Here is a 96,761-nt window from a genome sequence, read left to right as displayed (position 1 = left end):
GCGTGTCGGCATTGTTCATGCCGTCGCGGTCATCGGTAATCGTACCTGCGCCTGAATCGGTGACATCAAAACTCTCACCGCCCACCGTTGCTGTCGCTCGAGCGTCTAGGTTAAAGGTTTCTGACCCTTCAAAAATCGTATCATCTGAAGTTTGTACCGACACCTTAATGTCACTGGCATTACCCGGTATGGTGTACGAACCRTCACCATTGGCTGCGGCGTTAAAGCTGGTCTCTCCCACCTTATAAGTCACACTCAATGGGTTCGAAGCAAAATCTGCTAACTCAGCGCTTTGTCCATCAACATCGATCGTGAATTCATAACGAACGTCACCATCCACTTCATTCGACAGAGCCACATCAAACAGCGCCGCCTGTCCTTCTACGACCGTCTCTGTGCTGACCGATAAGGTTGGCGTGTCATTATCAAGAATGACTGTGTTTTGCTCACCTTCACCCAGAGTACCAAACCCTGAAGCCACACCAACTTGAAACGTTTCATTACCTTCGAATACCGTATCATTTAAGGTTCCAACAGACACATCCAAAGATGTAACACCAATCGGAACTTCGATCGTACCATCGGGCCCAACACTAATAATTGTACCGTCGGCAGTTGTGACAGTGACGGCTGTCAAATCTTCAAGTTCAGCAGTACTCGTAGAAATCGAAAGTGTGATGTTGGTGACTTGGGTTGAGGGTTTATCAAACTCAATAACGTAATTAGCATTTTCACCTTCGTTTAACGATGAAGGACCAATTAGCGAAACTTCAGGAATAGGAACAACCTCAATATCGACTGATAAAGAGTCGGTGCCCCCATTACCATCATCGACGGTAATTATAAAAGTGTCGTTTCCATCAAAATTGTTATTGGGTACGTATGTCCAAGTTCCTGAAACTGAGTTTAGCTCTACGCTTCCGTTCGATGGCTGACTAGTTATTGAAAAAGCAAGTATGTCGTCGGGGTTTGGGTCTGTAGCAAACACCTGACCGCTCACCGATGTATCCTCATTGGTTACGAACGAAAGGTCGTCACCAATGGGGTTGCTGTTAGTGTCTGTGAAGGTCGGTGATTGTTGAAACGCTTGAAACTGATTGAGGAGGGTGAGGCTTTGTGTTGTAGTTAGCCCAAATTGACCGAAGATCCCAGATGTTTCGTAATCGGTCCCTGGCGTTGTTATTTCGGCAGTTCTCACTATGGATTCAATTCCCGAAGGACCTGATCCAACTTGACCGCCAGCAGCCGTTGCGAATTCATCCCCCAGCTCTGTTGGATCCTGCCCTTCCTCAAGAGCTGCCAAGATCTCATCAATTTCGCTCGTGATATCTTGTATGTCGTTGTCGTCATCTGCTAAGCCGATGTTTAGATTTGGCTCGCTAGGGTTAGGATTTGAAAGCACCAATTCGCCTGGCTCGACAGTGCCGCTACCGTCCAATAATCGGACGCTGCCGTCTCTTTCAATAACCAATGTTTCACCCGCAGCTAAATTACCAGCAGTTATCAACTTTTCAACACTCATTATACTTCCTCTACTAACGCTCCAAGCAGGTGTAAAAAACCGAACGAAGTCGTTAAAAGCGTTGGTTCTACAGAACCGACTTTGGTTTAAATACCAGCTATTCAAACCTAGTCAGCTTGAATAAGCTAGCAATTAATAGCAAACAAGTTTCATATTCGAGATGTCAAACACAGGTTCTAGACATAACGATAAAGTGTTACCATGCATATGTTTTATAAGTTATTTTTAATATGTACCAACAAAACAAATACATTTGCTCACATTCAGCTTAGTAGCGGCTCCCTAAAAGTGCTATTTTCAATTTTGTTTTAATCTAGTGATTCTCATTAGTGAGACACGAAGATTTGTTTGAAGTAAAAAGCGAAGATGTGTGAAAACAGACTCTAATGTTGCTTACGACAAAGTAGCCTTCAACACTAGATGTAACATTTGAAATAACTCACCAGACCAAGTTTTTAAAAACATATAGAAGGAGAGCACGCTACACTCTCCGTTTATTTATGCTTCTGTTTGTGGAAGGTTTGAGGCTGCGCCTAGCTGGGACAAAAACTTTATCCAACCTTTCGCCTGACTTGAAGGTTCAAGGCGATCAGCTTGTTTAGCTTGGAACAGAGCTTTGTCTAACTGTTCGAGTTTATAGAACACACGAGTTTTCGCTAATGCGACGGCCGCCCGCCTTCCCTCAACTTTATCAAGAACCGGAACAGATTCTTTATAATATCCTCGTTGAATAAGAAGCTGCGCAAGGTTCCAATTGTATTTCGGAGCCGTTTGCACTGCTTTCTTCCAAATCGAAATTGCCGTGTCCCACTGTTTCGCCAGTTGCCAATACGTGGCCTGCTCGACAAGCAATTGAATGTCTACCTGCGCATCCTCTAGTTGACTAATTTCGATCGCAGCCCTTTCTGGAATACCTTGTTTGGCATACAACTGAGCAAGGATTCGGCGATCATTTTGGCTTAATGCTAGGCCGTTAAGTTTAGCAAGCGATAAAGTCCCAAGGGCCTGTTTTTCTTTACCAACTTGCATTTGCAAAGTGGATAATTGTCTCCACCATTGCAGTTTTTTAGGCTCTATTTCAATTAACTGGCCTAGTGTAATTATTGCATCATGTGGAAGATTTAATGCTAACTGAGCACCTAGCATCAGAGATAGCGGTTGCAGACGATCTTGCATATCTTCGTTTAAATAGCGTTTGACCGACACGACCACATCACGCCATTGCTCCAACTGGTAATGAGATTGAGCAATACGTAGCCAAATATCATTTTGTTGATGGTCTTTGGGCACCATTTCAACCAGTTGGTAGTAATGCTTAAGTGCTTGTTTAAATTGGCGCTCTGTTAAGTAGAGATCGGCAAGCATGCGTTCACTTACCCAAGATTGTTCATCTTTTAACAGGCCGCTAGCAACGGCATACTCCATTTGTTCAATCGCATGTTTTGTTTGACCATCTTGCCAGTAAAAAACCGCCATAACTCTTGCTACAAACGCTTTATCATAATCAAACGAAGTATTGGTCTCACGTAAAACTGTGATCGCTTGCTTGAATTTTTCGTCCTGCGCCAGCTGGTTGGCCTGCTGCAGACGTCCGGCAGTGTAACGACTGAGCTCAGCAGAAGCAGAGAGAGACGAAATAAGGCACACTGCAATCAAGGCACATTGTTTAATCATTTTGATAATGTAAACTCCAATTTTACCGTCTGGCCCTGCTGAGCCACAGCCTTACCATCGACAATCATTGGCTGATATTTCCACTTCTTAATCGCATAAATAGCCTCTCGGTCGAACATATACTTGGGCTCTGATTTCTGAACTTGAATATCGACCGGCTTTCCAGTTGCATCTATAGTGAACATGACCTGTACATAGCCTTCCACTTTACGCTTTAAAGCCTTTGAAGGATAACGAGGCTCAACTCGGTAGAGAGGCATGACTTGCTGCTGAACACCAAAATCACCAAACTCCGGGGCGCTAATGGCTAAACCTTGAATACTGGTATCAAGGCCAAGTAGTGGCTTCTGCATATCAGAGATATTCGCTATGTAATTATCAACGCGTGATACAGGCTGCTGCTCTGGCATTTGAGGCGTTTGGGGTTGCTCTGGAACACTTCGCTGTCGACGTTGGGTATTAGAGTCATTCTCAACAACAAGCATATCAAACCTCAAAGGTGTCTCATCAGTTGGAGCCTGCCTATTATTAATATTGACCATCCAAGCCATTAATGTGAATACTGTTAAAGTGCATAATCCAGCGATTGGAACAGCGACAATCCAGCGCACCATTATTTTTTCTCCGCTGCGAGTGCGATATTCTTGACCCCAGCTTCTTTAGCTGCGTCCATCACCTTAACTACGGTTCCACTATAGGCATGTTCATCAGCCTGAATAACCAAAGCTGCATCGGGCTTGTCCAATAGTAAATGCTCCAACGCCGCTTGAACGCGCTCTACATCAACCACTCTCTTATCTATGTATATATCGTTAGAAGAAGTAACAGCGATAAAGATACCCGCATCTTTCTGGCTAACAGCACTACTTGCTTGCGGACGATTAACTTCAACCCCTGATTCCCTGACAAAAGAGCTCGTCACAATGAAAAAAATCAGCATGATAAACACGATATCGAGCATGGAAGTCAGATCAACTTGAGCTTCTTCCTGTTTATGATGACGTCGGCCCAATCTCATCGCTGACTCCTTAACGATTTTTCTAATTTCACTTCTCTTACTTGGCAGGCTTTGAGTAAACGAGCATGGAAAAACATGCCAAACAAAGCTGCCACCATACCCGCCATTGTCGGCAAAGTCGCCAACGAAATCCCAGAAGCCATTAGCTTAGGGTTACTACTGCCTTGGTTAGCCATCACATCAAAAACCGAGATCATTCCCGTCACTGTTCCCAAAAGCCCAAGCATTGGACAAATGGCCACTAATACTTTAATGATGTTTACATTTTGGTAAAGGTTTGTGTGGGCTTGTGCCAACCAACCATCACGAATTGAACGGGCATACCATGAGTCTTGTTCACACCTTGCATGCCAACTTTTTATCCAAGCCGCTCGGTGTTTGGGGAACTCGACAAATAAGTATATCAAGCGCTCTATCATGAGAACCCAACATAAAGCCACCACCCCAAATAACCACCATAGTAGTTGACCACCCTGCTGCATAAAGCTTTGCAAAGATATTAGCCATTGGCTTCCAGTGACTAACTCGGGCAGCATTGCAATGAATATATCCATTAAGCGACTCTCTCCAGAGATGCCTCATCGCTGACAGAGTCTTTCTCTGCTTGTTGAGCAACTAAAGAAATACCTTGTTTTTCGAGAGTATTACGAATCAGCTCAGCCTGTGAACTCAGGATATTATGGCCTAGTAAAAGTGGCATAGCAGCAACCAGACCAAGAACTGTCGTCACCAAGGCCATGGATATTCCACCAGCCATTACTTTAGGGTCACCATTACCAAATTGGGTAATCACTTGGAATGTCTCTATCATTCCGATAACCGTACCTAGTAGCCCTAACATAGGCGCCAAAGCAGCTAACAACTTAAGCATGGACAGTCCCTTTTCAAGTTGCGCTTGTTCATCAACGACAACTTCAAGTAAACGAAGCTCAAGTGCCTCAACGCTCAGGCATTTATCTTTTTTGTATACAGCTAATACACGGCCAAGAGGGTTATCTCCCGGTACCTGAGGTGACTTAAGTTGAGTTCGAATCTTTTGACGTGCTTTGGATAAAGTGATTCCCCTAATAAACGCGATAATCATGCCAATCAAAAGTAAACTAAGAATCACTTGCCCTACCACGCCGCCAGCTTTCACCCTATCCATCAAACTTGGACTGTGAGCTAGCTGTTCAAGCAACATACCGCGAGTCGGATCCAGCACAATATCCTGCATCTGACCAGAGCTAAGCTTAGAGAGAGTCGGAGTATTTTCTGGCTGTTTAGAATAAAGCTGAGCCTCACCTTTAATAGCATTCCACTTAAGATATCCAGCCTCTGAAACTAGGCCCAATGAGCCAACTCTAAGAGCCGTTTCTTTCTGTATTTCTCCTGCACCATTAACAAAACTGACCTGGGTGGACGCTAATTGGCTACTCGCTTGTATTTGCTCTTCAAGTGCTTTCCATAACCCAGTGAGCTGCTGCATTGAAGGTAATTCTGTCGCAGCGGCAACTTTTTGTACAATATCTCTATAGTTTTGTGCATCAGCAGAAGTAACTGAGCTATTTAACTCAGATTCTAATTGCTTCGCATTTTGTCGCACGACTCCAAACACTTCGCCAAGACTTCCCGTCTCAAGTCGAAGCTTTTCTTCCAATTTAGCAAGATTTTTTTCGTTGTCTGAAAACTCAGCAACCAATTCATCATTGTGTTTTTGGATACTATTACGCTGCTTAAGAAGCGATGCTTTAAGAGATTTAAGCTCTTTCTCTGTTTGTTGAAACGTGGACTCACGCTTTTGGTTGTGCTGACCTTGGCTAACACTTTCAACTTTTGCTTTGCTAACGATGTCATTATTTGAATAGGCTGAAAATGGCAAGACCGATAGAGTCAAAAGACAAATCATTAGTTTAGATTTCATTTATTTTGACTCCAAAGTTTGTGATAGGGGTAATGTGAGTAGACTTGGCGCCGCTTGCTTAGTAGCAACATTAAAGGCTTTGTCTAGATCCGGTTTAATGGAGCTATCAAGCGGTAGCCATTGGTTTTGTAATTGATCCCATACCCATGATTTAGTGCCATCCAAACTGCGTGCAACTAAAGAGACTCTCCCAAGGTGAAGAACTTGTACTTGACGAAGGTTTCCATCCACTGAAATCTTACCTTGATAAGTTCCCAGTTTTACGCCGTAATCAAGTTCTATCTGATATGCTTCAAGAATTCTTCGATACTTTTCCGCATCGCTCACATCGGCGCGTACCATCATTTTTTCAAGCTTAGAAATACGCTCTAGTCGCGTGTCCTGTTTTATTGGAAGGTCGGATTCTACAAAGTCTTTTAATCCAGATATCATTTGATACATAAGAGGCACGACACCTTGACGTGTGTTGTTGATCTCTTCAATTTGACTTTCTAGGTTTAACGCTTCTTGCGACTGGCTCTCGATCAGAGCTGTAAGGTGATTTTGATATACTTGTAAGTTTTTAATCTCTTCCTTAAGCTGATCGATATCTCCTCGAAGGATGAGAGAGTTCTCTGCGACAGTATCTATTCGTTTTTGGCTAGATGCCGAAGCCGTATTGGTACTTAGTTGGATGGACTGCGCATTTTCAAAGCTTGTTGCGACAGTACTGGTGCTAAATGATGCAAGGATCACCACAAGGCTGGGAGTTATTAGTTTCATAGTGTGTCTATTTCTGGCGCAGCTCAATTACTTATTGAGACGCAATCTCATTTCCATTTATGCGTATGTTAACGTGATTGAGCAAAATTTCAATCAGCTATATGGCTATTACTCAATATAATCTCTCAAATAGCCTGAGCTGAACAATTTTAACCCAACTTTTAAGCAAGACACAGAATAATAACATTAGTGAAAATAGAGGTTTATTACTTTTCCGCAAAGCCAAACAACCATACAGAGCTAAGAAGGCTGCGAAGTTTAACTTTTGTTGCCCTCCAATGCGTCGCTGGCGTGCTTGGAGCCACACTAATAAGGTGTTGGTAGTCATTTTCATCGAGTGTTACTTCACCACTGTGAGCAAGTAACAAGGTTTTAGGCTTCATGTTGTAAACCCGCTCAAGTGATTGGCGGTATTTATTGGGATGAAAAATTGGAAAAGGAGCAATTAATCGCTTTTTGACTTCCACTATTAAGTCGGCAACATAAAGAATATCTTGCTGCTTATGGTAAACAGATAAATCTCGATCTGTGTGGCCAGGAGTTTCCAATACTACCCAGTCTTCAAAATGAGGCACAGGCTGACTATCATTTAGCGTGACATCAGGCTGTAAGTACCTTGGGTACCAAAGTGATCTCTTAGGCTTCTTTAGTCTTCCAGCCACCCATCGAGCAAGTATTAAGTCAGTGAAATGCATAAGCATACCGTCAAGCCCTTCATACCACTGCTTGCTCTTATTCGCCGACACCAAGATACACCCCGTAAGGTCTCTGAGTTTATGTGCGGCTCCAGCATGATCCGGATGCATATGTGTAACGATAACCACTTTAAGGTTTGAAAAAGGCTGGCCGATTTCATCGGTAATATAACGTTCAATATAGGGAATATCCGCTCTACTCGCGCCATCTAAAAGCATGAGTTTATCGTCATATTCCACAAGATAAATTTTTTGGATGTAACCATTAATAGCATGTAGCTTCATGTTGTAACACAGTATTAACAAACCTTAACCAGTTTAATTTAGCAACCCATGTTTAATTGAGAAGCTTATAAGCTCCAGATCGTGAAGTCAGACCAGTTATTCATGATGCTACTTTGAGGTAAATAAGCTCGAAAGTCGCCCGCCAGTTCGATAAAAAACCAGCGAAAATAAGATAAGACCGCACCCTAAAAGCTTATTAAGTGATAGCTGCTCACCGTACCAAAGAATGCTTAATATCACTGTCCAGATAGGCTCAAGCAGCATAATAAGTGCCGCACTCGCGGGGTTACAATGCTTCTGCCCTGCTGTTTGCATCACATATCGAATACTGGTCGCAAGTAGTGCACTAGCTGCAAACCACCACCAAATATGAATATCGACTGAAGTAGGAATCGTTTCTACACAAAGTGATACCAGCAAGGCAATCGCCCCCGTCGAAAATAGCTGGACACATGTTAACGTTAATACGGGCAGTTTTTGCACCAAACGACTGTTGACATTAAAGTGCAGAGCCAACAGACAAGCATTCGCTAAGAACCACACTTGCCCACTCGACGCCTGCCAAACATCTTGCAGCGATAACAAAGCAAGTCCAGAGACGGCTATCGGCATAGAAATCCAAAATGCACGTATAGGTCGCTCTTTAAATATTACCCAAGCAATAATTGGGACGATAATCATAGATAAACTGACAATAAAAGCACCTTCACCAAGTGTATCACTTACCGTAATCGCATGTATCCATGCTAATAAAGCAGCCGATAAGATGCTGCCCGCACCTATAGCTTGAAGAAGTTGTCTCGCGGTGAATAAAGATAAAGATTGATAACAAAATGGAAGTAAACAAATAGACGCGACTAAAAATCTAAGCCCTACAAATCCAAATGGCGGTAAGCCTTGAACTGTCTCCTTTGAGAAAATCCACCCTAAGCCGGCTAACATTGTAGTCCCAACTAAAATCCAAGTTGCTTTACTATCTGCGTTCAATTTCGCTACTCTTAAATAACTTATCTGCTAAATTATGATGTCTGATAGTGTCAGATCTGGGTTTAAAATGCGATGAAAAGCCAACCTAGAACGTGGTCTAACACGGTTGAGCATTAGATATAGGAAAAATAATGAAGATCATTGGTCATCGCGGGATTGCAGGACACTACCCTGAAAACACCAAAATTAGTATTCAAGCCGCCGCAAAATTAGGGCTTGAGTGGGTCGAAGTCGACGTACAACCAACGAAAGACAATATTTTGGTTATTTGTCACGACCATACCATTGACCGATGCAGTAACGGCAGTGGGCGCATTGACGAACAGACGCTCGCAGAACTTCGTCAATTTGATTTTGGTGCCAAATTTGGTGACCAGCCTGACCAACAATCCATAATGACTCTAGAAGAATTACTTTTGCTGGCTGATGAATTAAACCTAAAACTCAACTTAGAATTAAAAGTAGACCGACACGATAAAGCGCATGTTGCTCAACTTTTGAAACATGATTTAGAGTCTTCACCCCTTTACACTGATTCAATTCTACTTTCTAGTTTTGATCATGCGACATTAGTCAAGCTGCACGTCGTATTACCTGATTATCGAATTGCAGTACTAACAGAAAAACTGCTTCCCCGAGATATCAAATTGTTGGAAACAATATCGGCATTCGGTTGTAACCTCAATTATCGGTTTGCAACTGAAAAAGATGTTCACAAACTTCAACAACAAGGCTATCAAGTCTGGTGCTATACCGTAAATCGGCCATCAGACATCCAATCCCTTAGCAATTTAGATGGTATTTTCAGCGATTACCCAGAGCGTTTTTTAGACCAGTCACCTGAAAACGCGAGAGATTAACCATTCATAAAACCGGTTAAGATCACATATTTGTTTATTAAACATCTATTGCAAACATTCTAATAAATCTTTATTTATTATTAAAATTCATTAGGTTAAGTTTAACCTCACCCCATAATCATATAAATACAAAACCATCACTAATGAAGGTTTTCTCTTGATCCTTGTAAATAAAACAACTACTGTTTATGCATACAGTATTGGATATAAGGACAGTATTGATGTTTGATTTAAATACAACCAATCGCTTGGCAGTAGCACACTATCATTGGGCAGATCAAAGTGAATCCATCAAACGCCTAGCTGGACTGTCCGATCAAAAGCAATGGATACTATTTACTGCAGAATGCCCTAGACCAAGCTTGGGTATATTCAGCGCCTATAACGTGAACTGTGGAAATATGATTCATTTGAAACCCTCAAAGACTTTGTGTGAACGTGCCATCGTCGAGAAGGCAATAAAATCACGTAATGCCAGTGCAATTGTCGCTTCTAATAAAATAAGTATATTTGATCAAAAGGTGCTGAGTGATTTGGCCGCTGAGTATGGTTGTCAGGTTATTTTTATTGAGCAAGGACACATGCATTACCACTAACATAGAACACCGATGGATATCACCGGATAGTTATCCCTCTTATTTATCCGTCCTACCCATCCGCACAAAATGCAAACGTTTGCTTTTTTGTGGCAGCCTGCGTTATTTCTGGTATGATTCAATCCAAATCGATTATATGCGTGGTTACAATCGTAAATTTCTGACACAGATAGGATTATCCAGATGACTCTTGCTGATCAAGTTCTTGCTACAAATGATGACCTTCCCATTCGTACTCACAAACCAGTCCACAGTGGTAAAGTTCGTTCTGTTTACTGGCTAACCGAGCAAGATAGCCGCCGCCTGATTGAAGAAAAAGGCTATGACGTCGCACCTGATGCTCCTCTCGCTATCATGGTGATCAGTGACCGTATCTCAGCTTTTGATTGTATTTGGCACGGCCAAGGCGGATTAAAAGGGGTTCCGGGCAAAGGTGCAGCACTTAACGCTATTTCCAATCATTGGTTCAGCTTGTTCAAACAAAATGGCCTTGCCGACAGTCATATACTCGATGTCCCTCATCCCTTGGTCTGGATAGTTCAAAAAGCAAAGCCAATTATGATTGAAGCCATTTGTCGCCAATACATCACAGGCTCAATGTGGCGTGCTTATGAAAAAGGCGAGCGCAATTTCTGCGGTATTGAGCTGCCAGAGGGACTTAAAAAAGATACTCAGCTCCCTGAATTATTGATGACCCCTTCCACAAAGGGGATCATAAAAAACATTCCAGGTGTACCAGAAGCAGACGATGTAAACATTACTCGTAAAAACATAGAAGAAAACTTTGCTGCGTTTAACTTCTCTAGCTTCGATGATATTCAACTCTACGAAAAACTACTCAGCGAAGGATTTAACTTAATCAGCCAAGCTTTATCTGAAGTCAATCAAATCTTCGTCGATACAAAATTTGAATTCGGCTATGTTGAAGACGCATCCGGTAATGAAAAACTTATCTATATGGATGAAGTCGGAACACCAGACTCCTCTCGGATTTGGGATGAATATGAGTACCAAAATGGTCACATCGTTGAAAACTCAAAGGAAGGTTTCAGACAGTTTTTATTAAACCACTTCCCGGACCCAGACATTTTACTTAACAAAGAACGAATGACGCAGCGAGAAGCTTTGGCTAGGGATAATGAATTACCCTCTGAGGCATTGATGGATATTTCTAGAACCTATATCAATATCGCTGAAAAGATAACTGGAAAATCCATTCAGTTATCGAATAATCCTAAGCAAGAGATTATTAATATTCTTAGCGATGAATATGGGTTAATTGATTAATTAATTGGGTATTGTATAAAATAAAGCGTTTTAAATTGTAAGCGTTGTCATTATCGTTAAGGGCGACTCTTGTCTACTAAAACGCTTCTATCGTTTCTCGCTTACCATAGATAAAAGCCAACCCTTAATTGTTAAATTAGTTGCATAGTGTTATGCATCCCTCAAAAAAGGAGGGCTCTATGACTTTATCGTCCGATTTGATTGCATTTTGGGAAAGCTTTGACTGGCCTTGTGGACTAAAAGACCCAAACTACCGCTTCGTTTATATTAACCCAGCATATCGAAGAATGCAGAACTTATCTAAATCCTTTGATATTGAGGGCCGTTTGGACGGTGAACTTCCAACTGAAACTCATGAATTTCAAGACGCCTTTCAAGCCCATGACCAACTAGTGATAGACACTAATGAAACAAAAAGTTCTATCGAAATCCACCCCTTTGGCAAGAACAAACTCCTTGAAGGCTGGATATTTCATAAGAAGCCTTTCTATATAAAAGATAGATTTATTGGTGTTTTCTTTTGGGCTGAGCCGGCTAGAAAGTTTGACACTGACATATTCACCACTTTTGGTTCCAAACCCATTTCTATTACCTTAAATCCACCAACCTCAATATTGACTGTTCGAGAGTGGGAGGTCCTCTACTTTCTCTTAAAAGGTGATAACACCAAAACCATTGCCATCCAATTAGCATTACAAGTTAATACAGTAAGAAAGTATTTAGACAGTATACGCTCAAAGTTAGGTGTATTTTCTCAAAAACAAGCAGTAGATTATTGCAAATCTAACGGCTGGGATAGATACGTCCCTTCAAAATACATAATAAGACATAAAATCTTAAATTAACCCAATTTTTATAAGCTGACTATTATATTTAAGTCACCAATATTTTTGTTAAAAAAAGTGGCATGCAATAAAGCATGCCACAAAAAATCAAAATTATTTTTGGCAAGGAAGTTAAAGATCATATTAGATAGCTTCCTCTTAGACTAAGTATGGTTCAAAAAGCGTATAAGACTACACGCAAATTGACCATTGCGCCTTTGCTCAAGCTAAGAGATAATACATTCTTGCCAATCCACTTTTATTATCATACATGATAATAAACCAACCTATTTTTGCTAATTGGGTTCAATCATAACGGTAAAATCCATCATGAGTAACGTGAAATCAAGATCTATACAGCACAACTCATATTCACAAACTCATTGGCATCAACATGACATGGCTCAGTTATACTGGCTCACTCAAGGCACTGCTACTATAGAAACCCCTGACCAACAGTGGACAATGACACCAGCATCTGTTGGTTGGATTCCAGCCCAACTAGCGCATAAATCCAGTGTAGTTTCCGATATAGAAGCCTTTATTATTTACCTCCCTGTCACCCATGTATCATCACTGAACAGCCAGGCAAAGGTTATCGCTTCTAATACCTTGGTTTCTGCCTTAATTGAGCGGATTAGGAGCTTCAACTTTAAAGACCTGACTAAGCCTCAACAACGATTAGTCGATGTGCTTGTGGATGAAATTGCTTCAAGCCAGTCAAATAACCTTTTTCTGCCGCTGCCCAAAAAAGACAACATACGTCGTCTTGCTCATTGGCTCATGTCTCACCCTGATGACACAAGATCTCAAAACGAATTAGCAGCAGAATTTGCAACCAGCCCGAGAACGCTAAGTCGAGTGTTTAAAAGCGAGACAGGTATAAACTTCAGTGCTTGGCGACAACAAGCTCGATTAATCACTTCTCTCACTTTGCTAAGCCAAGGTATGAGTGTTACCTCTACCGCCCTATCTTGCGGCTACGCTAACACCAGCAGCTATATCACTGCTTTCAAAGCCAGATTTGGAATAACGCCTAGCCAATATTTTGATTGATAGCCAATAAATTAATTTTCAATTTTACTTCAATTTATCTAGCCGTTGTACAAACACCTTTAAGTAACAAAAAAGAGAATTATAGCCATCATATTTGGGCATAAAATCTATATTTAAACATATAGAAATTAATTTGTATTAATTTACGACAGCCGCAGTAGCTACAATTTTTATATTAGATAAAATTGGCATAATTTATAAATGGTTGGAAGTAAATTATGCCATTGCAGGTAAGCAACACAAGCAGTTATAATACAAAAACTCATAATATTTTTGATAGTGCCAAGGACTTCGAAAGTTTCTCTCGTAGTATTATGCGAATAACGAATGTTCCTTCAGGGGTTATATATAGCCCATTTAATAATCACGATATGGTCGCTCAAGCGCTAGGCATTAACACTACAAGAGTATTAAAAGGAAAAAAGCTTTTCCCTCTGATATGCTGCCCTCTCAAGCGTGATGCATTGAAAATCTCACTAAAGGAATTTAAGCAGCAGGAGCTACAAGGGCGCTTAAAAGAAGGCCCAGATTATGAAAAGAGATTTACCTCTTCAATCAAACAAAGCGGTGTTAACGCAGTGCACAGCGAATATCCAGTAGAAACCAAAATACTGGGTGAATATCAATCTATTAATCAGCTTTCAGTCATCGACCCCAAAAACTTACCCAATCACACGATCGAAGACATCTATATTATCGGTCACGGTGCCGCTGGGTTGCCTAGGCTATACCAAACAAGCCAGTCCGAGACTGGCTCTAGACCAATCGCTGACGTGATTAAAGAAGTCAGTCACCTCGTCAAAAATAAAGTTAAACCCGGTGTCAAAATTAAACTTACCGCCTGTGAAAGTGCTGATAGAGAAACGCTGTCGTCATTTGAAAATACGGGTGATATATCAGAAACAAAACAAGGCGCTGAACCACTTGCCAAAACAGCAAAAACCGAGGCAAATAAGCACCTTCCCCAATCTAGGGTGTTTGGATATCACGGTTTAGGAGTCACTCGTGGAAGTGGCTATATATCACAAGCTAGGTGCCTAGACTCAGATTTTGATAAAACAACGAAAAAAAGCCACAACTGGAGAAAAGCAAGCACGGTAAGAGAAGAATTTTAAGCGCCCTTATTTTGATGTACTAGAATAAAGGGCTTGGGTTAAAGCTGCCCTTTATTCTAGTGTTCGAAGAGCCCCCCTCAGGAAGGCCTCTGGTTAGAAAGCAAAAGTAGGCGTATTAAAACCGAAGTATTTTAGCTCATCTTGAGACAAGTAATGCATATCATCAGATGAGGCTGAGTACAGAGTAAACCAGTAAAACTCTTCAGGCTTGGTCAACCCAATCTCATGGTAATAGTCGATGTATTCTTGATGCTGTGGATCCTCAGCTGGAAGATCAGCACCCTCGACAAGATTGCCATTGTCGTCATCGCTCGCCCATGAATGAACCCCAACTTTTGCGCCCTGCTCCACTTTGCGCTCAACACCAGACAAAAATAAGTCTGTACCGCCGGATTCAACTCGACTATCACTTTCAAGCAGAGTACTTATGCCCATATCATGGATCTTAGTCGCTAAGCGTAAATTGGTTTCATCATCCATTGAACCTGGTACATTTTGTAAACGGAGAAGTTTGATATCAGGATAAAACTGCGTCATTGACTCAAAAGCTTGATACGACCCCGAGCATATCTCACCATTGACATTGGCTTGAGATGAATTTCTATCGACAACAAAGGTCAATGGCATCACATTGCCCTCTCTCGCTTCTTTGCAATCAGATTGAAATACGTAAGGCTTTTGATAGTCAGGGTTAGACTGACAACCGGTCAAGGCCACCACTGACATAAAGACTGGGAATAAAAACTTCAAGGTAACTCCAAAACACATAGATTCTAGGAGTATCTTATTGTAGAGCGATAATTTTTATATATAGCCTTTGTCAGCCAATTGTCAGTTTTCTGTTATTCGCTCCTAGCGTGATGGCTCCTTGTTCAAAGGCTAATCGTTTCTATCTAAACAGGCTCACCGCCAAATGTACTTGAATATGGGAAGTAAGGAGGTAACGGATTTTTGCCCCTAAGCGTGCTAGCAACAGTATAGTCAGCTATGAAATTACACTCGTTCAATAAGCCGTCAATGCAGCTTAACTCTATTGTTACTGCATCCCCAAAAAGCTCCAACACGAGCAATGTTGAAGCTTAACCAATCAACCTAGGTTGTATAAATTATAGAGTCATCAGTACATCATCCAATGCTAGACGCGCTTTTGGTAAACCGTGGTTATAGTCTTCATCTGCTTTAGTGTAACCAAGAGCAACCGCAACTTCACATACGTGACCATCAAGCTCAGCTTCAAACTCTTTACCAATTAGCTCAGCGTCTACACCTTCCATTGGTGTTGAATCAACACCCAAACGAGCAAGCGTATGCAATAGGTTACCTACGGCAATGTAAACCTGTGCTTTAGTCCAACCACCGTTGTAACCATTTTCGTCAGTACACATCTCCGCGAACAGATAAGCGCCCATGAATTGATCATACATGTCCGCAGGTAAGTGACCTGAAGATACTTCGGCATCTACACGTTTTGAAAACTTCTCTTTGGTAAACTTAGGATCGTAGGCGAAAAGAATTGTATGTGAAGCTTCCTTTGCATGCGGTTGGTTGAACTGAAAGTTGTTAGCAAACGTACCGTGGAGACGCTCTTTTGCTTTGTCAGATTCAATAACAATAAATTTCCAAGGCTGAGAGTTAATTGAAGATGCAGATAGGCGAAGGGCCTCTTTGATGATTTGCATATCTTCTGCTGAAATACGCTTGCTAGCATCATATTTTTTGGTTGTGTAACGCTTGTTGAGATCTGCGATAATTGGATGTGCCATTATAATTCTCCGTAATGATTGATCATAAGTATCTTTGAATACAGTTAGTTAATGGTTATTTAGCCAAATAACCACCAGATTTACATTTTCGTAATTACACTATCATTTTATTTAGATGAGTTCGCCTAATTCATTGAACTTCTGTTGTTGATCATTGGATAGGAGAAATTTCAGGACAAAAGGCTGATAGTTTGACTATTGCTGAGTATTCTGGGGTTGGGTAGTACCCTCTTAAGTAACATCCTTACAAACATTTTAGTTTTCCAGATACTTTTCTAATCTGATAGAAGCCATTTAGAACAACCACTCTAAATGACTTCTGTCCAATGCCTACCGACCTATCAATAACAATTGAAAGTGTCTTAAAATAATCCCTGTACTTTTAACAGCTGAAGCGCATCAAATGGAGTCGATAAATAGGAGACGATAAACTTTTGGGTATCTTCAATACCAATTTCGTTGACTTTTTGCTGTAAATCTTTGTCTCCCTCCACAAGACTTAGCCATTCATTCAATGGCTTTTTATCACCAGAGTAGGCAACGTAATTAACCAAAGAGCTGGTATAAGTTTGACGTTCTTTTAATGAACATTGCTGTGACGCATAAGCAAAACCATATTGGACAACCGTTTGTTTTTCAGACTTATCGAAGTTTGTAAACCACTCTGTATTAAGTGCTTTTGAATAATCAAAATCTTTCCTTATTGACTTGCATTCAGATATACGCTGATTGAGAAGGGAGTAGTTGGATTCCATTTCATGTTTAAGCTGATTGGCCCACGCGTCGAGATTTTCAGCTTGAACTGATAGGCTGAAAAGAGCCAGCACTATTAGCAGAGGTTTAAAGCGCATTATAGACACACTCCCAAAATTTACGTTCTTCACCAGAATCAAATAACAAGTATTCATCTATCTTCATATTATTTCACTTTAATAAGTGCTTGATTACATAACAAAATAAATCCTTTGATGCATATAAAGGTGAATACAAATCAATGAACCTAACAATTAGACAAATACATCAACATATAACAACCAAGCACAATGCATTACAAGCAACGGATAATAACAATGAGTTCATTCTCACTCTTCCTGTCAAAAAAGTATACCGAGTATTAGTAGACGCTGATGGCAAAGCCACATCCGTCATAAGAGAAAACCCTAAGCAATTGTTTGGTGCTAAGTGTAAGACATCCATCGCCAACTTTCTTAGCAAAAGTAACAATGCAAAGGCGCTAAAAGTACTACAAAAAATGGACATGGATTGCGGTCAGATCATTAATGAGTGCAACAAAGATAATGCCGTCACGACGATTCAAGCAGCCTTTCGAGGGTTCGTCGCTCGTCGATCGTTAACACCAGAAAACGATTTCGGCTTTAAAAAGATGACCAACGAAAATCATGGTCGCACTTACTACTTTGACTCAACAAGAGAAAATCCTCACTTGAGAACGCCTGATCATCGCGTCAAATTCGGTAGTGCTGGCGCTTTTAAAACCGTGACTCATGCTGACTCTTCATTTGTTCAGCTATCGAACCCAAGTATTTCTCTCGAAGCGGCTAAAAATGAAAATCAGCTTGCAGACGAATTGTCTCAGTTTTCTTCGGTCTGTCATTCAAGATATGTGGAAGATAAAACCGTTCTGGCAAGAAACGGGGGAAGTGAAATTGCCGACCAGCGGAGAAAATACAATAGAAAGTTTCCACTAGAGTCATTTCGCTTAGCTTGCCAAGATCTTGCTGCTATGCACAACTTAGATATCTATATGCGAGATATTAAGCCTGAGAATATGGTGATAAAAGATGGGGTGGCAAGGCATATAGACCTTGATTTTGTCACAACCCCCAATGGCGGAACTTACCCATTGGAACAATTGTGTGGAACACCATACATGATTACCAAGGGCATGATAAAAGAGAGAGAGTCTGGCGACAAAGAACGAATTAAAAAAGCGCTAAAATCGGGTGATCAATTCGCCATGCTACAAACAATCATGTATGCCACTGGAGGAAGCAAACTAAGCTACCAAGTCCGCAGGCACGATGGCATTGGTAAAATGGGGGTAGCCATCACTAATGCTCACAAAGATTGGGCCAGAGACAACATACTGCCACAACACAAAAACCATGTACTCAAGTTTCTCGCCAACCCTACCGCAAGCCCTTTACCCGCTCCGTTGCACTTGCTAATAAAGTGGGATAACTAGAACCTTCATCTGGTATCAAAATGGACACATCACAAATCCCCGTTGTGGTGTGTCCAATCCATAAACTAACGAGTCTAGCGATTCATTACGGACTCGCAGTTTGGGTAAACATCCATATTCAGCCCAATTTTCACATCAATTCATACCCATTCAACAGTATTAAAGGTATAACTAGGCCATTGTTCTTTATTGGGGTTTTCAATGGATTATATTGCTCTCTCCCGAATCAGTTTGAAGCACCTAACCGTGCTCCACGTCCTACTGAGCACCCACAGTGTCAGTGGCGCATCAGAAGTCCTTTGTGTAACCGCTTCCAGTATCAGCAAAACACTTGGACAGCTAAGGGAGCAACTCAATGATGAGTTGTTTTATCGCGATGGTACGTCATTAGTCCCCACCCCTTTTGCTTTGGCGGTGGCGAACGATATACACAAGATTCTGTGTTCTATGAATCAAATTCTTCATCAAGGGGAATTTGAGCCAGAAAGCTACACTGGCACACTGGCTCTTTCAATGCGTGAAAGCACCTTTGACCTGTTCTGCGATCGCATCAGCGCCATCAGTTCTAAACTAAGCTCAGCCAAAATTCAGATTTTTGCTAAAGAACAGCTTAGCTTTGAAGCTTTGCTGCGTGGACAAGTTGACTTTATGATCCTGCCACATGATATCAGTCAACCACCAACTCGCAGTCGCGATCTGATATGGGAGCAAATTGAACAAGACGAAATGATATGCCTAATGAATCCAAAACACTCACTGGCTAACAAACCCTTGAGCATTGAAGATTATCTTTCATGTAAGCATGTAGGCATTTTAGATAAAGATCTCTCTGAGCCGTATTTTGAGCAGCTACTCACCCAGCAATTCCAACCAAGACAAGTGCGTATTTCAGTCGCAGACTTTGGTTCAGCGGCGACAATTTGTCATCAATCTGAACTGCTGTTTACTTGTTCTAAAATGTGGGCGGAAAAAGCACTCCAAGCCAAAGGTCTAACCCAAAAGCCACTGCCATTCTCATATGGGAAAGTCGCCTACAGTTTAGTTTGGAATCAAGCCAGTCTAAACAATCCAGCACTCAAGTGGCTTCATTCTCAACTGGTTAAGCCTAGTTAGACATACACACTAGGCAATTGAATCCGATGAGGGATCAATGGCCTAAGTGACTGATAAAAGACTAACATTTGTGGTTCACTGCATTTTTCCCATTGCAGTGACTGCCCCTCCACACCATGATGTTGAAAGGCATTTAATCTCACTATTACTGTCTCTGGCAATTGATTAATCAAGCATGCTATATGGTCGACCTCTCGGTCCAAATCGCTTTTTTGCGGAATATGGAGCAAACGAATCTCGTGCAGTTTTTTGTTTTTTGCCAAATAACGTATCGATTGAATAACTTTGTGATTGCTTCTCCCTACTAACCATAGGTGTGTTTCTTGTTGCCAGGATTTAAGATCTATCATAGCGCCGTCCAAATAAGGGAGTACCCTATCCCAACCTGGCTCGCTCAAATAGCCATTACTATCGATAAAACAGGTTAAATGCCCAAGCTCACTATCATTTTTGATTCGCTCAAAAAGCGCTATGATAAAGGGCAACTGCATCGTCGCTTCACCCCCTGAAATTGTGATCCCACTAATAAACCATTTTTGGCCATGGATAACCGAAAGCACCTCAGACACTGTCAAATGATGTACTTTCGGGCTAGAACGATAGCTACAAACATTAATACATTGATCGCAATGGGTGCATAGACTTTCATCCCATATCACTTTGCCCTTATTATCTAATGACAATGCATTCTCAGGGCATCCAGCCACACAATCACCGCAATCATTACAGTAATTAATTGTGTGGGGGTTGTGGCAATTGATACAGTTGAAATTGCATCCTTGCAGAAAAAGAACCAGACGATTGCCTGGTCCATCAACACAAGAAAAGTTAAGAATACGACTTACAATGGCTTGCCTTTCTGTCATTGTTTGCCCTATTTATACGAGGGTTGCGTTTCCATACTCACAACCCGTGGCGAGCGCTGTAAGATCCCTGTGTTATTTGCAGCTTCTGCCCCCAACCAAGTGGTATTTTTACGCGAGCCATGCTCAGTAAACTTCTCAATATCAGACAGCTTAATCATGTAGCCTGTGACTCTCACTAAATCATTCGACGCGACATTAGCAGTAAACTCTCGATAGCCTAGATTAAGCGCACCTTTACACAAATTAAACATGGCCTCTGGATTAGCCTTCACTGTCTCATCTATGGTCAAAATATCGCTAATCCCTGAGGTATAATGCTTGTGGTGTTTCGCTGTCGCTTGAACATAGGTAACGGGATCCGGCTCCGTTCCATAGGGTATCCTCACCCCAGGGGTAACGTCTTTATCTAAGGCTATACCACCTTGTGCATGCAGCAATGCTTTACCATCAATGCCATATTTGACCGTTGAACTTTCCACTATCTCGGCCAGTTTATCGGAAATCTGATAACCTAACTCGTTAGCCTCAGCATTATGACCATAAAGCCCCTGTGCACCTGCCTTTTCCATCAGAATATTCACCGCTTCTGCCATACCATAAATACCGAACATGGGCGCAAAACGTGATTCTTCAATCAAACCTTCTTGAGCCAAAAATCCACTAAAGAAATACGATTTTTCATGAAGGAAGGCGCTGCGCGCGTCCATTAACTCAACCATCAACTCACTATAGTCGGGTAACAGATGATTGAGAAAATCGTCAAGATCTGATGCACGTTCAGCCACCAGTTTTAAGTTCATTCTTACCAGGGTGTTTGAGCCACCAGCTAAAGGCAATGAGTTGTAACAGCTCACTATGCCAAAACGTTTATCACCATAGCTTTGTGCATGCATAGGATAGTTAGCAATATGAGGTTTACTACACGCACATATGTTGCTTGTGGCTTGGCGCAGTAAATCATCCGGTGTCACCTTGGGGTCGTACATAAAAGTCAGATTTGGAGCAATCTGCTTTAGCTCAACATCAATTCGTAATATTGCACGGCAAACAATATTATCCGTTGGACCAATGTTTACGTGCATAAATGCATCGGGTAATGTCCTATCTAGCATTACCCAAAACCGCTTGAGCTTTTGATATATCGACTCTTCATCAAGATCGCCTGCATAGGGCATCAGTACCTCATCTAGATGACCAAGATAGACGGGAATACTGGTGACCGATGGCACATGGTGGTAAAGAATGGTCAGCAAATTGATCGCATCATCAAAATCTTTGGCTGGCTCTAACTCAAGATATTCAGAGCCTTGAGCTAGGTATTTAGCATAATCTGGCAGCACGTAACGCGGTTTAAACGGGGCGTGCCCTTCAAATAGATCACACAAAATTCCCGAGTCCATGGCTGCTAGCGCAGGCTCGGATAATGAAAGGTAAGGAAGGTTACCCTCGGCTTCTAATGCGAGGTACTGGCTTTTTTGTTTCGGGTTAAGGTTTGCGTCCGTGATGATGTCTTGCACGCAAGTTTGAAAAGAGTTCAAGCTGTTAGACATAAAGTATCTCCATTTGTCGAAACTTTACGCTAGCGATGTTTTATTCTGCTAATGAATTCTCTTTGATAATATGTTTCCATTTTGGAAATTGTCGAAAAAAGCCCAGCAAATACACGCTGGGCTGTTTAGTAGTTAGAGTTTGAAACGGCCTATTTCTTGCTCTAATTGGTAGGATAAATCAGAAAGCTGAGCAGCCTGCGCCGCTGCATCATGCGCCTCTCCTGCCAATTCATCAGACACATCGCGAATACCGACCGTATTACGCGTGATTTCTGATGTGACAGACGCTTGCTCTTCTGCGGCGGAAGCAATTTGTGTTGCCATGTCACTGATTTGCTCAACCGCGGTCTGAATTTGGTTAAGACTAATCGCAGCAGAGTCTGCATCCGTTACGCTCGTTTCAGCCAACTGACGACTATCGCCCATGATATTGACCGCTTTACCCGTCGTGCCTTGAAGCGTTTCTATCATCTGCTGAATTTCTTTAGTTGAAGCATGGGTGCGCTGGCTAAGAACACGAACCTCATCAGCGACCACTGCAAAGCCTCGCCCTTGCTCTCCAGCACGTGCAGCCTCAATGGCCGCATTAAGTGCAAGCAGGTTTGTTTGTTCTGCAATATCTTGAATGGTAGAAAGAATGGTGCTGATACTATTACCGTGCACTTCAAGTTCTTGAATAACGTCAGTGGCCACTTCCACTTCTTGCGCCAAGTTTTGGATTGAGCTTTGAGTCTGTATCACTTGGTCTCCACCATGCACACAAGCGGTCACTGCTTCTGACGAATTCTGAGCGGTATTATCTGCATTGCCCGCAATTTCTTGGGTGGCAGCAGCCATTTCATTGATGGCCGTCGCCACCATATTGATTTCGTCTTGCTGCAAACGAATACGCGCACTACGCTCTTCTGCTTGTGCCGCTGTCTGTTTCGATTGCTCAGACAAAGATGCTGAGACCTTGCTTAGCTTGGAGACCATTGCATGCATATTGCCAACAAAAGTATTGAAGTTTTCTGCCAACTGACCCACTTCATCATCGCTACGCGGCTCAAGGCGCTGTGTTAAATCACCCTCACCCGATGCAATTTCTTCAAGAGCCACAGACACTCGTCCGAGATCTCGAAACAAGAAGCTGACCAGCCAAGAAACAACCGCAATCACCAGTAAAGTAACAATGAGGGCAGTCAGAATTAGGTCTTCCAATAGTTCCGAGTGCGCTGCCTCTTCTGTTTGACGATCCATTTCAAGTGCTAAAATCCACTCGGTCCCGGGTACTTTTTTGAAAAAGTAAAACTTCTCCTCTCCATTACGCTCGGTAATTTTCATTGTGCCGTCATTGGCGGAGCGTTCAACCGTTGCCATAGAAAGTTCTTCAGAAAGACTTGAAACAGGCTTAAGTAATAGCTCTTTATTTGGATGCGCGAGAAACGTTCCGTCTTGAGCATCAATCAGCATTGCGTAAGCATTGTCACCTGCATCAAGATTAATCACATCATTAATTAGCTGATCAATAAGTACATCAGCACCAACCACTCCGACAAAAGTACCATTTTGACTGACTGGCTCTGCAATAGTGACCAGTAAAGCATTGGTAACAGCATCTTTATACGCAGTGGTAATTATTTGCTGACCTGCATTATTGGCATCTTGATACCAAGGGCGAACACGAGGGTCGTAATCTGCACGATTGCGCTCTGGATGCGAACGGAACATTTCTCCTTCTGGCGTACCAAGGAAAATATCGTCAAACCCTCCCGCTTTTCGCGCTTGCTGCAGAAAAGGCACGACATCGGTTTGTTGTGTATAACTATTAAATGACTTAGCAATATCTTTGCGTATCGTTATCCAGTCAGAAATACCTTCTGAGGCGGTTTTGGTCAGGCTATCTGCCCGAGCAATTACACCATTACGAGTTTGTTTAAAAAGCTGATCAGCCGAAAGCCAAGTAAGTGCACCTGCCATTAACAATACTGCTAATAAACTAGCACCAATGAGTTTTTGTTTTAGAGACAATTTCATAATTTTTATATGAGTTGAAGAACAGACAGAAGTTGCTAATTTTATAGACAAACTTTTCCCGTTGCACGTAATATTATTAAAATATCACTTACATGTAACCTTTTGTAATATTGATAAGTTTTTGACGTCATTATTATGTCTAAAAATACCCAGTCATCATTATATTTGCGACAGGCTTGAGGGGTAGATTAAATAAATTTTAATCTATATTGTTCATTTAAAACTGTATATAAGTTACCTCAAAAAAAAAGCCGAGCATAATGCTCGGCTTATTCAATATTAAAAATGATTTACTGCTATTCTTCGCTATTATCAGGGCTTGTCTCTGCGATCTCAGCGCTCACATTCGCTTCGTCATCATCACCTTGTGGTAATTCCGACTCTTCGATCTCATCAATGCGCTGCAAACCAACAACATTTTCATCATCAGCAGTTCGAATCAAAGTAACGCCTTGAGTATTTCGTCCAACTTGGCTTACTTCTGCAACACGTGTTCGAACCAATGTTCCAGCGTCGGTGATCATCATCATCTCATCACCTTCTTCGACTTGGACAGCACCAACTACGCTGCCATTTCGCTCAGACACTTTGATAGAAACAACACCTTGAGTCGCTCGACCCTTAGTTGGATACTCAGCTAATTCAGTGCGCTTACCATAGCCGTTTTGCGTGACCGTTAGGATGTCACCTTGATTAGAAGGCACGATCAGAGAGACCACTTGATCGTCTTCAACTAGCTTAATACCACGGACGCCCGCAGCCGTTCGTCCCATTGCTCTGACTTTATCTTCAGTAAAGCGAACCACTTTACCTGATTTAGAAAACAGCATGATATCGCTACTGCCATCTGTAATATCGACACCGATTAGCGAGTCGTCATCACGTAAGTTAAGGGCAATAAGACCGTTTGAACGAACGTTAGCAAACTGATCAAGAGATGTCTTCTTAACCGTACCATCACCTGTTGCCATAAAGATGAATTTATCGGCTGAGAATTCATCGACAGGCAGAATAGCGGTAATGCGCTCGTTTTCTTCCAGCGGTAATACATTAACAATTGGCTTACCACGAGCGGTACGCGATGCTTGAGGCAATTGATAAACTTTTAGGCGATACGTTTTACCTCGTGTAGAGAAGCACAAGATGTTGTCATGGGTATTGGCAACGAGAAGACGTTCAATATAGTCTTCGTCTTTCATCTTAGTTGCACTCTTACCTTTACCACCACGGCGCTGAGCTTCATAGTCGTTCAGTAACTGATACTTCACGTAACCTTCATGAGACAGTGTAACAACCACGTCTTCACGAGCAATAAGCTCTTCCATGTCAATATCATGGATAGCGGCAGTAATTTCAGTGCGGCGTGCATCACCAAAGCTATCGCGAACGGCTTCTAATTCTTCACGAATCACTTCCATCAAGCGCTCAGTGCTTGCCAGAATATGCATCAGCTCAGCAATTTCTTCTAGAAGCTGCTTATATTCATCAAGAATTTTTTCATGCTCTAGACCTGTCAACTTCTGCAGGCGAAGATCTAGAATGGCCTGTGCTTGCTGCTCAGTCAAAAAGTACTGATTATCACGAATACCAAACTGAGGTTCCAGCCAATCAGGGCGTGCTGCATCGGTACCGGCACGCTCAAGCATAGCCGCAACATTACCTAGATCCCAGCCGCGAGCCGTCAATCCGGCTTTCGCTTCTGCTGGTGTTGGTGCACGGCGAATAAGCTCAATAATTTCGTCGATATTTGCTAAAGCAAGCGCAAGGCCTTCAAGGATATGAGCACGATCACGAGCTTTGCGTAATTCAAAGATAGAGCGTCGAGTCACCACTTCGCGGCGGTGGTCAACAAAGCACTTCAGCATTTCTTTAAGATTAAACAGTTGAGGCTGACCATTGTTCAGCGCAACCATGTTAATACCAAAAGTCGTCTGAAGCTGGGTATTGGTATAAAGGTTGTTTAATACAACTTCACCGACCGCATCGCGCTTACATTCAACAACAATGCGCATGCCGTCTTTATCAGACTCATCGCGAAGTGCACTAATGCCCTCCACTTTTTTATCTTTTACAAGCTCTGCTATCTTTTCAACCAGTCGCGCTTTGTTTACTTGATAAGGTATCTCAGTAACGACTATGGTTTCTTTGCCATTTTTATCGGTTTCGATATCGGCCTTAGATCGCATATAAATTTTGCCGCGACCTGTTTTATACGCATCGACAATTCCTTTACGACCGCTAATAAGCGCTGCCGTGGGAAAATCAGGGCCTGGAATATATTCCATTAGCTCATCAATTGTGATGGCTTCATTTTCGATATACGCAAGACAGCCATCAATCACTTCACTAAGGTTATGTGGAGGGATGTTGGTTGCCATGCCAACTGCGATACCAGAAGCACCATTGACCAAAAGATTAGGCACTTTGGTTGGTAGGACTGCAGGGATCTGCTCGGTACCGTCATAGTTTGGTACGTAGTCTACCGTTTCTTTATCAAGATCAGCCAAAAGTTCGTGGGCAATTTTCGCCATTCGAACTTCGGTATAACGCATTGCCGCTGCTGAATCACCATCAATGGAACCAAAGTTACCTTGACCATCAACAAGCATATAACGCAATGAGAAAGGTTGCGCCATACGTACAATCGTGTCGTATACCGCACTATCACCATGTGGGTGATACTTACCGATCACATCGCCCACAACACGGGCGGATTTTTTATATGGTTTATTCCAATCATTGCCCAGCACATTCATCGCGAACAATACGCGGCGGTGCACAGGCTTTAGGCCATCACGCACATCAGGAAGAGCACGACCCACGATAACGGACATCGCATAGTCAAGGTATGAACCTCTTAGCTCATCTTCAATGTTGACGGGCGTGATCTCTTTAGCTAGATCGCTCATAGAGCCAATATCCCTCTATTTATAGATCGTATGTACAATACGTTTAAGTCGCAAAAATATAACACACAAATGCCCACTTCGGCATTACTTTCCCTCTCCTTTTATCAGGTTGTGAGCTTGGTTGTGGATCAAATGCTGAGAAATTAAACACTGTTGTTTTATCCTTACAGATACAGAATATTTTTTAGCCACCATGTAAAAAATGCAGCCCAGTATGGAGTGTGATGAGTTACAGCGTATAATGTCACCCCATCCACGGATACTTATCGAGAAAAATACCTTTTATGACGCTTTCAAAAAATGTTGACCCGAACGAAATCAAAAAATTTGAAGAAATGGCTTCACGTTGGTGGGACAAAGAAGGGGAATTCAAACCTCTCCATCAAATCAATCCATTGCGCCTCAATTACGTTTTGGATCGTGCCAATGGTTTATTTGGCAAAAAAGTACTCGATGTCGGCTGCGGTGGCGGAATCCTTGCAGAAAGCATGGCAAAAGAGGGAGCAATAGTCACTGGACTTGATATGGGCAAAGAGCCGCTTGAAGTCGCTCGACTTCACGCACTTGAGACAGGCACTGAGCTCAACTATATTCAAAGTACAATAGAAGATCACGCTGTGGATAACCAAGGCCAATATGATGTGGTCACTTGTATGGAAATGCTGGAGCATGTTCCTGACCCACAATCGGTTGTCTCCGCTTGTTCAAAGCTTGTCAAACCGGGTGGACACGTTTTTTTCTCGACGCTTAACCGTAACATCAAATCCTATTTATTCGCTATTGTTGGCGCTGAAAAGCTGCTTCGTATCGTTCCAGAAGGCACTCATGATCATGATAAGTTCATTCGACCTGCTGAGCTTCTCAAAATGATTGACCACACCGAACTAACAGAAATGTCAATAACTGGTCTTGGGTACAACCCAATCACTGACACGTATAAGCTAGGAAAAAGTGTGGACGTTAACTACATCATTCACACCAGTAAGTTTTAGCCATCAATTGATACAAACACTTTCTCAATTCGTATAAATCGGTAGCTAGCATAGGCTACCGTTTTTGTTTTAATTTCAAGCTTTATTTTGATGTTTTGGTTCCAAAATGAGCACTAGAAATTCATGCTCAGAATTATTGAAAGATCAAGGGATTTTTTTTTAAATATGGTTACTAATAAACCGATCTAAAAATGGCAGTTTTATACAATCAAGTGGCTCCTAACTCCATCGGTTAGTATCCACTTACTGAAATTTTTAATTTTGTTAGTTATCCACAAGTCATCCAAGCTGTTCAACTTGAAAATCTTCGCGCATAGCACTATCTTGTAAGTCGTAAAGCAATTAACCCCTATATGTTGTGTTTGGACTACAATATGTAGATAGACTTTGATCACAAAGCTGGAACGTTTTTGAAGCAATTTGCATAAAAACACGGCTTTTATCAGTTTTGTTAGGGAAATTAAGCAGAATGAACCAACAACTCACCGTTACTAAACGTGATGGACGCAAAGAAAGTATTGATCTAGATAAGATCCACCGAGTCATTACTTGGGCTTCAGAAGGCCTAGATAACGTTTCAGTATCTCAAGTAGAACTTCGCGCCCACATTCAGTTCTATGATGGTATTACCACATCAGATATTCATGAGACTATCATCAAATCAGCTGCTGACTTGATTTCAGAGGAAACGCCAGATTATCAATATCTTGCAGCTCGACTCGCGGTATTCCACTTGCGTAAAAAAGCTTATGGTCAATACGAGCCTCCTAAGCTCTATGACCACGTTGCTCGTCTAGTGGATTTAGGCAAATACGATCAGAATATTTTGCAAGATTATACCAAAGCAGAATTGGATAAACTTGATAGTTTTATAGACCATAAGCGCGACTTAGACTTTTCTTATGCCGCAGTTAAGCAGCTTGAAGGTAAATACTTTGTCCAAAACCGTGTTTCAGGTGAGATATACGAAAGCGCTCAGTTTTTATACATTCTTGCGGCGGCGTGTTTGTTTGCTAACTACCCACAAGAAACAAGGCTTAGCTATATCAAGCGCTTTTATGACGCAACGTCAACATTCAAAATATCTTTACCAACACCGATTATGGCAGGCGTACGCACACCAACACGCCAGTTCAGTTCATGTGTACTCATCGAGTGTGGTGACAGCTTAGATTCCATTAACGCTACCGCTAGCTCTATCGTACGCTATGTTTCGCAAAGAGCAGGGATTGGTATTAACGCTGGACGCATTCGTGCACTGGGTTCAGAGATCCGCCGCGGTGAGGCTTTCCACACGGGTTGTATTCCTTTTTATAAGTATTTCCAAACCGCGGTTAAATGCTGTTCTCAGGGTGGTGTACGCGGCGGTGCTGCAACTGTTTTCTACCCGCTATGGCACCGTGAGTCGCAAGCTCTGATGGTGCTCAAAAACAACCGAGGTGTAGAAGAGAACCGTGTTCGCCACATGGACTATGGTGTTCAATTAAACAGGCTGATGTATCAACGTCTGGTTGAAGGTGGAAACATTACTTTATTCTCACCTTCAGATGTTCCCGGTCTTTACGACGCATTTTTTGAAAATCAAGATGAGTTCGAACGCCTTTACGTTCAGTACGAAAATGACCCTTCAATTAAAAAAGAGTCAGTCAAAGCCGTTGAGCTGTTCTCTATCTTAATGCAAGAAAGAGCGTCTACTGGTCGTATCTACATTCAGAACGTAGACCACTGTAATACTCACAGCCCATTCGATTCAGAAGTTGCTCCAGTACGTCAATCAAACTTATGTTTAGAGATTGCGCTACCAACTAAACCTCTCACTAATGTTGAGGATGAATCTGGTGAAATTGCTCTCTGTACGCTTTCCGCATTTAACCTTGGTGCTATTGAATCTCTTGATGACTTTGAAGAACTGTCAGACTTGGTAGTAAGAGCGCTCGATGCTCTGCTCGATTATCAAAACTACCCTCTCCCGGCAGCGAAAAGGTCAACGATGAATCGACGCACTCTAGGTGTGGGTGTCATCAATTACGCTTATTATCTTGCAAAAAATGGGGTGAAATATTCTGATGGCAGCGCCAATGGATTAACCCATCGCACTTTTGAAGCAATGCAGTATTACTTGCTAAAAGCATCGGTTGCCTTGGCGAAAGAGCAAGGAAGATGCCCGGCCTTTAACGAAACTAACTATGCAAAAGGCCTATTGCCAATCGATACCTACAAGAGTGATGTCGATTTAATCTGTGATGAGCCTCTGCATTATGACTGGGACACGCTGCGCACCGAAATCATGACACATGGCCTTCGTAACTCGACACTGACAGCCTTAATGCCTTCTGAAACATCGTCTCAGATTTCGAACGCGACAAACGGTATCGAGCCTCCCCGCGGTTACGTATCAATCAAGGCATCAAAAGACGGCATCCTGAAGCAGGTGGTCCCCGAGTACAGTGAGTACAAAGAGAACTACGAACTGCTGTGGGATATAGGCTCCAATGATGGATACTTGCATTTAGTCGGTATTATGCAGAAGTTTGTTGACCAAGCGATATCAGCGAATACCAACTACGACCCTACCCGCTTCGATAAGGGTAAGGTCCCGATGAAGAAGCTATTACAGGATCTACTCACAGCCTATAAATATGGTGTGAAAACGCTTTATTATCACAACACTCGCGACGGTGCGAGTGATGACCAAAAAGACGCAGTGCAAGAAGATGATGATTGCGATGGTGGCGGTTGTAAGATCTAACCTCTAATAACCAATGTGATTAGAAACAAATTAACAGATTGTTTGCCCCTCAGTAGAGGGGCTTAAAAGGAAAGAGGCAGCATGGCTTACAGTACTTTTAACCGAAATAAAAATGACCAATTAAAAGAACCTATGTTCCTTGGTCAATCCGTAAATGTTGCTCGCTATGACCAACAAAAATTTGAAATATTTGAAAAGCTTATCGAGAAGCAACTTTCATTTTTCTGGAGACCAGAAGAAGTTGATGTTTCAAGCGATCGCATCGACTACAACAAGCTTCCTGAGCATGAAAAGCATATTTTCATTTCTAACTTGAAGTATCAAACTCTGCTTGATTCAATTCAAGGGCGCAGTCCAAACGTCGCTTTACTTCCGTTAGTATCACTACCGGAAGTTGAAACTTGGATTGAAACTTGGTCGTTTTCTGAGACGATTCACTCACGTTCTTACACTCATATTATACGTAACATCATTAACGATCCTGCTATTGTGTTTGATGATATCGTAGAAAATGAGCACATTTTAAAGCGTGCAGAAGATATTTCTCAGTACTACGATGACTTAATTCAGTTAACCAATGACTACCATCGTTACGGTGAAGGCACACATTCCGTTAACGGTGAGCAAATCACTGTTAAATTGCACGACCTCAAGAAAAAGCTCTACGTCTGCTTAATGTCAGTGAACGCTTTAGAGGCTATTCGATTTTATGTAAGTTTTGCCTGTTCCTTCGCTTTTGCAGAGCGTGAATTGATGGAAGGTAACGCGAAAATCATCAAGCTAATCGCACGTGATGAAGCTCTCCACCTCACTGGTACACAGCACATGATAAATCTGCTACGTAACGGTCAGGATGATTTTTCATTCATGCAAATTGCAGAAGAGTGCAAGCAAGAATGTTTCGACTTATTTAAAGCCGCCGCCGAGCAAGAAAAAGAATGGGCCGAGTACCTGTTTAAAGATGGTTCTATGATAGGTCTCAACAAAGATATTCTTTGCCAGTACGTTGAATACATTACAAATATTCGTATGCAGGCCGTCGGACTCGATGCTGCATACCCAGAGGCAACGTCTAACCCGATCCCATGGATTAATGCTTGGTTATCATCAGATAACGTTCAAGTTGCTCCGCAAGAAGCTGAAATATCATCTTATCTTGTGGGACAGATAGATAGTGATGTTCAAGCAGATGACTTTAAGGACTTTGAGCTCTAATGCCCAACATAAAGATCAACGGAACTACATCAATTCAGTCTAATCCCTCTAACACAGTTTTAGAGACAATGGAAAACGCTGGAATAATACCTGAATACAACTGCCGAGATGGGCACTGCGGTGCCTGTCGCTGCAAGCTAGCCAAAGGTGAAGTAGAATACGTTGGTTTTGCAATGGCCTATACTGAAAGTGATGAAATTTTACCCTGTATATGCAAGGCAAAATCTGACATAGAAATTGAAAATGTCACTTATAGCCTTAATGATAAAAGCGCATAATTATTCACTTTAATAACCCGACTTAATCAGTCGGGTTATTTATACATATGGTTTACACACGAACTTTTATTCGGGCTAAAAATTCATCAGCGGTCTGTGTAGATACAGCTTTGCTTGCAATTTCTCTTCCTCCATCGTCATACAGAGACAAGCGATAGCCTAATGAATTTGTATGATTTTCTTCTTCTGGCACACTGAGCCAAATCGAGCTAACATCATGACCAAACTCACTAAGTGATTCTCCTAGCACGACTTTTTGGCCTGCAACTTGATACCAAACTACAATTCTCGAATGTTGGCACATGCGAACCTCCCTAGGTAAAACCTCCGATGAACTTTCATTTTAAGCACAAATGACACAAATGCACATGACAATTATGGAGCTCATCAGCCATTTATTAAAAATCATAACTTTAAGCGTTAGATGATTTTCTTCTAAAAACCATTAACCAAGTCATAGCTGTAATAAGGAGCATATTCATTCACTTAATGATATGAGAACCATACTAGTCGTTGGAAAGCATTAACAATGCTAACAAAGTATCATTCAAGCATTTAATTGTTAATGCATTCCCTCGGAATATAGATTTCTTTAACGCGAGTAAGAGCACTGTAGTTAGGAAACATACTTTTACTCAAAAAGTAACGTCTGAGCATATCGGCTGCCACAGTGGTAATGACAGCCATCTTGTCATCACGAGATAATGAGCGCTTAAAACTTAAAGTCTGTCCCCATTCACCATTAGGAGTAGCAACGGCGACTGAAAACGTTTGATCTTTGAGCTTTCCGGTCGCAAGTGCAATATCAGTAGCACATTTTTCTCTTGTAGCTCCAGCAAGGGCAAGTATGGCAGCTAGAGCATCATTATTGCTTTCTCCCACCTCAACTCTCTCTCCCAACACCCATCCGTGCTCACAATACTGTGCCGTTTGGTCATTAGAATTTAGCCACCGAATAAGCTGGCCATATGTTGATTGCTCTGCTGTAGAAATTGACTGACCTTTTTCTGCTATCAGATAGGCAACACAATCTTCAAATGGCTCATCAACACTCACCACATTTTCTTCAATCAGATTATGGATAATTTTCAGAAGCTTGACTCTATTATCTACATCATTTTTTGGTCCAAATAGCTTCACTTCTATATAGGGTAAATAAGAACGATAACCTAATGTGTATTCATCTGGTAAATCGACCTTATTCATAAGATCAGACAGGTATGACTCGGACAGGCCAAAGGTATATAGCTTACTACAGTCAAAACCAACCGCGTTACCATGGCGTTCGTTTAATGTAGGCAACACGATTGACTCAACCATCAGGTAGAATTCACTCGGCACACCTGGCGTAAAATAGAAATCGCAATCATTAAAAGTCAGTGAAAAACCGCATGCGGTGCCAACTGGGTTATCTAAAATCATTGACCCTTGGGGTAACATGGCTTGCTTTCTATTACTCTCTGGCATAGGTATACCGCGAGCTGAAAAGTGCTTTTCTAGTTTATCCATCCATTGGGAATACAGTTCTAATTCACAACCAGAAGCCTCTGCTGCAGCCTCAGCACTGACATCATCGGTTGTTGGTCCTAGCCCCCCATTTACTATCACCACATCGTAGTTGAAACTTAACATCATCAACTCTTCAACTAACGCTGATTTGCTGTCTCCAACTGTTGAACGTTTAGACAAAGAGAAACCACGTTGGAAAAACTTTTCAGACAGCCAAGCAGCGTTTGTATCGACAATATCCCCATGAAGCACTTCTTCACCAGTGCTTAACATCGCTATTTTCAACATATTCACTTTCCTTTTAGGAAATCTTTAATCACCATAATAACTCTTCCGCTTTATAATTGAAGCGAGTCAGAGAAGTATGAAGAGCGAGCTGATAAGCAACTTTGCTCACTTGTGAAAAGCACAATAACCGACCATCATCATACTTTGAACACAGCTAAGAGTATTAGTTTCTTAATTAGCACAAGTTGCGGTTTTCATTCTAGTTACTTTGGTAGATAATCGTGAACTAGAGACAGTTAAAGAACAAAATTATGGAGTTTATCCGTGTACAAAAAACACATCACGACTTTGATGTTATCGTTTTCTGCTTTTGCAAACGCCGACATCTATGAAACTCCTAAGCACATTGAGTTTTCATATACAGCAGAAGACAGTCAAAGCTACCACCTTTTCGACAACACGTATTCATACAGCTCACAAACTCCATACACTTTAGGTCTAACTGAAAGTGAGTTTAAACTTGAAGAGCCTGAGTTACCAAAATACCTCACTGTACAAAACGAGAAAGATTGGGACTATCTTAAGGGACAAACATACACTATTTTGGGTCTCAGTGTTGCGACAGTGGGGTTAATGACTTTGCTCCCAGAGTCTATCACTAAATGGGATGAAGAAGACCGAGATTTAAGCGGTCTGGGTTCAAAGTGGAAAGACAACGTCACTTCAGGCCCTATTTGGGACAGAGATGACCACTTTCTCAACTACGTTATGCATCCATACTTTGGTGGAGTTTACTATACCGCTGCTCGTCATGCTGGCTTCAATGAGTTTGAATCTTTCTTATACTCCGCAACATTATCGACTTTTTTCTGGGAATATGGGGTTGAGGCATTTGCCGAAGTGCCATCTTGGCAAGACCTGTTCATCACACCATTTTTCGGCGCCGTTGTCGGTGAAATCATGTTTGAGGCAGAACAAGATATCGTGGCTAATGGTGGTGAGGTATGGGGTTCTGAAACCATGGGAAGTGTCAGTTTGTTCTTTCTCAATCCAGTTGGCCACATCCATGGCTGGGTCAGCGATGCATGGGGCGGTTCAGCCGAATTCCAATTCAACACTAAACCTTGGTTTGGTAACCAAGATGTTGCTAAATTTGCTCTAGATTCAGGCGCTAGCTATGACGATGTTTTTTATGGCGTAGAGATGAAGATTACTTTCTAGAATCAACCTCTATTTGTAAGCCTGATTGCGATTCAAGCAGGCTTACATCACCAACTTTATTTATCTTTACGACAAGGGCCTTCTATTCTAGGAGACCAATCCTCAACAACACCGTCCCTTATTCTCCGATCAACTAATTTTTTCCATGACTCGACTAAAGGTAATTGTACCAATTTTTGTAACTCTGACGTTTCAAGGCTGCCCTCAAAGATGAGACTCATAATCCTAGCAAGCGACCACTCAGGATAAGGTCTATCACACAATAAGATGTCGTCACCTTGACCAATATCCCCCTCTTGTAGCACACTGAAGTACCACCCTGTTCGCAATGAGTCTTGTAAACGCTTTGCCATATCATTTTGGTCAAAACGTACGTTCAGTTTCCAACAAGGCATTCTGCCCTGAGAAACCTCTAAACGCGTTGAGCCTATATGTATTTTATCGCCTATACAGATATCCTTTTCAGTGATACCACAAGAGCTTATGTTTTCACCAAACGCTCCGATATGCTGAAAAATATCTCGATCACCAAGCTCTTTCGCCCACTTACTATAGTGCTCAGTCGGATATACGTGAAGAGCTTTTTCTACTCCACCGTGGAAACGTAAGTCTCCTTGTTCATCACCAATAAGTCCCAAAAAAGAGACGGATTGACGCCCATCAACAACTTTCTTATCAATTGCGCTTTGTGAGCCATGGGCAAACGACACGGCCTTACCTGTCAGCACAGCGTTTACTTTCCCTAAACTTTTCATAGTCTCCTCGACAGAAGTTGCCTTATTTCAGCCATATGGAACCAAGCGGTAGACAGGCAATGCAGCAAGCAGTTCGACACTGTCTCCGATACTTTTAAGATCTACCCGATATCTCATATCAATGACAATCCTTCTGCAAATATTTCTGCACTAACCCGTCAGGAAAAGAGTGATAGTTAATGATACTATGCTAACCTAGAACCTACTCATGTGGTCATTCTAAAGATCAAATGATTCGGTTACTTGACGTGTTACACGATCAAATATATGCCAACGAAATAGTAACATTTCAGCTCCTGTTACCTCAGGATAGGCGATTAAGGTTTATCTTTAATCAACTGTCGGGGAAGCCTTCATTAGACTGGTCACTAAAAGTTTGGGGGAGATAAAGTCGGCGCCTCAGACAGAACGTTATCACGGCTGTTTTTTAAGGAATTCAATATTTCCTTCCCCCGTTGGCGCCAACATTTAAGACTTATTTGTTCTTTGCCTTTATTAGATCAAGAACTACCCATCCAAGTTATTGCAGACAAAATAGGATATAAAAATGACTCTTCCTATATTAAGGCATTCAAGTCTTATTTTGACCTCACACCACAACAATTTCGACTCAATGAGAGCCAAGCCAATTATGATGTATACAGTGAATAAGCTTGTTCACTTGGCAACTTTAGGCCGAAGATAGTGCGCTAACCATTACTACCAAACTCGTTGACGATAAAATCACACATGCGCGACGCAAGGATTTGGTGGACTTCTTGGCTAGGGTGAACCTGATCGTGAAATATGTGCTTATGAGCGGAATCAAACGGCTGGCTCCACCCTCCAAGTCCAAAGTAGCGACGTAGATCAACATATCCTGCCTGCTCTTCAGTCACTGTGTCATAACCCACTTTATTGGCCGCTGTCACAAGTTTGCTTAACTCTCCACCAAAATCAAAAAACTTTATTGCCACTCCCTTCTCTCTATATTTTTCATTCATCTGCTTTAACAATACTTGCATTGCAGCATTATGCTCGCGAGATATCTTGGCCATTTTCTGTTGGTAATCTTGCCCTTTTCTCTGCGCTAAAGCCGTGGTAGACAAGTCAGGCACACCAGTAACAAGAATATGTTTAACCCCTTTTGATTCCACCAACTTTGTGATTTGATTTCGGTAGCAGTTCATCACCTTGTTAATATCCCGCTTAGAAAAAGTCATATAATCGTTCGCACTTAGTGCTAGCACCACCATGTCTCCAGGCTTAAATCCTTCCTTTTTTTCATGCTTTCGGATTTGTCTGCTCATATGAGAAATGAGAATAAAGGTGGGGTCCAATTTCGAGTAACGTGCAGTGACGGCTCCACCCTCTGCATAATTGAATAATTTGAAGTTATCACGCACATCTTTGTCTTTAATGTGCTTTTTTAAGTAAGCATCTGAGGATATAAAATCTGGCCATACAAACCCATTAGTAAAACGCCCTTCATGGTACTGCCTAGAAGACAACATGAGACCCAAGGTTTTTGACTTCATACGTCCATGTGAATCCGACAGGCTATCACCAATAACTACCAAGCGCTTTATACCTTCCAACGATTTACTTTCAGTATGTTTTTCAATCGCTTTTATTTCTTGATGATCACGTATTGCAAGACCATAGACTCGACTCTTGGAGTCTAAAGCATCGGCCGAAGTAATGTTCAATCGTTCTGGTTGTATCGGTTTATGCTGAGCCTCAGGCAAAGCCTCGAATTTAAAGGGCGGTAAAGAAGCAGAACGGCTTTTACCATACTCAGATGGTTGAGATACAGAGACAACCTCAAGCTTTCTCTCAGCTAAATCCCTATTATAGACTGGTGAAATAAACACCCTACCTAATGCTGATACTTTCACATCATCACCTTCGATTGGAATTAAACGGAAAATTCACACTGCCAATTTCAATCCAAATATCACCAGAAAAGTTATGAAAATTCTTGCCAATATTAGCTCTATCATTTGTTAGACAAGTTACTGTGACATGGCACTTTACAAGACGACGTTATTGTCAAATGGCATAAATTCCACTTTAAATGTTGACCCAAATCAACCTCCACTCTTGAAGGGCTTCTACAATCAAACTAGATATGCGAGATAGATTTTGCTCAGGTGGTCATATGAATCGAATTTTTATCGTTAGTTTTACAGGAAATGCAACACCACAAACCATTAAGCAACTGGCCAGTATTACTCATGACCACGGCGGAAAGTGGTTGGTCAGCAAGGTGAATTTTTTAGAGGAGCTCGTTGCTGGTGTTATTAAGGTTGAAATACCTCAAGAAAATGAAGACTTAGTTAAAGATGCTTTTTGCGATCATGAAGGCCTTCTGGTTAAAATTAGTAAAGCAAAAAACCATATTCAAAACGCAGAAAGTATCTACAAACTGAGATTAGATTCCGCGGATCGAGCAGGTATCGTCAACGAAATAAGTCATGCACTGGATAGACAAAATATCTATATCCTCGATATGGACTGTCAGCGTGTTTTTGTTGCTGGTGGCGGAGGTGTAAGCTCAAGTTTATTCACAGCGAATATGACTGTGAGGGTGCCTGAAGATGTAATTATTGATGATGTAGTAAAGGACTTGGAGACTCTCAGTATCGGTATTCGTGTGATTGTCGAGTCCTAGCCGATGGGTAGCTGAGCGCGCTACCAATCGGCGGCTATGCAGTTCTATTCAACACTCCACTGTGAGAGAGAACGTTTAAAGTCTGAATAGTTGAACTCATTAAGTTTGTGAAGTTCACCATTTGAACGTTCACAATACACAGACGGCATACGCAGGCCATTGAACCAATTAAGTTTCACCATTGTATAACCAGCACTATCCAAAATATGCAGGCGCTGCCCAATTTCAAGCGGCTGCTCAAAATTTGCCACACAAAACTGGTCTCCAGCTAAACATGAACATGATCCTATGACATATTCATAATGACCCTGTTTTGATGCTTCACGAATTGATGCAGGCTCGTTATATATAAGGGTATCTAGGCGATGTGCTTCTGTAGCAGAATCAACAATAGCGGTTCTCATACCATTCTCAACGATATCGACCACAGTCACGACCAAATCAGTCGTCTTAGTAATGATAGCTTCACCCGGCTCTAAATAAACTTGTACACCATGCTTATGTGCGAACGCTTTAAGTGCTAGGCCCAACTTTTCAATATCATAACCCGGCCACGTGAAAAACACGCCTCCACCCAAACTGACCCAAGAAAGCTTATCGAGATATTGACCAAATGTTTCTGAAACTGAGTCTAACAACCGAATAAACGCATCCACATCCTTATTTTCACAATTCATGTGGAACATAACACCATCAATACTTTCAAATACTGCGGGATCTATACGATCGAACTGTACACCCAAACGAGAAAACTGTCTTGCAGGGTTGGCTAAATCTTGCCCTGCATAGCTAACGCCAGGATTCAGCCTAAGACCGATCGATGTCTTATCTTCGACAATATGACGATGAGCGGACAGCTGGCTATGTGAATTGAAAATTAATTTATCACAAATATCAGCGACTTCACGAACATCATCCTCGCTGTATCCCACACTGTAAGCATGCGTTTCTCCGCCGAATGCCTCATATCCAAGTTTGACTTCATATGGACCTGAACTCGTAGTACCATCTAAATAAGGTTTAATGATGTTAAAAACGCCCCAAGTTGAGAAGCACTTAAGAGCCAATACCAATTTTGCACCTGATATCTCTTTTAGTTTCTTAGCCTGCTCTAAATTCTCAATCAGCTTGGCTTCATTGATCATAAAATAGGGTGTTTTTAATTCACTTTTTTGCATTTCTAAATACCGTAAAATCGAATAAAGCCGATAACTAAGTACCGGCTTTTGGGTAAATGAATAGGGCTAGAAATTATTTCAAAATCTGAATATCTGGCTGTCCAACTTCTAATTCCTGAACATGCCAATCAAGGCCAATCTCAGGCATAGTTTCCAAGAATGGATCTGGGTCGAGTTGTTCCATATTGAACACACCCTTATCAGCCCATTTACCGTTGAAAAATTGCAATGCTGCTGTAATGGCTGGTACACCAGTAGTGTACGAGATTGCTTGATGCTCTACATCTTCATAGGCTACTTGATGGTCTGCATTGTTATAAATAAAGACACTACGCTCTTTACCGTCTTTCTTACCTTGAACCCAAGTTCCGATACAAGTTTTACCTACATACCCAGGGGCAAGAGATGTTGGGTCAGGAAGCAGCGCCTTTAAAACATGAAGGGGTTGAACCGTGGTACCATCATGCAAAGTCAAAGGATCCGGACTTAATAAACCGATATCTCGCATACAGTTAAAGTAGTTAAGATATTTATCACCAAACCCCATCCAAAACTCAATTCGTTTTGCCGGAATAAACTCTTGCATTGATCTGACTTCATCATGAGCCATAGAATAGACTTTGTGTTTCCCGACTAATGGAAAATCAAACTCTAGCATTCTCGAATGACAGGGTACTTGCTTCCACTGTTCATTTTCCCAGTAAAAAGAGTCGCCTTGAATTTCAAGCATGTTCGTTTCTGGATCAAAGTTAGTGGCAAATTTCTTACCGTGATCACCTGCGTTCACATCCATAACGTCGATTGTATCGATCTCATCGAATAAATGTTTAACTGCATAGGCTGCAAATACAGACACAACACCCGGATCAAAACCAGCCCCCAGAATTCCAGTTATACCAGCTTCTGCAAACTTCTCACGATAACCCCATTGCCAATCATAAGCTTGTGGTACTTGCTGCCCTTCCGAGCAAAGATCAACGGCAACCGACGTATCCAAATACGATACTTTAGCTTGATAGCACGCTTCCATGATCGTCATATTAACCCATGGAGGACCAGCATTAATCACCAAGTCAGGTTTGACTTCATTAATTAAAGCAACGAGAGCATCTACATCATCGGCATTAACAGCTTTTGCTTCTAGCTTTTTTGTCGGATCCTGTAGGTTATTTTTCTTATCAATCGAAGCAATAATTTTTTCACACTTGTTTATTGTTCTCGAAGCAATAGTAATATCACCCAAGATCTTATTATTTTGCGCTGCTTTGTGTGCCACTACCCAGCCAACACCACCTGCGCCAATCTGAAGAATTGCCATAGTTTTATTACCTAAGTTACGCTAACTCAATTGCTAGCTTGTTTATTTTTGCGATTAATGATTCAAAGTCAGACATGGCTAAACATGGATTGAGAATCGTAAATTTAAGTACCGTTTTATCGTCAACAATGGTTTCGCCCAATACAGCAACACCACGTGTTAAAGCTTCAAGTCGAACTCTTTTATTCAATTCATTTAGATCTACCGAATGTTTACTTGTGACTCTAAATAAAACAGTCGACAGTAATGGGGTTGATAAAAGCTCGAAGTGTTTCTCTTGGGTAATTAACTCGGCAACCTTCTGGGTTTGTTCTAACAGATGATCATACATGGCCCCTAATGTTTTAGGCCCTACGTTTTGCATCGTCATAAACACCTTTAAGGCATCGAACCGTTTAGTGGTTGCGATAGACTTATCGACAAGATTAGGTAACTCGTCGTGTTCTCTATTAAGATAATCTGCATGATGAAGCAAATACTTAAAGTGAACTTTATCTTTAACCAGTAAAGAACCACAACTTATGGTTTGATAAAATAACTTATGAAAATCAACACTTATAGAATGCGCACGTTCTATCCCTGCCAAACGGTCTTTGTGACTACTTAATACCAGCGCTCCGCCGTATGCCCCATCGACATGCATCCACATTTGATGAGCATCTGCTATATCAGCAAGCGTATTCAAATCATCAATTGCACCATGATCTGTCGTGCCAGCAGTACCTACAATAGCAAATGGGATGAGGCCATTAAATTTAGCGTCTGCAACCACCCTTTCCAATTGCGCTGAATCCATAGTGCCATCAATATTGGTTGGAACCGTCAATATAGATTGCTTACCAAGCCCCATCCATGATGCGGCCTTATGAATGGTGAAATGCGATTTTTCTGAACAAATAATCCTCAGCTTACCAGCGTAATCTGGAAGCCCATGTTGACGGACTGAATGACCAGATAACCTATCTGCAATCCAATCTCGCGCCAACATCAATCCCATTTGGTTACTCTGGGTTCCACCGCTAGTGAAAATACCATCAGACATTTTGCCTAGTTGATATGTTTCACACAGCCAACTCACTACTTTTTGTTCGACATAGGTTGCAGATGAAGCTTGATCCCAAGAGTCCATAGACTGATTCAAAGAAGCAATGATAGTCTCAGCCACTATCGACGATAGCAGCGGAGGTGTATGTAAATGTGCTATACAATCTGAGTGCTGTGTGAATATGGCATTTTTAGCAACAAGATCTGCAGTATGGTCAATAACATCTAGCAGATTTGACTGTTGATTATTTAAGTCAACCGCATTGATTAACTCCTCAAGTTGTTTAGGTTCAATGCCTGAGTAAGGACCACTGACTTGCTCAAACACTTTTTCCATTGCCTCAGTCGCATGGTGCATGGCTTTACTAAAATCAGCCTTCTCCATTCCACCTGTTTGAATGAAGTGCTTTTTCCATGTTTGATTTGATTCCTGTTGCTCCTTATATGCACCGCCAGCAGCCAAAATAGCGTCTTCGAGAACGCAAAGAGCAAAATCGATCTGTTCAAAAGAAATAATAAGTGGTGGTAGGAAACGGATGACCGCACCATCTCGCCCACCTTTTTCAACCATTAAGCCTCTCTCGAGAGCCGCGCGCTGGATAGATAAGGTTAATTCGCCATCTGATGCAGGTTCACCAAACTTGTTTCGTTTCTGATTTGGCTGACAAATTTCTACACCCAACATCAAGCCTTTACCGCGTACATCAGCAATACAGTTGACACGCTTTTGAATACCTTCCAGCCCCAAACGTAAATACTGACCAGCAACATTTGCGTGTTCAACAAGATTGTCACGCTCGATGATCTCTAGGGCCTTTGCACCAGAAACCATCGCAAGTTGGTTGCCACGAAACGTACCCGTATGCTCTCCAGGTAACCAAGTATCATGCTCTTTATTGATCACCAGCAGAGACATTGGCAAGCCTCCACCAATTGCTTTGGATAAACATAATATGTCAGGAACGATACCCGCTTCCTCGAACGCAAAATGGTATCCAGATTTACCAACGCCGCATTGTATTTCGTCAAAGATAAGTAGTATTTCATGTTCATCACAAATACGGCGAAGCTCTTGTAGCCAGAATGCTGGCGCAGGTATGACACCACCCTCACCTTGGATAGGTTCGACGATAATAGCTGCAGGCTTCATGATTCCGGCCTCGTCATCATTGAGCAAGCGCTCAATGTAACGGATACCAGCACGTGCTCCCTCTTCTCCACCCAAACCAAAAGGACAACGCAAGTCGTACGGGAATGGCATAAAATGTACATCCGACATCAAGCCAGTACGGCGAGCTTTTGTACCTAAATTACCCATCATGCCCATAGTGCCATTAGTCATTCCATGATAAGCACCTCGGAAAGCAAACATGGTATTTCTACCAGTGGTTTGTTTAGCAAGTTTGATCGCAGCCTCTACAGCATCCGCTCCTGAAGGTCCACAGAACTGAATAACACAATTTTCTCCAAGCTCTTGCGGAAGAAAGCTTTTCACCGACTGAATAAAGTTCGTTTTGGCTTTCGTCGCAATATCAAGCGTTTGGTATGGAAGGCCCGAATCAAGCTGATTTTTGAGTGCTTGATTGATTTCCGGATGGTTATAACCAAGAGCAAGCGTACCAGCACCCGCTAAGCAATCCAAAAAGATCTGACCTCGTGTATCTTCAACTAGCACTCCATAAGCTTGTCTTATAGCTATAGGGAGTCGACGAGGATATGAACGGACCTCAGATTCATGTTCGGATTGCTCTTGTAAAACGGAATCAGGGGTGAGGTCGTAAACTCCATCTACAACGGGAATTTGTGACGAAAATGGACTTGCGATATTGTTTTCATTCAACGAATTATCGACTTCAAAGGCAGTACTCATGACTAGCTCCTTCGATATTCTGTGTAACTTATTTAACTATTATATGGGATAGCAGGTGCAGCTGCCCGTTCGTATCAAAACCACAAAAAGTGGCTATACGAATACGCTCCATCGAATAAATGGATTAAAACTTATAATTGGGGGAATCAAGGTTCAGTAATGCAACTGTTTTGTAATACAGGGCATTGAGGTAGAACAAAGCTGATCAGTGTGTGTTTTTTATGTGAGTTCAATGTTGGGTTTCCCATCAACATGCCGCATGGCGACATTAGTATCCCGTCTATCGATAAAAGAACTTATCGATACCTACCCTACGCGATAAATACTCAGCCTGAATAGTTATCACGCGTATCCCCCAGTGTATCAATATTAAGACAAACCCGAGATTGCTCGAGAAAATACAGTAAAAGAAAACGTTTAACAAGAACTTCGTGCGAGATACGAGAATTTATGTGACTCGACCTAAAAAGAACATATAACACTCAGAATGGATAATTAACTGTCCACTTTCAAAATTTGAGCCAGAGTATTGAGTTCATCAATAATACCATTATTAACTATTAAGCCTGCATTTTCGAATGAGGTCACCACCCCCTCAAGAATGACCGTTTGGTCCGTACCTTCATCACTGACCTTTAAAATAACATTATCGTTTTCTACAGACAGTACTATTTTGTTGATCAGGTCAGCGACTTCAACATCGTTATCATCCAAAATGTCTCTAAAATCGAGTAAATCATTCCCTAGATCAAAATTTTTAACTACATCCGTACCTCTGTCTAGAGTATTGTCTAACCATTTAAAAACATTATCACTAGCATCACCAAGTAGAATTTGATTCCCAAGTTGTGCTGTCACTTCACTGGCTGCAGATAGCACTTCATATTGAGGGGAATCGCTTACATCAATCGTAACAGTGGCTTCGTTACTAATGACCGAATCGGAGTCTACCGTTACGTAATCAAAAGTTACATCTTCTGTCACCTGCTGATTACCGGAAAGATAACGAAGTTCCCAACTACCGTTGTTTGAGGTTAACTCCATTGATACAATGGGTACATCAGGCGAAGAATAGGTATACCCATATAGAATTTGGCTATTGCCTGTATGTCCTACATCCTTTTGGTAACGTTCAGTGTGAGTAGTTCCGTCAGCAAGCCCGTAAACCACCTCAACATAGTTACGACCGTTAGCTGTAAATGCCCCTCCTAAACCATCTAAACCAAAAGAAACTGCATAAAGAGGGTTGTTAACTAGGTCAATAACGAGAGTTTCGTTTTTATTCATTCCTGACCCATCTACATCACCCAGCCCCCACCCTATATGCTTTTTGGTGCCTGTATATTGTTTAAGTGCTTTTCCTCCATTATTTGTAATGGAAATCCCTATAGTTCGCCCATTATCCAAGGTGACCGATCTTTCGGTAGCACTAATATAGTCACCCCAACGGTAGAAACCATTATCGAGGATTATATTGGAAGGATCACCACTATACCCAATTTCAAAAGACGGCCCGGCTGCTGGAATATAGGTAATGTTGTCAGGGTTTAGTAACTTTGCGTTATCTGCTGTTTGGCCTGCTATGTGGAGGTCAGAAACCGTAAGAATCCTTGTTTGGCCAGATGTGTCGGTGTAAAGCAAAGTACCATTTGTTGGCAAAGAAGTGATCATGACATTCATTTTTACATTACTAAAGTCGTCATCTTCATCAGAAATACGGTCAAGGCTAGAGTCTGTAGAATCAAAAACAACCGGTACAGAAACTAGGTCTTCAGCATCAATACTGAAGCTTTGTGCGACTGGCAACTCATTCACATTTAATTCGGACAGTTCGACGTTAATCGCTGTAGATTGCTGTGAACCAGACCCACCAGCTTCCGTTGCTGTCACCACGATATTGTGGACGTTTCTAAGAGCTTCAAACTCATTAGCAAAAGACGAACTACCTTCGGCAGATAATCTTATCTCTCCAGTAGTCGGATTGATTTGAAAAAGGTTTTCACCACCACTAACAATGTTGGTTGTTATACTGTATATGACCCCTTCGGTGTCACTGGCTGACACCGTACCAATAACATCGGAATCAGTCGAATTTTCATTATAGGTAAAGCTATATCGCTCACCGTCGTTAGGAATAAATTCTGGAGAGGGATCAATGGCTACTGGAGAGGCAGAGTTAGGAGAGAATAAAAGGTTAACTAAAGCTAAGCTTTGAATGCGAGAAAGCCCTTGAGACTCCAGGCTTGTGGTATCAAAGTCTGTTCTTGCTATGGCTTGTGACGCTGTTCTGTCAATTTCAATTGTACCAGCAGAACTAGAGCCGCTCTGCCCTCCTGCCGCTGTCGCAAACTCTTCGTTTTGGGTTGGGTCAATCCCCTGTTCTATCTGATCGAATATCGATGCTATTTCGCTATCTAAATCTATGTCAAATGTTTCACCATCATCAGTGACTAATTGAGCATCCAGATCTGTTGCTGCAGGAGCACCTTGTCCAAATTCAACGATAACTTCTCCTGCCCTCGGAGCTTCTCCCGGAGTAAGCTCTCTTAGTTGACCATTTGCATCAATAACGACTGACATGAATAACGCCCACCTTTGCTACACGCACATCTATACATACTATTAAATTTAGTCCTTGCATGCGTATTGCGCCAACCTGTAAATAAGCGTTTTGTACATCTTTACATCTTTTCGATACTTAATTTGCATTTTTGGTAAAAAGTTTCCATTTTTTCAGTCAGTTGTACTATATTATTCAATGAATTGCATTCATGAAAGATAAGATAAAACCTTGCGTCCTTTACCTTATTTTTCGCTAGTTTAATTAGAAAGGAGTCTCCCTTGAACTGGAAACAAGCGATTCTGGCCAGTAGCGTCGCTTTAGTTGGTTTTACCAGCAATAGCCAAACTCTTGAGCAAGCAGTATCAATTACGTTGGCAACGAGCCCTGAACTAAAGGGCACGTTCAACCTGTACAAAAGTGCTTTAAAGGAGGCAGATGCCTCTTTTGGTGCCTACTTACCCAATGTTGACTTAGACGCAGGATTAGGCAGAGAAAGTATAAGCCCCGCAAGATCATCTGGTAGGACCGATACGGACTTAACCAGAAAAGAAGCATCTATCATACTCACTCAACTTTTATGGGATGGAAATGCAACTCTGAACGATATCGACAGAACTGCAGCACAGGCTGAATCGTCTAGGTTACAATTATTGGCAGATGCTTCCGATCTAGCATTGCAAGTCACTGATATTTATCTTAATGCTGTCAAATCAAATGAAGTTCTTGCTCTTTCTGAGAGCAATCTTGCCGTGCACAAAAAGATATACCGTGATATCAAAAAGCGTGCAGACTCAGGCATTGGGTCCACTGCCGACGTTACTCAAGTAGAAGCTCGTATTGCTAAAGCGCACGGTAATCTACTTGCCGCACAAAATAACCTAATCGATACCCATACTCAGTTTAGAAGATTAGTTGGACAGAGCCCGTTGGGTTTGATTTATCCTCAAGCTGACCAGTCTATGCTGCCAATGACTCTTGAAGAAGCATTGGATACTGCCTTTAGTGAACACCCTGTGATTAAAATTTCTCAGGCTGATGTTGACTCCGCGCGTTACCAGTATAAACAATCCAAAGGTAGCTACTACCCGACAATATCGGTTGAAGCAAGCCAAACATGGAGAGATGATGCTGGAGGGAATATCGGTAGTAGCGATGAATCACTCGCTATGCTCAGATTAAGCTATAACCTTTTCAATGGAGGATCGGATAAAGATCTTTCTGAACGTGCAGCATATCAACTAAATAGAGCAAAAGACTTACGTGACGATGCCTATCGCCAAGTAGAGGAAAGTTTGAGGTTATCATGGAGTGCTTTGGACCTTACTTTACAACAAAAAGACTTTCTCGCAGATCACGTTGATTCGGCATCGGAAACCGTGATCGCCTATGAAAAACAATATCAAATCGGTCAGAGAACGCTGCTAGACCTTCTCAACACAGAAAACGAGCTATTTGAAGCACGAAGAGACTACCTTGATGCACATTATGCAGAGCAATATGCAAAGTATCGTGTGATGAATGCCACTGGTAATTTATTAGATTCTTTATTAGTCGATGTCCCATCTGAATGGGCGGAACAAGTGGAGTATTGATCGTGAAAAGCGTAAGTATATTTACACTGACCAGTGTTGGTATTGCCTTATCTTTTGCGTCTCAGGCTAACGAAGATGAATATCGTTATATAGATACGCCCAGAGCTGTCCAAGTAGCAGACTTGACGGATGATGATAGAGATGGAGTAGTTAATGCAAGAGATCTGTGTCCGGATACCCCAGAGGGGGCAAAAATCGATAATGACGGATGTGCGAGTTCGGTCAAAGCACAAGAAGAGCGGGCATTAAGAGTCCTTTTCGAACACGATTCATATGAAGTTAATCCTGTATTTTCGGACCAAATACAAGAAATGGCCGACTTCTTGGAAAAATATATGTCTGCGTCGATTCAAATACGAGGTTACACAAGCAAAGTAGGCTCAGCAGCATATAACCTTAAGTTATCGAAAAAAAGAGCAGCAGCCGTACAGGACGAATTATTGTATTACGGTATAGCACCCGAGCGAGTCACTATCGTGGGGTTTGGTGAGAGCAGGTTAGAAGATGAAGGAGATGACGAAGTCGCTCATGCTGCAAACCGCAGTGTGACAGCAAGTGTTATCGGTCTAGATGAAACAGTAGTTGAAGAGTGGACCATATTTAGCATCATAGAAAAATAACTTTTCTGCAAACTAAAAGCGCTCCTTTTATGATGAGCGCTTTTTTCCAATTTAGATTAGGCTGGTCTATTTGCCATTTTGGTATTATCGGGAAGTGATACGCGAAGAAGTATATACCCAAGCACCGCTGATATGGTGGAGCCCATTAAGATTCCTAATCTCGCATATGTATCGTACTCTGGATTCGCTTGACCGAAGGCCAAAGACGATATAAATATCGACATCGTGAAACCAATACCACATAAAATCGATACTGCGAATATATGAATGAAGTTAATCCCCTCCGGTAGTTTAGCAACCCCAGCTTTAACAGCCACCCAACTGAAAGTAAAAATTCCCACTGGTTTTCCAAGTAGTAAGCCTAGAGCAATTCCCAGTGGGAGCATAGACGTCAGGCCATCAATCGAAACACCTGCAAGTGAAATACCTGCATTAGCGAACGCAAATACTGGAAGAATTCCAAAAGCGACATAAGGATGCAACCCATGTTCCATTTTCTTGAGAGGTGATTCTTCGTCTTTCTTACCTTTCAAAGGTATTGCAAAGCCTATGACTACTCCAGCTAATGTTGCATGGACACCCGATTTTAATACAGCAAACCAAAGTATCGCACCGACTATGATATAAGGGGTGAGCTTAGTAACTTTCTTGGCATTTAAGATAAATAAGGCTGCTGTCATTGCAAAGCCAACACCCAACGCTGTGGTCGACAATTCTCCTGTGTAAAAGAGAGCGATGATCACCACTACGCCTAAATCATCAATAATAGCTAATGCCAGCAGGAAGACTTTCAAACTTACGGGAACACGGTTACCTAAAAGAGCCATAATACCGAGCGCAAAAGCAATATCAGTTGCAGCTGGAATAGCCCAGCCACGAATAGCATCCGCATCACCATAGTTAAAAGCCACGTATACAAGAGCCGGAGCTAACATCCCCCCTACTGCTGCGATCGCAGGGAATATTGCGGTTTCCTTCGACTTAAGTGCTCCTTCGAGTAATTCACGCTTCACCTCAAGGCCAATGATGAGGAAAAATATCGCCATCAAGCCATCATTAATCCAGTGTGAAACAGACAAACCTAGCACATAAGACTGAAGAACCGATTGATAAACGTCATTAAGCGGTGTATTGGCGATAGTCATTGCGATTGCTGCAGCAATGACGAGAAGAATGCCTCCAGCTGACTCCATTTTAAAGAAGTGGCGAATAATATCATTCATGATATCGTCCCTTAAATTATTATGTTAATACACGATGAACAAACACTAGAGCTGAGTTTACGCATAGATACCCTTAAGGAAAAATCGCTTGTTTGGAGGTTACACTTCGGTATTTTCGACAATTAAAGAGTAACACCACGTTTATTCCTGTCTTAATTATAGGTAAATTCAGAGAATTACCAATATAAACAACAACTCTTGAGATAAATACCAAAAATTTAGTGCCATTCCGGTTTGGCAGTCCATCAATAGCACAAAACCGGACGCTTAATGGGAGACAAATGTCTTGATTCTACCTTGTCAATAGAGCATCAAAAAAAGATGACTCCGTTGTCAATCGCACTTTAAATCGTTGTAATATATTACTTTTAGTGAGGTTCATATTGCGGTATAACGATGCAACCAATGGCCCTTGTTGTAATAACTCTGAGCACAGCATGCACCGCCAACAATCACTACAGACCCTTAACCTTAGTCATGCTATAAAGAGTTCCGTACAAACTTCATTGGCGTATGCCTAATCATTCTCATCGTTGGCAGAGCTCCCGCGAGCATAAGAGAGCACATTGCCATAATGCTAGTTTGAAAATACTCTCCGGAGAGCAACTGGAGGCTTAGAGTCCAACCTAAGGAAGGCTTCATAACAATATCAACGATCAGATTAGCTAAAGCGAGACCTAGAGGCAAAGCGATAAATACTGAAATAGCACCAAAAAGAAACAATTGTAAGCTCCCCATAAGAACCAGCTCTTTACCTGTTATTCCTAGACATCTTAGTAATGATATATGTCTTTGTCGGGATACTTCTCCTGCTAGACTAGCGAAAAAAATACCGCATATTGCTATAACAAGCGTAATGTTGCCAAGAGTGTCTGCAATAGAAAAGGTTCTATCGAAAACCTTCATCGCTTTCTTATGGATATGACTATTATCATAAGTTCGTTCAGCCCCCACTCGGAAAACTGATTCCAAACGGTGTTTTAAGCCTGAAATATTCACACCATCTTGGAGTATCACTCCCAGAGTCACCGAACCACTATCTTTAAACGCTTTTAACCAGTTTTGGTGAGACAACATTATCTGATTGTAGGGGTTGCCATAATCATAATAGACACCCACGACCTGCCAGCGTTTACCTAACTGACCAAATAAATCAATATAGTCTCCAGGGCGAAGACCTCGTTTGATTGCCATTGATTCACTGATCATTACCCCCTTAGAATGGTGCAAATGATACCAGTAATTAGGAACACCTATTTTTACGGTGAGAGAATCCCATTCGCCATCAGAGTGGCCCGTGCTTACTACTTGAATCGATTCATCTGCCAAATCAATCTTCTGCTCCCATCGCCACCAAACAGACTCGACTTCAGGTTGTTCAGACAGCCAACCAGTCATCCTAGTTACAGAGTTAACACTGGGGTATATGTACAGGTCAGCGCCTAAGCGTTGGCTCAACCACCTATCAGTAGTATCGCGGAAACTACCGACCATAGTTTCTACACCAATATTCGCAGCCATTGCCAACATAAACGCCATTGTTGCAACCCCTCTATAACTCATACTTGCAGCAGCATCAGAGAAAAACCATCTCGCTTTAGGCCACTTAAGCACGTATGAAAGGCTATCAAAGAGTTTCCAAATAAAATACGGCGTAAACAATGCCACACTCACTAACATAAGAGCAATAATGACGAGCCCAGAGACTTGCGTTTGTGGTGCCTGATAAATCGCAATCGCAACAATGCACAACACACATGCGAATGCTGCTTGCAATGAAAATTCAGTACCAGAAAAGCGCACTAATGACAATCTAGTAGTGAGCCTTACTGGCTGGGTTTGAAGCAGTCTTACTATCGGCCATGCACATGTTAAAAAAGCCCCAATTATTGACATGGCTAAGCTGTATATTGCTGATGACCAGCTCCATGAAACAACAAGCTCGACATTTGCATCATACAAGTCTCGCAAACTACCTGACACCGCAGGTATTAGCTGATTGGCAAGAACTATCCCCAAAAGATTCCCGCACAGCCAACTGAAAAAGATCAGGATTAATAGCTCAATACCCAGAGCAACCGTGAGCTGGCTTCCGGAGACACCAGTTTGGCGAAGAATACCAACAAGAGGCTGCCTTTGAGTCAAAGACAAAGACATTGCTTGGTAAAAAATGAACAAACCTACGAGAAAAGCCAGCATCCCCATAGCACTCAAATTAATATGAAATGCTCGTGTTATCGATTCAAGCTCGGTATGGGAACTCCTCGTTATAATCATTCCATTAGGTAAATAGTTTTTTAAATGAGCGAACTTCTCAACATTCATTTCTCCACACGCAATGAAAGAAATGCCTGCTTTACGCTCTATCATCCTTGTCAGTGACATGTCAGAGATCACTTGGGTACCATGAATCAAGCCAAGTTTATCGACAATAATAGGCCCAAGCGTACTGCCATTACTCAACGTCATTTGGTCTCCATCTTGCCAGTCCATATAGGCTGCTAGATCAGAGCCAACCATTACTGGGTGAGGAGTTGCCATCAGAGGAAGGGAAGGAAAGTCTTTCAAATCTAGGCTTTGGTGGGACTGCCACATAGCAAGGGGATCAAGGCCAACTAAAACCAGTTCAGAACCGTCACTAAGGTTGAGTCTTAGACGGTCAAAAGGCGCACATTGGTCAAATCCATCTCGTCGAAGTTGTACATAAAAGCCTTGCGGTATCTTATTAGTAATGTGCTTAGGGCGAATTCGGTATGGAAGGGGGTTAGAAAAAAGCTTTTCTCCGTGTTGATAACTACTTTTCGCATGCTCGTTAATCGATGTCACACCGACCAAAAGAGATACACCCAAGGTAAGACCAAGCCAGACAAGAATAATTTGAAAAGGGTAGCGTCTGTAATGGCCCAATAATGCTTTAACTACTGGCCATAACATGTAACAGCCCTCCTTGGAGGCGCACCCTTCCTTTCATATGAGACGCGACTTGCTCACTGTGAGTAACCAATAACAGTGTACACTCTAGTTCTCGAGTTAAGCTCGTTAGCAACCGCATCACAGCTTCAGCATTACGTTCATCTAAACTGCCTGTGGGCTCATCCGCGAGTAACAATTTGGGCTCCATGTATAAAGCACGAGCTATGGCAGCTCTCTGTTGCTGGCCGCCAGAAGCTTCTTCAGGGTATCGTCCCAAGAGTGGCATAAGATCGAGCGATGAGAGAATTTGACGCCACAGAGCTATGTCTTCAGGTAGCCCCTTTAGCTGTCGACAAAAACGTATATTATCCGCGATGTTTAAGGTAGGGATTAGATTGAACTGCTGAAATATAAGCCCTATATTTTCCCTGCGATATGAGGTCCGTTGGTTTTCACCTACTTGATGCATTGAAAAGTGAGGGAACAGGATCTCTCCTGAATCAACTGTGTCTATCCCCGCGATAAGATTGAGTAATGTGCTCTTACCGGAACCACTCTCGCCCATCAAAGCCACTTGCTCGCCTTGATCCAATAACAACTCAGCACCTTGTAGTACAGGGTGAAACTCTCCACCATCCACATAACCTTTACAAAGGTCTGTTAGTTGCAGCATCAAAAATCTCACAATTTTTAAAATTGGACTGTGAATCTACACTAAATTGCGGCCTTGAGAAAGAACTTTGGATACCGGCTCACGCAAGACGTTCTAATTTTCATTCACTCAACAATGAGTTTTCGGAACACTTCTAGGTTTGATCAAAACTGTGACGATCTATTCACTACAGAGATCCGACGAAGACTATCGTTTTCAGGTTACCAATCAATAAGCTAACGTATAAACAGAAATTATAAATATACCAATTCGCGTGCTTATCAGCTCCCAAAGGTCTGCGCCAGTATTTCAAAAATAAAAGCTCAGATTTTGATGTAAGAAGGAATACGATGAAAAAAATATTAGTGCTAGGTGCATCAGGATACGTTGGCTCCCAACTACTCTCAAAGCTATGCGACTTGGGTTACCATGTCACGGCAGCAGCGAGACAAATAGATTACCTTAAGGCACGAGTACGACCTCGCAAAAATCTATCCCTCATTTATCTCGACTTAGCCGATAAAGAAACCACAATAAATACGGTTGCAAAGTTCGACATTATTTACTTTCTCGTTCATGGAATGGCCCATGGTCACGACTTTCTCGAATATGAACTTTCCCTTGCAACTAACTTTAAATCCGCGCTCAAAAACAGCGATGTACAACATGTCATATATCTTAGTGCCCTTCAACCTCAGACTGGCGATTCCGAGCATTTAAAAGCACGGCTAATGACGGGTGATATCATACGTCAGGCTGGCCGCCCAGTAACTGAACTTAGAGCTGGTGTCATTATTGGTCCTGGTTCGGCTGCGTTCGAAATTATGCGCGATTTCGTTTTTAATATGCCTTTGTTGATAACGCCTAAATGGATTGATTGCAAAGCCAACCCAATCGCGCTTGAAAACTTAAATCATTATTTAATCGAGCTGGCGCAAGAGGCGCCAACAACACATAATCTATTTGAGGTTGGAGGACCGAATATCCTAACTTATAGGGAACAACTTGAGGTTATCAGTCAAACAATAAATAAGCCTATTCGGATTTTTTCCACTAATCTACTGACGCCAAAGTTTGCCTCGTATTGGCTTGGAATAATCACCTCAGTCCCTAAATCGATAGGTGCAGCACTGCTCTCTGGTTTGAAGCATGACTTTGTTGCAGACTGGCAAGCCATTCATATGCGATACCCTCAAAACTTAATCGGTTATAAAGAAATGGTCCAACAAGCCATCTCAGCGGAAAGTGACTATATAGAAAGCGAAGTTTGGGGATATGATCCAACAGCATTTAAACGCTGGCAGCCAGATTATGGCTACTACCCGAAACAAACAGGCGCAAGTATTCAAACCCAAGTTAGCGCCGATAAGCTTTGGCGCACTATCCAACTGTTTGGGAGTCGAGAGGAAGGCTATTTTTACGCTAATTTATTATGGAGAATCAGAGAATGGCTCGATTTACCATTTGGAGGCAAACGCCCTATCAGGCGCTCCCCCTCTAGTCCAGAGATGAAAGTTGGGGATTATATCGACTCATGGAAAGTTATTCGTTACGAGAAAAATCAATTCCTTTCTCTATTGTTCGGTCTTAGAGCCCCAGGACTGGGGCGTTTAGAGTTTTCACTGAGAGATTTAGGTGACACGCGTAAACTATCAGTTACTGCATGGTGGCATCCACAAGGGTTTAGAGGGCTTTTGTATTGGTTTACCATGATGCCAGCGCATATATTTATATTCAAAGGCATGGTCCGTGCCATCGTAAATAAAGCTCAGAAGCGCTGAAAAGCATTTAATACCCTAATTAACACTGCTTTTTACTACTTCAGAAACATACTTTGCATAAAGTTTATGCATATTAGTTGTTGGGTGAATGCCATCCCAATACATAAATTGTTCGGGATTGCCAGTGACCTCTCCTGTTTCAATTTCAAACGATGCGTCTTTCACATTCGTCAACTTGATGTTAAGCATTTTATCCTCATAAACCCCCTCTTCTAGAACCGTTTCTTTGACCTTTTTATAGAAGGTGTAAGCGTCTGCGTAAACAATATTTACGGCTGGGTTTGCTTGCTCAATATCTTTAAGCTGGTTTTCAAGTATCTCGTTAAAATTGCGTATAAAACCTTCGGCTTGCACAGCTTTGTCTTGTAACCATGGCGCTGCTGAGAAATCAGGTATGTTCGAAACTATGATAGTTTCCGCTTCATTATCGATGAGTTCACGTATGTCGACTGCAACCATAGCAGCAGCCTCTGCTCCGGTTTGGCCTAGCTCACCACACAAGCTATACCACATGTTATTAGTCCCGGTCATATAAGTAACGATTGTACCCTTTTGGAAAACACCTTTCGCAGCGATACGGTTTGATATCTGTAAGCTAGAATTAGGCAGCACTTTCCCACCACTAAACGAGAGCACACCTTGACCTTTACTAAGGTTATTGAAGTTTCCTGTTAAAGCCATAGCACCACCAACAGACCAATTATTACCTAGCAATGGCTCCATATGAATAAAGTATGAACTTTTTTCATCTCGTTTCTCTACATGGATGTCGGTATTAATCTCCACCCTTGCCGGGGATACGGGTGGAAGCTTTAGCATTTGAGCGAGATACTCGGTCCATACTCGACCATTACTTGCCCTGCCTTGCCAATTTGGGGCGGACGTTGAGGCAAGAACAGCACCTTTTGTCGCTAAATTAAACTCTTGGGAAACAGCAAATTTATTGCCGCAGTCTGATAAGCTATCGCCAAAGCTAGAAATGCTCTTAAAATCACTCGCCAATACATAAAACGGGCATAGTAATGCAAACAGGGTTAATAATCTCATGTCGTGACTCTATTCTAATATTCATGGAATATGGCTAAATAACAGACAGCTTAGGCACCATTATTAAGCTCATATACTTCCGATAAGTATTGTAAAGAGTCACTTCACTAATATGAGTTTAGAGAGGATACCCAATAGGTATTTCAGCCAATTGTTCGCCTTGGTTCGCGGGGTAAACCAAGTACTCGCCATGATATTTGACGTTGGACTTATAATCCGTGATTTTGTGCAGCATAAATCCGGCATTTGCTGCCTTTTCTATAAATAAGGCATGATTTCCGCGAACAAACCAACTCATTGGCTTTACTAAGTCCTCCCCATCAAAGCAGTCATCACACTGTTTTGAACAAAGTGCAAAAGAGTTCGGTCCTTCAGTGAAGATCTGAACCTTTCCACAATTGATGAGCGGCTCTGACGTTGACACCTCCCAACCCTGTTCCTCCATGGAATCCAAAAAGTCATTAATTTCATGATCTTTTATGTGGCGATGTGCAGAGTTGAGTGGGAAGAAATCCGCATAAAATTTCGCAATACGTTGGAACGTATTCATAAGAGCTGCGTTATTACCTTTAGATCTTCCCTCTTTCTGCCATCGAGTCAAATCTCCCTGAACACAGCGATTAAACCGCTGTGATTTTATCGCTCGCGTTACCCATCTCACCAAATAGTGATTATTAGAAACAGGGGCATCCACGACTTTGCCCGTTTTATGTTCGCTTGCGAGCTCCTGCAATGCGCAGTTAACTAAGTTTTGAATTTCAGTTGTATACAGAGACATTATGCCTTTCTTCCAAATATCCAGTAACACGTCGTGGACAATATCGAACACGTCGTCATAACACTAATCATTGGCCAAACAACACCATCAGGCATAAATGCAATAGTGCCTCCCATCACAGACCCAGTACCAAAACGAAGAGTACCGGCGAGTGATGAAACTGTGCCAGCCATTGTCGGATAGCCACTTAGTAATAAAGCCATTGTATTACTTCCGATGGTAGCTGTTGTTCCAACAAAAAGGACCACGAAAGGTACAGTGCCCCATAGGCCTAGGTCAAGAATCCAACCAACAAATAAACCAGCTCCTGCGAAAAGTTGGATCAAAAGTGCCAGCTTTAACATCGCATGCGAACCGATTTTTTTTACAAAACGGCCATTAATCATAGTCATAATAATCATGGCAATAATGTTTAAAGCAAATAAATAACCAAATTCATTAGGTTCTACATGATATATATTGATGTAAACGAAAGAACCTGCGGTAAGAAACGAGAACATACCAGCAAAGGAAAAAGCACCCGAAAATATTAATCCAACCACAACTGGGTTAGTGCATAAACTGGCATAATGTTTCAGTATTGATACTAAGTGAAGAGGCTGCCTATTTTCCTCTCTCAGAGTTTCAGGAATTTTCCACAGCACAAGCGCTATAACGATTAAAGAAAACACAGCTAATACCCAAAAAATGCCACGCCAACCAAACCATATAGCGATATACCCTCCCAACAAAGGTGCAATGAGTGGTGCTATGGTAATCACTAGAGTGATAAAAGACATTGCGCGAGAAAAGTCTTCTCGATCAAACATATCACGGACTATAGCCTGAATAGTCACCGCGGCAGCAGCACCAGCAAAACCCTGAATCCCTCGTATCAATATCAGGGCGTCGATCCCCTCAGCTAAAGCACTCATAACAGAAGCAACCGCGAATAATGCTACTCCTATTATCAGAACTGGTCTACGGCCACAACTGTCAGCTAATGGGCCCTGGATAAGCTGACCTATGGCAAACCCTGCTGTATAAACGGTTAAAGTGATCTGCACTGACCCTTCTGCAACACCCAAATCACTAGCAAGGTTTGGCATTGCTGGCAAATACATATCAATTGCTAGCGGCGTTAAAGCGCCGACAGCTCCCAATACAAAAAAGAGTAGATAAGTAGTGGTGTGAGAAGAGGATGAAAAGAGGGAGTGATTAGGCATAAGTCTCCATAAATATTTTGGGACTGCTAGCCGCTTGGCTAGAGACAAATAGAAAGCAGCTATCAACACAAGTGTACTATTTATACAGGCTATATTGAGCTAACAGTGTATAAAAGACTACTTCCTATTTGGAACTAAACCATTTCCAATTTAACTGACTAGTGCCAGACTGAATCTATTTCTTCTTGAGTGAGAAAGCGGTATTCGCCTGGCTCTAGGTTTTCATCTAACTCAATCTGACCGATACGTTCTCTGTGCAAATGTTCAACTTTATTCCCAAGTGCCGCAAACATACGTTTAACCTGATGATACTTACCTTCTGTAATCGTCAATAAAAGCTCATTTTCTTTAGGATCAAGGATCTCAAGTTTAGCGGGTAAAGTCGGCATTTTTTCGTTGCGTAGCTCTATTCCATGAGTAAGCTTCTCTGCGTAGTCGGAGCCAATAGGGTCAGCAAGCCAAACACGGTAAGTCTTTTCACATTTATGCTTTGGTGAGGTAATGCGATGAGACCATTTTCCATCATCTGTGATAAGCACTAAACCTGTTGTATCCACATCTAAACGACCAGCAAAGTGGAGATCTTCCATCTTCACCTCATCTAACAACATGAATGCCGTCTGATTAAATCCATCTTCGTGAGAACAAACAAAGCCGTCCGGTTTAAACAGCATAATATAACGAGGGCCAGGTTTTTGAATTTCCCTCCCCTGCCACTCCACCACACAGTTGTGCGTTACTTTGACAGAGCCACTTTTTTGTATGACGTCATTCACAGTAACGTCACCGCTTTTGATTATTTTTGTTGCTTCTTTACGTGTTGCACCCAAAGCATCACATAAGTATTTATCTAAACGCATGATTACCTCATCCACATCGGGTAAGGTATTATAGAGCGCCTAGCCCAAATAGTTGAGTAATTTCACGCGATTTATGTATACATTACGACCTTATCAAACTGATTCGGTAAAAGCCGTTATCCACTACTTTCGCAAACACTCAAGCCCAGCGGTTTTGGTGCTGCCAACTGGCGCAGGCAAAAGCCTTGTTATTGCTGAGCTGGCTAGATTGGCTAAAGGGAAGGTACTGGTCTTGGCACATGTCAAAGAGCTGGTTGAGCAAAATCATGCCAAATACGAAGGTTATCAACTCGAAGGGGCTATTTATTCTGCGGGGCTCGGTCGAAAAGAAACCGATAAGCAAGTCATTTTTGCCTCTGTCCAATCTGTGGTCCGAAACTTAGATGATTTCAAAAACCAGTTCTCTCTACTCGTGATTGATGAATGCCATAGGGTGGCAGACGACAAGAGCACCAGCTACCAAAAGGTCATTCATCACTTACGCGAATTAAACCCCGGCATTAAAGTCCTTGGTCTTACCGCGACCCCCTACCGTCTCGGGATGGGGTGGATTTATCAGTACCATACGCGTGGCCTTGTTCGGACAAAAGAACCGAGATTCTTTCGAGATTGTATTTTTGAGCTACCGATCCGTTACCTACTTGACCAGAACTTTTTGACTCCAGCTCGCATGATGGATGCCCCCATACTTAGCTATGACTTTTCGCAATTAAAGCCATCCAGTACTGGTAGATACAAAGAGCATGAGTTGGACATGGTTATTGACCAAGCAAAACGAGCCACGCCGCAAATTGTTCAGCAAATTATTAATCATGCGCATAATAGGCAAGGTGTTATGGTTTTTGCCTCTACAGTACGCCATGCTCAGGAGATATTGTCATTACTTCCCCCTAACGAATCGGCTTTAGTTATCGGTGACACCACAGTCTCTGAGCGTGATTCAATAATCAGTGGCTTCAAAAATGGAAACATCAAGTTTTTAGTGAATGTATCTGTATTAACCACAGGGTTTGATGCACCGCATGTCGACCTAATTGCTATTTTACGCCCGACTGAATCTATCAGCTTATATCAGCAAATTGTCGGCAGAGGGCTTCGCTTAAGCTCAGGGAAAACGGAATGTTTAGTGCTCGACTATGCGGGCAATAGTTATGATCTTTACCAACCAGAAGTGGGCGAACCTAAACCTTCCTCTGATAGCGAAATCATCACTATTCCCTGCCCTGCATGTGGTTTTAACAACAACTTTTGGGGCAAACTCGACAGTAATGGATTTCTTATCGAACACTATGGACGAAAATGCCAAGGTTTTTTTGAGGATAAAACCACTCAGGAAAGAGAACATTGTGACTACCGTTTTCGAGCAAAATATTGTAACGAATGTGGCGCGGACAATGATATATCGGCAAGGGTTTGTCACCAGTGCGACGCGACGCTAGTCGATCCTGATAAAAAGCTTAAAGAGGCATTAAAGCTAAAAGATGCGCTTGTTTTTGAGTGCCGAGCTATGGACCTAGCCCTGCACAAAAATGAGAAAGGCAAAAATTGTCTAAAGGTATCCTATGTTGGTGATAACCAAGCGCAAGTCCATGAGTTTTGGTCATTATCCACACCAAAACAAAAGCAGGACTTTAAGGACTTTTTTGTCAGGTCTCACCTTGCCGACAAGCATAAACCTTTTGAAGAGTCCTCTCCGACTAAAATCGTCAACCACCAGCATCGCTTCCGACCACCACAGTTTATCATTGCCAGAAAGTCAGGGCGATTTTGGAAAATACGCGATAAGATATTTGCTGATGAACTGACGTGATTTTTTCGCGACAAGGTTTGATGTCATTTTATGGTCCATTATTCACTTTGTATTCATAAAAGATTGGTTATACTCAAGCGTAGAATTTTATAGCAAGATAACGTGATGTTTAATAAGCAGTTAGTCGGCCCACTTATTGCTGCCCTTTGTATTTTGGCAAGTACTTCGGCACATACTAAAACAGAATCGGATAAAAACGGCCATGCCTTAGTGCAGGACGTTCATCATGCTGGAACTGAAATCGAGTTCGAAGAAGACCAAGATGAAGTCTATGATGCTGTTCATAAAGGCTATATCCGCCCCTTTTCTGAGCTTTACACTATGGTTGAAAAAGATCTTCGTGGCCGCATTATCAAAGTAGAACTCGAAGAAGACGATGATGTTTGGGTCTATGAACTCAAGCTGAATTACAATAACAACATCATCAAAGTCGAATACAACGCTCAAACTTTAGAAATGATTCTGATTGAAGGTCGGAATTTTAAACAAGCCCTAAAAAACTAAACGGCATCACAATGAAAATACTTGTAGTCGAAGACGAACCTCGCCTAGGCGAACAAATAATCGAGTCGTTAGAAAACAACGGCTGGGTTCCCGAACTATCAACAGATGGGATTGACGCTCTTTACCGTGCAACATCGGAACAGTGGGATGCAATTGTACTTGACCTTGGCTTACCAAAATTAGATGGCCTCACTGTTTTAAAAAGTATTCGTGATGAAAACATAAATACTCCTGTTATTATTCTTAGTGCAAGAGATAGTCTGACTCAAAGAGTCGAAGGACTAAACGCTGGTGCAGATGACTATCAAACTAAACCCTTTGAAATGGTCGAGCTTATTGCTAGGATTCGCGCACAGCTCCGCCGTGCTTCCGGTAACGCGTCTCCGATAATGCAGATGGGCTGTCTGAGCCTGGATACACGAACATCTAAGGTGATGTGGCAAGGACAAGCCATTGACTTGACAGCGCTAGAGTATAAAGTTGTTGCTTATTTCATGCACAATCCTGAAAAAGTCATCTCACGTTCAGAGCTAGTCGAGCATATCTACAAGCAGGATTTCGACCGTGACTCTAATACTATTGAAGTTTTCATTGGCCGTATCAGAAAAAAAATTTCGCCCAAGGTAATCAAAACCGTCAGAGGTTTGGGGTATCAACTTAATGCCAATTAGGAAGATAAGGTTCATCAAACGCCTTAGCCTCAAAAGCCGCTTAGTACTTGCCGCTGTTGTTTGGTTGACCGCAATGATAATTGCAGCAGGTGTAATGATGCCTTCGCAAGTGTATCTTTACATGCAGGAAGATACTAAACAACAACTATCCATTTACATGGATGAAATCGCTGCCGCCCTTGAAGCCGACGAGAAAGGAAATCTTAAATTAACTTCTCCCCTTTCCGATCCTAGATTTACACGCCCATACAGCGGTTTTTATTGGTCAGCTAAAACAGATAATGCCTTACTTCGCTCACGTTCATTATGGGACAAAAACTTAACGATTAAGGATGAACATGACTTATTAGGGGCACGCGATGAAAAACTTATCTATATTCAATCAACCTTGTACTACCCAGACTATTCTGGCCCTATCGAAGTTACTATTGGTACCGACCAACAGCCCATAACGGATACAGTCCGTAATCTTATGAGCCAGTTATGGTTCATTCTAGCGCTTCTCTACATTGGCATTTTGGCGTTAATCATTATTCAGGTGCAATGGTCTTTAAGCCCGCTAAACAAAATGCACAAGGAACTATCACAGTTACGTATGGGGAAAAAAACACAACTAGACCAAGAATATCCAAAAGAAGTCGCGCCTGTTGTTTCGGACCTAAATGCCCTAGTTTTTCACTATCAAGAACTGCTTGAGCGAGCTCGGCACCATGCTGGAAATCTCTCCCACGCCCTAAAAACTCCACTTTCGGTGCTAAAGAATGAAATATCAACGAAAGACTCTGCTACTCAAGAGCAACTGCGCCCGCCAATCGACCAAATCCAAAATCAAATTGATTACCATTTAGGCCGAGCGAGGATGGCTGGCGCAAAAAATATTTTATCTGTTAGTGCCAATCCATCAGAACGCGTTGACGCTATTTCCATGGCATTCGATAAAGTATACGCAGAACGCGGCATTAGCCTTATTAATGAGTTAGACAGCAGTATAAGCGTCGCAGTCGAGAAAACCGATCTTGATGAAATGCTGGGCAACCTTATTGAAAACGCTTACAAATGGTCAAGTAGTATTATTCGTATCCATTCTTTATTACAAAAAGATAGTCCTGAAACAATCGACATTATGATAGAAGATGATGGAATTGGAATACCAGAACAAAAACTGGCTACCGTCATTAAGCGTGGTGTTCGCTTGGATGAAACCATGCCTGGGACAGGTTTAGGCCTCAATATTGTTTGCGAAATGGCACACAGCTATCGAGGCAAATTAACGCTAAGTCGAAGTGCTCTAGGTGGATTGAAAGTCATTCTATCTTTGAAGCTAGCTCAGTAGATCATGTGCAGAGCAACTTTACTGCCAACCAATGCAGCACTATGCTCACCGAGTTTTACTAGCTTCATGTGCCCATCAAAGGCTCCTTGGCGAACAAACAACTGTTCTATCACTCCATTTCGTTTAGGTTCTAATTCCAAACGTTTGTGCTTTCCCATGACAAAAAATATTCCGTCACTATCGAGTTCATACCAACCTGAGCTGGTGTATCCAACTTGGCTCTTTGGCAAAAGAGCATAAACGCCATAGCTGCTGTCTTCTTTCAGTATTAGTTCAAGTCGAAGAGGTAAAGTAATACCGAAGTTGTTATCAGGAACCACCGAAGACACATGGGCTACGGTGTGACTGCTCATATGTCGGTTAATGGTATTATTATTCAAATAAGCGATCAGGGCCCCCAACATTGCTCCCACTATCATAATAAGAACTGCTGCCAGTTTACTCACAACTTAACACCCCACTCTTAGGACGAAAACTCAGAGAACGGCCACTTTTATCAACTAATAAAGTTAGCTCTCCAAAGTCGTATAAATTAACGTCTTGGTAACGAACTTTGGTACCGTTAGAGTCTGGAGAAAACCAACATGCGCTAAAGTGTTTTTGTTCAAATGATATATCTGAAAGAGGAGAGCGCATGTTCTCTACGATTAAGTAACTGGTGAGTGCCGAACAAAAAAATAACCCCGCAGCCATTAACAATGGATGCTTTTGTATATTAGGCTTATGAGCAACCTCATTTTCAACTAACTGTGTAAGTTCAGCATCAATAACTGGTATTTGTATTTCACCAGGTTCGTAATCTGGCTGGTAAGTTTCCACAGTTCCTACAAACTGATACCCTTCACCACGTACGGTTTTAATTACCTCTCCAGAACGATCTTCAAAAGCACGGCGACAACTGGAAATACAATGCATCAAGCTGCTCATTTCAACCACAATACCGCGTTTCTGCCAGACATGATGCATGAGTTCATCTTTGGCCAACGTTTTACCCGCTTCATCAATCATCAAATTAAGCAAGGCGATCTCATTAACCCCAATAGGATAACGCACATTACTATTTAGATTTTGAATATAGCCACGTTTAGAATCGAAAATCGAATTTCCGTTTATGATTAACATGAGTTCTCTTAGGTCAATAACTGGTAGTGCTTTTTATACCTAAGATTTTTTATCCAAAGTTAGAGGACTGTCAGCTTGATGATGTTTCAATATGAAGCATTATTAAAAAAAATCAAAGCATTGATTTTTATAGTAAAAAACACAAAATAAAACGAATGTCATATCTACTATATGTAAACACTAGAGTATAAATATGAATACCTTGGCGCAACCAATATCGTATTATCATCATCAAGACGAATGATCTTTAGGTCTTCCATAGAGTGCATACCGTGTTGACTAAACATAGTTTCTATAATGGAAAGCTCCTTTCCATGAGGTATAACTCGCTCAGCAGAGCTTGGCATCAGAGATAAGCCATTGGAACTAAAGCCATATTGTCCAGATACATTAAAGCCAATCAAATCATCAGTGAGGAAGTACATTTCATACTGACCTGAACGTTTGAAATTCAGCTGAGTTAATAAGCCTATATTCTCACTGCCCTGCCTAGTAGGAACAATAATCTCTGTTTTACTCTCAAAACTGCGATTCATCGTCGGCGAACTTGTGTATGCAGATAAACCACCCACGAGCATTCCCATAATAATGCTGGCAGAACATATTATCTTATTCACAAACCACCTCCACATCTTTTGGACGATAGCTAATAGACGTTCCATCCTCTTTAATTAAAATAACTTGGTTGCCTGTCTCAAATGCTCGAACTTGATTAACAACAAGTGGAGATTGAGTTGATAGGGTGCATTTCGTATAAAAGGTCTCAGTGTACTCAACTTCAACCCAGGGTGACACCCAGGAAGAAACCAACCAGTGACTGGATAGAGCACTGAATACAAACATTGCTAGGTAAGCACTACGCGGTTTATTTAAAACTAACCAACTTGAGTCATTTAAAGAACCACTAATATCAGGCTGTTGATTAGCTATGGGAGTAATGGCTTCAGGCTCATAATCTCTTATATCGCCATTAAATTGATACCCCACCCCACGAACCGTACTAATAATCTCAGCATCTTTATCACGTAGAGCTTTACGACAGCTTGAGATGCAATGAAGCAGGCTACTTTCTTCAACAATGACACCTTTTTTGTGCCATACCTGTTCAAGAAGAATAGACTTTGTGAGTGGCTCACTTGGATGCTCAACCATGAATTTGAGCATTGCAACCTCATTACCTCCCAGCGTTGATTTATAACCGGTTGTAATATCTTCTACCGAGCCCGCTAGTAAATTTAAAATAAGGTTTTCATTAATTATCAGTATCGACATAAACTGAATAAAGACACTAGGTTATGTCGCTATACGATATCTTAAAATCTAAGAAAAACAAAAACTTTGTGGTCCTATCTCACAATTTCATCATGAATTGTTATCTACGTTGCAGACCAGCGAGTGATTTCGTATAAATAAACATCACAAACATAAGTATTAGAATCTATACACTAATTAAATTATGTTGAACTCGTTTAATTATCTTGTTTTTAAAACCCAAAACATGATCAAAATTCATACAAAAACTTCGAGATAGATTTTATGGTGTATTAATAAGGGTTACTAATGTGAAGCTTTGAACAAGGGATGAGATTTCAAATGGTCTAGAAAAATCCAATACTTCTGCATGATCACAAATATAGATACCAATATTCATTGTGCCTCCATGCACCATTGTTAATACTTCACAACTCTCTAAGTGATAAAAATTAAAATTACAAAATAAGAAGCATTTATTTTAGGGAGTTTGTCTCATAAAACCATAATGTTAGATGATAGCATTACACCTACCACAGAATGAAAAATTGTAATGAAGTTATCAAGTATGGCTCTGAATTCTGCGCTACTTGACCAGCCAGACCTACCAAGAGCAGACCTGCCGTTAAATATAAGACGCATCAGCCAGTTATCCGATGATACAAACCTTCCATCGAATATACGCCATTTACCAACATTATTAATGATGGAGATCCGTCAGGTTGGAGATCGAATGAATGCCATTAGAGCTGCGTTTGAAGATAAAAGCCCTTATACAGCTAATCAAACATCCCAAATAGTTCGTACCCTTACTTCCTCAGACCTTCCTTCAAAATATCTCTCTACAGATGATAAAAAGCGAGTTGGGACAAGCAAGATATTCAGCCTCGACCAATTAAGCTTACAAAAAGTTTATTCTGCCCATGCAGAAAACCCTAATAACTCACAGAAAGCCACAAGTTTACTACGCAATAAACCTGTAAAACTACCCAGTAGAGATGTGGAGCACACTGTTAATATCGATGCTTACCTTGCCAACAGACTTCCATCAGGGCTAGTTGATCTCATCAGCAAACACGGTGCAGAATTTTTTCTTTTTAACTCCAGTGATCAAGACGCAGCTAACCACTATAAAAGCCAAGGTTTTGATACATGCTTTAAGGTGTCTTCTCCCACTTCAACTCGCTTCTATCTTTTAAAAAATCACCAGACAAGCGAAACCAAAGTAATAGTGTCTGGAATAGGCTCTCATACACGCCTTAAACATCAGATACTTCAGTTCCACTTCTCGGGAATTGATGTCACAACTAAGCTAACCTCCATTGGCAGTATTGACACCCTAAAAGCTTCCTCGATAAAAAGGTTAAAGTCTCAGTTAGCTCAAATTCAAGCAGACGAAAAAATTCTCTATATCGGTGCTCGCTGGAAAGTCATGGAATCGATCGCCAATAAAATCTATAACCTTTCGGGTGAAAATGAGGGTGAAGGATACAAAAAGCTCACCCCACATAATCACAAAATCGGCCCTTTTACTTTTGATGAAGTAACTATCACAAACAATGGCAAGACAGTATCAATTGCGGCGCTAAGAATGCCCAATGGCGAGCTATCTTATGACGCGGTAAAGACATTTGCCGAATCAGGTTTTAACAAAATCGTAATGTGTGGTGCGGGTGGCCGAATTGCTGGCGATGCACAGGTAGGTGATTATATCCACCTAAATCATTCATATTACGAAGAGAATGCTGTGAATTTGAGTAATACCGAAGTCCTGATACCCAGTGAATTTTTACGCATCAATACAACTGCTTGTTCTAATACCACTGTCGATTCACCACTCATTGAAACAAAATCATGGCTCGCACAGCAAAAAGAGACCAAAGTAGCAACGGTCGATGTAGAAACAGCGCATATATTCAATGCAGTGAATGATAGCCCCTGCTCTATCACTATCATACCTGGGATATTTGTATCGGATATTGTTGGCGAACATCCTCTTGAAGATAAAATCAGTGGTAATGGCGCAGATAAACATATCGATGAATTTGTAAAAGTAACATGGAATGCGCTGTTTCAAGCTCAAAACTAGAAACACCTCTATCATCCAACCCGACAATATCTAAGGCAATACAGGATAAAGGTTTATTATTGATAGATTAGTATTTTAATGAAAGTTTTTCATTGAGCTTTAGGTCTTTGTTCTCATGCTAATTAAGAGGAAAAAGATTTTATGCATGCTATCGAGAACAATACAAAGACTGACAATATTGGTTACCTTATCGGCGTTTTTGGCGTGGCACTATTGCTGATTTGGATCGGTGTTTATAAATTTACACCGACCGAAGCCAAACTGATTCAACCTTTAGTCGAAAATCATTTCGCGATGAATTGGCTTTATGACCTTTTTTCTATTCAAGCGGTGTCTAATCTGATAGGAGCAGCAGAAATCATCGTCGCTCTGGGGCTTATTGTGGGCATTAAAAAGCCGAAGATTGCGTTTTATTCTGGTATTGCTGCGGCAGCTATCTTCATTACAACATTAAGCTTTTTGCTCACAACGCCTAATACTTGGAAAGTCTCGGATGGTGTGTTGGTCACCAACTTTTTCCTAGTAAAAGATATTTTGTTCCTTGCCGTATCGATAAGCATTATTGAAAGAAATAAGCCAAGCAACTAACCCAAACAAGGAGCCAAAAAGATATTATCTTTTTGGCTCCTGAGCAAATACCGAAAATAAGTAAACCTTAAGCTGAGTGACGTTCTAATTGCGTTCGATACAAGGCAATATCTTCTACAGTCAACACTGGCATATTATGTTTTTGGGCAAATAAAAGGAGTATTATGTTTAATCAATCCACCACGAACTTCATCAATATCGCTGTTAGAAGGCTTAGTGTCTAGTTTATATTCCATAACACATTATGCAAATTGTATTATTATTGAAATAGGCCCTAGGGTATTTATAGGCCAAGTATATAACTTCTCTAGCCCTATTGATTAAGAACTGCGTTTAGTTAAGAATTTTAATTTCGTTAACATCCTCGCCATCTCTCCAGCGAATGCAAGTATTCATGCCAGTGACGGATACTGTTTTTCCAGCCGCATGGGCCGCCAAAATCATAGAATATTGCTGTTTTCCTGCATTAGAGTTTTCATCGCGTACTATCCAATATGGATTAGCAGCGCATGGAGCTGGTTGCACTCTGGATGAAGGGTCATCTAAATAAAAGTATATTAAACCATCGCTAGCACGAACAATAATACGATCAACCGTACCCGTCTGACTACCAGCAAAGGAAAAGTTAGAAACAAATAATAGAACTAATATTGGAAGTATTTTATTCATATAAAAACTCTAAAAATAAATCATCACAAGTCTGAATCGTAGGGTCGACATCCTACTATAATAGAATGCAATGTAAAATCACTTTGTGTCATTACCATACGTCATAAATGTCAATTTTATGAGCTAGAGTAAATAAATATTTCCATTAAACTATTTAAAAATGATTAATCACCATCGAAAGACACTAATTTTATCTCCAATTTAACACCAAAATATCGCAGACAAAGCTTAGGGTCCTGTGAGGTGGAATCCTTTCTGCTCAACTCTTCAATTAAATCTGCCATAAAGTTTTTGACGGGTTGTTCAGCTTCAGCCAAACGATTTTCTAAAATACAATTCTTCATTTTTCTAGCAACAACCTTAATTTTATATCATCAATAGCCTCTTCAATTTTGTTCCACGAAGAGAAAACTATTATACATAATCAACCTGAGCGAATGAGTATTTCAGGTTGATTATGTTCAGTTTAATACTTCATATCACATTTTTTATGTAATATTTTGACATTGTAGTTAGTAAATCTGAGGCAAATTTTTTGGATTCGTTATTAAGAAGCCGAAAAGACTCAACAATTAAGGAATCTCGGATATGTTGATGCTGGCGTAATTGATGAAATTGAGGGAATGATTTCATTTCTGAGGTAAAGTTGACATGCGAGTACAGCTCAAAGCCTACTTTTATCCGAAACCCTATAGCTACAGAAAAGTCCCGGATTTTGTTCACATCCTCAAGCACTCTATATTGATGTTCCGTCAAACCGAGTACGCGAGCAATAACATTAGTAGGTATGTTATTATCTTGCCGAAATCGTCTCACAGTAAGAGAAATAGAACGATAGTAGTCAATTGCAAATTCGTTAATGTCGAGCACTTTGGGCGGTAATAAGTCATCATAACAAAATGATGGCGTCACCTCAGGCACTAACTTAGTTTGAAAAACTTCAAATTGAGAACGAGCTTCACTGTCCATTAAGTTTGTAATCATTTGTAAATAAAGATCAAACTGTTGCGAAGGTAAACGCCCAACACAGTACAAAGCTTCAATTGCTTTATCATCCATCCCTCTATAATGTTCTCTAACTTTTAAGGCGTAGTAAAAGCTCGTCATTGGGACCATCATTACCCAAGACACCGCCGCAACTACATGAATAGGCCGCATGCATAGATAGCTTTGCTGCATGTATCGTCTTAACGTCGAACGATTAAGACCAGTGATCTTATCCTCAAGTTCGACCAACGACATCTTCTGTGCACGGCGCACAAAGGACATAGAAATAGCCATATCTGTGTCTATTGTACTAAAAAGAGAATCCAATGTTTGAATCCTTTCCTCTGAAACAAGCCTCATTTTTTTCTTCTTGGTCATAGTTCTTTTTAAACACTGCATTAGGCTCAATATCCCTCTATGATGAGGGGTTTGAATGTAAATGACAAAGTAATTAAATTTGTTAGCTCAGAGTCAAAGGGTTAATCAGTAGCTTTAATTGAATTTTGGGTGTAAAAACCCCTTTACCAGAAACTTAAAAAATGAATCACAGTGGCTTGTTTAGTTGTTTCTTACCATTTCCAACATAGTAGTTTCACATAGATTGTATCTGTTTCTTATTGCCTGAAAGCCAATAGAGTGGTAGTATCCGCGCTCGCTTATAGAGTTACTATCCGTTTCTTCTATAGCGATATACCACATCACGGCAAGGTCGCATTGCTGGGTGTGAAGTTCATTTTTTAAATTTGAGAGTAAATACTATGAAATTTGAAGCAGTAGTACGTACTGAACTAGGTAAAGGTGCGAGCCGCCGCCTACGTCACGCCGGTCAATTCCCTGCTATCGTTTACGGTGGTGAAGCTGCGCCAGTATCAATCGTTCTTAACCACGACGACATCGTTAACCAAATGGATAAGCCTGAGTTTTACGAAGGTGTTGTTCTTGTGATCGACGGCGCTGAAGTGAAAGTTAAGCCACAAGACGTTCAACGTCACGCTTTCAAGCCAAAAGTTGAGCACATGGACTTCATCCGTATCTAATTCCACACCAAGGAATTTGTTGGATTAAATCCAGCCTTTTGCATAAAGAATATCGGCCTTACCATTCGAGACTTCTAAAATTCGAAACCCCGATGCTACCAACATCGGGGTTTCACCGTTTTTCAACCCTTCAAAATGTGTCTACAGTTTTCCAATATAAGTAACTTAAGCTTTAATGCTTATATGATAACTCATATCATTTGATTATTAAGTCTTTACATTAAAATAAAATGTTATTCTTATACCCGAACCAATATTAATTTATATATCAGTTAAATATCCTACGGAGGAAATAAGTATCCAAATGTGACATATATTATATTTCTTAAGTCAAAAGCTTTTCTCTCTCATTTCCTATGATAGAAACACTTTCTCACTTAACATTAATATAACATTATGAAAAAAACAGCTATTGTCACGCTAGGCACTTTACTACTTACTTCTACAACATTTGTGAATGCTTCAACCTTTGTTTACTGTGGTCACCTCGATGGAAGTGATTGGGATTGGCTTCTCGATGATCATGATTATTACGAAACTATTCAAGGGCAGTGGAAACGAGTCACTGAAGGAAACAATCGATATTTCAACGTATTTCGTGTAACAGAAACAGAATTTCAGGAAAAAGCATTCGATTGTCCGACTGGGTATATTCCTCAACCCGCTGAAAGTGGTACGTCTCGCTGGGAAATATTTGAAATCATCAGACCTGATGGATCTCGTTACTTCATCGACGGCTACAAAACTTATTATTCATCTATAACTAATCAAGCAACCTATAACGAATATTTCCGTTTATAATCTTCATACATTCTATAGCCCAAGCCAGTTTTCAACCAAAATGAATAGCTGGCTTTCAAAAATCACTTCCAAAAATCATTGAAGAGCTATTTAATTATAATAAAGTAGTTGATTTCATTATAATTAAATTAACCTCACCTTTTATAACTGACAATATAAATTATTATATATCATCAAAGAGTAATATTTTTGTGATAAAAACCTAAGAAAAATTCTTATTTATTTTCTTTCTTCGAACGTTTGTGATAGAAAAACTTTCCATAAAATTTTAATGTAAGACAATGAAAATTAAAGCTATTACAACCCTGGGTTCTCTTCTATTAGCATCAACCACATTCGTCAATGCTTCAACTTTCGTATATTGTGGTCTCCCTGACGGTAGCGATTGGAATTGGCTTCTTGATGCTAATGATAACTATGAGACTATTCAAGGGCATTGGGTGCGAATAACCGAGGGGAGCAATCAATACTTCAATGTTTTCCGTGTCAGTGAAATAGAGTTTCAGGCACGAGCATTCAGTTGTCCGGCTGGGTATGTCCCTCAGCCAGCAGAGAGCGGTACATCTTACTGGGAGATATTTGAGATCATTAGACAAGATGGATCTCGCTATTTTATCGATGGTTATAAAACCTACTACTCTTTGTCTACTAATAAGGTTTCTGATTATAACCTCATGCGTCGTTTATAAAATAGAAACTCTCGCCAAACTTTTAATAAACAATATTTTACATTTTAAAAAATAATACAATTAGTATTAACAATAAAATAACCGTTATAAACTATGAAAAAAAAGACTACATTCACTCTCGTCACTCTGCTAGGTATATCATCAACGCTTGTTAATGCTTCACCCTTTGTTTATTGTGGTCTCCCCGACGGCAGCGATTGGGAGTGGCTTATCAACTCTCATAACCACTATGAAACAATTCAAGGGCAATGGGCTCGAGTAGCCGAAGCGACCAATCAATATTTCAACGTTTTCCGTGTCAGTGAGACAGAATTTAAGGCAAAAGCATTTAGTTGCCCAGCAGGATACATCCCTCAACCCGCAGAAAGCGGAACATCCCGCTGGGAACTATTTGAAATAGTAAGGCAAGACGGCTCTCGTTACTTGATTGATGGTTACAAAACCTATTATTCAATCACTACCAATCAGGTTACTAGCAACCACTATTTTCGTTCCCTTTAGATAAGCCTTAATATTCACAAGGCTTTATAGACTACCTTTAGAAGGCCAAGTATTTTCTTGGCCTTTTGAGTCAATCTATGACCTCTAATGGACTTGCATTCCCAATATTCGAGAGCATGGCATAATAGAAGCCAATGTTTCCACTGCTCAATCGACATCGGGGTTTCACCGTTTTTGAGCCCTTCAGAAACATTTTGTTAATATTAAACCAAGCACATATTGGTTCTAGGTATTAACACCGCGAATATAAGCTGTTAGTTTCATATCTCCTTTCAAGTGGTCTATTTGAAAAGGAAATAAATGGGAAAAAGTATTTCCCTATTAATTAAAAAAACAATAACTAACAGGCTTTAAACTATGACTATAAAAACAAGTTTAACAACCCTAGCTCTTCTTGCTGCTTTTAACGCTCACTCATATCAACATTATGCTGTTTTTGAGGATTATGCGGATTTAAGTTCAGTGCAAGCCAATACTGCTCGCATTAGTCAAATAATAAAAACAGATAACAACCAAACTACAACAGCGGCTGCCTATTCTTATAATGATCTCGGCCAAGTAACACAGCGTGATTACGTTGATAGCGCTTTAAACTATACCTATAACAGTGATGGTTTATTAGCATCAGCGCGTGCACTGATGAAACACGGGGAGATGAACACTTACGTTAAACATACCAAAGAGAACTTCATCTCTTCGTATCAATATAACGACCAAGGCCAAGTGACGTCAGAGACAAAGCAAGTTTTTCATAGAGAAGCTTCTGATCTAAGTGGCACACCGATCGCAACCTATAATATTCAATACGTTTATAATGAAAACGATAAACTGGTTCAACGTACACAAACACCTCTATCAGGTGATGAAACATCGGCGAAGCACTTTTACTACACCTATCATACCGATGGCAAGTTACAGCAAATCCGAGAGGTAAAGCAGTCAACGCCTGCACAAACAAGTACGCTATCGCTGCAATACTATCCAAATGGTGAAATCAAAAAGGCAACGCAAAACCTGTTTGCTCAAGGAGAAAAAACTATCGAACTGACGTATCTAAACGATGCTTCTGTATACGGCCCATATTACTCTGACCCTGTAAAAGAATGGAAAGTAGATATGGACTTCTTTGGCCTGTCTTTTAAGCCGATTGAAACACTCAAGCAAACTGTCGGCGGAGTTGAAACCACATACAGTTACCAATATCAAAATAACGATAATGATAGCTTGGCAGACAGTTTACAGCTGAGCGTTTCATCACCTTATTTCAGCAAGCAAATCGACTATACAATGACAAATCAATAAGACCATTAAGGCGAGTTTATACTCGCCTTTTTTATTTTTAGAGAACTGGCAAGGGCCCTCAATTTTCTACATACAAATCTTATCTTTAAGCCTTTTGAAACATTTTCTTACTACAAAACCAGATGCACACAGACTAATTTCATTAATAACTACATTCATATCTTTTAGGTTCATATTTCTTTCCGATATTTCAATAGGAAAGAGGTTCTTTGAAGGATGAACCTTCCTTCAACGATAAAAATAAAACTATTAGGCTTTAACTATGAACTTAAAAGCAAGCTTTGCAGCCCTAGCCATTTTTTCTGCATTTAGCGCAAACGCGTACCAGCACTATTCTGTCTTCAAAGACTATGTTAACCAAAATGCAGTACAAGCAAACTCGTCCCGTCTGGCTCAAATTTCAAAAACCGCCAACGGCCAAACTACCATCGCTTCTTCATATTCTTACGATGACTTCGGCCGTGTTACACAACGTGATTACGCTGATAGTACCTTCGATTACACTTGAAATGACCTACTTTGATGATGCTTCAATCTATGGCGTTTACTATGTTGACCCAGTTAAAGAGTGGAAAGTGGATATGGACTTTTTCGGCCTAGCATATAAGCCCATCAAGACACTCAAGCAAACAGTCGGTGAGGTTGAAACCACATACAGTTACCAATATCAAAATAACGATAATGATAATTTGCCGGATAGCTTGGAGCTGAATGTCTCCATCCCTAGTTCAAACTTCAATAAACAAGTCCACTATGAAATGACAAATCAATAGCAAATATCCCCAACTAGCAATCTAGCTATTTTGAATAGCGCTATTTTTCTCTCTAAAAAATAGCGCTACTTAGAATAACAACGTCGAAATCTCGGTAAGTTAGAGGTAAAGAATACAAAAATCGAAGTTTGCACCGTTAACCTAACGCTGTATTATTAACCGATAAAAATTTTATGAAAGAAATTAGGTAGATTCTAAAATGATAAGACACATTTTGCTTATTCAATTTAAGGCTGACGCAACTCCCCAACAGATAGAAGAACTTAAACAGTCATTTTTATGTATGCCTAATCTTATTGAGGGAGTTGAACATGTCGAATGGGGACTAAACGATAGCCCCGAAGGTAAGAATAAGAACTATACCCATTGCGTTGTGATGACCTTTACTGATGAGGCAGGTCGTAAACATTACCTCCCCCACTCTAAACATGACGATTTGAAAGACATTTTTAGACCAATCCTTGAAGATATTATCGTCTTTGATTTTACGGTATAACATGATGAATGTTCTTTCATCTCTACCCAACGACTTAACCAATGAGGTCTTTGAAGATCTTGTGACTGGAAGTCAATTTCGCCTTGAGCGTATTGTTTCCAAAGGCCAATGTTCAGAGCCTGATTTTTGGTACGATCAGGACGAGCATGAATGGGTACTAGTATTGACTGGCCATGCCAAAATCCAGTACACCAATGGAAAAGAAATAGAATTAAAAGCGGGTGATAACCTTAACATTCCGGCCCATACTAAACACAGAGTAAGCTATACTGCTCCCGATGAAGAAACTATTTGGCTGGCGCTATTTTATAAGGATTAACCATGATTTCCTGTAGCAAATACGATTATATAGAAATAGCCTGTCTCTATCACATTCCTATTCGCTTAGTTACGGAGTCTGCTCAAGTTTTTGAAGGGAAAGCGAAAACAACCAACTATGATCACCAGCGCAGAGAGTGTATCGTTATTGATACTCTCTGTGGCGACATGCACATCCCGACCTCAACCTTAGTGTCAATGACAGCACTGACCGATAACCCTCATTTTAGTGAAATTACCTTTCAACAAATCCGCTAAAAGCAAAAGGCCCGTTATGCTTTTAATAACGGGCCGATAAACTAATATGCCTTAGTTAGATTACTAATCAATTAGCCTTACTTGGGGCTATATGGCAGAGATGAGTGATGCAGATTGATTTTTATATTTCCAGCATCATCTTTGATGTAACCAAAAGTGTATTCTACTTTAACTTCTTGACCATCGGTTTTGGTAAAAAAGTAATTGCCCATGGCCATTGCCATGTCGGAGTTTTTATCTGTAATGATGCCTTCATTTTCCCAACGAACATTAGTATAAGGCGCTAGAGCAAAACCATTATCTTCTTTAATTTCGCCACCAACAAAATAAGAAAGTGCTTCAGATTTTGAATGTCTAAATTGATCTTCAACTGCCAACGTCGGCTTGAAAAGTACAGTACCTAAATCATAGGCATAAAACTTGTCGATATGCTTAATGGCAGCACTACGAGCATCTTTTGCTTTGCCAATTGCGATAATGCCCTCACCCCAACCTTTCTGAGCCGCTTCTACCTCGTTAGGTGTGATCGGAGAGGCGTAAACATTAAGCGTTACAAGTGATGCAATTAGAGATGAAGCAATGTAGGTTTTTCTCATAGATAAATTCCTTGTCAGCAAGATAACGTCTACCTTTCTAACTTACTCGAAATGATTTGTCTATCCTTTTTCTAATTTTTATGAATGCCACACGGTAAAAAACATTACCCCTGATAATGTTTGATCCGATGCTTTTTGTTTGCTAGCGTATCAGGCCGCCGAGTAAATATTTATGCCTATCCTTCTGATATAAAAGCATTATCATCTAGGTTCGTATAATTGTCATTCTGAGCATAATTTAAGGAGCTTTGATGCGTTTCTCCCTCACTGCATTAGCTGTCTCAGCGATACTGATCACTGGCTGCAGCAACCAAGGAATTAACACCATGACTCAACCATCCCAAGTAGAACTGATTGCCCAACAAACCCAAACACCGATTGCGAAGAAAGTCCCCCGTGCCCTAGAGAATCATGGCGATACTCGGATTGATAATTATTACTGGATGAGAGACGACCAACGTAAAGATGCTGAAGTTTTGCAGCACCTTGAACAGGAAAACCAGTACGCTGATAAGGTTTTAAGTCATACCGAAGAGCTGCAAAAACAGCTATTTGAAGAGCTAAAAGGTCGTATCGCAAAAGATGACAGCTCCGTCCCAGTGAAAGAAGGTAACTTCTACTATTCTAACCAAGTATCGGGTGACAACGAATACGCTATTTATCGACGTGCCAAAGACTTCGCAGGGACAGACTCGGAAGTTTTACTCGATGCCAACGAATTAGCAAAAGAGCACGAGTTCTTCAATGTCGGCGGATTATATGTAAGCCCAAATGAGTCTCTCATGGCTTATGGTGAAGACACATTAAGCCGACGTGTTTATACGATTCGGATTAAAAATCTCGATACAGGTGAGTATTTAGACGATAAAGTCGAAGGGGCTGAAAGTGATATCGCTTGGCAAAATGATAATAAAGCCTTTTATTACATCAAAAAGGATCCCCAAACCCTATTAGGTTACCAAGTTTACCGTCATGTTCTGGGCACACCACAAAGCAGCGACACATTAATATATGAAGAGAAAGACGATGCTTACTATACCTCGCTCGGAAAAAGTAAAGATGGTGAGCAAGTATTCATAACTCACTACAGCACCGAAACCAGCGGTGTATCCATTGTCGATGCGAACGACTCCAAAGCCACAGCTAAAGCATTTTATCCAAGAGAAGAAGGTGTTGAATACAGCATTGCTAAACTAAATGACTGGTATTACATCTACACCAATTATCAGGCGGTAAACTTCCGCCTAATGAGAGTGGAAAAAGACCATATTCAAGACCGCAGTAAATGGCAAGATGTGATCGCTGCTGACAAAGATACTCTACTGGTTGATTTTACCTTATTTGACGATCACCTCGTCTACGAACAGCGTAAAGACGGTTTATCAACTCTTAAAGTTCGTCAGCTTTCAACAGGCAAAGAGTTCCCGCTAGAGTTTAACGACAGTGCTTTTTCTGCCTACTTTACAGGTAATTATGAGCTTCAAAACTCAAAAGTTAGGATTTACTACAGCAGCCTGACCACACCTGGAACCTACTATGATTTCGACCTTACCACTGGTAAGCCTGAAGTACTCAAGCAGACGCCAGTACTCGGTGACTTTGAGGCGAGTAACTATCAGTCTGAACGAATCATGGTTTCAGCAAGAGATGGTAAACAGATACCTGTGTCTCTGGTATACAGAAAGGACAAATTTAAAAAAGATGGTACAAACCCAATATACCAATACGGTTATGGATCATACGGGCACACCATAAACCCATCATTTCATTCAGCACGCCTAAGCTTATTAGACCGCGGGTTTGTTTATGCTATCGCACACATCAGGGGCTCAGAGATGCTTGGTCGACCTTGGTATGAGGATGGTAAAAAGCTTACCAAGCAAAATACCTTTAACGACTTTATTGATGTAACCCGAGAACTAACCAAGGCTGGCTATGGCTCAAAAGATAAAGTCTTTGCGGTTGGAGGCTCAGCAGGCGGGCTATTGATGGGGGCTGTCATTAATCAAGCACCAGAGCTATATCGGGGAGTAGCGGCTCATGTGCCCTTTGTCGACGTGGTAACAACCATGCTTGATGAATCCATTCCGTTAACCACCAACGAATATGATGAGTGGGGTAACCCTGGTGAAAAAGCCTATTATGACTATATGCTTAGCTACTCACCTTATGACAATGTTAGCTCTCAAGATTATCCAAACCTGTTAGTCACGACAGGACTACACGATTCACAAGTGCAATATTTTGAGCCTATGAAATGGGTCGCCAAATTACGCGAGATGAAGACAGACAATCATGCGTTACTCTTTAAGACGGATATGGAAGCAGGCCATGGTGGGGCTTCTGGCCGCTTTAAACGCTTAAAAGAGGATGCTCTCGAGTATGCGTTTTTTCTTGATTTGCTGAATGAAAAATAGCGGTCAAACAAAACAAAGCCCGCTTTAATAGCGGGCTTTGTTGCAAGAGCAATTATTAACGCATTTACTTGCGCCATCCGAGTTTTACATTACCTTTGCTATCAAACCATAGCGCTTCTTTGCGTCGGCGGCCGATCAAAATAGGGCCATCATCATAAAACAGAAAGTTTTTCCAATACCGTTTGAACACCGACCATTTAGTTTCAATGACGTTGTACTTTTCGTAGCAAAAGTAAATCGTTACGTCATCTTGCCAATCAAGAAATTCCTCGACACCGATAGGTAAAACATCATGATCCGATTCCCAAGAAACCATCCAATCTAATGTTTCTTTCCAGTTCGTCTCTTTCATAGGCCAATCAGAAGAGCTAAGACGCTCCGCATCAGGGCTATGAGCACTGATATTTTCCTTCCAAAGCTGAGAAGAGCGAGCTTGTGTCATAGGTTTTATGGATTCCAAATCCTGCTCAGAAACAGGCATGGAGTGATGAGTAAAAATCCATTTTCTTTGGTATTCGTCCAAAGGAAGATATGACATTCGTATTCCTTGTTAGGCTTTCAGCCACCCTTTCTCGGTGGCATCATGAATTATTTTCTTTGCTTGCTCCCATAAAACGTGGGAACCACTTTCAATTTTGCGATTTACAGTCAATGCTTGGGAACTCGTCACTTGGTGCTCTAACCAGCCTTTTCCGCCATTGTGGTAATTCAACAGCATTGGGATCAACCTATCAAGCGCTTTAGCAAACTTAGCATCGGCTGATTTTGCATCTTCAAATTCGCACCAAAGACTAAGCAATTCTTCACTTTGATCTACAGGTAACATATTAAAAAGTCGCTTAGCTGCTGCCAATTCCTTATCCTTTTGCGACTCAATGGCTTGAGTATCATAGGCAAAAGTGTCACCAGCATCTATCTCGACGATATCGTGGAGCAGTAACATTTTAACAACTCGCGCAATATCCACAGGTTTATTGGCATGTTCTTGCATCAAAATGGCCATGAGAGCGACATGCCAGCTATGCTCTGCGCTATTTTCTAACCGATCATCCGCACTTTTTACCCGTGCTCGCCTTAATACCGATTTCAGTTGGTCCAGTTCCATGATCAAAGATAACTGCTTTTCTATACGATTCACGTCGCTGTCCAATTGTCATTAACTAATGAACTTAAAATATGGTCTTCCCACACTCCATCTATGAGCAAATAGTCTTTTGCCATGCCTTCTTTTTTAAATCCAAGGCGCATTAACGTTGCTTCACTTTTATGATTTCGAGGAAGGTAAGCCGCCATTATCCTATGAACATTTTGTATAGAAAACATGTATTTTATTGCCAATCGCATCGCCCTAGTCATGACGCCTTTACCTTGAGCATTCTCGGCTAAGGAGTAACCTAAATTACACGCATGAAATGGAAAGCGGGATACATTACTAAAAGAGACGGTTCCCATCATTTCACCCGATTCACTATCTAAAATGATCAAATAGTAGCCTAGGCCCATCCGATGAAGTTCATGAAGCTTAATAAGTCTTTTCGTCCAGCCCGCTTCAGAATAAAAAGCCTCTTCTCTGCTTGGCTCCCATGGCTTGAGGAAGTCTTTATTTGCAATGAAATAATCCGTTATCAGTTTACCGTCAGTCGGCTCCGCAGTGCGCAGGATGATACTCTCATCTTGCTCATAAACATTTCTAGGGGTACTTACTCGTTCCATCAGCTCTTTCTTATCCCGTATTCACGCAATTTGTTAGCCACCGAGGTATGAGAAACATTGAGCCTCTTTGCAAGTTTTCGACTAGATGGAAAAGACTGATATAAACGTTCCAATACTTGAGATTCATAATCCTTCATGATTTCATCTAGTGAGCCATCCAAATTAATCGTCGGACCTGTCGCAATAGCGTTATCTAGTTGAGGAAGGTGAAATAAATCCACAGTCAAAGTTGTTGAATCAAGCTCGGTCAAGGCTCGTAGCACCATATTTTCCAGTTGACGCATGTTACCTGGCCATTGATAACTCACCAGTTGGTCAACCAAATTTTCACTAAGATCAGGCTTTTTAACGCCCAACTGCTTGACGTACTTTGACACAAATAGGTCAAGTAATGGCGCAATATCATTTGGCCTCTCGCGTAAAGCAGGAATGTTCAAAGTCAACACATTGAGGCGATAGAATAAGTCTTCGCGAAATGATTTAGACTCAGCCAGCTCACCTAGGTTGTGCCGGGTTGATGCTATCACGCGAACATCAACATGGATCTCTTGCTCCGCACCGACTCTTCGGAACGTTCCGTCTTGGAGTAATCTGAGAAGCTTGATTTGTAGATGAGGGCTCATCTCACCAATTTCATCAAGAAATACCGTACCGCCATCTGCTTGCTCAAAAATACCTTTATGTCCCTGTTCATGATTGAATGAACCAGGCGCGTGACCAAACAGTTCCGTCTCCGCGACATCATCAGGCATGGACGCGCAGCTCAATACCAAAAATGGCGCTGCAGCTCGGTGTGAACGATTGTGGCATGCTCTAGCGAGCATTTCCTTGCCGGTTCCCGTTTCCCCTTGGATAAGTAACGGCTGATCCAATACACAAAGCTTCTTAGCTTGACCCATGAGGGCTTTATGTCGGTTAGAAACCCCAACAAAATGCTCAAAGCCTAAGTTATTATGAATGGGTAGAGAATCCACCAACATAGGTTTTTCTTGATTTGATCGAATGATCATCACTGTACTTGCTAAAACAGATTCATTGGATTCAGCAGTGATGTATACAGGCATGACTTCCATGGAATAATCTAGACCACCAATCACAACATCTTCTCGATGACGTGTTATTTTGCCTTCGGTCCAATTTGAAAAGTTGAAGTTGGGCAATAAGCTCACGATTGGGTGACCAATCATCTCTTCCTGCTCGCAATTGAACAAACTCAAGGCTGCGTGGTTTGCCATATCAACATGGCCTTTCATATCAATAGCAAGAACTGGCTCTGGTAAGCTATTGAGAAGAGATATCAGCTCGGTGTTATGTCTCTCCATGGGCATAAACTGAATTTTTCGCACATCTTTTACACCTGTGATCCGGCGAATTTCTGCCATCAATTCACTAAAGGTATCAAAATCAATATCTGGGCAATTCAGATAAATAATACCAGTGGTATCAATTTCAATGCCTCGTAAATCAATATTTCTGGAAGCCAGAATATCTAATAGCTCACGGGTAAGGCCGAGTCTATCTTCACATATTACTTCTAAACGCACTGAGAAAGTCCCTAGTCTAAGGTGTCAGGAAAAGTTGACAGTAGTTTCCCCCAAGCAAATTTTCTCGTCAAGTAAAGCAGCATTACCAGCTTCACAATCACGCTATTTGATTGTTAGAGCGGCGATTTTTTCCACAACATGTTTACGAATAGCACCAAGCTTTACTTGTCTTCCTGAATACCAAGGTGTTGGCCGAAGCAAGGACATCGCTTTTAGTCCTACCCTTGCAGTCAGAATACCAACTCCGAGCCCTTGTCCTGCTCTCGCCGATACTTTTGCTGCAAGATCCATAGAAAGCAAATCCATACTGGCATCAATGGCAAGTTCACTCACACCGACGAAAGCCATATTGATTAGGATTGACTTAAACAGCTTTAGCCGAGACAAATAACCAAGTTGGACACCGTAGACCTGAGCTAAACTCTCAACCATCTTAAAACTACGCCATGCAACGAGTAACATGTCCGCAATCGCTAAAGGGCTTATCGCGACAAGCGTTGCGGACTCAGTTGAATATTTAGTCACTATTTTGGTGGCTTTTTTATCCAGCTCTGATACGACAATGGCGTCATACATATCAATAATTTCTGAGTCACTGTGTGAAGGATTGACACTTTTTTGCCACCTCTGATAACTTTGACTGGTCAATCTAATACCCGCCTCTGTGGCTAGAGACTCACAAAATGCTTTTCCTTGCCCCACACTGTCATTAGTAACTAGTGTCTCGATTTTATCTTTTACGCTAAATTGATGACGAAGCTTTTTCAGAGCCCACAACTCTTTGCACAAGGCTACCAAGCCTATACTGGCAAGGGTTGCTATAAATCCAATCCATGCAACCGACAACCAATCATCTGTTTGAATCGCATTATGCAAGGTATCAACCGATTGCCAAGCGAGTAACGCAGTAAAAGCCCCAAGCAGTCCTCTCAACAAGAAGCGTCTTTTCTTTGGCGGGCGAATCACCTGTTCAATAGTCTTTTCAATATGATCACCAACATCTTCTGATGTCGCTTTCGCCACAACAAAAGTATCTTTGTCGTCAAATTGGCGTTGAGAGGTGAGCTCATCCTCGCCAACCTCTGGTTTTTCTTCTAAGACTTGGGTATAGATGCGCTGTGTTTTCAACTTGTTATGAGAATCTTTCATTTAAGCTTATCTCCAATCAAATACTCTAGCGCTTTGTCCATACGTATATGCGGCAAGGGTTCATCCTCAGATTTAGGCATAGGCCGAAAAGAATAAAAATTGAACTCGTTGCCCTGCCAAAAATCGGAGCTGGGTAACTTTTGGGGAACCTCTCCTGGGAATACGGTTAATGTCTCTCCATCGTTGGTCACGCCTTGAATTGCAGGCATTGACTCGCCACTCTGGCTAATAAAGCCGCTCTGTGTAGCTTGTATTGATGCCATGGCGATACAACTCATCTCAATATTGTCGTATGCCGCGGTTTGCCAAGCTGGGTAGACCATCTGCTGCAGTAATGAAACTAAATTAGGGTGTTGCTCTGGAGTGACATGATCGGCTTTAGTCGCGGCAAACAGTATTTTATCGATTTTGGGCGCAAAAAGACGTTTGAGGATATTGCTCCGACCATACTTAAAGCTATGCATTATTTGCTCTATCGCCTGACGCATATCAAGAAATGATTCATTACCAGCATTGAGAGGCTGTAAGCAATCCACTAAAACAATTTGGCGGTCAAAGGTAGAAAAGTGGTGTTTATAAAAAGCTTTTACTACCTTCTGTTGATATTCTTGATAACGCGTGATCAACATTGCCAAGTTTGAGTCCTTAGGGATCTTATCCTCTTCATCATATTGACAAGGGAAAAATTGTAGTACTGGTGCACCATCCAGTTCCCCCGGCAGAACAAAACGACCAGGCTGTACCCAATGTAAACCAGAGTCTTTGCATTGATGTAGATATTCAGTATAAGATTTTGATATTTCCTCAAGTGACTTTTCATTCGCTTGGGACGACAAGGATAATGACTCAAGCATAGCAAGCCAATCTTTGGCTAATTCGCTACGTTGACCTTTAAGTGCAGTAAATTGAGTTTGCGACCACTGATGAAAATTCATATTCAACAAAGGTAAATCCAACAACCACTCACCAGGATAATCCACAATATCAAGATGGAGTATAGAAGTACTACCAAGCAAGTTTTTGGTTCTTTTTGTCGATTTGAACTTTAGTGCCAAACGAATTTCACTAACATCACGAGTTGGCTCTGGCCAAGAAGAAGGCTGTGCAAAAACCTGTTCAATCGCTTCATCATAGGCAAACCTTGGCACCATCATATTTATTTGGGGCTCTCGTTTTGATCCAATTAAGCGCTGGTCTCTAGCCGAAGTGAGTAGTGGAAGATTGTCATGGGTGGAAACATGCTGTAACTGATTGACTAAAGAGCTGATAAAAGCCGTTTTACCAGCTCGGGATAAACCCGTCACAGCAATACGAACATGGGAATCGATACTGCGACTAATGAACTTATTCAATTCGCGGGGTAATTGCTTCATTCAGGGCCTCTTCATTTAAACTCTTCAATATCATACGTCTATTTATCTTAACCAGAAATGAACGAAGGGAGTAAGAGCCTAAATCATTGAAGTTATGTATAAATGGTAGGAGATGATACTTAATCGTCTGCTGTAAGCTTATAGATAACAAACAAAGCTAATTCTAATAGAACAAATAACACCAGAGTTAAACGTACATATTTTTGGTCAAAGACACTCACCCCATAAAAAATCATGTCATAGCCGACGAAACAGCCAATAAGTACAGCAATAATGGTTTGCAAAATTCGGATAAATCGAGGCATTGATATTCCTTAAGTCGTGTCGAGTTATCAAAGATACCAAATAAAAAAGGTGCAGCTAAGCTACACCCTATAACTCGTTGTACACCTAATATGATTAAAATCAGGTATGATGGCAACCTTTACTGAGATTCCATTTCTTGAATCTTAACTTTCCAGGTATCTGGACCGATTTGATGGGCATTGGCACCATTAGAGTCAACAGCAACCGTGACTGGCATATCCTCGACTTCAAATTCATAAATCGCTTCCATACCGAGATCTTCAAATGCGACAACTTTGGCTTTTTTCACCGCTTTCGCGACAAGATAAGCTGCACCACCGACAGCCATTAAATAAACAGCCTTGTGCTTTTTGATCGATTCAACGGTAGCAGGGCCTCGCTCGGCCTTACCTATCATGCCCATAATGCCCGTTTCTTCCAACATCATGTCAGTAAACTTATCCATGCGGGTGGAGGTTGTAGGGCCAGCAGGGCCAACAACTTCATCACCCACTGCATCTACAGGGCCAACGTAATAGATAAACTTGCCTTTGAGATCCACACCTTTTGGTAGTCCTTCACCGCTTTCAAGCATACCTTGAATACGCTTATGCGCTGCGTCTCGACCCGTTAGGATCTTACCGGAAAGCAGGACGGTTTCACCTGTTTTCCATTGTTCAACGTCCGCTTTGGTCACTGTGTCTAGATTAACTCGACGCGTGTTTTCTCCCGCTTCCCAAGTGATTTTTGGCCAATCTTCTAACTTAGGAGGTGTTAGCTCTGCTGGGCCTGAGCCGTCAAGCGTGAAGTGCACATGACGAGTCGCCGCACAGTTTGGAATAAGACAAACAGGCTTTGACGCCGCATGAGTAGGTGCTGTTTTGATTTTGACGTCAACCACAGTCGTTAAACCACCCAGACCCTGTGCACCTATACCTAACTTATTGACACGATTAAAGATATCCAAACGAAGCTCTTCTTCGGTATTTTGAGGACCGCGGTCAATAAGTTCCTGAATATCAATATGTTCCATCAAAGATTCTTTAGCCAATACTGCCGCTTTTTCAGCAGTGCCGCCAATACCTATGCCCAACATTCCCGGTGGACACCAGCCAGCTCCCATCGTTGGCAAGGTTTTTTCGACCCATTCTGCAATATCATCGGATGGGTTAAGCATGACCATCTTGGTTTTGTTTTCAGAACCGCCACCTTTCGCTGCAATCTGTATCTCAACTGTATTGCCAGGCACCATTGAAATATGAACAACAGCTGGCGTGTTATCTTTGGTATTAATTCGTTTTCCAGCTGGGTCTAATAGAATTGACGCTCTCAGAGGGTTGTCAGGATTGTTATAGGCTTGTCGCACACCTTCATCCACCATCTGCTGGACTGTCATGTCTGTGCTGTCCCATTGGACGCCCATACCAATATTGACAAAGCAGGTAACAATACCTGTGTCTTGACAAATTGGTCGATGGCCTTCTGCAGACATGCGAGAGTTGATTAGAATCTGAGCAATAGCGTCTTTGGCCGCTTGGCTCTCCTCTTTGTTGTAGGCTTTTTCAAGGGCTTGAACAAAGTCTAGAGGGTGATAGTAAGAAATATATTGAAGTGCATCAGCGACACTGCTGATCACATCCTGCTTGCGAATTACCGTCATTGCATGCCTCGTTATAGTTATGCTTCCTTTTGATGCCGCTGTGTATAGTTCAGCTTACATTCTTGCTTCTGACCACAAGTTTAGTTGAGCTGAGACCATCTTGTTATTATAAACGTCATTGTAGCGGCGATAGGTCGCAGTATGATACTCTTGCTTTACTTCTCTTGCTATGCAGTGAACCATCTCTTTGTCACAAAAAAAACAAATGAATCAAAAGACGTCAAATTGCCTACAAATCAAGCCTCTTAACTATCACTCAGATTTATCACTAGAGCTTTTCAATAAGGTAGCCTCCCTGCCATGGGCAATGTTACTTCGCTCAGCTTCTCGTGAACATGTGGATAGCCGGTTTGATATTTTAGTCGCCGCACCTTTAGTCAAAATCATTACCTCAGGACAAACCACTCTGGTAATTCACCCCGAGGGTCAATTCGAATCCGATCAAGACCCATTTCAACTACTCGAACAACAGCAAGACCAATGGTTACCAAAACTTGACTATCAAGGGGAGCTGCCTTTTATTGGAGGTGCGCTAGGATATTTCTCTTACGATCTTGGGCGCAGAGTCGAGCAGCTAGCACAAATCGCCCAGCAAGATTTGGCAACACCGGAGATGGCCGTAGGGATATACAGCTGGGCTGTCATCTTGGATCATCAAAACAAGACAGCTTTTGTTGTGGGCGAAAATGTCGATACACACTATGGATGGCTCATCAGCCAAGATCCCAGGCTAGATCAAGACTTTGTGCTAACGTCTGAATGGCAGTCAAATATGACAAAGCAAGAGTATGTGGAGCGTTTTTCAAGAGTCAAAGACTATCTACACTCAGGAGATTGCTATCAAATTAACCTAGCACAACGCTTCAAAGCAGAATATACCGGCTGTGAATGGCAAGCTTACCAAACGCTAGAACGATTTAATCAAGCGCCCTTCTCCGCTTTTATTCGCATAGACAAAAGTGCCATTTTAAGTGTATCTCCAGAGCGCTTCATCCAACTTAGTGATCGCAAAATAGAGACTAAGCCAATTAAAGGCACGCGTCCGCGCCATGCATGTATTCAAGCAGATTCAGCTCAAGCCAATGAGCTTGCCATTGCAGAAAAGGATCAAGCTGAAAATCTTATGATTGTAGATTTGCTAAGAAATGATATTGGAAAAGTGGCGAAACCCGGTACTGTCCATGTACCCAAATTGTTCGATATTGAAAGCTTTCCTGCCGTGCATCACCTAGTCAGTACAATTCGAGCTGAGCTGCGCGATGACTATTCAACAGCAGATTTATTGCGCGCCTGCTTTCCGGGCGGATCTATCACAGGCGCGCCCAAAATTAGGGCAATGGAAATCATAGAAGAGCTCGAGCCACATCGTCGAAATGCTTATTGCGGCAGCATAGGCTACATCAGCCGCCATGGTAAAATGGATACCAGTATCACCATACGCACGCTTGTTGCAGAAAGTAATAAAATCTATGTTTGGGCTGGAGGCGGGCTGGTAGCAGACAGCAAAAGCTGCTCTGAATATCAGGAAACGCTGGACAAACTTTGCAGAATTTTACCTATATTAAAAACCCATTAGCAAAGAAAACCTAGGCCCATTTTTCAATCATCGACCTCAGTTCTTTCGCGGTATAGGGTTTGCTTAATATGTCATCCATACCGCTCTGGATGCACTTCTCTCGTTCTTCTAGAGTCGTGCCAGCAGTAAGTGCAATAATGGGTTTGGTGTATTTTTGTTCGCGCAAGAACTCAGTGGCTTCAAATCCATCCATTTCAGGCATCCGACAATCCATAAAAATAATATCGTAGTCTCGTTCTGACACCGAATTTATCGCTTCTTTACCATTATTAGCGATATCAGGAACTATCGAAATTTTTCGCATCATTTGATTGAATATAACTTGGTTCATTCGAATATCATCCACCACTAGAATGGATAATGTATCCAGCTGCTTTTCGACTTTTTCCGTGTGATTCTTGTGTTGTTTTTGTTGTACTTTAGGAATGTTAAGCGGTATGACAATATAAAACTGAGTACCGACTCCCTCTTGGCTACTAAACCCAATTTCGCCATCCATTAACTCGACCAAGTTTTTACAAATCGCAAGACCTAATCCCGTACCTTCAAACTTACGTTTGGCAGTTCGGTCAGCTTGAACAAAGGGATTGAACAAAAGCGCTTGTGCTTCCTTGGGTATACCAAGCCCCGTATCTTTAACTTGTACATTAAGATTGCCACTCTTCCACTCAATAGCAACGTTAACACCGCCTTCTATCGTAAACTTGATAGCATTACCAATCACATTAATTAGGATTTGGCATAAACGATCAAAGTCACCCTCCAAATTGGCTGGGACTTTCTTAGAACAATCAATATGAAAATTAATACCCTTATCAAGCGCTCTATTTACAAAAACACTGTCTAGCATACCGGTAAGGTCGGCGAGCGCAAACTGTGAGGGTATGAGTTGCATCATCCCTGCACTCATCTTACTGAAATCGAGAATATCGTTGATGATGTGACGAAGAAGCTCTCCAGAGTGAGTAAGATTACTAAGAAAGGTTCGCTGCTCTTCATCGAGAGGGGTGTCTGAAAGCAACTCAGCACTACCTAATAGGCCATTTAATGGCGTTCGTAATTCATGGTTAATCATGGCAACAAACTCTTTGGTTGCCTTTTCTGACTCTTCCGCTCTGGCCCTCGCCTGCTGATTACTCGTTAATATAATTTGTCTATTGATCGCACTGCATAATAAATCGGCGATTAAGCGCAACTGGCTAACGATAAACTCTGCATCTATGTCTTGGTCAACGACCTCGACTGACAGCTCTCCCACTATTTGATGATCAACTTCTAATGGTAATGAGAGCTGGGCCTCTTGCCAAACGGCAAAAGGCTTGATGGTTTCAGTGCTCTTTGTGTTGGAAGAACCAAACTGGTTTGCTTTAACTGTCAAAACCGTTTCACAAGCCAGAAAGATGCCTGAATGTCGCAGTGCAGACGATGTATCCAAGCGTTCAAGAAGATTAGACAATAAGCCGTCATCTAGGGTACGCCCTAAGAATGCACGGCCAAAATAGAGAAGTGTCTCGTTAATATGCTCTTCAAATTGAAGTTTATGCAAATCAATATGAGTTTGCCTTTTGAGCTCACTCAATACTAGATTCAGCTGCTCATTGGCTTCGTACAATTCGAGACTTTTTTGCTCGAGTAACAATTCAGCCTGTTTGCGCGCCGCTATCTCTCTTGCAAGCTTTCGTTCTATTGCACCTTGGCTAGCCATCCATTTACCCTACAACAGCAACCTTAAATCGCACATCATTACCGCTTTGATCATTGTTGTGCATAACTATATCAACCTCTTCACCATAATGATTCGCGCAGCCTTCAATCAGGCCCAAACAAACATGGGACATACAACGAGCACTTTTATAATCAAAAACCACTTCTGTTTCATTTTCGGAAATAAACTCAAACCGAGGCGGATTGGCTTCTTGATACAGCTTTTTCACCTCGACATGAATATAATCTTCAACCAAACGAATGAATTGAATCGAGTTTTTACACCCTTGTAAACTGTTCTTTTCTGGTAAGGATTGATACAGATTATCAAATACTGACTGGCCAAATACCCTCTGTAATTCTTCAGCAGAGATACCAGTTTGCTTACTGAGTTGCACGATTAAACGTACCAAGTCTTTGTGGTCATAACTGCCTACAGCAGTATAAACGCCCTCATCACCCGCGTCAGCCAACAGCTGATCAAGCGCGTCTAAACCAAATTTTTCTTCGACCAAATCCATAAATTCTGTGAAGATGATTCCTTTCATAGAGTGGGCTATCCTTAGAAGTGAAGTTATCATTCAAGCATGAGTCATAACATTTAGTTTTTCAACTAAGGAGGTAGAGCTAACGTGTTGTCAGAGCTCAATAAAAATCAAATCATTCAAAACTTCCAATTGCAGCAAACTGTCGACTATCACCAAGAGACAGTGAAAAGAGTTGCCCATATACCACGTAGGTCATTACGCAAGGCCTCCGTTTTAATAGGTTTTGTCGAGCGAAGCACAGGTCTTAACATTATATTCACTAGAAGAGCACAACATCTTAAGCATCATCCAGGGCAGATAAGTTTTCCGGGAGGAAAATATGAGGAAAGTGACAACTCCCTGCTACAGACTGCGCTGCGAGAGACCTACGAAGAGGTTGGAATACAGGAGCGCGAAATTACTATTTTCGGCCAGATGCCAGAGCTTATCACCATCAGTCACTTCAAAGTCACACCGTTTCTGGCTTTTGTAGCACCAGACTACAATACCAATATTGACCTCAATGAAGTTGATGAAGTATTTGAAGTCCCAGCATCGGTCGTTCTAGATAGACACCAGCTCCATAGTGAACGTTTCCGTGTACGCGACCATTCTCATCGTGTATTTGGCCTTTCCTACGAAAACTATTTTATTTGGGGTATGACTGCTCAGATCATCCATGCATTGCAAAATCACATAATACACAGTTAACAGCTGAACGCGCTTCTCTTCAGAAGACTGATGACCAAAATCCAAGAACAATCCAATAGTCTACATTAGTTTTTATTATGAAGTTGATTAATAAAAATCATGAAAAAAACTATAGATTTCGTGAACAAATCCTTGTTTTTAACATATGTAGTTATTAGTCGATTTAATTCATGATTTACATCTATTTTTTGTGCAATATTTCATGCAAAATTGCCCCCAACTTATTTCCTGTTCCCAAAATGAGTATTATAAAATGAATCCTACAAGTTCTGCAGATTATTCCGCACATTCGTCTAGTAAGTTTACTTACAAAGACTTCACTTGGTGTCTGTCACTTTTTGGCACTGCAGTGGGTGCTGGCGTATTATTTTTGCCAATAAAGGCAGGGGCCGGAGGCTTTTGGCCATTGGTTATCCTCGCGCTCATTGCTGCACCAATGACTTGGTTTGCCCACAAATCCCTTGCCCGCTTTGTACTTTCTGCAAAAAATCCAAACGCGGATATTACTGACACTGTCGAAGAGCACTTTGGTAAAGCGGGTGCCAACCTTATTACTTTCGCTTATTTTTTTGCTATTTATCCTATCGTTCTCATTTACGGTGTCGGAATCACCAACACCGTAGACTCGTTCCTAGTCAATCAAATTGGGATGGAATCTATTCCTAGGTGGTTGCTCTCTGGAGCCCTGATTACAACGATGACGGCAGGAGTTGTATTCGGTAAAGAATTAATGCTTCGAGCAACTTCCGCAATGGTTTATCCCCTAGTATTTATTCTGCTTGCTCTATCTGTCTACCTAATTCCAGATTGGAATAGCTCTATGATCGAGGTTACACCTAATTGGTCGGCTATGCCCGCTGTTGTATGGCTTGCGATCCCAATCATTGTATTTTCATTCAATCATAGCCCTATCATTTCACAATTTGCTAAAGAACAAAGATGTCAACACGGCGATGATGCGGTAAGAAAAACTGACGCGATTACTGGTGGCGCAGCGATAATGCTTATGGGCTTTGTTATGTTCTTCGTTTTCTCTGTGGTTCTATCACTTTCACCAGAGCAATTAGCGATGGCAAAAGAACAAAACATCTCGGTATTGTCATACCTTGCAAACGCTCATGAATCGCCGCTTATCTCCTATTTAGGGCCTCTGGTGGCATTTGCTGCCATCACATCAAGCTATTTTGGGCATTTCCTTGGCGCTCATGAAGGCCTTGTGGGTTTAATCAAGTCACGTTCCAAAGCACCCGTAAGCGTTGTTGAAAAGGGCTCTTTGGTCTTTATTGTCATTACCACTTGGATAGTTGCAATTGTTAACCCAAGCATCCTAGATATGATAGAAACTATGGGTGCTCCTATGATTGCGGCAATCTTGTTTTTGATGCCTGTAATTGCCATGCAAAAAGTACCAGCCATGGCAAAATACAAAACTTCTGCGCCAGTGCAGATTTTCACAACAATCTGTGGCCTTGCTGCTATTACTTCTGTAATCTACGGCGCGTTTTAACCACATTTCTTAGATACGTGGTTTTGTAAAAATATAATGATAATAAAAAACCTCCCACTGCATAGGGAGGTTTTGTTTTGAGGAAATCGATATGATTAGTGTTTTCGACATCTATAAAATCGGTGTTGGTCCTTCAAGTTCACACACTGTAGGTCCGATGAAAGCGGGTAAAGAATTTATTGATGATTTACGTTCAATGGGAAAATTGCGTGATATCACTAAAATTACCGTCGACGTTTATGGTTCGCTATCACTGACAGGGAAAGGTCACCACACTGATATTGCAATTATCATGGGTCTTGCTGGCAATACTCCCGAAAAAGTCGATATTGACTCTATTCCTGGTTTTATTTCAAGAGTTGAGGAGACAGAGCGTCTTCCTGTGGGCATGCATTGTCATACTGTTTCGTTTCCAAAAGAAGGTGGGATGACCTTCCATAAAACCAATCTTGAATTGCATGAAAATGGCATGCAGATCCATGCTTGGGTAGAGAATGAAAATGTATACTCAAAAACCTATTATTCAATAGGAGGCGGCTTCATTGTTGACGAGGAAAACTTCGGCAAAGAACAGCAAAGCGCAGTCAAAGCACCTTATGAATTTACCACCGCTGAAGAGTTGGTAAATCAATGTAAAGAAAGCGGATTATCAATCAGCACTTTAGTGATGAAAAACCAAGCAGCGTTGCATTCAGAAGAAGAAACACGCACATACTTTGCCAACATCTGGAAAACAATGCGTGAGTGTATGGATCGCGGTATGAACACGGAAGGAATTCTTCCTGGCCCCTTGCGTGTGCCTCGCCGTGCTGCAGCTTTGCTTCAGCAGCTACTAACTTCAGAAAAAACGACCAATGACCCAATGTCAGTGGTTGATTGGGTAAACATGTTCGCTTTCGCTGTCAACGAAGAGAATGCAGCAGGCGGTCGCGTTGTGACAGCTCCCACCAATGGTGCTTGTGGCATAATTCCATCCGTTCTCGCCTATTATGATAAGTTTATCCAGACGGTAACTGAGAAAGATTACCTTCGCTACTTTGCGGCATCAGGTGCTATTGGTGGCTTGTATAAGCGAAACGCTTCAATATCGGGTGCTGAAGTAGGATGTCAAGGAGAAGTGGGGGTAGCCTGCTCAATGGCAGCCGCTGGTTTAGCTGAGCTGATGGGAGGGAATCCTGAGCAGGTATGTATGGCTGCAGAAATTGCAATGGAGCATAACTTAGGGCTAACGTGCGATCCCGTAGCGGGTCAAGTTCAAGTTCCTTGCATCGAGCGTAATGGGATTGCAGCAGTGAAAGCAATTAACTCTTCGCGAATGGCACTACGCCGTTCATCCGCACCGACTGTTTCACTCGATAAAGTTATAGAAACCATGCTTGAAACAGGCAAGGATATGAATGCCAAATACCGCGAAACATCCCAAGGTGGCCTGGCTGTGAAAGTAATTTGTTAAAAGATTAGGCTAGTGAAAAAGGCCTCTGCTGAGAGAGGCCTTGGATTTTTTAAATTAACTGAGAAGCAATCAAAAATACACCAAAACCTAGGGAGAACAATAACATAATATTACCACCTTCCGCCTTGTATCGTTTGGATTCCATATTTTGACTACGAACAACGTAGACCATTGATAGTGGAACAAAAACAGCTAAAAAGACTAATATGATTCCAGCATAGCTGAGTACGGCGAGAAATTTATCGGCTGCTAAAAGCGCACCAGCTAACGGAAGAATAAACGTGAGTACATAGGTTACTACTCTATTTTGGCCAAATGTGTCTCGGTTTTGGTTATATAAAGACATAGCGACACCGAAAAATGAGGTAAGTAGTGCTAAACCCGTAAAAACTGAAAGAATTGTCCCAATCCACTGTGAGCTATCTCCAAAGGCAAGGATAAGCTCTGATACATTTGAGAACTCACCTAGTTGGTCTGGCCTCAAATTACCTACAACAGCAAACAGCCAACATAAATAGCATACCAGGGGTATCATTGACCCAATAATAATCATATTTCTTAATTGTTTATCATCAGCCTCATGGTTATATGCAACCAGTGAAGGAATCACGACCATAAAACCAAAACTCGTGAAAAGTACCGCACTTGTTTTAATTAGGTCCACTTTATCACTATTTACGATATGAGTTATGTTATCGACCTGAAAATCAGGGAGTAATATTAGTAGACTTAGTCCCAGACTGATTATCATAACGAAAAATAACAAACGATTGAGCTTATCAACCGCTCCTGTACCGCAAGCAATAATGATCCCCGATACAAGCGTGAATGCAATTTGACTGTGCTGGAGAGACACATCGAGCCCGATAAAGGATGTAAACTGACCAAGTAAGTCTGCAGCCCCAAGAATGTACGCCATCAACAGGCAGATAAGTAGCGCATAAAGAAGAAGATTGGTAACAAACTGCCCAGGCTTACCTAATGTCTGCCTAGCGATAGAATTAAGCCCTAACCCGCTTCCTGTTTTGAGTGTCGCCTCGAGTAGCAGCAAAGCTGCATAAGTTGTCCCAAAGCAAATAAAAATCATTAGTAATGTCCCGTACCACAAGCCAAATTGAGCTAAAACCATTGGTATTGCAAGCATGCCCGCACCCAATGCGGTACCAGAAATTATAAGGGAGCTACCCAGAAGTTTAGTATTCATAAAACTCGTATCTAAATTTGATTGTAAGAAAGTGAAAAATACGCTTGTCTAGCACTACGGCTATCATTCAGAAGCGAAGAGAATAACGAGCTTTAAAAAAGAAGGGGTGTGATGAATATTGACGAGAAAAGAATAATTGTAGCCAAACAGAAATGGTTGCAAGACTATGTGGTGAACCTTCAGTAGGTTCAATAATTGGAGTAGTAATTTTTAAGATCATGTAAAATCCGACTTGTATCGAGAATCCTTTAGGTAATACCGCATTCCTTATACGGTTTTCCTATCAATATGAAGGAAGTGACCATCTTAATCATTAGCGATCAGATTGCAACGATAACAATTAAGAAATTGCACTTATTGATTGAAGACAACGAGATTAGAGGTAATTATTCTGATGTTGGCAGCTCTTCCGATCTGATTTTTCCCTTAATTTGAGATCCTGCATCTTTAATAAGATTAATCGGAGACATTATGACTCCTTTTACCGCTCCTGATGTCACTTGTTCGGCAAGTTCTTGGCTTTGATCAACAATTTCATCGGCTTTCGCTAACATAAGGGGAATATCACTACGCAAATTCGTACTTTCCCTTACCAACATCGGTATTGTGGTCTGTCTATAACCTTGACTTTCCTCTAATACTGGAGGAATCACATCTTTACGATAGCTAGAGGCCTCAGTCACAATCGCAGGAAACACCTCAACACGATAATGCGTTAATTCATTGAGAACACTCGGCACTTTTTCGTCAATAGAGGCTGCCGTTTGATTTATCGCAGTTATACTTTTCGACACTTGATCCACGCTTTTCATAACGTCTGGTATCATTTGTTCAGCGACTTCAGCAACTTTAAGCCAATCTTCTACCTGAAGCGTGTTTGCCAACGAATCAA

General features: G+C 41.4%; 89 protein-coding genes and 2 pseudogenes (1 of these 91 cut by a window edge). 39 read left to right on the top strand and 52 right to left on the bottom strand.

The genetic code is table 11. From position 1 onward, the window contains the following. The 9 genes from DPF90_RS20240 to DPF90_RS03670 form a co-directional block, all read right to left on the bottom strand. On the bottom strand, window positions 1-1,522 hold a 1,522-nt coding region (locus tag DPF90_RS20240), incomplete at its 3' end, for an Ig-like domain-containing protein (RefSeq protein WP_205395156.1). A 498-nt stretch (window positions 1,523-2,020) separates the two neighbouring features. After that, a complete protein-coding gene (locus DPF90_RS03705; RefSeq protein WP_114784809.1) occupies window positions 2,021-3,196 on the bottom strand; it encodes a tetratricopeptide repeat protein in 1,176 nt (391 codons plus the stop codon). Continuing rightward, a complete protein-coding gene (locus tag DPF90_RS03700; protein WP_114784807.1) occupies window positions 3,193-3,810 on the bottom strand; it encodes an energy transducer TonB in 618 nt (205 codons plus the stop codon). Before DPF90_RS03700 ends, DPF90_RS03705 begins: the two co-directional genes overlap by 4 nt. Then, window positions 3,810-4,214 (bottom strand): ExbD/TolR family protein, encoded by a 405-nt coding sequence (locus DPF90_RS03695; protein ID WP_114784805.1) that lies wholly within the window; start codon window positions 4,212-4,214, stop codon window positions 3,810-3,812. The genes DPF90_RS03700 and DPF90_RS03695 overlap by 1 nt, the downstream gene beginning before the upstream one ends. Then, window positions 4,211-4,768: a MotA/TolQ/ExbB proton channel family protein gene (locus DPF90_RS03690; RefSeq protein WP_114784803.1), complete on the bottom strand. Its 558-nt coding sequence runs from the start codon at window positions 4,766-4,768 to the stop codon at window positions 4,211-4,213. The genes DPF90_RS03695 and DPF90_RS03690 overlap by 4 nt, the downstream gene beginning before the upstream one ends. Continuing rightward, window positions 4,768-6,117 (bottom strand): MotA/TolQ/ExbB proton channel family protein, encoded by a 1,350-nt coding sequence (locus tag DPF90_RS03685; protein WP_114784801.1) that lies wholly within the window; start codon window positions 6,115-6,117, stop codon window positions 4,768-4,770. The genes DPF90_RS03690 and DPF90_RS03685 overlap by 1 nt, the downstream gene beginning before the upstream one ends. Next, a complete protein-coding gene (locus tag DPF90_RS03680; RefSeq protein ID WP_114784799.1) occupies window positions 6,118-6,879 on the bottom strand; it encodes a DUF3450 domain-containing protein in 762 nt (253 codons plus the stop codon). It lies immediately after the preceding gene. Between the two features lie 206 nt (window positions 6,880-7,085). Next, entirely contained in the window at window positions 7,086-7,859 is a 774-nt protein-coding gene (locus tag DPF90_RS03675; protein WP_114784797.1) for an MBL fold metallo-hydrolase, read from the bottom strand. A 108-nt stretch (window positions 7,860-7,967) separates the two neighbouring features. After that, window positions 7,968-8,846 carry a DMT family transporter gene (locus DPF90_RS03670; protein ID WP_114784795.1) on the bottom strand — a complete coding sequence of 293 codons (879 nt, stop codon included), beginning with the start codon at window positions 8,844-8,846 and terminating at the stop codon, window positions 7,968-7,970. A gap of 131 nt (window positions 8,847-8,977) precedes the next feature. On the opposite strand from DPF90_RS03670, the gene DPF90_RS03665 reads away from it, so the two are divergent. From DPF90_RS03665 to DPF90_RS03640, 6 genes are all read left to right on the top strand, one after another. Beyond that, a complete protein-coding gene (locus tag DPF90_RS03665; protein ID WP_114784793.1) occupies window positions 8,978-9,706 on the top strand; it encodes a glycerophosphodiester phosphodiesterase family protein in 729 nt (242 codons plus the stop codon). A gap of 221 nt (window positions 9,707-9,927) precedes the next feature. Next, window positions 9,928-10,302, top strand: a complete 375-nt coding sequence (locus DPF90_RS03660) for a hypothetical protein (protein WP_114784791.1) — start codon at window positions 9,928-9,930, stop codon at window positions 10,300-10,302. Between the two features lie 183 nt (window positions 10,303-10,485). Further along, window positions 10,486-11,589, top strand: coding sequence for a phosphoribosylaminoimidazolesuccinocarboxamide synthase (locus DPF90_RS03655; protein WP_114784789.1), 1,104 nt, complete (start codon window positions 10,486-10,488; stop codon window positions 11,587-11,589). 179 nt (window positions 11,590-11,768) lie between these two features. Further along, window positions 11,769-12,434, top strand: coding sequence for a helix-turn-helix transcriptional regulator (locus tag DPF90_RS03650; RefSeq protein ID WP_162813989.1), 666 nt, complete (start codon window positions 11,769-11,771; stop codon window positions 12,432-12,434). A 309-nt stretch (window positions 12,435-12,743) separates the two neighbouring features. Beyond that, window positions 12,744-13,469 carry an AraC family transcriptional regulator gene (locus tag DPF90_RS03645; protein WP_114784785.1) on the top strand — a complete coding sequence of 242 codons (726 nt, stop codon included), beginning with the start codon at window positions 12,744-12,746 and terminating at the stop codon, window positions 13,467-13,469. Between the two features lie 218 nt (window positions 13,470-13,687). Beyond that, window positions 13,688-14,584: a hypothetical protein gene (locus DPF90_RS03640; protein WP_114784783.1), complete on the top strand. Its 897-nt coding sequence runs from the start codon at window positions 13,688-13,690 to the stop codon at window positions 14,582-14,584. A 93-nt stretch (window positions 14,585-14,677) separates the two neighbouring features. Here the strand turns inward: DPF90_RS03640 and DPF90_RS03635 are convergent, their stop codons facing one another. From DPF90_RS03635 to DPF90_RS03625, 3 genes are all read right to left on the bottom strand, one after another. Beyond that, the gene (locus DPF90_RS03635; RefSeq protein WP_240314460.1) at window positions 14,678-15,334 is read right to left on the bottom strand and encodes a COG3904 family protein; all 657 of its coding nucleotides are present in this window, start codon (window positions 15,332-15,334) and stop codon (window positions 14,678-14,680) included. A gap of 356 nt (window positions 15,335-15,690) precedes the next feature. Continuing rightward, window positions 15,691-16,347: a nitroreductase family protein gene (locus DPF90_RS03630; protein ID WP_114784779.1), complete on the bottom strand. Its 657-nt coding sequence runs from the start codon at window positions 16,345-16,347 to the stop codon at window positions 15,691-15,693. Window positions 16,348-16,709: 362 nt separating this feature from the next. Further along, window positions 16,710-17,198: a hypothetical protein gene (locus DPF90_RS03625; RefSeq protein WP_114784777.1), complete on the bottom strand. Its 489-nt coding sequence runs from the start codon at window positions 17,196-17,198 to the stop codon at window positions 16,710-16,712. A 143-nt stretch (window positions 17,199-17,341) separates the two neighbouring features. Here DPF90_RS03625 and DPF90_RS03620 point away from each other — a divergent pair, with 143 nt between their 5' ends. Together DPF90_RS03620 and DPF90_RS03615 are read left to right on the top strand one after the other, a co-directional pair. Continuing rightward, window positions 17,342-18,553 carry an IQ calmodulin-binding motif-containing protein gene (locus tag DPF90_RS03620; RefSeq protein ID WP_114784775.1) on the top strand — a complete coding sequence of 404 codons (1,212 nt, stop codon included), beginning with the start codon at window positions 17,342-17,344 and terminating at the stop codon, window positions 18,551-18,553. 201 nt (window positions 18,554-18,754) lie between these two features. Then, window positions 18,755-19,666, top strand: coding sequence for a LysR family transcriptional regulator (locus DPF90_RS03615; protein ID WP_114784773.1), 912 nt, complete (start codon window positions 18,755-18,757; stop codon window positions 19,664-19,666). On the opposite strand, the gene DPF90_RS03610 is transcribed toward DPF90_RS03615, so the two are convergent. From DPF90_RS03610 to gyrA, 4 genes are all read right to left on the bottom strand, one after another. Continuing rightward, window positions 19,663-20,532 carry a YjjW family glycine radical enzyme activase gene (locus DPF90_RS03610; RefSeq protein WP_114784771.1) on the bottom strand — a complete coding sequence of 290 codons (870 nt, stop codon included), beginning with the start codon at window positions 20,530-20,532 and terminating at the stop codon, window positions 19,663-19,665. The two genes, DPF90_RS03615 and DPF90_RS03610, sit on opposite strands and share 4 nt — an antisense overlap. Before the next feature lie 8 nt (window positions 20,533-20,540). Next, window positions 20,541-22,082, bottom strand: a complete 1,542-nt coding sequence (locus DPF90_RS03605; protein ID WP_114784769.1) for a YjjI family glycine radical enzyme — start codon at window positions 22,080-22,082, stop codon at window positions 20,541-20,543. A 132-nt stretch (window positions 22,083-22,214) separates the two neighbouring features. Then, on the bottom strand, window positions 22,215-24,098 hold the full coding sequence (locus tag DPF90_RS03600; protein ID WP_114784767.1) for a methyl-accepting chemotaxis protein: 1,884 nt from the start codon (window positions 24,096-24,098) through the stop codon (window positions 22,215-22,217). Between the two features lie 296 nt (window positions 24,099-24,394). Then, a complete protein-coding gene (gyrA, locus tag DPF90_RS03595) occupies window positions 24,395-27,007 on the bottom strand; it encodes a DNA gyrase subunit A (protein ID WP_114784765.1) in 2,613 nt (870 codons plus the stop codon). Window positions 27,008-27,291: 284 nt separating this feature from the next. Between gyrA and ubiG the strand changes: the two genes are divergently transcribed. The 4 genes from ubiG to yfaE all read left to right on the top strand — a co-directional run bounded on the left by ubiG (window position 27,292) and on the right by yfaE (window position 32,241). After that, complete coding sequence (gene ubiG, locus DPF90_RS03590) at window positions 27,292-27,999, top strand: bifunctional 2-polyprenyl-6-hydroxyphenol methylase/3-demethylubiquinol 3-O-methyltransferase UbiG (protein ID WP_114784763.1); 708 nt, start codon at window positions 27,292-27,294, stop codon at window positions 27,997-27,999. A 469-nt stretch (window positions 28,000-28,468) separates the two neighbouring features. Then, window positions 28,469-30,748 (top strand): class 1a ribonucleoside-diphosphate reductase subunit alpha, encoded by a 2,280-nt coding sequence (gene nrdA, locus DPF90_RS03580; RefSeq protein ID WP_114784761.1) that lies wholly within the window; start codon window positions 28,469-28,471, stop codon window positions 30,746-30,748. A gap of 81 nt (window positions 30,749-30,829) precedes the next feature. Next, the gene (nrdB, locus tag DPF90_RS03575) at window positions 30,830-31,963 is read left to right on the top strand and encodes a class Ia ribonucleoside-diphosphate reductase subunit beta (RefSeq protein ID WP_114784759.1); all 1,134 of its coding nucleotides are present in this window, start codon (window positions 30,830-30,832) and stop codon (window positions 31,961-31,963) included. Then, a complete protein-coding gene (yfaE, locus tag DPF90_RS03570; protein ID WP_114784757.1) occupies window positions 31,963-32,241 on the top strand; it encodes a class I ribonucleotide reductase maintenance protein YfaE in 279 nt (92 codons plus the stop codon). Before nrdB ends, yfaE begins: the two co-directional genes overlap by 1 nt. A gap of 52 nt (window positions 32,242-32,293) precedes the next feature. Here the strand turns inward: yfaE and DPF90_RS03565 are convergent, their stop codons facing one another. Together DPF90_RS03565 and DPF90_RS03560 are read right to left on the bottom strand one after the other, a co-directional pair. Beyond that, window positions 32,294-32,545 (bottom strand): 30S ribosomal protein S6 modification protein, encoded by a 252-nt coding sequence (locus DPF90_RS03565; RefSeq protein ID WP_114784755.1) that lies wholly within the window; start codon window positions 32,543-32,545, stop codon window positions 32,294-32,296. Between the two features lie 251 nt (window positions 32,546-32,796). After that, the gene (locus tag DPF90_RS03560) at window positions 32,797-34,038 is read right to left on the bottom strand and encodes a CinA family nicotinamide mononucleotide deamidase-related protein (RefSeq protein WP_114784753.1); all 1,242 of its coding nucleotides are present in this window, start codon (window positions 34,036-34,038) and stop codon (window positions 32,797-32,799) included. Window positions 34,039-34,302: 264 nt separating this feature from the next. Between DPF90_RS03560 and DPF90_RS03555 the strand changes: the two genes are divergently transcribed. Beyond that, on the top strand, window positions 34,303-35,199 hold the full coding sequence (locus DPF90_RS03555; protein ID WP_114784751.1) for a DUF3943 domain-containing protein: 897 nt from the start codon (window positions 34,303-34,305) through the stop codon (window positions 35,197-35,199). A 56-nt stretch (window positions 35,200-35,255) separates the two neighbouring features. Here the strand turns inward: DPF90_RS03555 and DPF90_RS03550 are convergent, their stop codons facing one another. Continuing rightward, the gene (locus DPF90_RS03550) at window positions 35,256-35,954 is read right to left on the bottom strand and encodes an MOSC domain-containing protein (RefSeq protein ID WP_114784749.1); all 699 of its coding nucleotides are present in this window, start codon (window positions 35,952-35,954) and stop codon (window positions 35,256-35,258) included. 233 nt (window positions 35,955-36,187) lie between these two features. Between DPF90_RS03550 and DPF90_RS03545 the strand changes: the two are divergent. Then, window positions 36,188-36,605 (top strand): annotated as a pseudogene (locus DPF90_RS03545) (helix-turn-helix transcriptional regulator); the annotation flags it as partial. A gap of 38 nt (window positions 36,606-36,643) precedes the next feature. On the opposite strand, the gene DPF90_RS03540 reads toward DPF90_RS03545, so the two are convergent. Then, a complete protein-coding gene (locus tag DPF90_RS03540) occupies window positions 36,644-37,831 on the bottom strand; it encodes an SGNH/GDSL hydrolase family protein (RefSeq protein ID WP_114784747.1) in 1,188 nt (395 codons plus the stop codon). Window positions 37,832-38,094: 263 nt separating this feature from the next. Here DPF90_RS03540 and DPF90_RS03535 point away from each other — a divergent pair, with 263 nt between their 5' ends. Next, a complete protein-coding gene (locus tag DPF90_RS03535; protein WP_114784745.1) occupies window positions 38,095-38,607 on the top strand; it encodes a glycine cleavage system transcriptional repressor in 513 nt (170 codons plus the stop codon). 44 nt (window positions 38,608-38,651) lie between these two features. On the opposite strand, the gene nspC is transcribed toward DPF90_RS03535, so the two are convergent. The 4 genes from nspC to DPF90_RS03515 all read right to left on the bottom strand — a co-directional run bounded on the left by nspC (window position 38,652) and on the right by DPF90_RS03515 (window position 46,597). Continuing rightward, complete coding sequence (nspC, locus tag DPF90_RS03530; protein ID WP_114784743.1) at window positions 38,652-39,785, bottom strand: carboxynorspermidine decarboxylase; 1,134 nt, start codon at window positions 39,783-39,785, stop codon at window positions 38,652-38,654. A gap of 73 nt (window positions 39,786-39,858) precedes the next feature. Further along, on the bottom strand, window positions 39,859-41,103 hold the full coding sequence (locus DPF90_RS03525; protein ID WP_114784741.1) for a carboxynorspermidine synthase: 1,245 nt from the start codon (window positions 41,101-41,103) through the stop codon (window positions 39,859-39,861). A 16-nt stretch (window positions 41,104-41,119) separates the two neighbouring features. Beyond that, window positions 41,120-44,017 carry a pyridoxal phosphate-dependent class III aminotransferase gene (locus DPF90_RS03520; protein ID WP_114784739.1) on the bottom strand — a complete coding sequence of 966 codons (2,898 nt, stop codon included), beginning with the start codon at window positions 44,015-44,017 and terminating at the stop codon, window positions 41,120-41,122. A gap of 495 nt (window positions 44,018-44,512) precedes the next feature. After that, window positions 44,513-46,597 carry a hypothetical protein gene (locus tag DPF90_RS03515; protein WP_114784737.1) on the bottom strand — a complete coding sequence of 695 codons (2,085 nt, stop codon included), beginning with the start codon at window positions 46,595-46,597 and terminating at the stop codon, window positions 44,513-44,515. A 261-nt stretch (window positions 46,598-46,858) separates the two neighbouring features. Here DPF90_RS03515 and DPF90_RS03510 point away from each other — a divergent pair, with 261 nt between their 5' ends. Together DPF90_RS03510 and DPF90_RS03505 are read left to right on the top strand one after the other, a co-directional pair. Next, on the top strand, window positions 46,859-48,172 hold the full coding sequence (locus DPF90_RS03510) for a TolC family outer membrane protein (protein ID WP_114784735.1): 1,314 nt from the start codon (window positions 46,859-46,861) through the stop codon (window positions 48,170-48,172). Then, a complete protein-coding gene (locus DPF90_RS03505; protein WP_114784734.1) occupies window positions 48,148-48,792 on the top strand; it encodes an OmpA family protein in 645 nt (214 codons plus the stop codon). Before DPF90_RS03510 ends, DPF90_RS03505 begins: the two co-directional genes overlap by 25 nt. Window positions 48,793-48,848: 56 nt before the next feature. On the opposite strand, the gene nhaA is transcribed toward DPF90_RS03505, so the two are convergent. The 3 genes from nhaA to DPF90_RS03490 form a co-directional block, all read right to left on the bottom strand. Next, a complete protein-coding gene (gene nhaA / locus DPF90_RS03500) occupies window positions 48,849-50,015 on the bottom strand; it encodes a Na+/H+ antiporter NhaA (protein ID WP_114784732.1) in 1,167 nt (388 codons plus the stop codon). A 480-nt stretch (window positions 50,016-50,495) separates the two neighbouring features. Continuing rightward, window positions 50,496-52,949, bottom strand: coding sequence for an ABC transporter permease (locus DPF90_RS03495; RefSeq protein ID WP_114784730.1), 2,454 nt, complete (start codon window positions 52,947-52,949; stop codon window positions 50,496-50,498). Beyond that, window positions 52,930-53,601: an ABC transporter ATP-binding protein gene (locus tag DPF90_RS03490; protein WP_114784728.1), complete on the bottom strand. Its 672-nt coding sequence runs from the start codon at window positions 53,599-53,601 to the stop codon at window positions 52,930-52,932. The genes DPF90_RS03495 and DPF90_RS03490 overlap by 20 nt, the downstream gene beginning before the upstream one ends. 329 nt (window positions 53,602-53,930) lie before the next feature. On the opposite strand from DPF90_RS03490, the gene DPF90_RS03485 reads away from it, so the two are divergent. Further along, the gene (locus DPF90_RS03485; RefSeq protein ID WP_114784726.1) at window positions 53,931-55,361 is read left to right on the top strand and encodes a DUF2867 domain-containing protein; all 1,431 of its coding nucleotides are present in this window, start codon (window positions 53,931-53,933) and stop codon (window positions 55,359-55,361) included. A gap of 15 nt (window positions 55,362-55,376) precedes the next feature. Here DPF90_RS03485 and DPF90_RS03480 read toward each other — a convergent pair whose 3' ends face one another. The 4 genes from DPF90_RS03480 to rsuA form a co-directional block, all read right to left on the bottom strand. Continuing rightward, on the bottom strand, window positions 55,377-56,408 hold the full coding sequence (locus DPF90_RS03480; RefSeq protein WP_114784724.1) for an SGNH/GDSL hydrolase family protein: 1,032 nt from the start codon (window positions 56,406-56,408) through the stop codon (window positions 55,377-55,379). 118 nt (window positions 56,409-56,526) lie between these two features. Then, window positions 56,527-57,186: a DUF2913 family protein gene (locus DPF90_RS03475; RefSeq protein WP_114784722.1), complete on the bottom strand. Its 660-nt coding sequence runs from the start codon at window positions 57,184-57,186 to the stop codon at window positions 56,527-56,529. Continuing rightward, window positions 57,186-58,391, bottom strand: a complete 1,206-nt coding sequence (locus DPF90_RS03470; protein ID WP_114784720.1) for a Bcr/CflA family multidrug efflux MFS transporter — start codon at window positions 58,389-58,391, stop codon at window positions 57,186-57,188. Before DPF90_RS03470 ends, DPF90_RS03475 begins: the two co-directional genes overlap by 1 nt. Window positions 58,392-58,549: 158 nt before the next feature. Next, window positions 58,550-59,251, bottom strand: coding sequence for a 16S rRNA pseudouridine(516) synthase RsuA (rsuA, locus tag DPF90_RS03465; RefSeq protein WP_114784718.1), 702 nt, complete (start codon window positions 59,249-59,251; stop codon window positions 58,550-58,552). 73 nt (window positions 59,252-59,324) lie between these two features. On the opposite strand from rsuA, the gene radD reads away from it, so the two are divergent. The 4 genes from radD (at window position 59,325) to DPF90_RS03445 (ending at window position 63,569) form a co-directional block, all read left to right on the top strand. After that, the gene (gene radD / locus DPF90_RS03460) at window positions 59,325-61,061 is read left to right on the top strand and encodes a DNA repair helicase RadD (protein ID WP_114784716.1); all 1,737 of its coding nucleotides are present in this window, start codon (window positions 59,325-59,327) and stop codon (window positions 61,059-61,061) included. 105 nt (window positions 61,062-61,166) lie between these two features. Beyond that, window positions 61,167-61,565: a PepSY domain-containing protein gene (locus DPF90_RS03455; RefSeq protein ID WP_114784714.1), complete on the top strand. Its 399-nt coding sequence runs from the start codon at window positions 61,167-61,169 to the stop codon at window positions 61,563-61,565. 11 nt (window positions 61,566-61,576) lie between these two features. After that, complete coding sequence (locus DPF90_RS03450) at window positions 61,577-62,236, top strand: response regulator transcription factor (protein ID WP_114784712.1); 660 nt, start codon at window positions 61,577-61,579, stop codon at window positions 62,234-62,236. Then, complete coding sequence (locus DPF90_RS03445) at window positions 62,226-63,569, top strand: ATP-binding protein (RefSeq protein ID WP_114784710.1); 1,344 nt, start codon at window positions 62,226-62,228, stop codon at window positions 63,567-63,569. Before DPF90_RS03450 ends, DPF90_RS03445 begins: the two co-directional genes overlap by 11 nt. Here the strand turns inward: DPF90_RS03445 and DPF90_RS03440 are convergent. From DPF90_RS03440 to DPF90_RS03425, 4 genes are all read right to left on the bottom strand, one after another. Then, on the bottom strand, window positions 63,563-64,015 hold the full coding sequence (locus DPF90_RS03440) for a hypothetical protein (protein WP_114784708.1): 453 nt from the start codon (window positions 64,013-64,015) through the stop codon (window positions 63,563-63,565). The two genes, DPF90_RS03445 and DPF90_RS03440, sit on opposite strands and share 7 nt — an antisense overlap. Beyond that, entirely contained in the window at window positions 64,008-64,691 is a 684-nt protein-coding gene (locus DPF90_RS03435; RefSeq protein ID WP_114784706.1) for a winged helix-turn-helix domain-containing protein, read from the bottom strand. The genes DPF90_RS03440 and DPF90_RS03435 overlap by 8 nt, the downstream gene beginning before the upstream one ends. Window positions 64,692-64,858: 167 nt before the next feature. Continuing rightward, entirely contained in the window at window positions 64,859-65,308 is a 450-nt protein-coding gene (locus tag DPF90_RS03430) for a hypothetical protein (protein ID WP_114784704.1), read from the bottom strand. Beyond that, window positions 65,301-65,963, bottom strand: a complete 663-nt coding sequence (locus DPF90_RS03425; RefSeq protein WP_275895324.1) for a winged helix-turn-helix domain-containing protein — start codon at window positions 65,961-65,963, stop codon at window positions 65,301-65,303. The genes DPF90_RS03430 and DPF90_RS03425 overlap by 8 nt, the downstream gene beginning before the upstream one ends. 547 nt (window positions 65,964-66,510) lie before the next feature. On the opposite strand from DPF90_RS03425, the gene DPF90_RS03420 reads away from it, so the two are divergent. Together DPF90_RS03420 and DPF90_RS03415 are read left to right on the top strand one after the other, a co-directional pair. After that, entirely contained in the window at window positions 66,511-68,031 is a 1,521-nt protein-coding gene (locus DPF90_RS03420; RefSeq protein WP_205395155.1) for a hypothetical protein, read from the top strand. Between the two features lie 141 nt (window positions 68,032-68,172). Next, on the top strand, window positions 68,173-68,619 hold the full coding sequence (locus DPF90_RS03415) for a DUF417 family protein (protein ID WP_114784700.1): 447 nt from the start codon (window positions 68,173-68,175) through the stop codon (window positions 68,617-68,619). A gap of 149 nt (window positions 68,620-68,768) precedes the next feature. On the opposite strand, the pseudogene DPF90_RS20585 reads toward DPF90_RS03415, so the two are convergent. The 4 genes and pseudogenes from DPF90_RS20585 to DPF90_RS03395 form a co-directional block, all read right to left on the bottom strand. Beyond that, window positions 68,769-68,855: pseudogene (locus DPF90_RS20585) on the bottom strand (GNAT family N-acetyltransferase); the annotation flags it as partial. A gap of 97 nt (window positions 68,856-68,952) precedes the next feature. Continuing rightward, window positions 68,953-69,288, bottom strand: a complete 336-nt coding sequence (locus DPF90_RS03405) for a hypothetical protein (RefSeq protein ID WP_114784698.1) — start codon at window positions 69,286-69,288, stop codon at window positions 68,953-68,955. 164 nt (window positions 69,289-69,452) lie between these two features. Next, window positions 69,453-69,632: a hypothetical protein gene (locus DPF90_RS03400; RefSeq protein ID WP_114784696.1), complete on the bottom strand. Its 180-nt coding sequence runs from the start codon at window positions 69,630-69,632 to the stop codon at window positions 69,453-69,455. Between the two features lie 130 nt (window positions 69,633-69,762). Next, window positions 69,763-70,653, bottom strand: coding sequence for a hypothetical protein (locus DPF90_RS03395; protein ID WP_114784694.1), 891 nt, complete (start codon window positions 70,651-70,653; stop codon window positions 69,763-69,765). Between the two features lie 380 nt (window positions 70,654-71,033). On the opposite strand from DPF90_RS03395, the gene rplY reads away from it, so the two are divergent. The 10 genes from rplY (at window position 71,034) to DPF90_RS03350 (ending at window position 76,450) form a co-directional block, all read left to right on the top strand. Then, window positions 71,034-71,312 (top strand): 50S ribosomal protein L25, encoded by a 279-nt coding sequence (gene rplY / locus DPF90_RS03390; protein WP_114784692.1) that lies wholly within the window; start codon window positions 71,034-71,036, stop codon window positions 71,310-71,312. Window positions 71,313-71,708: 396 nt separating this feature from the next. After that, complete coding sequence (locus tag DPF90_RS03385) at window positions 71,709-72,113, top strand: hypothetical protein (protein ID WP_114784689.1); 405 nt, start codon at window positions 71,709-71,711, stop codon at window positions 72,111-72,113. A 281-nt stretch (window positions 72,114-72,394) separates the two neighbouring features. After that, window positions 72,395-72,802: a hypothetical protein gene (locus DPF90_RS03380; protein WP_114784687.1), complete on the top strand. Its 408-nt coding sequence runs from the start codon at window positions 72,395-72,397 to the stop codon at window positions 72,800-72,802. A gap of 93 nt (window positions 72,803-72,895) precedes the next feature. Then, a complete protein-coding gene (locus tag DPF90_RS03375; RefSeq protein WP_114784685.1) occupies window positions 72,896-73,303 on the top strand; it encodes a hypothetical protein in 408 nt (135 codons plus the stop codon). Between the two features lie 357 nt (window positions 73,304-73,660). Beyond that, complete coding sequence (locus DPF90_RS03370) at window positions 73,661-74,605, top strand: hypothetical protein (RefSeq protein ID WP_114784683.1); 945 nt, start codon at window positions 73,661-73,663, stop codon at window positions 74,603-74,605. A 262-nt stretch (window positions 74,606-74,867) separates the two neighbouring features. After that, window positions 74,868-75,113, top strand: coding sequence for a hypothetical protein (locus DPF90_RS20430; RefSeq protein WP_240314458.1), 246 nt, complete (start codon window positions 74,868-74,870; stop codon window positions 75,111-75,113). After that, entirely contained in the window at window positions 75,079-75,378 is a 300-nt protein-coding gene (locus tag DPF90_RS20425) for a hypothetical protein (RefSeq protein ID WP_240314457.1), read from the top strand. The genes DPF90_RS20430 and DPF90_RS20425 overlap by 35 nt, the downstream gene beginning before the upstream one ends. A gap of 199 nt (window positions 75,379-75,577) precedes the next feature. Continuing rightward, complete coding sequence (locus DPF90_RS03360; RefSeq protein WP_114784681.1) at window positions 75,578-75,874, top strand: Dabb family protein; 297 nt, start codon at window positions 75,578-75,580, stop codon at window positions 75,872-75,874. Between the two features lie 4 nt (window positions 75,875-75,878). Next, window positions 75,879-76,193, top strand: a complete 315-nt coding sequence (locus DPF90_RS03355) for a cupin domain-containing protein (protein WP_114784835.1) — start codon at window positions 75,879-75,881, stop codon at window positions 76,191-76,193. Between the two features lie 2 nt (window positions 76,194-76,195). Then, window positions 76,196-76,450, top strand: a complete 255-nt coding sequence (locus DPF90_RS03350; protein ID WP_114784679.1) for a Rho-binding antiterminator — start codon at window positions 76,196-76,198, stop codon at window positions 76,448-76,450. Between the two features lie 77 nt (window positions 76,451-76,527). Here DPF90_RS03350 and DPF90_RS03345 read toward each other — a convergent pair whose 3' ends face one another. Then, window positions 76,528-77,046, bottom strand: coding sequence for a hypothetical protein (locus tag DPF90_RS03345; protein ID WP_114784677.1), 519 nt, complete (start codon window positions 77,044-77,046; stop codon window positions 76,528-76,530). Between the two features lie 251 nt (window positions 77,047-77,297). Here DPF90_RS03345 and DPF90_RS03340 point away from each other — a divergent pair, with 251 nt between their 5' ends. Beyond that, a complete protein-coding gene (locus DPF90_RS03340) occupies window positions 77,298-79,463 on the top strand; it encodes a S9 family peptidase (RefSeq protein WP_114784675.1) in 2,166 nt (721 codons plus the stop codon). A 64-nt stretch (window positions 79,464-79,527) separates the two neighbouring features. Here the strand turns inward: DPF90_RS03340 and DPF90_RS03335 are convergent, their stop codons facing one another. The 8 genes from DPF90_RS03335 to DPF90_RS03300 all read right to left on the bottom strand — a co-directional run bounded on the left by DPF90_RS03335 (window position 79,528) and on the right by DPF90_RS03300 (window position 87,187). After that, window positions 79,528-80,001, bottom strand: coding sequence for a DUF2947 domain-containing protein (locus DPF90_RS03335; protein ID WP_114784673.1), 474 nt, complete (start codon window positions 79,999-80,001; stop codon window positions 79,528-79,530). 12 nt (window positions 80,002-80,013) lie between these two features. Beyond that, entirely contained in the window at window positions 80,014-80,601 is a 588-nt protein-coding gene (locus DPF90_RS03330) for an HD domain-containing protein (RefSeq protein ID WP_114784671.1), read from the bottom strand. Then, window positions 80,598-81,176: a ribosomal protein S5-alanine N-acetyltransferase gene (gene rimJ / locus DPF90_RS03325; protein ID WP_114784669.1), complete on the bottom strand. Its 579-nt coding sequence runs from the start codon at window positions 81,174-81,176 to the stop codon at window positions 80,598-80,600. The genes DPF90_RS03330 and rimJ overlap by 4 nt, the downstream gene beginning before the upstream one ends. Continuing rightward, complete coding sequence (gene tyrR, locus DPF90_RS03320; protein ID WP_114784667.1) at window positions 81,176-82,720, bottom strand: transcriptional regulator TyrR; 1,545 nt, start codon at window positions 82,718-82,720, stop codon at window positions 81,176-81,178. Before tyrR ends, rimJ begins: the two co-directional genes overlap by 1 nt. Window positions 82,721-82,822: 102 nt before the next feature. Continuing rightward, window positions 82,823-83,869: a YcjF family protein gene (locus tag DPF90_RS03315; protein WP_114784665.1), complete on the bottom strand. Its 1,047-nt coding sequence runs from the start codon at window positions 83,867-83,869 to the stop codon at window positions 82,823-82,825. After that, window positions 83,866-85,242, bottom strand: a complete 1,377-nt coding sequence (locus tag DPF90_RS03310) for a YcjX family GTP-binding protein (protein WP_114784663.1) — start codon at window positions 85,240-85,242, stop codon at window positions 83,866-83,868. The genes DPF90_RS03315 and DPF90_RS03310 overlap by 4 nt, the downstream gene beginning before the upstream one ends. A 119-nt stretch (window positions 85,243-85,361) precedes the next feature. Next, window positions 85,362-85,547, bottom strand: a complete 186-nt coding sequence (locus DPF90_RS03305) for a hypothetical protein (RefSeq protein ID WP_114784661.1) — start codon at window positions 85,545-85,547, stop codon at window positions 85,362-85,364. Window positions 85,548-85,666: 119 nt separating this feature from the next. Continuing rightward, the gene (locus tag DPF90_RS03300; protein ID WP_114784659.1) at window positions 85,667-87,187 is read right to left on the bottom strand and encodes a fumarate hydratase; all 1,521 of its coding nucleotides are present in this window, start codon (window positions 87,185-87,187) and stop codon (window positions 85,667-85,669) included. A gap of 205 nt (window positions 87,188-87,392) precedes the next feature. Between DPF90_RS03300 and pabB the strand changes: the two genes are divergently transcribed. Next, a complete protein-coding gene (gene pabB / locus DPF90_RS03295) occupies window positions 87,393-88,763 on the top strand; it encodes an aminodeoxychorismate synthase component I (protein ID WP_114784657.1) in 1,371 nt (456 codons plus the stop codon). Window positions 88,764-88,773: 10 nt separating this feature from the next. Here the strand turns inward: pabB and DPF90_RS03290 are convergent, their stop codons facing one another. Next, the gene (locus DPF90_RS03290) at window positions 88,774-90,468 is read right to left on the bottom strand and encodes an ATP-binding protein (protein WP_114784655.1); all 1,695 of its coding nucleotides are present in this window, start codon (window positions 90,466-90,468) and stop codon (window positions 88,774-88,776) included. Between the two features lie 4 nt (window positions 90,469-90,472). Beyond that, entirely contained in the window at window positions 90,473-91,015 is a 543-nt protein-coding gene (locus tag DPF90_RS03285) for a heme NO-binding domain-containing protein (RefSeq protein WP_114784653.1), read from the bottom strand. Between the two features lie 84 nt (window positions 91,016-91,099). On the opposite strand from DPF90_RS03285, the gene DPF90_RS03280 reads away from it, so the two are divergent. The 3 genes from DPF90_RS03280 (at window position 91,100) to DPF90_RS03270 (ending at window position 94,665) form a co-directional block, all read left to right on the top strand. Then, window positions 91,100-91,705 (top strand): CoA pyrophosphatase, encoded by a 606-nt coding sequence (locus tag DPF90_RS03280; protein ID WP_114784650.1) that lies wholly within the window; start codon window positions 91,100-91,102, stop codon window positions 91,703-91,705. Between the two features lie 253 nt (window positions 91,706-91,958). Next, window positions 91,959-93,212 carry an aromatic amino acid transport family protein gene (locus DPF90_RS03275; protein WP_114784648.1) on the top strand — a complete coding sequence of 418 codons (1,254 nt, stop codon included), beginning with the start codon at window positions 91,959-91,961 and terminating at the stop codon, window positions 93,210-93,212. 91 nt (window positions 93,213-93,303) lie between these two features. After that, a complete protein-coding gene (locus DPF90_RS03270; RefSeq protein WP_114784646.1) occupies window positions 93,304-94,665 on the top strand; it encodes an L-serine ammonia-lyase in 1,362 nt (453 codons plus the stop codon). A 49-nt stretch (window positions 94,666-94,714) separates the two neighbouring features. On the opposite strand, the gene DPF90_RS03265 is transcribed toward DPF90_RS03270, so the two are convergent. Next, window positions 94,715-95,869 (bottom strand): amino acid permease, encoded by a 1,155-nt coding sequence (locus DPF90_RS03265; protein ID WP_114784644.1) that lies wholly within the window; start codon window positions 95,867-95,869, stop codon window positions 94,715-94,717. A gap of 386 nt (window positions 95,870-96,255) precedes the next feature. After that, window positions 96,256-96,761: the 3' portion of a hypothetical protein gene (locus tag DPF90_RS03260; protein WP_114784642.1), read on the bottom strand. The gene runs 133 nt beyond the window's last position; 506 of the gene's 639 nt are visible here — the last part of the coding sequence; its start codon lies beyond the right edge, outside the window; its stop codon occupies window positions 96,256-96,258.

Origin of the sequence: Vibrio tetraodonis (genome assembly GCF_003350295.1) — a bacterium.
In the GTDB taxonomy this organism is placed as follows: domain Bacteria; phylum Pseudomonadota; class Gammaproteobacteria; order Enterobacterales; family Vibrionaceae; genus Vibrio; species Vibrio tetraodonis.
Note: the sequence above shows the minus strand (reverse complement) of the source record. Positions and strands in the feature narration are given on the sequence as shown.

Excerpts from the sequence above, each read along its gene's own strand:
- DPF90_RS03705 (WP_114784809.1), bottom strand. The coding sequence starts at position 3,196 with ATGATTAAACAATGTGCCTTGATTGCAGTGTGCCTTATTTCGTCTCTC.
- DPF90_RS03700 (WP_114784807.1), bottom strand. The coding sequence starts at position 3,810 with ATGGTGCGCTGGATTGTCGCTGTTCCAATCGCTGGATTATGCACTTTA.
- DPF90_RS03695 (WP_114784805.1), bottom strand. The coding sequence starts at position 4,214 with ATGAGATTGGGCCGACGTCATCATAAACAGGAAGAAGCTCAAGTTGAT.
- DPF90_RS03690 (WP_114784803.1), bottom strand. The coding sequence starts at position 4,768 with ATGGATATATTCATTGCAATGCTGCCCGAGTTAGTCACTGGAAGCCAA.
- DPF90_RS03685 (WP_114784801.1), bottom strand. The coding sequence starts at position 6,117 with ATGAAATCTAAACTAATGATTTGTCTTTTGACTCTATCGGTCTTGCCA.
- DPF90_RS03680 (WP_114784799.1), bottom strand. The coding sequence starts at position 6,879 with ATGAAACTAATAACTCCCAGCCTTGTGGTGATCCTTGCATCATTTAGC.
- DPF90_RS03675 (WP_114784797.1), bottom strand. The coding sequence starts at position 7,859 with ATGAAGCTACATGCTATTAATGGTTACATCCAAAAAATTTATCTTGTG.
- DPF90_RS03665 (WP_114784793.1), top strand. The coding sequence starts at position 8,978 with ATGAAGATCATTGGTCATCGCGGGATTGCAGGACACTACCCTGAAAAC.
- DPF90_RS03660 (WP_114784791.1), top strand. The coding sequence starts at position 9,928 with ATGTTTGATTTAAATACAACCAATCGCTTGGCAGTAGCACACTATCAT.
- DPF90_RS03655 (WP_114784789.1), top strand. The coding sequence starts at position 10,486 with ATGACTCTTGCTGATCAAGTTCTTGCTACAAATGATGACCTTCCCATT.
- DPF90_RS03650 (WP_162813989.1), top strand. The coding sequence starts at position 11,769 with ATGACTTTATCGTCCGATTTGATTGCATTTTGGGAAAGCTTTGACTGG.
- DPF90_RS03645 (WP_114784785.1), top strand. The coding sequence starts at position 12,744 with ATGAGTAACGTGAAATCAAGATCTATACAGCACAACTCATATTCACAA.
- DPF90_RS03640 (WP_114784783.1), top strand. The coding sequence starts at position 13,688 with ATGCCATTGCAGGTAAGCAACACAAGCAGTTATAATACAAAAACTCAT.
- DPF90_RS03630 (WP_114784779.1), bottom strand. The coding sequence starts at position 16,347 with ATGGCACATCCAATTATCGCAGATCTCAACAAGCGTTACACAACCAAA.
- DPF90_RS03625 (WP_114784777.1), bottom strand. The coding sequence starts at position 17,198 with ATGCGCTTTAAACCTCTGCTAATAGTGCTGGCTCTTTTCAGCCTATCA.
- DPF90_RS03620 (WP_114784775.1), top strand. The coding sequence starts at position 17,342 with ATGAACCTAACAATTAGACAAATACATCAACATATAACAACCAAGCAC.
- DPF90_RS03615 (WP_114784773.1), top strand. The coding sequence starts at position 18,755 with ATGGATTATATTGCTCTCTCCCGAATCAGTTTGAAGCACCTAACCGTG.
- DPF90_RS03610 (WP_114784771.1), bottom strand. The coding sequence starts at position 20,532 with ATGACAGAAAGGCAAGCCATTGTAAGTCGTATTCTTAACTTTTCTTGT.
- DPF90_RS03605 (WP_114784769.1), bottom strand. The coding sequence starts at position 22,082 with ATGTCTAACAGCTTGAACTCTTTTCAAACTTGCGTGCAAGACATCATC.
- DPF90_RS03600 (WP_114784767.1), bottom strand. The coding sequence starts at position 24,098 with ATGAAATTGTCTCTAAAACAAAAACTCATTGGTGCTAGTTTATTAGCA.
- gyrA (WP_114784765.1), bottom strand. The coding sequence starts at position 27,007 with ATGAGCGATCTAGCTAAAGAGATCACGCCCGTCAACATTGAAGATGAG.
- ubiG (WP_114784763.1), top strand. The coding sequence starts at position 27,292 with ATGACGCTTTCAAAAAATGTTGACCCGAACGAAATCAAAAAATTTGAA.
- nrdA (WP_114784761.1), top strand. The coding sequence starts at position 28,469 with ATGAACCAACAACTCACCGTTACTAAACGTGATGGACGCAAAGAAAGT.
- nrdB (WP_114784759.1), top strand. The coding sequence starts at position 30,830 with ATGGCTTACAGTACTTTTAACCGAAATAAAAATGACCAATTAAAAGAA.
- yfaE (WP_114784757.1), top strand. The coding sequence starts at position 31,963 with ATGCCCAACATAAAGATCAACGGAACTACATCAATTCAGTCTAATCCC.
- DPF90_RS03565 (WP_114784755.1), bottom strand. The coding sequence starts at position 32,545 with ATGTGCCAACATTCGAGAATTGTAGTTTGGTATCAAGTTGCAGGCCAA.
- DPF90_RS03560 (WP_114784753.1), bottom strand. The coding sequence starts at position 34,038 with ATGTTGAAAATAGCGATGTTAAGCACTGGTGAAGAAGTGCTTCATGGG.
- DPF90_RS03550 (WP_114784749.1), bottom strand. The coding sequence starts at position 35,954 with ATGAAAAGTTTAGGGAAAGTAAACGCTGTGCTGACAGGTAAGGCCGTG.
- DPF90_RS03535 (WP_114784745.1), top strand. The coding sequence starts at position 38,095 with ATGAATCGAATTTTTATCGTTAGTTTTACAGGAAATGCAACACCACAA.
- nspC (WP_114784743.1), bottom strand. The coding sequence starts at position 39,785 with ATGCAAAAAAGTGAATTAAAAACACCCTATTTTATGATCAATGAAGCC.
- DPF90_RS03525 (WP_114784741.1), bottom strand. The coding sequence starts at position 41,103 with ATGGCAATTCTTCAGATTGGCGCAGGTGGTGTTGGCTGGGTAGTGGCA.
- DPF90_RS03520 (WP_114784739.1), bottom strand. The coding sequence starts at position 44,017 with ATGAGTACTGCCTTTGAAGTCGATAATTCGTTGAATGAAAACAATATC.
- DPF90_RS03515 (WP_114784737.1), bottom strand. The coding sequence starts at position 46,597 with ATGTCAGTCGTTATTGATGCAAATGGTCAACTAAGAGAGCTTACTCCG.
- DPF90_RS03505 (WP_114784734.1), top strand. The coding sequence starts at position 48,148 with ATGGGCGGAACAAGTGGAGTATTGATCGTGAAAAGCGTAAGTATATTT.
- nhaA (WP_114784732.1), bottom strand. The coding sequence starts at position 50,015 with ATGAATGATATTATTCGCCACTTCTTTAAAATGGAGTCAGCTGGAGGC.
- DPF90_RS03495 (WP_114784730.1), bottom strand. The coding sequence starts at position 52,949 with ATGTTATGGCCAGTAGTTAAAGCATTATTGGGCCATTACAGACGCTAC.
- DPF90_RS03490 (WP_114784728.1), bottom strand. The coding sequence starts at position 53,601 with ATGCTGCAACTAACAGACCTTTGTAAAGGTTATGTGGATGGTGGAGAG.
- DPF90_RS03485 (WP_114784726.1), top strand. The coding sequence starts at position 53,931 with ATGAAAAAAATATTAGTGCTAGGTGCATCAGGATACGTTGGCTCCCAA.
- DPF90_RS03480 (WP_114784724.1), bottom strand. The coding sequence starts at position 56,408 with ATGAGATTATTAACCCTGTTTGCATTACTATGCCCGTTTTATGTATTG.
- DPF90_RS03475 (WP_114784722.1), bottom strand. The coding sequence starts at position 57,186 with ATGTCTCTGTATACAACTGAAATTCAAAACTTAGTTAACTGCGCATTG.
- DPF90_RS03470 (WP_114784720.1), bottom strand. The coding sequence starts at position 58,391 with ATGCCTAATCACTCCCTCTTTTCATCCTCTTCTCACACCACTACTTAT.
- rsuA (WP_114784718.1), bottom strand. The coding sequence starts at position 59,251 with ATGCGTTTAGATAAATACTTATGTGATGCTTTGGGTGCAACACGTAAA.
- radD (WP_114784716.1), top strand. The coding sequence starts at position 59,325 with ATGTATACATTACGACCTTATCAAACTGATTCGGTAAAAGCCGTTATC.
- DPF90_RS03455 (WP_114784714.1), top strand. The coding sequence starts at position 61,167 with ATGTTTAATAAGCAGTTAGTCGGCCCACTTATTGCTGCCCTTTGTATT.
- DPF90_RS03450 (WP_114784712.1), top strand. The coding sequence starts at position 61,577 with ATGAAAATACTTGTAGTCGAAGACGAACCTCGCCTAGGCGAACAAATA.
- DPF90_RS03445 (WP_114784710.1), top strand. The coding sequence starts at position 62,226 with ATGCCAATTAGGAAGATAAGGTTCATCAAACGCCTTAGCCTCAAAAGC.
- DPF90_RS03435 (WP_114784706.1), bottom strand. The coding sequence starts at position 64,691 with ATGTTAATCATAAACGGAAATTCGATTTTCGATTCTAAACGTGGCTAT.
- DPF90_RS03425 (WP_275895324.1), bottom strand. The coding sequence starts at position 65,963 with ATGTCGATACTGATAATTAATGAAAACCTTATTTTAAATTTACTAGCG.
- DPF90_RS03420 (WP_205395155.1), top strand. The coding sequence starts at position 66,511 with ATGGCTCTGAATTCTGCGCTACTTGACCAGCCAGACCTACCAAGAGCA.
- DPF90_RS03415 (WP_114784700.1), top strand. The coding sequence starts at position 68,173 with ATGCATGCTATCGAGAACAATACAAAGACTGACAATATTGGTTACCTT.
- DPF90_RS03405 (WP_114784698.1), bottom strand. The coding sequence starts at position 69,288 with ATGAATAAAATACTTCCAATATTAGTTCTATTATTTGTTTCTAACTTT.
- DPF90_RS03400 (WP_114784696.1), bottom strand. The coding sequence starts at position 69,632 with ATGAAGAATTGTATTTTAGAAAATCGTTTGGCTGAAGCTGAACAACCC.
- DPF90_RS03395 (WP_114784694.1), bottom strand. The coding sequence starts at position 70,653 with ATGACCAAGAAGAAAAAAATGAGGCTTGTTTCAGAGGAAAGGATTCAA.
- rplY (WP_114784692.1), top strand. The coding sequence starts at position 71,034 with ATGAAATTTGAAGCAGTAGTACGTACTGAACTAGGTAAAGGTGCGAGC.
- DPF90_RS03385 (WP_114784689.1), top strand. The coding sequence starts at position 71,709 with ATGAAAAAAACAGCTATTGTCACGCTAGGCACTTTACTACTTACTTCT.
- DPF90_RS03380 (WP_114784687.1), top strand. The coding sequence starts at position 72,395 with ATGAAAATTAAAGCTATTACAACCCTGGGTTCTCTTCTATTAGCATCA.
- DPF90_RS03375 (WP_114784685.1), top strand. The coding sequence starts at position 72,896 with ATGAAAAAAAAGACTACATTCACTCTCGTCACTCTGCTAGGTATATCA.
- DPF90_RS03370 (WP_114784683.1), top strand. The coding sequence starts at position 73,661 with ATGACTATAAAAACAAGTTTAACAACCCTAGCTCTTCTTGCTGCTTTT.
- DPF90_RS20430 (WP_240314458.1), top strand. The coding sequence starts at position 74,868 with ATGAACTTAAAAGCAAGCTTTGCAGCCCTAGCCATTTTTTCTGCATTT.
- DPF90_RS03360 (WP_114784681.1), top strand. The coding sequence starts at position 75,578 with ATGATAAGACACATTTTGCTTATTCAATTTAAGGCTGACGCAACTCCC.
- DPF90_RS03355 (WP_114784835.1), top strand. The coding sequence starts at position 75,879 with ATGAATGTTCTTTCATCTCTACCCAACGACTTAACCAATGAGGTCTTT.
- DPF90_RS03350 (WP_114784679.1), top strand. The coding sequence starts at position 76,196 with ATGATTTCCTGTAGCAAATACGATTATATAGAAATAGCCTGTCTCTAT.
- DPF90_RS03345 (WP_114784677.1), bottom strand. The coding sequence starts at position 77,046 with ATGAGAAAAACCTACATTGCTTCATCTCTAATTGCATCACTTGTAACG.
- DPF90_RS03340 (WP_114784675.1), top strand. The coding sequence starts at position 77,298 with ATGCGTTTCTCCCTCACTGCATTAGCTGTCTCAGCGATACTGATCACT.
- DPF90_RS03335 (WP_114784673.1), bottom strand. The coding sequence starts at position 80,001 with ATGTCATATCTTCCTTTGGACGAATACCAAAGAAAATGGATTTTTACT.
- rimJ (WP_114784669.1), bottom strand. The coding sequence starts at position 81,176 with ATGGAACGAGTAAGTACCCCTAGAAATGTTTATGAGCAAGATGAGAGT.
- DPF90_RS03315 (WP_114784665.1), bottom strand. The coding sequence starts at position 83,869 with ATGAAAGATTCTCATAACAAGTTGAAAACACAGCGCATCTATACCCAA.
- DPF90_RS03310 (WP_114784663.1), bottom strand. The coding sequence starts at position 85,242 with ATGAAGCAATTACCCCGCGAATTGAATAAGTTCATTAGTCGCAGTATC.
- DPF90_RS03305 (WP_114784661.1), bottom strand. The coding sequence starts at position 85,547 with ATGCCTCGATTTATCCGAATTTTGCAAACCATTATTGCTGTACTTATT.
- DPF90_RS03300 (WP_114784659.1), bottom strand. The coding sequence starts at position 87,187 with ATGACGGTAATTCGCAAGCAGGATGTGATCAGCAGTGTCGCTGATGCA.
- pabB (WP_114784657.1), top strand. The coding sequence starts at position 87,393 with ATGAATCAAAAGACGTCAAATTGCCTACAAATCAAGCCTCTTAACTAT.
- DPF90_RS03290 (WP_114784655.1), bottom strand. The coding sequence starts at position 90,468 with ATGGCTAGCCAAGGTGCAATAGAACGAAAGCTTGCAAGAGAGATAGCG.
- DPF90_RS03285 (WP_114784653.1), bottom strand. The coding sequence starts at position 91,015 with ATGAAAGGAATCATCTTCACAGAATTTATGGATTTGGTCGAAGAAAAA.
- DPF90_RS03275 (WP_114784648.1), top strand. The coding sequence starts at position 91,959 with ATGAATCCTACAAGTTCTGCAGATTATTCCGCACATTCGTCTAGTAAG.
- DPF90_RS03270 (WP_114784646.1), top strand. The coding sequence starts at position 93,304 with ATGATTAGTGTTTTCGACATCTATAAAATCGGTGTTGGTCCTTCAAGT.
- DPF90_RS03265 (WP_114784644.1), bottom strand. The coding sequence starts at position 95,869 with ATGAATACTAAACTTCTGGGTAGCTCCCTTATAATTTCTGGTACCGCA.